Here is a 115,343-nt window from a genome sequence, read left to right on the forward strand (position 1 = left end):
GTTGTGGCGGAGGATTAATTGCGGGTATTACAGGTATTGGAGGCGGTTCTATTCTTGCGCCCCTTGTCGGGCAATTAAAGGGGGTAAAAACACAACAAATTGCCGTTTATACGAACTACATGATGATTATTGGTGGGATTGGTAATCTATACGGCTATCTCACTAGAGCTTTTCCCTATGATATCAGCCTAAGTGGTCAATTAGGGTATGTAAATTTTCTTGTAGTTGGTGTCGTTACCTTGGGGTCATTTGGAATGAGTTTCTTCTCAATGAAATTGCGTGGATTAATGAATCCGGCTTTAACAAGAAAATTATTGGCGATTATTTTATTTTGTATTGCAGCTTATATGTGTATTTTGGAATTTGTATTCCATTAAATCGAATAAACTAGACCTAGTTATGCTAGGTCTATTCCCCAATTAGCGTTTTCGCAATTTCTCTTGCTTGTGCATCAATTTCGAGTACATCATCAATATTTTGAATGGTATAAGGCGAAATTTTCTCAATTGTTTTTGCATTAATTTTTGCAATATCCATAAAGCTAATTTGACGATCTAAAAATGCTTGTACGGCAATTTCATTAGCTGCATTCATTGCTGTTGTCGCATATTGACCCGCAGCAAAGGCATCAATAGCCAGTTTTAAATTTGGATAGCGATTAAAATCAGGTTCAATAAATGTTAGTTCTTTGATTTTAAAGAAATCGAGTGGTTCTACTCCCGCAAAAGTGCGGTGAGGATATGCCATAGTTTCTGCAATTGGTGTACGCATATCTGGATTTCCCATTTGAGCAATGACTGAGCCATCAACATAACGCACCATAGAATGAATAATCGATTGCGGATGAATAATGACTTCCATTTCTTCCGCACTTGCGTTGAAAAGCCATCGAGCCTCAATGTATTCCAAGCCCTTATTCATCATTGTAGCTGAATCGACAGAGATTTTTTTACCCATAGACCAATTAGGGTGAGCAACCGCTTGTTCTGGTGTGATACTTGCGAACTGTTCGAGTGGTGTGTAACGAAATGGCCCGCCAGAACCAGTGAGTATAATTTTACTTACACCTAATTCAGAAAGTGGGCAAAAACCGATTTTTTCTTGTGCTTCTGGCGGTAACGATTGAAAAATAGCATTATGTTCACTATCTACTGGTAAAAGCTTCGCACCATAGTTTTTTACAGCATCAATAAAAAGCTGTCCGCAGGTTACCAATGATTCTTTATTTGCTAGTAACACCCGTTTACCCGCTTTAACCGCTGAAAGAGTCGGTAACAATCCTGCTGCACCAACAATAGATGCCATTATCTGATCGGTATCTGGGTGTGCTGCGAGTTCGCAAATAGCTTGTTGTCCTGCTAATACTTCCGTTGGAATATGATGCGTAATTAATTTCTCACGTAAAATTTTAGCCGCATTTACATCATCAAGAGCCGCAAAGTGTGGTCGGAATTTGATACATTGTTCAAACATTGCTTCTATATTTTTTCCGCCTACGAGTGCAAATGCATGATATTTCTGAGGGTTATTTTCGATAACAGAAAGGGTACTCTTACCGATAGATCCCGTTGAACCAAGAATGACAATGTTTTGTTTTTGCATAGAATCTTTACCGCACTTTTGTTGATTATATTTTCATTGGTACGTCTAAATTTGCATACCTAATAAAATAAAGGCAGACAAAACTGTCTGCCTTTCGCATTTTTTATGATTAGAAATCCATTAATTCTTTTTCTTTATCCGCTAATACTTCATCTACTTTTTTAATGTAAATATCAGTAATTTTTTGGATTTCTTCTTCTGCTTTATGTTGTTCGTTTTCGCTGATTTCTTTGTCTTTTAATAATGCTTTGATTTTATCATTCGCATCACGACGCACATTACGAACTGCAACTTTACCTTGTTCTCCTTCGCCTTTTACAATTTTGATTAAATCGCGGCGACGTTCTTCTGTTAATGGAGGAAGTGGAACACGGATTGTAGTACCCGCTGAAGATGGGTTTAAACCTAAATCTGAGGTTAAAATTGCTTTTTCTACCGCAGAGATTAAAGAACGATCAAAAACAGTTACAGCTAAAGTACGCGCATCTTCTGCCACTACGTTTGCTAATTGGCGAAGTGGAGTTGCTGCACCATAATATTCAACTTGAATTGCATCAAGTAAACTCGGTTGTGCACGACCGGTACGGATTTTCGAAATATGGCCTTTTAATGCTTCAAGGCTTTTTTCCATACGATCTTGAGCATCTTTTTTAATTTGGTTAAGCATTGCATTGTCCTTTTAATTGACGAAAGTTAAAACGCGGTGATTTTACTGGATTTTTGTCAATTTTTGAATACATTTATCAGCTTGAAAACAGATAAAAAATGACCGCACTTCAGTTACCCAAAGTGCGGTTAATATTTTTAGTATTTTTAATTAAGCTTTAGGACCAGCTGCAATTAAAGCTTTGCCTTCTTCGTTAGTTGCATATTTAACAAAGTTTTTCACAAAGCGGCCTGCTAAGTCTTCAGCTTTTGATTGCCATTGTGCTTTATCTGCGTAAGTATCGCGAGGATCTAAGATTGCAGAATCTACACCTGGTAATGCTTTAGGAATGGCTAAGTTGAAGATTGGCAATTCGCCCATTTCAGCTTTTTCAATTGAGCCATCTAAGATTGCATCAATGATTCCACGAGTATCTTTGATTGAAATACGTTTGCCTGTACCATTCCAACCAGTATTCACTAAGTAAGCTTCAGCACCGGCTGCTTGCATACGTTTTACTAACACTTCCGCATATTGAGTTGGGTGAAGCGTTAAGAACGCCGCACCGAAACATGCTGAGAAAGTTGGAGTTGGTTCAGTAATACCACGTTCAGTACCTGCTAATTTTGCAGTGAAACCTGATAAGAAGTAGTATTTAGTTTGCTCTGGTGTCAATTTAGATACTGGTGGTAATACGCCAAATGCATCGGCAGTTAAGAAAATAACTTTAGTTGCGTGACCAGCACGAGAAACTGGTTTTACAATGTTATCGATGTGATAAATTGGGTAAGATACGCGAGTATTTTCTGTTTTTGAACCGTCGTCAAAATCAACAGAACCATCTGCACGAACAACCACGTTTTCTAATAATGCATCGCGACGGATAGCGCGGTAAATATCAGGTTCATTTTCTTCTGAAAGGTGAATGGTTTTCGCATAGCAACCACCTTCAAAGTTAAAGATACCAACATCATCCCAACCGTGTTCATCGTCACCGATTAATTCACGTTTTGGATCGGTTGAAAGGGTTGTTTTACCTGTGCCAGATAAGCCGAAGAAGATTGCTACATCGCCATCTTTACCAACGTTAGCTGAGCAGTGCATTGCGCCAACACCTTTAAGTGGTAGGAAGTAGTTCATCATTGAGAACATACCTTTTTTCATTTCACCGCCGTACCAAGTACCACCGATTAATTGAATGCGCTCAGTTAAGTTGAAGGCAACGAAGTTTTCTGAATTTAAACCTTGTTCTTTCCAGTTTGGATTGGTTACTTTAGAGCCGTTCATTACAACGAAATCTGGTTCAAAATTTTTGAGTTGTTCTTCAGTTGGGCGAATAAACATGTTTTTCACAAAGTGTGCTTGCCATGCAACTTCAGTTACAATACGTACTGCAATACGGTCGTGTTCGCTAGCGCCACAGAAACCATCAACCACAAATAAGCGTTTACGAGAAAGTTGGTTAGTCACCAAGTCTTTTAAGCTTTGCCATGTAGCTTGGTTCATTGGTTTGTTGTCATTTTTCGCTGCTTCAGATGTCCACCAAACAGTATCTTTGGTTTTTTCATCTAACACGATATATTTATCTTTTGGTGAACGGCCAGTGAAGATACCGGTATCTACAGCTACTGCACCAGTCGTAGTTAAAGTACCTTTTTCAAAGCCTTCTAAACCCGGTTTAGTTTCTTCTTCGAACAATTGCTCGTAGCTTGGATTGTAGACAACTTCTTTTACGTCATAAATGCCTAGAGCTTCAAGTTCTTTTACTACTTTGTTTAAGTCTGTCATAAGTCACCTCTAATATTCAAGATTAAAATTTAACTGTCACCTATTCTAAAGAATGTCAATGTAAAAAAATGTTAACTAGATCTCATTTTTGAAAAATTATAGCTCTCCATTACCTATTTTTAGGTGTATTAATGATGTAGATCAAAAATCCCGACATGGCGTCGGGATTATTTTTAAAGTTTTGTTGATTTTAATTTTTCAATCGCTTCTTTATTAAAGAAGTAGTGTGTGCCACAACACTCACATTGCATATCAATACTGCCTTTATGTTCGGCTAGTATTTCATCAATTTCTTCATCGGAGATGAGCAGTAATGCAGAACCAGAACGCTCTGTAGAGCAGCCACAGAAAAATTGTACATCTTGTGCTGGATAAAGATTGACGGTTTCTTCATGATATAAACGATAGAGTAACTCTTCTGCTGGGAGGCCAAATAATTCTTCATCTTTTACTGTTGTTGCGAGCGTAGTTAAATGCTCAAAATCTTCTGGTGTACCAGAACCATCAGGCATAATCTGTAATAGCATACCAGCTGCCACCGGCTTTCCTTCATATTCTCCAGTACGAATAATTAATTGAGTTTGAAGTTGTTCTGAGCGTACAAAATAATCTTCTAAGCATTCTGTTATTGTCGGTTTATCCAGACTAATTACTCCTTGATAGCGTTCGCCTTCTTTTGGTGCAATAGTAATGACCAATACGCCTTTACCAATCATATTATGCAGACTCATATTTTCAGTGATGTTGCCATCCACTCGAGCAAGGGCGCGGATTTGTTGTTGATCATTGCCATTTACTAATGCTAAGCGTAATGGACCATCGCCTTGAATTTGTACGGTGATATTACCGTCAAATTTTAGTGTGGCAGTGAGCAAATTAGTCGCCACCATCATTTCACCCAATAAATCCTGTACTGCTTTCGGATACCGATGGGTATTTAATGTATCAGTGAATGTTTTATTTAAGCGAACCCATTCCCCACGAACCGCACGATTTTGGAAAAGATAACGGTAAAGCTTGTCATTGTCTTGAGTATAGTCTCGTTGATTGGTCATTGATCATTCCTAATTGAAATAAAAAGTGCGGTAGTTTTTCCCGCACTTTTTGTTTTTATCATCTTATTTAAGTGTTGCTACTCATAATTGGGGCTATTCAGTGGATTGCAAGGGAGTCTTGTGAAATCCAATTGTGATATGCGCCTTAAAATATGATTAAGCAAATCTTGTTTTGGCTTCTGCAATAGCTTCGGCAACACGCAATGGCGATACACCACCTTTTGCACAACGTTTGTCTAAGCAAGATTGGAGCGAAAGAATCTCGTAAACATCATCTCCCACTACTTCACTAAATTGGTGAAATTCAGGGATAGTAAGATCTTCTAATCCTTTGCCTTTCTCGATGGCATAAACAACCGTTTCACCCACGATATGATGGGAATCTCGGAAAGGTACTCCCTTAGAAACCAAATAATCCGCTAATTCAGTTGCGTTTGAATAACCTTTTAACGCGGCTTCACGAGTACGTTCAACATTTACTTTCAATTCATCTAATACGAACGTTGCCATGTCCACACAGTTTTGCCAAGTATCTAGGGCATCAAAAATACCTTCTTTGTCTTCTTGCATATCTTTATTATACGCAAGTGGCAAACCTTTTAAGGTAATTAACATGCCTGTTAATGAGCCAATCACCCTACCTGCTTTGCCTCGAATTAACTCACATGCATCAGGATTTTTCTTTTGTGGCATTAATGATGAGCCAGAAGTCACGCGGTCAGATAGTTCTACGAAATTTGCCTCTCCGCTGTTAAAGATAATCATATCTTCAGCAAAGCGGGAAAGATGCGCCATACTTAGGGAGGCGATGGAAAGCAACTCGACGATATGATCGCGATCAGAGACGCTATCTAAGCTATTTCTAGTCGCGAAAGAAAAACCAAGATCGTGCGCAAGTGAATCACGATCTACAGCATAAGCTGTACCAGCTAGCGCTCCACTACCAAGTGGACAGGTATTCATACGATTATACGCATCTGTTAAGCGTGAATAGTCGCGGTCGAACATTTCCACATACGCCATACACCAATGGGCAAAAGTTATTGGTTGAGCTCGTTGTAAATGGGTATAGCCAGGCATTACTGCTTGTTGTGTGTTTTCTGCGGTTTGAACTAAGTGGCGTTGCAAATTACGTACTGATTCTTGTAATTCAACCACACGTTGTTTGCACCACAGTTTTATATCTACTGCCACTTGATCGTTACGGCTACGGCCAGTATGTAATTTTTTACCAAGATTACCAACTTTATCGATTAGCTTACTTTCAACCCAACTATGAATATCTTCTGCATCATCTTGTAAAATTGCTTGCGGATTTGACCGCACTTCAATAAGTAATTCATTTAGTGCTTGTTCAAGTTGATGCTGTTCCTCGATAGTTAATACATTCACTTTCACCAAGGCTTTGGACCAACCAATTGAGCCTTGAATATCCTGTTCTGCCAAACGGTAATCAAACCGTAATGAATCATTAAAATCTTTAAAACGTTTATCTGCGGCTTGTGTAAAACGCCCACCCCAAAGTGCCATAATTTTTCCTTTTTATTTTAATTAATTATTTTACTATTATGTATAGTGGCAATATGCTATTGAATAATAAAACAAAATGGACAAAACCTCTCATTTTGTCCATTTTATCTATATTGGTGCTATTTATAGCGTTTTTGCCAAATTTTTGATAAAGGTTTTAAATTCTTTACCTAATTTTTCGTGACGAATACCGTATTCTACGAAAGCTTCCATATAGCCAATTTTATCACCACAGTCGAATGTTTCACCTGTCATATGGAATGCTTCAACAGTTTCTTTTTCAATGAGCATATCAATAGCATCGGTTAATTGGATTTCATCACCAACACCAATTGGCGTCTTTTCCAACAAGTCCCAAATTGCTGCTGAGAAAACGTAACGCCCCACTACAGCAAGATTTGATGGTGCATCTTCAATAGAGGGTTTTTCAACAATGCTATTAATTTTTGCACTTTCACCGCCATTAAGATCTGCGCCAGCACAATCTGCAACACCATAGCTACTCACATTTTCTTGTGGAACAGGCGTTACCATAATTTGGCTTGCTCCAGTTTCATTAAAGCGTCGAATCATTGCAGAAAGATTTTCTTTTTTCTGGTCTGCACTGAAATCGGCTAACAATACGTCAGGTAGTACAACTGCAAATGGCTCATTGCCCACAAGTGGGCGACCGCATAATACAGCGTGTCCTAATCCTTTTGCGTTGCCTTGGCGAACATGCATAATAGTTACATCTTTTGGACAGATAGAACGTACTTCTTCTAGAAGCTGACGTTTAACGCGTTTTTCTAGCATTGTTTCTAGTTCAAAAGAGGTATCAAAATGGTTTTCGATAGCATTTTTTGATGAATGCGTGACAAGCACAATTTCTTTTATGCCAGCAGCCACACATTCATTTACCACGTATTGAATTAACGGTTTATCAACCAAAGTAAGCATTTCTTTCGGAATTGCCTTCGTGGCAGGCAACATACGTGTACCAAGACCGGCTACAGGAATAATTGCTTTCATAATATAAAATCCATTATTTACGATTATGATGAACTGTCTAATTGTTCATCTTGCATCTGTTTAATTCGTTGGTAAATTTCTTCTCGGTGAACGGATACTTCTTTAGGCGCTTCTACACCGAGTTTAACTTGGTTTCCACGTACACTCAAAATCGTGATAGAAATATCATTTCCAATAAGTACACTTTCGCCAACTTTACGAGTCAAGATTAACATCTTTTATCTCCTTAGTTTGCATTTATTAGATATCCCTATCAATCAAGGAAGGGTTGGCATCCCAACAACCGGCTTGTACTACAGATTTTTGTTTAACCAGTCCTGCGCCACTTTAACTGCTTGTGCCACATTTTCTGGTTGGGAGCCTCCTGCCATTGCCATATCCGGACGACCACCGCCTTTACCCCCGACCTGTTGAGCCATTAAATTAACGAGCTCTCCAGCTTTTACTTTGGTAGTTAAATCGTTTGTTACACCAACGACAAGGTTGACTTTTTCATCTAAGATCGATGCGAATGCGATTACGCCTGAGCCGAGCTGATTTTTTAAATCGTCGACCATCACACGTAATGATTTGGTTTCTATTCCATCCAATTGTTGCGCAATAACAGAAACGCCGTTGATTTTCACCGCACTTTTCATAAAATCAGAACCAGCCTGCATTGCGGCTTTTTCTTTTAGACCTTGTAATTCTTTTTCCACTTTCTTCGCTTTGTCTTGAAGTTGTTGGATTTTTTCCACTAAGGTATTTACGTCTGATTTTAATAAGTCTGCGCTTTGGGTCAGAATGCGTTGTTGATTATGCAACCACTCAATCGCATTTTCACCTGTTACTGCCTCAATACGGCGAACACCTGCTGCTACAGCGCTTTCAGTGATAATTTTAAATAGGCCGATATCCCCAGTACGTTTTGCGTGAATACCACCACAAAGCTCAATTGAGAAATCGCCCATGGTTAATACGCGAACGTTATCGCCATATTTCTCGCCAAAGAGTGCCATTGCCCCTTTAGCTTTTGCTGAATCAATATCCATAATATCCGTTTGAACAGGGAAGTTAGCACGGATTTTTTGGTTTACTAATGTTTCAATTTGAGTTAATTGTTCTTTTGTAATTGCTTCAGGTTGTGCAAAGTCAAAACGCAAGGCTTTATCTGAAACAAGTGAGCCTTTTTGCACAACATGTTGACCTAGAACTTGACGTAAGGCCGCGTGCAATAAGTGGGTTGCAGAGTGATTGAGTGATGTGTGATGGCGACGTTCCGAATCCACAATCGCATTCACTGATTGCCCAACTTTTAAACTTCCTTGCGTTAATTCTCCAATGTGTCCAAATACTTGCCCATATTTTTGGGTATCTTTAACATTAAAGAGCACGCCTTGTGCGCTTAAATATCCGCTATCGCCAATCTGACCACCTGATTCTGCATAAAACGGCGTATTTTCTAAAATAACGACCGCACTTTGACCCGCTTCGATACTTTTTACTGATTTACCATCATAGAAAAGTGCGGTGATTTTTGCTTGAGATTCGACTTCAGTATAGCCTTCAAACTTGGTTTCACCATCTACACGAATAATGCTATTGTAGTCCACACCAAACTGACTCGCTGCTTGAGCACGAGTACGTTGTGCTTCCATTTCACGGTCAAACGCTTGTTCATCAATGGTGATATTACGCTCACGACATACATCAGCCGTTAAATCCAATGGGAAACCATAAGTATCATAAAGTTTGAATGCAACTTCACCTGAAAGAACGCCATCTTTCACTTGAGCAAGGGCCTCATCTAATAAGCTCAAGCCACGTTCAAGAGTACGAGCAAATTGTTCTTCTTCTAAACGTAATAGTTTTTCAACATTTACTTGTTTTGCTTTTACGTCTTTGCCCGCTTCAGCCATTACTTCAATTAGAGTTGGCACGAGTTTATAAAAAAAGGCTTCTTTGGCACCTAATAAGTGACCGTGACGAACTGCGCGGCGAATAATACGACGTAAGACATAACCACGGCCTTCGTTTGATGGAATAACGCCATCTGCGATTAAATATGCACAAGAACGAATATGGTCAGCAATAACACGTAATGATTTATTACTTAAATCTGTTGTGCCAACAACTTCAGCCGTTTTTGCGATTAATGTTTTGAAAATATCAATCTCGTAGTTTGAGTTCACATGTTGCAATACGGCAGAAATACGCTCTAATCCCATACCTGTGTCAACTGATGGACGTGGCAATTTTTCCATTGTGCCATCGGCTAAACGGTTGAATTGCATGAACACAACGTTCCAGATTTCAATATAACGGTCGCCATCTTCTTCTGGTGAGCCTGGCGGTCCGCCCCAAATATGATCACCGTGATCGTAGAAAATTTCAGTGCAAGGACCGCAAGGACCCGTATCGCCCATTGCCCAGAAGTTGTCTGATGCGTATGGTGCGCCTTTATTGTCACCAATACGAATAATGCGTTCAGCAGGAACACCGACTTCTTTATTCCAGATATTGTAGGCTTCGTCGTCGGTTTCATATACGGTTACCCATAATTTTTCTTTTGGTAACGCGAGCCATTGTGGAGAAGTCAAATACTCCCAGGCAAAATTAATCGCATCATGTTTGAAGTAGTCGCCAAAACTGAAGTTGCCGAGCATTTCAAAGAAAGTATGGTGACGAGCCGTATAACCGACATTTTCTAAGTCATTATGCTTACCACCTGCGCGCACACAACGTTGTGCAGTTGTCGCACGTGAGTAAGGACGTTTATCCATACCAAGGAACACGTCTTTAAATTGGTTCATCCCAGCATTCGTGAAAAGCAAAGTCGGATCATTTTCCGGCACAAGTGAGCTACTCTCAACTACTTGGTGGCCTTTGCTATGGAAAAAATCAAGGAATGATTGTCTTATTTCTGCTGTTGTTTTCATTAAAAAGAATCCTTGTTACCCATAATAAAAATAAAAACTAAATCGCTCTATTTTGGCATATTTTTGAAATTTATAAAAAGGCTTTTTGCCAAAACTCCAAAATAAAACCGCACTTCACGACGCTATTTGAGAAGTGCGGTTAAAATTTAAGTTATTTCAGATTATTCAAAAAACAATTTCTTGTTAATTATTCATCTCTAAGCGGAACAACCAACATATCAATTTTAATCGTATTCATCACTTGACGTGTTGAAGACATTAACTTACTCCAAAAATCTTGGTGATGTCCCGTCACTAATAAATCTACATCATATTGTTCGATGGCATCACTTAGAACTTGCCCTAAATCACCACTGCCACTCAATTTTTCTGAAATTGGATAATCCGCACTTTCAGCTAAATCTAATAAGGCTTTTTGTGTTTCCGTGGAAATTCTGTCTTGCATTGAAGACATATTCACATCAATCAATCCAGTGTAAAGATCCGAGAAGTTCACATCAACGTGGATGATAGAAAGTTTTGCTTCGTGGCGTTTTGCAACTCCAACTGCTTTTTTAAGTAAAACTGGACTCTCTTCAGAAAGATCTACTGCCACTAAAACGTGTTTGTACATAATCGACTCCTTAACTGATTGGTTCGGCTTTTAACTGGTTCTAATGCTAACATTTTAAGCAATAAAAAACTGTGTACTAGATCACAATTTAAACATTTTTATTAAAAATTCATTAAATTTTCAATGTCTGCAATTTCTTTGGGAGCAGCTGCGGTTAGGATTTTATTACCATATTCAGTCATAAGTAAATTGTCCTCAATGCGCACGCCAATGCCCTTGTATTGCTCGGGTACATCAGCATCTTCTGAAATATAAATACCTGGCTCAACGGTAATCACCATGCCGATTTCGAGTATCCGTTGTTTATCCTGACCATAGCTACCCACATCATGCACATCTAAACCTAGCCAGTGTCCTAATCCATGCATATAAAATTGGCGATAAGCTTGTTGTTCAATGAGTGTATCGACATCACCTTTTAAGATGCCTAAATCCACTAATCCTTGGGTTTTAATACGAATAACTTCATCATTGGCTTGATTAATAGAATTGCCAGGTACAAGTAATTCAATCGCACGTTTTTGGGCTTTTAAAACTAACTCGTAAATTTCACGTTGAGGCTGGCTAAATTTTCCATTTACAGGAAAAGTGCGGGTGATATCGCCTGCATACATCGCAAATTCACAGCCGGCGTCAATGAGCACTAAATCTCCATCATTTAATGGGCGATCATTTTCTGTGTAGTGCAAAATACAGGCGTTACTTCCCCCTGCAACAATGGAATTGTAAGAAGGAAATCTTGCACAATGGCGATTAAATTCATGCAAAATATCGCTTTCAATTTCATATTCAAAGCGATTTGGGCGTGTCGTTTGCATTGCTTTAATATGCCCAAGTGCCGTGATTTGTCCCGCTTGTTGCATTAAGCGGATTTCATTAGGCGATTTTATAAGGCGCATTTCGCTAAGCATTGGTCGCCAATCTAAAATCTCGCTAAAACTCACCGCACTTTCTGTTACTAATTTATCACCCCAAGTATGAATTTCTGGCACATGGTAAAGTGCGGTCAAATTTTTCAGTATTTTTGGTAGTACGGTAGAGAACTCTTCAATAGAATAGGCTTCATTTACATTAAGTTGTTGTGGCGCATGCTCAACACCTAATCTGCGACCATTCCAGGTTTCAAGTAACGGATCGCGTGGACGGAGAAAAATAATGGCTTTTTCTGCTTGTTCTGTTTTTAGTAATAACAGTGCTGCATTCGGTTCATTAAAGCCCGTTAAATACCAAAAATAGCTGTCTTGACGGAAAGGATAGGTACAATCATTATTACGGCGTTTTTCGATTTCAGAAAAAAGCAATAATGCCGAATTAGGTTGCATTTGAGTGAATGCTCGTGTGCGGCGTTCCCCAAATTCTTCTTTAGGCAATTCAGCCATATAAGCCAATTCCATCCTAGATCTCCTTAATGTAATACAGGTTTGCTCTCAATTTCTCCTTCGTTGAAATGAGAATAGAACAACATAGCAATGGTGCGAACATATTCAATGATTTCTTCTAGCGCTTCCGCAAGCTCTTCTTCGTTATCGTCTTCATCATAACCAAGTTGGCAAATATCTTGTAAGTCATCTACCGCTTCGCCAATTTCGCCTTTTTCTTTTACTAATTCAGGTTGCGCTAAGCCAAGACCAAGTAAGAACTGATTTGCCCAGTCAGATAAGCTATCCGCTTGCGCAAAGACATTTTCATCTTCGGTTAAACCAAGTTCAAAGGTAAATCCTTCAACATCTGATAAGGTTTGACTAATTTGTTCATAAAGTTCTGTAACGGGTTGAACTAATGCTGTTGGGTAAGCGTAATTATCATTGCTGAATTGATATAAGAGCGGTAGCCAACTTTGATCTTTTAAACCACCACAAAGTAAACCGCTTAAAAAGCCGTGTAGTTCTGTTGTATTAAAGCCGATTCCAGCAGATTTAAGTTGTTGGTTAAGGTCAGAATGAGAAATGAGCATAACAGATGTCCTGAGTAAATTTGAAATTAGTGTAAACCTTTGTAAATAAAAAAGCGATCGCTTTTCCTTGTGGAAAAACGACCGCACTTTTTATCTGATGATGAGCGAATTACATCATTCCGCCCATGCCACCCATACCGCCCATTCCTGCGCCTAGGTCAGCTTTTTCATCTTTTGGAAGCTCGGTTACCATACATTCAGTGGTAATCATTAAGCCTGCTACAGATGCCGCGAATTGCAACGCAGAACGAGTTACTTTAGTTGGATCTAAGATACCCATTTCGATCATATCGCCGTATTGTTCTGTCCCTGCGTTATAACCAAAGTTTCCTTCGCCATTTTTAACCGCACTTGCCACAACAGATGCTTCTTCACCCGCGTTAGTGACGATTTGACGTAAAGGTGCTTCCATCGCACGTAATGCAAGTTTGATACCCACATTTTGTTCTTCGTTATCACCTTTTAGGCTTGCTGCAACTTTCGCTGCTGCGCGGACTAATGCAACGCCACCACCGGCAACGATACCTTCTTCAACTGCGGCACGAGTTGCATGTAATGCATCATCCACACGGTCTTTTTTCTCTTTCATTTCAACTTCAGTTGCTGCACCGACTTTGATTACTGCCACACCGCCAGCTAATTTAGCCACGCGTTCTTGAAGTTTTTCTTTATCGTAGTCAGAAGTTGATTCTTCAATTTGTTGACGAATTTGAGCCACGCGACCTTTGATTTGAGATTCATCACCGATACCATCAATAATGGTTGTGTTATCTTTATTAATAACAACACGTTTTGCTTGACCTAAATCTTCTAATGTCGCTTTTTCAAGCTCCATACCGATTTCTTCAGAAATCACAGTACCCGCAGTTAAGATCGCAATATCTTGTAACATCGCTTTACGACGATCACCAAAACCTGGTGCTTTCACTGCTGCAACTTTCACGATACCGCGCATCGTGTTCACCACTAAGGTTGCAAGGGCTTCGCCTTCCACATCTTCAGCAATGATTAATAACGGTTTACCTGCTTTCGCAACGCCTTCTAACACAGGAAGTAATTCACGAATGTTAGAGATTTTTTTATCTACAAGAAGAAGATATGGATTATCTAATTCAACCGTTGCAGTTTCTGGTTTGTTGATGAAATATGGAGAAAGGTAACCACGGTCGAATTGCATCCCTTCAACGACATCTAATTCATCTTCAAGACCCGTACCATCTTCAACAGTAATTACACCTTCTTTGCCCACTTTTTCCATCGCTTGTGAGATTAATTGACCCACAATGCTGTCAGAGTTTGCAGAAATAGTCCCTACTTGTTCAATTTCTTTTGCTGTTTCACAAGGTTTAGATAAATTTTTAAGCTCAGAAACAACCGCACTTACCGCTTTATCAATACCACGTTTTAAATCCATTGGATTCATGCCTGCTGCTACTGCTTTTAAGCCTTCATTTACGATAGCTTGCGCAAGTACAGTTGCAGTAGTTGTACCATCACCTGCTGCATCATTGGCTTTAGAGGCAACCTCTTTCACCATTTGTGCACCCATGTTCTCGAATTTATCTTCTAATTCGATTTCACGAGCAACAGACACACCGTCTTTAGTGATAGTTGGTGCGCCAAATGATTTATCTAAAATTACATTACGACCTTTCGGGCCAAGGGTTACTTTTACTGCGTCGGCTAATACATTCACGCCTTTAAGCATTTTTACGCGTGCGTCATTACCAAATTTTACGTCTTTTGCTGCCATTTTCTTTTCCCTTATCTAATTATTCTACAATTGCTAAGATGTCATTTTCAGAAATGATTAATACTTCTTCACCATCGATTTTTTCGCTTTTCACGCCGTAACCGTCGTTGAAAATTACGGTATCGCCAACTTTCACATCTAATGGTTGAACGGTGCCATTTTCTAAAATACGACCTTTACCCACAGCTAATACTTTCGCGCGGGTTGATTTGGTCGCCGCTGAACCAGTTAATACGATACCGCCAGCTGAACGGGTTTCGACTTCTTCACGTTTAATAATTACACGATCGTGTAAAGGACGAATATTCATGATTAATTTCCTTCTTAAGAATTTGTAAGTGCGGTCTTTATATAAGGAGGATTTTTTCGCTTTCAAGGGCTATGAATAAAAAAATTCTGACAAAATGTTTGGGGCTAATCTACTTCAGCCCCTAAAAGAATACAACGTATTATTTACAGAGTAAGGGCCTGAATATATAATCGGAGGATTACGTTAGCTTTAACTCTAATGGGTACAATCATGATACGACATACGACATACGACATACGACATACGACATACGACATACGACATACGACAATATCTAAACTCATCCTCACAGCAGCAGCCACAGGAATCGGCATATCCGCCGTGCCATACGCTCAGGCTGACGGCAGTGGGGCAACGTCGGTCAGAAAGCTGATGATAGAAAACCCAATAGATGATGACAACAATAAACAAGAAGTTGTAGATACATACGATCCGGAGAACGTTATTACATATGGGAGGATTACCATCGGCTATGACGGCGGTGGCACCCTGATTACCAACATTTCAAGGGGTGGGATTGGTCCGGGTTCGACTGATGCGGTTACCGGAGAACAACTGTATCAACTGTATAACCACGTACCTGAAAAGATTGAGGAAAAGCTTGAGGAATTTCGCAAAAATCTAAAGGATGAATTCAGTGAGTCTGAATCAGACGTTAAAATTAAATATTCAGACAAAACTTCAAAACTAACTCTAACCCTTTCCGAAGATTTGAAAGAGAAAATCAACAATATCTCCAACTCCGGAGGAAAAGGCGAGAAAGAGGTGCATGAACGGATTTCCTCTATAGAGCAAAAAGTCGGCAAGTTGGATAAATCAATGAACGGCGGTATCGCTAAAGCAGGAGCGGTCGCACTCCTTCCTCAACCGACTTATGCGGGACACTCGATGGTATCCGCTTCTACGGCACACTACAACGGTGAACAGGCTCTTGCAATCGGTTACTCCAGACTCTCAGATAACGGCAAAGTAATCCTGAAGGCAGGTACTTCGTTCAATTTCTCCGGCAACAATACCAAAAAACCGTTATTTGGAGCGGCTGTCGGCTATCAATGGTGATCTTCCGCCATTAATACGGCTGTGTTTTATTGATTCCGGCGGTTTGTAACGAAAAACCGATTATTTTTTATTTAGATAGAAATCTATTCTTTTGAATAAAAGCTATCTCTTAACTGATAATACGTTGCATCAATACCTATTGGAACACAGCCTATAGTAAAAATGCCGCACTTGCAGACAGGTGCGGCATTTTGGATTTTGTATGCAGGTCATATCCTAAAGTTGCCCATCTGCATACTTCACCTTTTACAACAAATTAAGGATTCAGATGTACTCCAACGATAAAGCAACCTCCAATAATCCGCCCAGTATCAGCTTCATCCTGCCCGTCTATAATGTTGCACCCTATATCCCCCGCGCGCTCGAAAGCATATTGCTTCAAACGGTTCGCAAAGAAATTATTCTGATAGATGACGGTTCGACAGATGGCAGTGCGGAAATCTTGGCGAAATATATGCACCAATATCCCTTCATTACCGTTGTCAGCAGCCAAAACAGGGGCGTGGCGGCGGCACGCAATGCCGGATTAAAACTTGCAACGGGGGATTTCATCATGTTCTTAGACCCTGATGACGAACTTTACCCCATAGATTTCGGTTTGTGGGCAAGACTTGCTCAAGATAACGGACTTCAAGCTATTAAAGGCGTATATCTCCGTCCTCCTTATGAAGAGGGGAAAAATATGTTGAGGTGTAAGCCCGTTTTTCAATTTAAAGAACAGCACAATGGGAAAATCTCATCTATGCAGGGGATATTGATGCAGAGTCTGCCTCATCACTGGCCTCTACACAATATGTGCTTTATGATTGACCGTCGCCACCTTGTCGCTACGGGTGTTACCTATCGCAACGGTATGCGTTTTGGGGAAGATATGGTTTTCATTTCTGAATTTCTGATTGCAGGCGGAAAAATCTTGGAGGTTGACATTCCCTTTTTTATTTATCACCGCAGAAAAGGAAGTCTGACAACCGCCCTACCCGACCACAGGCTGACCGATTACCTTCACAATCTGCTTACCTATCTCGTACCGCTGATGGAAAGGCAGACCGATTCAAGATACGCAGAAACTGTCCGTCAAATCCTACTGATTGAATTTGATAAAATTGGCAGAATTGTTAAAAATTTCCCCGAACTGAAAAAAGAATATGACTGCCTCTTTGCGCAACTGCCGGATAAAAAATATCTTTGACCATATGAGGGCAAATGCCGTCTGGATCGATTTTCAGATGGCATTGTTTTATTTGGTAAGCAACTGTCTGCGTTGTATAATTGCCCATTTTAAAATCGATAATAAATAATAGGAGCCGCCATGACAGAATCCATCACCCGTGACAGTATGCAATACGATGTCGTGATTGTCGGTACAGGCCCGTCGGGTTTGTCCACCGCCATTTACGATGACCGCCAAAATAGCGTTCATCAAGCTCAATTTGACCATCAAAAACCTCATCATCTTCAAGGGCTCAATGAGAGTTAATGACTTCACGAATTTTTCGGTAAAACAAAATCGCTGAATTGGCTTGGATACCGAGTAAATCAGTCGCTGTTCGGGGTGTCACTTCTAATACATAATACAAAAAATTCAAGGAACTTATTTTATATAGATTTCTTTAATTTACAATGAGTTATCTTCATTTTAGACAGCACTCTTGCTAATCTACGTTAGCCTCTTAAATTATCCAGAAACTATTGCTTATATTGCGAGCCATTTACAAGAGGTTGCAAGAGACGGGATGAGCGTGGCTGAAGTGATGTAGTATGGCTCAACACTTTTAACCGTTGATGATGTAATCAGGTTGTACCGTGCGAGTGTTAGGGCATAGGGCAGAGCAAATTCAGAAACTGTTTGAGAAAATTGGTGAGCAATTAAAATCTGAGTAAGATTGATAGATAACTTATTTTTCCCTAAAAAAACTAATCCGAAAAATGAAAATATGTCTTGAGAGCATTTCTTGAAAATGTGATCTTGGTCAAGTTTTTTCTCCTTAAAATTTCTATAATGGCGTCAAATTAACTAACCAGAAAAGGTGATTCAAATGACTCAATTTAGAAAAGAAGTAGATTTACTCGGCGAACGTGATGTACCAGCAGATGCGTACTGGGGTATTCATACATTAAGAGCGGTAGAAAATTTCAATATTTCTAACGTAACCATTTCTGACGTGCCTGAGTTTGTACGTGGCATGGTGATGGTGAAAAAAGCAACGGCTTTAGCCAATGGTGAATTAGGTGCAATTCCAAGTGATATTGCAAAAGCGATTGTAGCAGCTTGTGATGAAATTCTTACTACTGGAAAATGCTTAGATCAATTCCCATCAGACGTATATCAAGGTGGTGCAGGTACTTCTGTCAATATGAATACCAATGAAGTGGTTGCTAATCTTGCCCTTGAAAAAATCGGCCATAAAAAAGGCGAATATAACGTGATTAACCCGATGGATCACGTTAACGCAAGCCAATCAACCAATGATGCGTATCCTACTGGTTTCCGTATTGCAGTGTATAACAGTATCTTAAAATTAATCGATAAAATTCAATATTTACACGACGGTTTTGATAATAAAGCAAAAGAGTTTGCGAATATCTTAAAGATGGGTCGTACTCAATTGCAAGATGCCGTGCCAATGACTGTTGGTCAAGAATTCAAAGCTTTCGCCGTATTACTTGAAGAAGAAGTGCGTAACTTAAAATGTACAGCAGATTTACTCCTTGAAGTAAACCTTGGTGCGACTGCAATCGGTACTGGTTTAAATACGCCTCAAGGCTATACGGAATTAGTTGTAAAACACCTTGCTGAAGTAACAGGATTAGCTTGCGTACCGGCAGAAAACTTAATTGAAGCAACATCTGACTGCGGCGCTTATGTCATGGTTCACGGTGCATTAAAACGTACTGCTGTAAAACTTTCTAAAGTATGTAATGACTTACGTTTACTTTCTTCTGGTCCACGTGCTGGTATGAAAGAAATTAACTTACCTGAATTACAAGCGGGCTCTTCTATCATGCCAGCAAAAGTAAACCCTGTTGTTCCAGAAGTGGTGAACCAAGTATGCTTTAAAGTAATTGGTAACGATACCACTGTGACCTTCGCATCTGAAGCAGGTCAATTACAGTTAAACGTAATGGAGCCAGTGATTGGTCAAGCAATGTTTGAATCTATTGATATCTTAACGAATGCTTGTGTGAACTTACGCGATAAATGTGTGGATGGCATCACTGTAAACAAAGAAATTTGTGAAAACTACGTGTTTAATTCAATCGGTATCGTGACTTACTTGAATCCATTTATCGGTCACCACAACGGCGACTTAGTGGGTAAAATCTGTGCTCAAACAGGTAAAGGCGTACGTGAAGTTGTGTTAGAAAAAGGTTTATTAACAGAAGAGCAATTAGATGACATTCTTTCTGTAGAAAACTTAATGAACCCAACTTACAAAGCGAAATTAAATAAATAAGTCTGAATGATTTATTCAGTCCTCGAATAGAAATAACCGCACTTTGATTACTCAAAAGTGCGGTTATTTTTTATATTGAATGATGGATTAAAGTCTTGCTGAAAGCATGGTTTCCAATTTTTCTTGGTCAACAGCAAATTTACGAATACCCTCTGCTAATTTTTCAACAGCCATAGCATCGCTATTATGTTGCCAGTAGAACTCAGCTTCTGTTAATGGTTGTGGTTTCGCTTTTACTTCGCCTTTGTATTCTAGTTTGCGTACAAGTGCGGTTGAATTTTCTTGTAATTCTTTCAGTAATGCAGGTGCAATGGTTAAGCGATCGCAACCTGCAAGTTCAGTAATTTCGCCTACATTACGGAAACTCGCGCCCATCACAACGGTGTTGTAGCCATATTCTTTGTAGTAATTATAGATTTTGGTAACAGAAATAACGCCTGGGTCTTCTGCTGGCGCATATTCTTTTTTGTCGGAGTTTGCTTTGTACCAGTCTAAAATACGACCTACAAATGGCGAAATTAAGTAAACGCCTGCTTCTGCACAAGCACGAGCTTGAGCTTCAGAGAATAATAAGGTTAAGTTACAGTTAATGCCTTCTTTCTCAAGGATTTCTGCAGCTCGGATACCTTGCCATGTTGAAGCGATTTTAATCAAAATACGATCATTTGAGATGCCTGCTGCATTATAAAGTGCGATTAATTTACGTGCTTTTTCAACCGTTGCTTGTGTGTTGTAAGAAAGACGCGCATCCACTTCAGTAGAAATACGTCCTGGAACGATTTTTAAAATTTCTAAACCAATATTTACCGCTAATTTATCTTCTGCATCAATAAGTTGCTGTGTTTTATCATTGCTTTGAGCTTTTGCATAAGCTACAGCTTCATCAATTAATGGCGCATATTGTAGAAGTGCAGATGCGCTTAGAATTAGTGATGGGTTAGTAGTCGCATCTTGTGGTTGATATTTTTTAATCGCGTCGATATCGCCAGTGTCTGCAACCACAACGGTCATTTGACGAAGTGAATCTAATTGAGTAGTCATTTGTATCTCCTATTCGAGTGAAATGGAATGAATAATGTCGGTTACGATAGCATAAATTTAATCTTAAAAGGAAAAATTTTTCGATAGAAAAAATAGGCGCAGGCGTTGAACTGCGCCATTGTTTTAAAGCTTGAGGGTGTCTTTTATGGTGAGGGTTATTTCATCTAACATGGCATAGCGTTTACGATACATGGAACGTTTTTTACTTGGAATATCATCCAGATTTCTATCCATTTCTAAAGGCAATTCCCAGTAATCTTTTAACTCTCCGCCCGATTCACCAAAAATTGCATCATAGTCTACGGTGTATTGTTTACTTTGGATGAAGCGAGATTTATTTTGGTATTTTTGCGGAATGCCAAGCAATTTATCGTAGCCTAGAATTTTTGTGAGTGATTTCATGGTTTCAACCATTAAATAGGCTGGGCGCAAACCGTGGCATGATTTGGTTAGTTGTTTCACCATTTCCTTTGAACCTTCAAAATTTGGCCCTTGTACAACAGCAATAAGTAGCGCATCGCCCAATTTAGCAAAGGTAAGCAAATAGACTAATTCATTTCTTGGTTTATGCCATAGCTCTAATACCCAATACCCCTCCATTGGTTGATGGGTTGTCATGCTTAATGTCATTTCAAAATCAGGAATGACTTCGCCAAAACTTAATGGTTTTTCCCATAACGGCGTAGAAAGTGCAGTAAGTTTTTCGGGTAAAAATAAAAGGTTATCACAAACAGCATCAAAACGTTGTGATGCATTGAAACGTTTATCCAGAAAACGACAAGCAACGGGATAACTATAATCTAAGTGCGTATTAAAAATATCGACGAGAAAAGGATGTTGATTGATAAATTGTTCAAAGCGACGAATTGAACCACGATTTAAAAAGCTACGTAAGTTATAACGCCAATGTTTTGGTGCATCAAAACGCCCTGGTCGATATGGATAAATATTCTTAGATTGAGGCCATTGGTAAGTTGTTTTTGTTTTCATCTAGATTGCCACGAATTGGTTATAATCTTGGCGTAAATTTTGACATAATTTCAGGAAATTTTCCATTTATGCTATTCTAAGCGCAATTTTAAAAGGAATCCTTATGTCTGAAATTAAACTTAATTACCACAAAACTCACTTTTTAACGAGTGCGCCGAATATTCGTTCCATTCCTGAAGATACTGGCATTGAAATTGCGTTTGCGGGTCGTTCAAATGCAGGAAAATCGACCGCACTTAATGCATTAACCAATCAAAAAAGTTTAGCTCGCACCTCAAAGACGCCCGGGCGTACCCAACTAATCAACTTATTTGAAGTGGAACCAAATTGTAAATTGGTAGATTTACCGGGCTATGGTTATGCTGCCGTGCCAGAGCAAATGAAAATCCAATGGCAAAAATCATTAGGCGAATATTTGCAAAAACGCGAATGTTTGGCGGGATTAGTTGTGTTGATGGATATTCGCCATCCGCTTAAGGATCTTGACCAACAAATGATTGAATGGGCGGTTTCAGCAGATTTACCGGTACTGTTATTGCTTACTAAAGCCGATAAATTGAGCCAAAGCGCACGTAGTAAACAAGTAAAAATGGTGCGCGAAGCGATTCTTCCATTCCAAGGCGATATTCAAGTAGAAGCCTTTTCTGCACAAAATAAAATTGGTATTGATAAATTGGCGGTGAAATTAGATTTTTGGTTTTCGCCACTTTTTGCGGAATAAAATATGAATTTTGCGATCTAGATCGCAAAAAAAGCAAGGAATGAATGATTTCATTATGTGCTTTTTTTATAGTGCAAAAACTATCTTTATTTTTACCGCACTTTAAGGATTATCATGTCCCTTGCAATTGTTTACAGCCGTGCTTCTATGGGTGTGCAAGCACCGCTAGTCACCATTGAGGTGCATTTAAGCAACGGAAAACCAGGATTTACACTTGTTGGTTTGCCAGAAAAAACGGTGAAAGAGGCACAAGATCGGGTGCGTAGTGCGTTGATGAATGCACAATTTAAATACCCAGCCAAACGCATTACCGTAAATCTCGCACCTGCAGATTTACCGAAAGAGGGTGGCCGATTTGATTTGCCTATTGCCATCGGAATTTTAGCCGCATCGGATCAGCTTGATGCGAGCCGCTTAAAGCAATTTGAATTTGTGGCTGAGCTTGCGCTGACGGGGCAATTACGTGGCGTACATGGTGTAATTCCCGCTATTCTTGCAGCGCAAAAGTCAAAGCGAGAGTTAATTATCGCAAAGCGAAATGCCAATGAAGCCTCACTTGTTTCTGATCAAAATACTTATTTTGCGCAAACCCTTTTAGACGTGGTGCAATTTCTCAACAGTCAGGAAAAATTACCTCTTGCCACTGAAATTGTGAAAGAAAGTGCGGTAAATTTTTCGGGCAAAAATACGTTAGATTTAACGGATATTATTGGACAACAGCACGCTAAACGTGCATTAACCATTGCCGCAGCAGGGCAGCATAATTTGCTCTTTCTTGGCCCACCGGGTACAGGGAAAACCATGCTCGCTAGCCGATTGACTGGGCTTTTACCTGAAATGACCGATCTAGAAGCGATAGAAACGGCATCTGTAACGAGTTTAGTTCAAAACGAGTTAAATTTTCATAATTGGAAACAACGTCCTTTTCGAGCCCCGCACCATAGTGCATCAATGCCGGCTTTAGTTGGAGGCGGAACGATCCCAAAACCTGGTGAAATATCCTTAGCAACAAATGGCGTACTTTTTCTTGATGAACTTCCAGAGTTTGAACGAAAAGTATTGGATGCACTACGTCAGCCTTTGGAAAGTGGTGAGATTATTATTTCTCGTGCTAATGCCAAAATCCAATTTCCAGCTCGTTTTCAATTAGTGGCAGCGATGAATCCAAGTCCGACAGGGCATTATACTGGGACACATAACCGCACTTCACCCCAGCAAATTATGCGTTATTTGAATCGACTTTCAGGGCCATTTTTAGATCGTTTTGATTTGTCTATTGAAGTGCCTTTATTGCCACAAGGCAGCTTACAAAATACGGGTGAACGGGGTGAAACCAGCGAGCAAGTACGTGAAAAAGTGTTAAAAGTGCGTGAGATTCAAATGGAAAGAGCGGGAAAAATTAACGCTTATTTGAACAGTAAAGAGATTGAGCGTGATTGCAAGTTAAGTGATAAAGATGCCTTTTTCCTTGAAAATGCGCTGAATAAGCTTGGGCTTTCTGTACGGGCTTATCATCGTATTTTGAAAGTTTCTCGAACCATTGCCGATCTACAAGGAGAACAACAAATTTCTCAACCGCACTTAGCGGAGGCCTTGGGCTATCGAGCAATGGATCGTTTGTTGCAGAAATTGTCGAATATGTAAAAACGCGTGGAAAGAATACCACGCGTGAAAGGATTAGTAAGTGCTTTGGGTATCTTGCGTACCGCTAATAATTGCAATGCCCGCACTTGCACCAATGCGAGTTGCACCTACTTTAATCATTGCAAGTGCCGTTTCAGTATCACGCACGCCACCTGATGCTTTAACACCAATATTGCCGACTGTTTGTTTCATCAATGCAACATCTTCCACAGTCGCACCGCCTTTGTTGAAACCAGTTGATGTTTTAACAAAAGCCACACCGATTTCTTTACAAATTTCGCAGGCTTTCACTATTTCATCTTTAGTGAGCAAACAAGTTTCTAAAATCACTTTTAATGGCGTACCATCACAAGCATTAAATACCGCTTGAATATCTTGTTTTACTACATCCCATTTTTGCGATTTTATCCAACCTACATTAATCACCATATCAATCTCATTTGCTCCCGCTTTAATAGATTCTTGTGTTTCAAATGCTTTTACAGAGGTTAAATTTGCCCCCAAAGGGAAGCCAACTACGGTACAAATTTTTACATTTGAGCCAGCAAGTTTTTCTTTAGCGAGTGGAATATAACCAGAATTGATACATACAGAATAAAATCCGTGTTCAATCGCTTCATTACAGAGTGTCAAAATATCTTGTTCATTTTTTTCTGCAGTCAGTGCAGTGTGATCAATATATTGAGCAAGTTTATTACTATTCATATTTTTCTCCTTGTTTGGTTATGTTTTATTGAAAATTCTTTTTGAGTATAAAGTTTTGAGGTAATTCTTTATCACATATAAGCAGATCGAATTTATTTAGATCATTAATATATGCTTTTCTAACTTGACCTATTTTCATATGATCAAATACCAATATATTTTTTCTACTTTTTTTCATTGCCATTTTTTTTACTATTGCTTCATTATGGTCAAAGCAACTTACACCATATCGATCGCTGACACCAGCTGCAGAAATAAATGCCTTCGTTGTTAATATGTTTTCAATAATTGAGTTATTTATGGGAGTGAAAAATGAGTTGTGGCTTGAGTAAGTACCACCTGTTAGTATCACTTCACAGTTACTTTTTTCTTGCAAAATAGTAAATGTGTTTAATGAACAGCAAATTGCAGTAAATTCTATATCGTCATTTATCTGTGAGGCAATAAATGGAATAGTTGAACCGCAATCAAAGAAAATTACATCACCGTTTTCAATAAGTTGTGCTGCAATTTTACCAATAGCCATTTTTTCTTTTAAATTTTTTGTTTCTTGTTCAAAAATAAAATAGTTGTTTTCTTGATGGACGTGAGGAGCTTTTACTATATGTCCCCCTAATAAGGTCAAAGGGCATCCTTCTATACTTAAATCTCTTCTTAAAGTCATTTCTGATACATTTAGTATGTTTGCAGCGTCTTTTAATTTTATAGAGCTCATTGTCTTTAATACAAATTCTAGACTTTTTATTCTGGTGTTATTTTTTTTTTCCATAATAACCTTACAGGTTGTAACTTTGCTGTTGCTAATAATATCATAAAAATTTTTTCTAGAACTGTGATCTTTGTCACTTTTTTAACATTTTATCCGTATTATACTTTTTAAAAGTGGTTGTTGTTATTTTATTAACATTTGAAATGGAGGTTGTATGGATATTGCTGTTATTGGTTCAAATATGGTTGATCTTATTACGTATATAGATCGAATGCCTAAGTTAGGAGAAACTTTAGAGGCCCCAAGATTTAGTATTGGGTGTGGAGGAAAGGGTGCGAATCAAGCGGTAGCAGCTGCTAAATTAGGATCTGATGTTATGATGTTAACAAAAGTTGGTGATGACTTGTTCGCTGAAAATACACTAAAGAATTTTCAGCGATATGGTATTAATACTGATTACGTAGTCGCAGTTAAAGGAGTATCTAGTGGAGTTGCGCCAATATTTGTCGATAAATCATCTCAAAATAGTATTCTTATTATTAAGGGGGCTAATAATAACTTATCAATAGAAGATATAGAGCATGCAGCTGATGCAATCAAAAAATGTAAGCTTATTATTTTACAATTAGAGATTCCATTATCTGTAGTGTATTACGCGATTGATTTTGGTGCTAAGAATAATATTCCAGTTATATTAAATCCAGCCCCCGCAGTTCCAAATTTAGATATTAATTATGTTTGTAAGTGTGATTTCTTTATGCCTAACGAGACTGAGCTGGAAATTCTTACAGGTTTGCCTGTTTCTAACTTAGAAGAGATTCTTGTTGCGGCTAATTTATTGATTTCAAATGGTTTAAAAAATTTAATTGTTACCTTAGGTGAAAAAGGGGCCGTATGGTTAGATGGTAAAGATATTCATCATATCTCTCCTTACAGAGTTAATGCTATTGATACAAGTGGAGCTGGTGATGCCTTTATAGGATGTTTTGCTCATTACCTTGTTAAAACGCATGATATTTTGAAATCTTTAAATATGGCTTCAGCTTTTTCAGCCTATAGTGTTACAGGGCAGGGAACTCAAGTATCTTATCCAGATAAGACACAATTCGATAATTTTATGAGTAAATTATAAGGAGGACGTTATGAAAGAAATACTGCAAATGCCTGATGGATATTTAGATCGTACACCTATATTTCAATTTATATTGTTATCTTGTTTGTTTCCTTTATGGGGGGCTGCAGCAAGTTTAAATGACATTCTTATTACCCAATTTAAGAGTGTATTTACATTAAGTGATTTTGCCAGTGCGTTAGTTCAAAGTGCCTTTTATGGTGGGTACTTTTTGATTGCTATTCCCGCTTCGTTAGTAATTAAGAAAAGTAGTTATAAGGTAGCTATTTTAATAGGCTTAACCTTGTATATTGTTGGATGTTCAATGTTTTATCCGGCTTCTCATATGGCGACATATACGATGTTTTTAGCTGCAATATTTTCAATTGCAATAGGTTTGAGTTTTCTTGAAACCTCTGCAAATACTTATAGTTCAATGATTGGACATAAAGATTATGCGACTTTGAGATTAAATATTAGTCAAACTTTTTATCCTATAGGGGCAATTTCTGGTATTTTATTAGGTAAGTATTTGATTTTTCAGGATGGGGTGAGCTTGAAGGAGCAATTACTATCAATGACTCCTGAGCAAGCTCATGAATTTAAATTATCTTTGCTTGAGCATACATTGCAGCCTTATAAGTATCTTATTTTTGTTTTAATTGCTGTTACTTTGTTATTTTTATTAACAAAGTTTCCTAAATGTAAGGCTGAAAGTGAAGGGAATAGAACTAATATTAGATTTTTGGAGACATTTAAATATTTATATAAAAATACACAATTTAAAAAAGGTATTGTTGCTCAATTTCTATATGTAGGAATGCAGGTTGCAGTATGGTCTTTTACAATACGTCTAGCATTAAATTTAAGTAATATTAATGAAAGAGAAGCATCAAATTTCATGATATATAGTTTTATTGGTTTTTTTATTGGGAAATTTATCGCAAATTTTTTAATGACGAAGTTTAAATCTGATAGTGTATTATTTTTATATTCTATTTTGGGTGTATTGACTCTTGCTTATACTTCATTTGTACATGATTTTTCGGCTGTTTATGCCGCAATTTTTGCAAGTGTTTTGTTTGGACCATGTTGGGCAACGATTTATGCCTCTGTATTAGGAACTGTTGCTCAAGAGCATAGAGAGGTTGCTGGTGCTGTAGTAGTTATGTCTATTATTGGTGCAGCGGTGATTCCTGCTATCCACGGATATGTTTCTGATACTTTAGGTTCTTTACAAGTAGCATTTATTGTTCCTATGTTTTGCTTTGTTTATGTTGGCTATTACTTCTGGGATAAAATGAAATTAGGAAAAGGAGAAAAATAATGAAAACTGAATTATATCTATTTAAGGAGTCTTTTTCTCAAACAGAAAGAGTGTTGCTTTGCAATGATGAATTTACAGTACTTAGTTTTAAGTATGAATCAGGTATTGAGGCAATTAAAATTTCTAACCAAAAAGGATTTATTGTTGTATTACCTTTTTATGGTCAAATTATTTGGGATGTTGAATTCAATAATCATTCATTAAAGATGAAAAATATGTTTTCTGAGCCCAAGTTTGGTAATTCAATTGTTGATACCTATGGATGTTTTGCTTTCCATTCTGGGCTTATTAGGAATGGATGTCCTGGGCCACAGGATGATCATGTCTTACATGGGGAGATGCCTTGTTCTATTATTAATAAGGCTTGGTTGGTTATTGATGACAATTCAGTGACTCTGACAGGTGAAGTAGAATATGTTAAGGGATTTGGTGAACACTATCTTGCAAGACCAGCTGTTACACTTTATTCAAACAATTCTTTATTTGATATTCAAATGAACGTAACAAATTTAGCCAGTGTCGATATGCCATTACAATATATGTGTCATATGAATTATTGTTATGAGCATGGTTCTGTTCTTAGTCAAAATATTCCAGATTCAGCAATTAGTTTAAGAGAAACGATACCTGCCCATGTTAAGCCAACTCAAAAGTGGATAGAATTTAATGAAATGATTAAAGAAGGAAAATATCAACTGTGTAAGTTAGATAATGATGTTATGTATGATCCTGAAATAGTGTTTTTTATGGATAATCTTAGTAAATATCAAGAACACTTAGAGTATAGAATGGAGTCGCCTAATGGTTATACTTACGTAACTAAGTTTTCTTCTAAAGATTTTAACTATGCAACGCGCTGGATTTTATTTAATGAGGATCAACAGGTCGGCGCATTTGTATTACCTGCAACTTGTAGACCAGAAGGTTTTTTAGCAGCGAAAGAAGCTGGTAGTTTAATAATGTTAAAACCAAAAGAAACAAGGACATTTTGTGTAACAACAGGGATTGATAATTTCTAATATTAAGTTAATGCTCCTATTTTTATAATAGGGGCATTTAATTTATAGATTGACTATTTCTAAAATTTGAGCAATTTATATATTATTTTGTTACTGTTTAATAACCTATTCATTATAAAGCTCTATTATGAAATTAAAGATTTTATTAAAAAATGCTATTTTATTATTAGTTTCATTGATTATTGTAAGTAGCATACTGGATTTTGTTCGTCGTCCTGTGGTGCCAGAGGAAATAAATAAAATCACGTTACAAGATCTTCAAGGGAATACGTTCTCTCTTGAAAGTCTTGATCAAAATAAAGCGACGTTGCTTTATTTTTGGGGAACTTGGTGTGGTTATTGTCGCTATACTTCGCCGGCAATTAATTCTTTAGCGAAAGAAGGGTATCAAGTTGTATCGGTGGCATTACGTTCAGGTAATGAGGCGGACGTAAATGATTATTTAAGTAAAAATGACTACCACTTCACTACGGTTAACGATCCTAAAGGGGAATTTGCAGGACGATGGCAAATTAATGTGACGCCTACAATTGTGCTATTGAGTAAAGGTAAAATGGATCTTGTTACGACAGGCCTCACGAGTTATTGGGGGTTAAAAGTGCGGTTGTTTTTCGCAGAGTTTTTTGGCTAAGCGGTAGAAAATCTATTACAATACGCAGACTTATTTTAAAGAGGACAGAATTATGATTATCGTAACAGGCGGCGCTGGTTTTATTGGTAGCAATATTGTCAAAGCATTAAATGATTTAGGGCGCAAAGATATTTTAGTGGTGGATAACTTAAAAGATGGCACAAAATTCGCAAATTTAGTTGATTTAGACATCGCAGATTATTGTGATAAAGAAGATTTCATTGCTTCTATTATTGCAGGCGATGAATTTGGTGATATTGATGCGGTATTCCACGAGGGGGCATGTTCTGCGACTACGGAATGGGATGGCAAATACATTATGCACAACAACTACGAATATTCTAAAGAGTTGTTACATTATTGCCTTGACCGCGAAATTCCTTTTTTCTATGCCTCAAGCGCAGCAACTTATGGTGATACCAAAGTATTCCGTGAAGAACGTGAATTCGAAGGCCCATTAAATGTGTATGGTTATTCTAAATTCTTGTTCGACCAATATGTGCGCAACATTTTGCCAGAAGCAAAATCGCCAGTATGTGGTTTCCGTTATTTCAATGTTTACGGGCCGCGTGAAAATCATAAAGGTTCTATGGCGAGTGTAGCATTCCACTTGAATAACCAAATCTTAAAAGGTGAAAATCCAAAATTATTTGCAGGCAGCGAGCACTTCCGCCGTGATTTTGTTTATGTGGGCGATGTGGCGGCAGTGAATATTTGGTGTTGGCAAAATGGTATTTCGGGTATTTACAACCTTGGTACAGGAAATGCAGAAAGTTTCCGTGCAGTGGCTGATGCAGTAGTGAAATTCCACGGAAAAGGCGAGATTGAAACCATTCCATTCCCAGAGCATTTGAAATCTCGCTATCAAGAATATACGCAAGCAGATTTAACTAAACTTCGTTCAACAGGCTACGATAAACCATTCAAAACAGTCGCGGAAGGCGTGACTGAATATATGGCGTGGTTGAATAGAAAATAAATTATTAATGTAGTAAATCCCCTATAGACTCTCGGTATAGGGGATTTTATTTAGTATAATTGTGATAAATGTTTTAAATAACGCTCGTAAGCACTTTGATAATTTTTCACCTGTGATAAGTTAGGATAAGTTTTGGAGTTTTCATCTAAGTGAATGAAGGTGTCGCATAAAAATTCAAGTTCTCCTTCTCCATTTGCCCACATAGCTTGAATTGCTCCTCCTAATGCAGCAGCTTCTTCTTCCTGCAAACATACCACTTCGGAATTCATCACATCAGCAACCATTTGCCGCCAAAATGAGCTTTTCGCGCCACCTCCAATTAGGCGAATTTGTGAGGTTTCGAGACCAGCTTGATGAAATAAATCTAAGCCATAGCGAAGCGTAAAAGTGGCACTTTCCATCATTGCTCGACAAAGATTTTCTCGTGTGAAATTACTTGAATCTAATCCTAAAATGCTTGCTTTTGTATTGGGTAAAGGTGGAACTCTTTCACCATTAAAGAATGGTAAAATAGTGATGCCATTCGCGCCGATAGGTGCTTGTTGAGCAAGTTGATTTAATTCTTCAATATCAATATTTAGCAAATTCATTAGCTGTTTATTTGAGGAGGTTATATTCATCACACAAACTAGTGGTAACCAGCCATTATTACTTGAACAAAAATTTGCGATCATTGGTGGTAAATTAAGTAATGGCTTTTGCGTATAAGCATACAAGGTACCAGAAGTACCGAGACTCATCGTAGCAATCCCTTCTCGAATATTTCCTGTACCAATTGCTCCCATCATATTATCGCCTCCACCCGTGGAGACGATGACATTATCATTAAAACCAAATAAAGTCGCAATTTCGGGTTTAATCACACCGATTTTTTGTTCGGCAGAAAGTAATTTAGGTAACACTTCATCCATATTTAATTCTGGCGCAAGATATTTGAAGACTTCTCTTTTCCATTCTCTTTTCACAACATCGAAATAACCACTACCGGAAGCATCACCAAATTCAGTGCAGAATTTTCCTGTTAGCCAATAATTTAGGTAATCGTGTGGCAGCATAATTTTGCGAATATTGGCAAATTTATCAGGATAATTTTGACGAAACCAACTCAGTTTTGAAGCCGTGTAACCAGTTTGGCAAATGATACCTAATTTTTCAAATGCGGCCGTTTGTCCGCCTAATTTTTCGATCAGTATATCATTTTCCGTAGCGGTTTCTGTATCACACCAAAGCTTAGCCTTATATAGAGGACGATCGTTTTTATCTAACATTACCAGTCCATGTTGTTGTCCTGAAATGCCTATTCCCTTCACTAAATTAGGTGAAAAGTGCGGTGAATTTTTTGCTTGTTTCAATGCAATTTGTAATGCTTGTTGTAATGCCTCAATCCACCAATTTGGTTGTTGTTCACGTCTTCCATTGGATTGTGTAATTAATTCATGTTTTGCGTAGCCAACTCCAATCACTTTTTTTTGGACAGAATCAAGCACTATCGCCTTTGTTCCTTGTGTGCCACAATCAATTCCTATATACATAATGTCTCCTAAAATAAAAAAGTGCGGTGGAATACAACCGCACTTTTGCTTCATTTTTAGCTATAAATAACTTGGTTTACCAAATTTTCCAAATATTCTTGCTGACCTGAAACTGGTTTTGGCGCTAAATCTTTTTGTTGGACAAGTTGCGCAAGTGTTTCAAGTGAAGTTTTACCTTGCAAAATATGCTGGCCAAGTTCACTATTCCAACCTGCATAGCGTTCATTAACAATTTTTTGTAAGGTTTCCTCTTGTAACATTTTTGCTGCACGTTTTAAGGATAATGCCAATACATCAATTGCACCGATATGAGCGTAAAATAAATCATAAGGATCAATACTTTGTCGGCGAATTTTCGCATCAAAATTAAAACCTCCAGTAGTAAAACCACCATGTTTTAAAATTTCATACATAACTAGCGTGTTTTCTTCAACACTATTTGGGAATTGGTCGGTATCCCAGCCTAATTGTGGATCGCCACGATTAGCGTCAATTGAGCCAAAAATATCTAATGCACAAGCTGTTGCAATTTCATGTTGAAAGGTATGGCCAGCAAGCGTCGCGTGGTTAGCTTCAATATTAACTTTAATTTCTTTTTCTAAACCAAATTGTTTTAGGAAACCATACACTGTTGCCACATCATAATCATATTGATGTTTAGTTGGTTCTTGCGGTTTTGGCTCAATTAATAATGTACCTTTAAACCCAATTTTATGCTTATGTTCTACCACCATTTGCATAAAACGACCAATTTGTTCACGTTCACGTTTCAAATCGGTATTCAATAAAGTTTCATATCCCTCACGTCCACCCCATAATACGTAATTTTCTCCACCTAAACGTTGAGTGGCATTCATCGCATTAAACACTTGTGTTGCAGCCCAAGCAAAAACCTCAGGATTAGGATTGGTTGCTGCACCAGACATATAACGAGGATTAGTAAAACAATTTGCAGTTCCCCATAAGAGTTTTACACCCGTTTCTACTTGTTTGCGTTCTAAAATATCAACAATATGATGAAAATTTTGTACATATTCCTGCACTGAATTACCTTCAGGTGCAATATCGATATCATGAAAACAATAATAAGGCACGCCTAACTTATTCAAAAACTCAAAAGCAATATCGGCTTTTTGTTCTGCGCCAGCAAGCAAATTTGGATTTTTCTGCCAACTTCGTTCCAAAGAACCTAGCCCAAACATATCATTCCCATTCCAACAAAAGGTATGCCAATAACACACAGCTAAGCGCAAATGTTCAGCCATAGTTTTACCTAAAATTACTTGATTAGCATCATAATGTTTGAAAGCAAAAGGATTTGTGGATTTTTCTCCCTCAAAGGAGATTTTTTCAATTTTATCGAAATAGGTTGTCATAACATTTTCCTCTCTAGGTGATGAAATTTTTCGTATTTTTGTGAAAAACTAGCTTTTCATCAATTATGTTATTTAATTTTTCTATGTTGATTATTTGCAACTGTGGAGTGGATCACAGTTGTGAAAAAACGTAATAATGGAGAAAGATTTTATAATTGAAAGCCTTTTTTAAAGTGTGAAAACTAACAACTGGAGCAATAACTAGTCCTTCACTTAACTATTGAGGTATCAATATGAAAATCAAATCAGCTTTACTTACCCTTGTTGGTGCATTAACTGTATTTAGTAGTTCTGCCCATTCCAAAGATCTTAAAATTGGTTTATCCATTGATGATTTACGTTTAGAAAGATGGCAAAAAGATCGAGATATTTTCGTAAACAAAGCAGAATCAATGGGTGCAAAAGTATTTGTCCAATCTGCGAATGGTGATGATTCAGCACAAATTTCTCAAATCGAAAATATGATCAATAAAAATATTGATGTATTAGTAATTATTCCTCATAACGGTGAAGTATTAAGTAACGTTATTTCTGAAGCTAAAAAGGAAGGAATAAAAGTATTAGCGTATGACCGTTTAATCAATAATGCAGATTTAGATTTTTATGTTTCCTTTGATAATGAAAAAGTAGGTGAACTACAAGCTAAAAGTATTGTGGCTGTAAAACCAGAAGGTAATTATTTTTTAATGGGGGGATCTCCTGTAGATAATAATGCGAAATTATTTAGAAAAGGGCAAATGAAAGTATTAGATCCTTTAATTGCCAGTGGGAAAATTAAGGTTGTAGGAGATCAATGGGTTGATTCTTGGTTAGCTGAAAAAGCGTTACAAATTATGGAAAACGCATTAACAGCTAATAAAAATAATGTGGATGCTGTTGTTGCATCTAACGATGCTACTGCTGGAGGTGCGATTCAGGCCCTTAGCGCACAAGGCTTATCTGGGAAAGTCGCAATTTCTGGGCAAGATGCAGATTTAGCTGCAATTAAACGTATTGTCAATGGCTCGCAAACTATGACTGTTTATAAACCAATTACGAAACTTGCAAATAAAGCGGCAGAAATTGCGGTTGAATTAGGTAAGAATGAAAAAGTAGAAGCTAATGCAGAACTGAATAATGGCTTAAAAAATGTTCCTGCGTATTTACTTGATCCTATCGCTGTTGATAAACGTAATATTAATGAAACTGTAATTAAAGATGGTTTTCATACTAAGGAAAGCATTTATCACTAACTTTAAGAGGGAAGAGATAACTCTTCCCTTACCTCTTAGGGAGTTACGATATGGCATTGTTGGAAATGAAACATATCACAAAAAAATTTGGTGATGTGACCGCACTTCATAATATATCTATTGAATTAGAAGCGGGGGAAATTTTATCTTTATGTGGTGAAAATGGATCTGGAAAATCTACATTAATGAAAATACTTTGCGGTATTTATCCTTGTGGAGATTACAGCGGTGATATTTACTTTTCAGAAAGTGAACTAAAAGCAAGGAATATTAGAGATACTGAAGAAAAAGGCATTTCAATTATTCATCAAGAACTTACTCTCGTAAAGAATATGTCTGTATTGGAGAATATTTTTTTGGGTAACGAAATAACTCATAAAGGTTTGACAGCAGATAATGAAATGTACTTACGTTGCAAAAATTTATTACAGCAGGTGCAATTAGATGTCGATCCCAATACACGAGTAGGAGAATTAGGTTTAGGGCAACAGCAATTAGTTGAAATAGCTAAGGCTTTGAATAAACAAGTAAGACTTCTTATCTTAGATGAACCAACGGCTTCACTTACCGAAAAAGAAACGGAAATTTTGTTAAATCTTATTAAGGATCTTAAAGCACACAATATCGCTTGTATCTATATTTCCCATAAACTCAATGAAGTTAAGGCGATCTCTGACAAAATTTGCGTCATTCGTGATGGTGAACATGTTGGTACGAAAGACGCTTCAACAATGACACAAGATGACATTATCACCATGATGGTAGGTCGGGAAATTACCTCACTTTATCCACATGAACCTCATGAAATCAAAGATGAAATTTTACGAGTAGAAAATCTCTCTGCTTGGCATCCAATCAATACACATATTAAGCGTGTTGATAACGTAAGTTTTGGTCTTCATGAGGGGGAAATTTTAGGTGTTGCAGGTTTAGTTGGTTCAGGTCGTACAGACATGGTGCAATGCTTATTTGGGTCTTATGAAGGTAAGTTTGAAGGAAATATTTTTATCAATCAAAAACAAGTAAATATCAAAAATTGTGCCCAAGCGATTGAACATAAAATTGTGATGGTTCCTGAAGATCGGAAGAAACACGGCATTGTTTCTATTATGGGAGTTGGCAAAAACATTACGCTTTCTTCTTTGAAATCTTATTGTTTCGGAAAAATGGTAGTTAATGAAGCAAAAGAAGAGCAAATAATTGGCTCAGCCATCAAACGACTAAAGGTAAAAACTTTTTCACCAGATTTGCCAATAGGACGACTTAGTGGCGGTAATCAACAGAAAGCGATCCTAGCCAAATGTTTATTGTTAAATCCTAAAATACTGATTTTAGATGAACCAACAAGAGGAATTGATGTTGGTGCGAAATATGAAATTTATAAGTTAATTAACCAATTAGCACAAGAGGGGATTGCTATTATTGTCATTTCATCAGAACTACCAGAAGTTTTAGGCATTAGTGATAGAGTTCTTGTTATGCACCAAGGTAAACTTAAAGCTAGTCTTATCAATACTGCTCTTACTCAAGAACAAGTTATGGAAACAGCACTTAAGGAGTAATCTATGTTTAAGTTAAAATCCGTAAATTTACAAGTTTACATTATGTTAATAGCTATTGCAGTCATTATGGCATTCTTTAGTGTTGCTACTGATGGCGCTTATTTAAGTGCAAGAAATATTTCTAACTTGTTACGCCAAACTTCAATTACTGGCATTCTTGCAATTGGAATGGTTTTTGTCATTATTTCTGCTGAAATTGACTTATCTGTTGGTTCACTTATGGGCCTACTGGGCGGATTTGCAGCTATTGCCGATGTTTGGTGGGGCTTCCCATTACCTGTAACTATTATTGCAACAATTGCTCTTGGTTTAATTTTTGGTATTTGGAATGGTTGGTGGGTGGCTTATCGTAAAGTGCCATCCTTCATTGTTACACTTGCAGGTTATCTCGCATTCCGTGGAATTTTGATTGGTTTGACTAATGGCACAACTGTATCTCCTATTAGTGGAACTATGACAGTTATTGGGCAAGGTTATTTATCAGATATTGCAGGGGTTATCTTAGGTGGTATTGCAGTTATTGGATTTGTTCTTTGGGGAAATTATCAACGTAGAAGTCGCCAGCAGCTTCAGCTGGAAGTGTCTGCATTATCAAAAGATTTTACGAAATATGCTTTGTTTGCAGTAATTGTATTAGGAGCAATTTATTTACTTAATGATTATCGTGGCATTCCATTTCCTGTTTTAGTACTGTCAGTTCTTGCAATCTTAGGGTTATTCCTCTCTCGTAAAACTTCATTCGGTCGCCACGTTTATGCGATTGGAGGCAATATTGATGCGGCAAAATTATCTGGTATCAATGTAGAGAAAACAAAACTGATTATATTTGCAATGAATGGTGTGTTAGTTGCAATAGCAGGGTTGATTTTAAGTGCTCGTTTAGGTGCAGGTTCACCATCTGCTGGGCAAAATGCAGAACTAGATGCGATTGCAGCTTGTGTCATTGGAGGGGCAAGCTTAGCTGGTGGTGTAGGAAGTGTGTTTGGGGTCGTTATTGGCGCACTTATCATCGCATCGCTTGATAATGGTATGAGTATGCTTGATGTGCCAACTTTTTGGCAATATATTGTCAAAGGTGGCATTTTGTTACTTGCTGTATGGATAGATACTAGTAATAAGAAAAAGATGTAATTATTAATTTAAAACCGTCATTTATAAAATGGCGGTTTTTTAATTTTATAGAAATGGTTACCTAACATACTGCTTTCTAGATGATGAAATTTTTCATCTTTTTATGAAAAAAAACAAGTTCTTATCCGTTACATTATTTAATTTTTTATAGTGATTATTTACAATTGTGGACTAGATCACAGTTGTGAAAAAACGTAATAGATAAAGTAGTTTTAGTAATTTTAATTCTTTCCTTCTTTGACTAAAGTAAATTTGCCTTATACATCAGGAGGAATAATGAATAATTTTTATAATTTTGATGTGATTATTGATCGCCTAAATACATTTAGTGCTAAATGGAATGTAGATAATGATATTATTCCAATGTCTGTCGCGGATATGGATATTCCAGCACCTCAATTGATGATAGATGAATTAGAAAAATTTAATCGTTTAGGAATTTATGGTTATACTGAATTACCAGCCGACTATCACAAGATAATCAGTGATTATATTTTTGAACAATATCATTATTCTGTTCTCTCTGAAAAAATTGTATTTTGCCCAAGAATAATTCAAGCTATATCTATTTATATACGAGCATTTACAAAAGAAATTGATGGAATATGTATTCTATCACCTTCATATAGTCCAATATTAAACACGATAAAATTAAATGACAGAAAATTATATCAATGTCCTTTGGTTTATGAAAATAGAAAGTATCATATTGATTTTCATTTATTAGAGGAATGTTTTGAACATTCTAAAGTATTTGTTTTAATTTCTCCTCATAATCCAACTGGAACGATTTGGAACAAAGAAGTCCTTATTGAAATTATAAACTTAGCTAAAAAACATAATGTATTTATCATTTCTGATGATGTCCATGCAGACTTTACATTAACAAATAATTCCCACTATCTAATATCATCATTAGATGAATGGGTAGCAAATCATTCAATGATCTGTTTATCCCCAGCAAAAACTTTTAATATTCCTGGATTGGAAATAGCTAACCTAATTATTGAGAATAAAGAAATTCGAGAAAAATTTATAAAAGAAATGATGGCATTAGGTATACATAATCCAAATTATTTCTCTATACCAGCCATCATTTCGTTGTATAAATATTGTACTGATTGGGTAATCTATCTAAAAGAATACATAAAGAATAATAAGAAGATAGTAAAAGAATTTTTCAATGAGTATATTCCATTATTAGATATTACTGAAAGTGATGGAACTTATTTACTTTGGATAAACTATAAAAAGCTAAGTATAAATGAAAATGAATTAGCTTATTGGATTAATAATTTATCAAGAGTAAAAGTATCTTTGGGGAGTGAATTTGGAAAAGAGGGAGACGGTTTCTTTCGTATGAATGTCGCTATGCCTAGAGAAAAATTATTAGAAGCATTGAATCGAATCAAAAATGGGTTTTGTTTATTAAACAATAGGGAGATTTAATATGAAAACCACTCATCGCACAAGAATGCCAACAACATTAGAAGCTTTTTCACCAATCATAGTGATGCTATTACTGTTAGGGCTTGGGTATGCTTTATTTGATTTGCCAGCAGAGCCATTAATGATTATTTCAACGGTATTTGCTGGTTTTTTAGTTATTAAATTAGGTCATTGCTATTTAGATATTTTAGACGCCATTTCAGAAAAAATAGCTAAAACAATGCCTGCGCTATTAATTTTAATTACTGTAGGATTATTAATTGGAACTTGGATTAGTGGAGGAACAATTCCTATGATGATCTACTACGGACTAAAAGCGATATCACCAGAATATCTTTATGTGACAGCCTTATTCCTTACTGCTATTGTTTCCATTTGTACTGGAACCTCTTGGGGGTCTGCAGGGACTGTTGGTGTGGCATTTATGGGAGTTGCGATTGGATTAGACGCCAATTTGGCTGCTACGGCAGGTGCTGTGGTCGCTGGTGCGTATTTTGGAGATAAATTATCGCCACTATCTGATACAACCAATATTGCATCCGCAGCTGCTGGCGTAGATTTATATGAGCATATCGCTCACTTACTTTATACAACATTACCATCTTTTATTCTTTCGGCTACTGTCTATGTGGTATATGGTTTAAACTACGATTTTTCTAATGTGGCGACTCCAGAAAAAGTAAATACAATGATTCATGAGCTAGAGCAAGTTTATCATTTTAACTTTCTATTACTTATTCCAGTCGCTATTGTATTATGGGGCTCTATTACTAAGAAACCGACTATTCCAGTGATGTTATTATCAGCATTTATCGCAATTATTAATGCTATCTTAATTCAAAAATTCTCTCTATCTGATGTGATTAATAGCGCAGTTAATGGATTTGATACCTCAATGATTCACCATACTTCAGTTAGCTCTGATTTAAGTCGTTTGTTGAATCGTGGTGGAATGAATTCAATGATGGGAACACTATTAATTTGTTTCTGTGCATTATCATTTGCTGGTGTATTACAATTGAGCGGTGCATTAACTGTAATTATTCAAAAATTACTCACCTTTGTTCATTCAACTCTTTCTTTGATTATTACAACGATTCTTTGCGGTCTAACAATGATTGGGGTTACTTGTAATGGGCAAATTTCTATTCTAATTCCAGGAGAAATGCTTAAAGATGCGTATGTAGAAAAAGGATTACATCCAAAAAATCTAAGTCGAACAGCAGAAGACTCCGCAACAATTATTGAACCTATTTTGCCATGGACTGCCGCAGGTGCATATATGGCAGGCACATTAGGTGTTGCAACATTGTCTTATTTACCTTGGGCAATTTTATGTTGGAGCGGTATTATCTTTGCTATTATTTATGGTGCAAGTGGAATAGGTATTGCGAAGCTAAAAAAATAAATGTGGTATTGGATATAAAAATGGCCAGTTATTCTGGCTATTTTTATCTTGAAGCTAAATATCTTTTCTATTATAACTTAAACAGAGGTTTCCCATAGATAAGGATATAAAATGACGGAACAATACTACAAAATTGCCCTCTTATTTAATGCAAACAAGGTGTATGATCGGCAGGTGGTGGAGGGTATTGGACAATATATTCAGGCATCGCAATGTATGTGGGATATTTTTGTAGAGGATGAATTTATCTATCATACTGATACCATTAATCAACTTTCTATTGATGGCATTATTGCAGACTTTGATGATCCAAAAACTGTTGAATTATTGCAACACACTCTTATTCCTACTATAGCAGTTGGTGGATCTTATAAACAAGCTGATTTTTATCCGCACTTTCCTTATGTAGCAACAGATAATATGGCATTGGTTGAAATGGCTTTATCTCATTTACAGGAGAAAGGACTGTCACAGTTTGCATTTTATGGTTTGCAAGTAAATACTCATAAGCATTGGTCTATAGAACGAAGAGATGCTTTTGTAGAGTTGATGGAGAAAAATCATTACCCTATTTACCTATATGAGGGTGTGCAGGTTCATGCTCAAAATTGGTTGGAAGAGCAACAAAAGCTAATTGTCTGGTTAAAATCTCTTCCTTCTCATACTGGTATTATTGCTGTTACGGATGCGCGTGCTCGTCATTTATTGCAGGCTTGTGAGTACAGTAAAATTGCTGTACCTGAAGAGCTTTGTGTGATTGGTATTGATAATGAAGAATTGATCCAATATTTATCGCGAGTATCTCTTTCTTCTGTAGAGCAAGGAGCAAGAGAAATTGGATATCAAGCAGCAAAGTTATTACATAAATTACTTAATGGACAAAAAGCTCCTAGCACACCTATTTTAATTCCGCCAATTACAGTTCATACACGAAATTCTACTGATTATCGTTCCTTGAGCGATCCTCTTGTTATACAAGCTATGCATTATATTCGTCACCGGGCATGCCATGGCATTAAAGTAGAACAGGTTTTGGACCATTTGGAAATATCGCGCTCTAATCTTGAACAACGTTTTAAAAACGAAATGGATAGAACAATACACCAAGTTATTCATGAAGAAAAAATCGCTAGAGCTAAAAATTTATTAGAACAAACTGATATTTCTATTCAAGAAATTGCAGATATTTGTGGTTATCCTTCTGTTCAATATTTTTATTCTGTGTTTAAGAAAGAATTCGAAATGACTCCTAAAGAGTTTCGACTAAATTGTTAAAGGAGCATATTTTTATTCAACTCTATGCCATAATAACAAGTATTTTTGACCGCACTTTTATCTGAAAGACAGAAAATGAATATTCTAATTATTGGCCCATCTTGGGTTGGCGATATGATGATGTCGCACAGTTTGTACCAGCAACTGAAAATTCAATATCCAAGCTGCAATATTGACGTGATGGCACCGAATTGGTGTAAGCCTTTGCTTGCGCGCATGCCAGAGGTGCGTAAGGCAATTGAAATGCCATTAGGGCACGGGGCCTTTGAATTGGGAACGCGTTATCGCTTAGGGAAATCTTTGCGTGAACAATATGATATGGCGATTATTTTGCCTAATTCATTGAAATCGGCGTTTATTCCTTTCTTCGCCAAAATTATCTATCGTCGTGGTTGGAAAGGCGAAAGCCGTTATATTTTATTGAATGATTTACGAGCCAATAAAAAAGATTATCCAATGATGGTGCAGCGTTATGTTGCATTGGCTTTTGAAAAAGATGCTGTACCAAAAGCTGATGATATTCCTGTCTTGAAACCCTATTTGACGGTTGAGCCAGCGCAACAAGCTGAAACCTTAAAAAAATTTGAAAAACAAACCGCACTTTTAGGCGAACGTCCAATTATTGGTTTTTGTCCTGGTGCAGAATTTGGCCCTGCAAAACGTTGGCCACATTATCATTATGCTAAATTGGCCGAAATGCTCATTGAAAAAGGCTATGCGGTAGAATTATTTGGTTCACCAAAAGATGTGGAAGCAGGAGAGCAAATTCGTAATGCATTACCAGCCGAGCTACAATCATTTTGTTTAAATTTAGCGGGGCAAACTAATCTGAATCAGGCGGTGGATTTAATTGCTCACTGCACGGCGATCGTGAGTAACGACAGTGGTTTAATGCACATTGCCGCTGCTACTGATCGTCTGTTAGTGGCGCTTTACGGCCCAACCAGCCCAACGTACACACCTCCACTATCCGATAAAGTAGAAATCATCCGTTTAATTGAAGGCGATTTGATTAAAGTGCGTAAAAGCACCGACAGCGCTGAAGGATATCATCAAAGTTTGATCGATATTACGCCGGAAAAAGTATTGGAAAAATTGACCGCACTTTTAAGTGCTAACAAAAAAGGAATATAAAATGGAAATTACATATCAACCTGTATTAGATAAAAGTTATTCTAAAGTAGCTAGGAAAGTAAGTCGTGATATTTATAAACATAATAAATTTCGTAAGATAATGCATATTGGTGATTTCCTATTGTATTTATTATTTCTGATTCCAAGCTGTTTTATTGCCTTTGTAATGATGGATTGGTCTGAATATTTTTATGATTATTATGAAAATATTTTGGCTTATTATGTGGGATATATATTACTTGTCATTTCTCTATTAGCATTTATATACGCAGTTTTAATTCGACCTTATTTAAATAATCGAGCAATTCAAAGCCAAGTACTTAATAGAATAGAGCAAGAAAAGAGAACCGTACGTATTCAAGATGATGGTTTATATTCTGAAATAGCGCTCTGCCAAACTTTATATAATTATCGGTACATTCATCATATCGAAAATCATTATGGTTACTTAATGATTCGAGTTGATACAGGCTTGTTTTTCTTAATTCCTCATTCAGCCTTTCAAGATGATGCTCATCGAGCAGCATTTGAAGCCGCTTTACGAGAAAAAATAAAAGCTTACCAAGCAGAGCCTTTAAGTAAATAGAAAAGGCGTAACTGGATATGTTAATGATATGAACCCTCTACGCATACATTTACAATTAATTGGAATGGTGATTTTATGGGGCGCCTCTTGGCCTTGGGGACGAGTGGTTGCCCAAGCCATGCCGACGTTTATTGCTTCAAGTTTGCGATTTTTTTTCGCCATTATTCCACTCATTATTTGGCTATATGCGACGAATCGTTTCAAATATGCTAAACAACTGCGATCTAATCAATGGGTGGGGTTATTGTTAACGGCTTTGCTTGGGATCTTTGGTTATTCGACTTTTTTTATTTGGGGTTTGAAATATGTTCCAGCAGGGCAAGGAACGATGGTCGTTGCCTCTAATCCTGTCTTTACGATGTTTTTTGCTATTTTATTATTTAAAGAAAAATGGAATCGCTGGGTTGTATTAGGGATGATTATTGCCATTAGCGGTTCTTTGTTAGCCATGACAAAAGGGAATCCAACTAACCTCTTACAAAATTTTGGATTCGGTCAAATGTTATTGCTTTGTGCTTTAGTTTGCTGGGTTGCTTATACTTTATTGGCTCGTAAAGTATTAATCGGAATTGATTCTCTCACCGCTACCACGATTTCTTCTACTTTTGGTTTTTTCATGCTGACGTTGGCAGCATTATGGACGGAAAGTGCGGAAGATTGGGCAACCGTATTTCAATTAAATGGATCGCAATGGTTTAGTTTACTTGGTCTTGCATTTGGTGCAACGGTATTGGCTTATGCATGGTATTTTGATGGTGTGAAACACTTAGGGGCAGGCAATGCCTCGGCTTACATTATTCTTGTGCCGATTTTAGGTATTTTATTTTCAGCCGTTTGGTTGAATGAACAAGTGGATTCCTCCTTAATTATTGGAGGCATTTTAGCCGTATCAGGGCTTGGAATTATGCACTGGGGAAGAAGGTTAATTAAATGAAAGTATGTGTGATTAAGACTTCCTCTATGGGCGATGTGATTCATACTTTGCCGGCATTGACTGATGCACAGCGTGCTATTCCTAATTTATCTATTGATTGGGTGGTGGAAGAGAATTTTGCCGAAATCCCACGTTGGCATTCTGCCGTGAATCAAATCATTCCAATTGCCTTAAGACGCTGGCGAAAATCACCTTTTTCAGCTCAAACAAAAAACGAATGGAAATCTTACCTCACTTTATTACAAGCCAATCAATATGATGCCGTGATTGATGCACAAGGGCTTTTTAAGAGCGCTTTTTTTGCGACACGCTTAGCCAATGGCGTCAAACATGGCTATGATCGCAAGAGTATCCGTGAGCCGATAGCTTCCTTGTTCTACGATAAAAAATACGCGATTTCTTATCAACAACATGCGGTGGAACGAATTCGTCAGCTTTTTGCTCAGAGTTTAGGTTATGAATTGCCCCAAGTTCAGGGCAATTATGGCATTGCTCGTCATTTTCTTCATCAAACTTCAGAAAAAAACTATGTGGTATTTATTCATTCTACAACTCGGGCAGATAAGCATTGGGAAGAATCAGAATGGCAAAAATTGATTGAAAAAATGACCGCACTTTCTGATTACGAAATTCGCTTGCCTTGGGGAAATGAACAAGAAAAAGCGCGAGCAGAGCGTTTGTCTCAAGTTCATTCTAAAGTGATTGTATTGCCAAAATTAACTTTAACGGAGCTTGCAAAACAGCTTGCAAATGCAAAGGCTGTTGTATCAGTGGATACAGGTTTGGCGCATTTAACAGCTGCTTTGGATAAGCCCAATATTACGCTTTATGGCGCAACGGATCCTAAATTGATTGGCTGTTATGGTAAAAATCAGCATTACTTATCGGCAAGTTCAATGAAAGAGATTTCAGCTGAACAAGTATCCTCAAAATTACTTCCTTTTATTTCATAAAAAATGCTCGCACTTGGCGAGCATTTTCATCCTTTATATTTTCTTAGTCTAAGGCTTTACCTTTTAATTCTGGGATTAAGAAAATTGTCGCTAACATATCAATTACGTAGATAATCGCAAGTAGGGCGATGGCCGTTTGGAAAGAGTAGGCGAGTACAACTGAGCCCACAACCACAGGTCCAAATCCCCCTACGGCACGACCAATATTGAAAAGTACGTTTTGTGCGGTTGCTCGAGCCTCTGTTGGGTAGGCTTCAGCCATTAATGCACCGTAACCGCCCATCATTCCGTTCACAAACATACCTAAAAATGCCCCAGCAAGAAGCATGATGTCAGGATCGGTAAGTTGTGAGTAAACCACGATACTTATCACTGCGCCTAATTGGAAAAGTAAGAAACTTGGTTTGCGTCCGATGCGGTCAGCGAGTTGTCCGAAAATCCAAATGCCAGCCATCATGCCACAGACGGTAACGGCGGTCCAGAGCCCAGATTTAGTTAAACTGAATCCAAGTTGTTTTGATAAGAAATTAGGTAGCCAAATCATAATGCCGTAATAACCGAAGTTTTGTACGGAGGTGAGTACGACGATACCAAGGCTAATTTTGCTCGTTGCTTTGTCTTTAATCAGAAGCTGAAATGAACGTAATTTATCAGTAAAGCTGGATTGCGTTGAAAGTGCGGTTTGTTTTTGAGTGAAAATTTCAGGTTCGTGCAGATGAGAACGTAAGAACCAAGCGACAAATGCAGGGAAGATACCCACTAAGAACATTCCACGCCAGCCAATATGCGGGAGCAATAATGGTGTAAGTAATGCAGCACCTAACACACCAGCTTGCCAACCCAATGCAACATAAGATGCTGCTTTCGCTCGGTGGCGTGCGGGCCATGCTTCTGCTGCTAGAGCCATCCCAATTCCAAATTCACCGCCTAAGCCAATGCCAGCAATTGTGCGATAAATCAGTAAATCCCAGTAACCTTGTGCAATCGCACATAAACCAGTAAACACCGCAAAGAGAAGAATGGTCCAAGTCAGTACGCGTACACGACCGTATTTATCGCTTAATGCGCCAAATAAAATACCGCCAAATACGGCACCAATAAGCGTCCATGTCACGAGAGAGCCACTCTGGGTGGGGGGTAGATTTAAGTCTGCGGAAATTGCGCTAAGCATGAAACCTAAAATGAGAAGATCGAAACCGTCCATTGCATAGCCGACGGAAGAGCCAATTAAGGCTTTCCAGCCATAACTGTTTACTTTGTTTGTCATGATGTGTCCTTTTGTTACTCGCGGGTAACATTTAAAGTGAAAAGAAAGGTGATTAAAAATCGGTGGCTAGTTTACTGCATTGATGAAAAAATTCAATGAACAGAATACGAAAAGAAGAATAAAAAATTGATTTTGAATAAGAAGGAAAATAAGGGAATAAAATTAGGATGGTGTGAGAAATGACGTTAGTTTCTAAATGAAAGATACAATGCGTGAACGATAAATTATCGGACACGCAAATATTTAAGATAAATTAAGCCTCTTCATCTAAAGTTTTATAAGCCAATAACCCTATACATGAAGCTATTATATCGCCACAATAACCTAGAACTTTCCAAAAGCTTGGTTCTAAAACAGATATAGCGTAAACGAATAATCCAACATAAACTACGGCCATAATTATCGCAATAACTCTAGTTGTCGCCATTTTATAAGTTGGAGCAACAAAGAAAGCCGCATAGACAAGAGCTGAACTCATCAGGGCATTCTTAATTAAACCATACCAATAAACATCGAAAGAACCTAAAGTGTAAGCATATCTGCTATACCCAATTGTTTCACCTTCATATCCACCAATAAAGAAGTTTGCAATTATGCCAGTTAGAATGTAAGCCAGAACACAAGCAAATGGCAATAGAATCCAGCGAATGATATTAATAAACATAATAACCTCTAATTCAAATATAAAATTCCATATAAGAACAACACCTTTCTTCTTGCTTGCTTGAATGAGTCATTGAACTCAAAATTATGTTTAAGATCATGATGAACATCATTAAAGTTCTTTTCTGTTCTGTTCTCGCCGTATATAAAGAGAGTAATAAGCCCAAGCATTGCAAATGAGATATCTTCTGCAAAAAACTCTTTTTCTTCATGTGATAATGTTTGAGTTGCCATTTGAAAGTCTTTGAATAATTCGTAATCCCTCAAAATTCTTTTTGAGGTAGGGAAGTTATCACCTTGCTGGCAAAGACTTTTTAAAACACCATAAGGATCTTCTGCGAAAATAATGAAAGCCTTTTCACTTGCAATGATATAGGTATCTGTTATTGCTCTACCTTTCTTATACATTTTGTAAACAATAAATCCAATAATCAGAATAATACCGACAATGTATTCCATAAATTAAGTTCCTTAGGTTATTGATATGATCTAATTAACTCTTAAATATGCGTAAAAAGCATATTTTTAAAAATTATATACTTAACAGGATATTCATTCAAGGTAATAAATTGTAAAAAATAATGCCAATTATGAATAAAGTGGTGGCAATGATTTATGGTTCAACCTATCGCTAGTGATATAGATCGTGCAGTCGGACAACGTATCCAGCAAAAACGAAAAGAATTGGGTTATACAGCAGAAAAATTGTCTGAATATGTAGATATTTCACAACCACAACTTTCTCGTTATGAACGTGGTACAAATAAGATCAATATGTCGCATTTGGTGGCGATAGCGACCTTTTTAAAAACACCAATCAGCTATTTTTTTGCGGATTGTATGGAATTGGCAGAATGGAATAATGACGAGTTAGACAGACACTGGCAGGAATTAACCACGCCCCAAAAAACGATTTTTGTCGCTTTTTTGAAAGAGTTGAAGAAAAGCTGATAAAAGCACCTTACTTTGTATAAAGGTAAGGTGATTTTATTATAGATAGACAAAACTTTTCGATAAAAGCCAGAAAGCCGATCTGCGGGCACGTATGGATTTTCTAAGCGTTTGAGTAATTTTTTCTTAAATTGGTTTTTATGGTATCGCCAAGTTTATTCCATTCTTTCTTTGCTTTTGGGCTAAATGTCTGTTTATAAGTCATTTATATCAACCTCAATAAAACAGCCCTCAGTTTTTCGTTCTTCTGCAATGCGTACAAGTTCTGCATCTTCGATTAATTCTTGCATATAAGCGAACATTTCAGGTGTAAGGCAATAAAATGCAGGTTGGTTACGATTTAGTATAGCTATTACGCCATTTTCACTTTCTCGCATTACGCCCATAGGGTTTCGTTTTAGATCGGTAATACTTGCAGCTTGTTCCGTTAGTATTTGATGAATCGCCATAATATCCTCTTCTTGTATCATTTTGTGTGAATCGTAACACTTTAAAAGATTCATAAACGCTTTCTTTGTCGTTTCGCTATTCTTATAACAGGCAGTTTTTTGGTTAAAATTAAACGATTTTAACTCACCTAAATTTGACCTAATTAAGCTAGGGAGTTAAAAACGGAAACAACGACAAATATAGACCAACGAAAGAAACAGATTAGATATAACTAAATAATTGTTTTTTTATGTTGTTTTTTGACAAGATAGGCGTTATTTGACAAGGCTCATGGCGGTGAGAAAGAACAATGACTTTTACCTCTTAAGCCTTGTGTAGTCTAAAATCTTGATATTTTGTATAGTCCGTTAGGGGGTTATACAGGGGGTTAAAAATAAATTTTTCTATGATTTGTCCTTGTTCAAGGTGCAATTATGAAAAAAAAGAGGTTTAACGGTCAATCTTTAATTCTCGTTTAATTTCGTTTTATGAGTCCATTTTTATAGCTTAATCTTCTTTAGTGTATTTTTGTTCACCGTAAAAATATCTTTCCTTATGTAACGCTGCGCGTTCACGAGTTTTTTCCCAAATCCTTTCTTCTTCCTTTCGTTTTATTGAATTTCTTTTGATGAAACCATAGACGAAAACAAATAATAAAATCACTGCATACCATAAAAATGGGTTATCAGCTATTGCGTAAATCATAACGAAAGGCAATGCAATGATAGATATCGTTAGAACAGCTATTAGTGGCCCAAATAAAACTAAAAGAATCAATTTTCCTGAAGAATTTATTTTGGCGCGGTTCCGATTAAACCACGGTTTGAATGGGGTCAGTATTGCAGCTAAAAATACCAACAATAGATAGATTACGATAAATGCTGGCAGAATGTTGATTAAATATGTGCCACCAATAAAAAGCCCTGCTATCAGTAAATAAATTGGTGCAGCAATTAGAAATAGGATCAAGGCAATCATTTCTTTCATCCATGGTTATTGTGTAATTTGATTCTAAGGTAAGCAGAAAAAAATAAAAGTAAAACGTATATTTTTATTTATGAAATTCTTAAAAACCGAGAAATTCTTTACTACTAGAAATACTGGATAGAATCCCTTCTTTGTTTTTCTTCGTAGGATTTTTTTGTTAGCTCTCTATTTTTCGGGGGAAAGTGGGAAAAGTGGGAAAAAGTTTGCAACTTATTGATAACAAAAATAAAAAAATCGGAAAATTTTCCCCCATTTTCCCCCTTTTTGGAAAAATTCCCCTTTTTTCATCCCATCCAATTTCAAGAAAGGGGGAAAAGTGGGAAGCGGGGGGAAAATTAAATACTATAAATAACAATATAATATATTGATTTAATTATAAAAATTATAAATTAATTATTGTATTTTCCCACTTTCCCACTTTTCCCCCGTTATTTTTGGTTTGTTCTAGAAAAAATCTAAAAGCTTAATAATCATTCAATATTATGTTAAATTAACCACTGTATAAAAAGGCGATTCAATCGAACCGCCTTTATTTATTCCTCCAATGGCAGGGTGATTTTTAACCCTCTTTTTGTTGGTGTTGTAATGTTTTTATCCTGCAAGGTTGGATAGGTTGATTCATTGCGCCATGTATCCTTATCTTTTCGTTCCGTTCTGATTAATCGCTTTTCTTTAAGCAAAGATTCAATAATTTTTTTCTCTGGAAAAGCCCCCATTTCTAAAAGTAGATTCCGTTTGTCTAATATTAGATAGGAATTTTCCCGAGTGTCTTCTTCAAAATAAAATCCTACAAATTTTTTGCTTACTGGCGTGTTTACAATCTGCTTATTTCTAACGTGATAAAGATCGCCTATATTCTGTTGGATGAATAGGTCCAGATTCTCGATAATCTGCATTTTTTCCTTATTTCCCCAGCCAAATTCATTTACCCATAATGTAAAGCAGTTGAAAATTGCCGTTTCTATTTCGTCATCATTTAAGCCTGTAATATGTTTTGAGCATTTCCCCACGGTTTCCAATAATGCAAAATTCTTCGCTACGCGCCCTATTTGGTTGAGTTCTTCATAGGCAATGTCTTTCGGTTTTGATGCAATCATTTTGTCAATAAATGCGCGCTCGTGCTTTTCCTTTTCTGTATTAAGTAGGGTTTTATTCTGAATAATAAAATCGATCCATTCCCTGCCCGCTACGCCGTAAAATTTGCCAGTATTGCCTTTGATAAAATCAACAAATGCTAATGATTTGTGATAAGGTGTAGGTAAATTAGGATCTAAGGCAAATTGATGAAAATTAGTTAGCCCTTCAAAGGGGATATTCAGCATCCTGACAAGTTCCCCTGCTTTTACTACGTTCCCTTTTTTCTCTTTGAAAATATCCTTTAACTGGTCTACTAGATTTTTTTCGCCGTTACTTAAGATCATTGTTTGCCAGTTTCGGATTCTTCGATTTTGTCCGTTATCGGCATTGCCGCGCATTTTCTCTACGCCTTGAAATAGCTCATAAGTAATGCCCACACCTAGATCGGGCGAAAGATTAGTTAATTCATCCATCACCAATAGGCAATCATTCCGTGCTATGGCTTCATTAATTAAGGCTGTTCGGGTTGCACTCCAAGAACGTTCTAAATCTTTTCCGTGGCCGTAAACGCTGTTGGCGATATGACTACAAACAGATTTGCCTTTTGAACTATCGCCATAAATATGAATGCCAAAGTGGGGCGCATTAACAATTTTCAGAACAGGTGCAGTTAAGGCAAAAAGCAACGAAAGAATGATTAAATCATTTCCCTTTGCATATTTCGCAACATTTTCGCGCCATTCTACCAATGTGCAAGATTGGTTAAATAAATCAGCGTTAATCGGTTGATTTCTTAAAAATAACGGTTGTTTGTTGTCCATTTCTCCGATTATTTCGCCGTTTGGGTAAATATACGCGCCATTTTTCCAACCTGAACTTGACACAATACGCCATTTAGTCGCGGTAATAGTTTTGGATGAAATATAGTTCGCTAAAAATGGATGGTATTTAGTGACATAATTTATCTCTAACCCTTTATTTCTTAAGTTTTTGAATGTTTCCGCACTTGCGATTTCCCCTTGTAAAATAGCCTCTGTGATTTCTTCTTGGTTGCCGTTAGATTTAAAGCAGAGCATTGAGTAGTGTAAGTTTCCTTCTTCAATTTCTACGCCTTGCCCAATAACATCAAATTTATCAGATAGCCAATGATAATTTATTCCCTTGTCGTTCTCATCAATCAAGAAAAGCCCTTTTTTAATACCATTATCCGCAAATTTAATTTCTGCAGGCTTGGCGGTTTTTATCATGATTGGGGTATCGTCATCTGCCTTTTCTTCTGCTTCTTTGGCATGCATAGCTTGTCTATTAGAAAGCTCTTCATCATTGCGTATTTTCTGTAAAAAATCAGGCGCGATATTTTGAGCAACAAGATTCTGATCAAATATTTTTATCATTCTGATTTGCGTTGTTTTTGCAAGATTGAGAAAAAGAGCACTTTTTTGCGCTTCAGTAACATCATCAAGGAAAATAATTGATAGATATTCTTGCTGTGTCGCTATCTCTATCTCTTGAATATTTGGATGCATTGATAAGTCTAAAATTAAAGGTGTTTCATCAATAGATTGTTGAATAAATTGGCAAAATAATCCCCATTCTTCACTATATACCCATTCTTTTTTATTGCTGCGATTTGGGTAATTTTTCCAGTAAAAATGCGCTTTATTGCCTACTATCAAAACGTCTTCAAGATTATTTTTACGGTTTACTTCATCAAAATTTTGTACTTTTGCCATATATCCCCCTATGCCTTATTCCGATTCTTAAAAAACTCGATAACCTCTGCCGCACGGTATTTTTTCGGAGCGCGTTTCTTCAGCGTGCCGACGCTTGCGGGAAAATTGGGATCAAGTGAAAGGGTTTGCATAAAATAGCCGTAAGAAATTTTGGCGTATTCTGCGACTTGTCGAGGTGTCCAAATTTCATTTGGATTATTCGCCTGTTCACTGCGTTCTAAACGGCTTAAACGTTCATCATAATTAGCTAAAATGCGTTTAAGGCTTTCTACTGTTAGCGGTTGTTCTTGCATACTGTTTTATTCCGTGGGTTAAATCGGGGCGTTTGCGCGCCCCTGTGTTTAAAAGTGCGGTGTATTTTTAGCGGGTTACAATCGCACTTTCTTTTTCTTCCAACGTAAGCAAAAAGCCACAACCTCCCCTGATACATAAAGATTTTTGCTTTTCCAACCTGTGCGCCCTTTTATATCAATGGGGGCGGGGAAATGTGGGCTTGCTACGATATTTTTGGCGGTGTGTTCGTAAGAAAACCCAAAATAATCGGCGATCTTTTGAATATCCCAAATTTCTCGACTGTGTTCGTTTATTTCGGGCTTGCTTAATAGTGCTTTGATTTCTTTTAGTTCATCTAAAATTTGTTGGGTTGTTACGCTTTCAGTGTTCATCATTTGCCTCCCTCTTGCGCTTTCATTTCTGCATATTTTTCTAAACATTGTTCTAATGGATAGCGTCCGTTATGTGAGTAAATATCGCATAATGCGTTATCTATCCAATAATCAACCTTTGTGCCCTTTAACTCTTTAAATAGCGCCAAATAACACGCACCATAAAAGGCCAATCGGTCAATAATAGAGTAATCGTCATATTCCAATTCTTTACATCGAGGAATATTAAAACGTGCACAAAGCTCTTCAATTAATACGAGAGAAGGGTTTTTCAGTTTTTTCTGGTCATTCTTCGAATAAATCAAAACGCCCTCTAATAATGATTGGTTTGAATCGTTATTCATCATTCGCCCCCTTCGTTGCTTTTGAATCGTTGTTCAAAGGTGCGAGAATGCACACGTTTTAGTGCGGTTTTCTCAACGGGGCCCCATTCTTGTTTATGAATTTTTACCGCCCAGACATTTGGATCTTTTTGCATTAAAAATCGAGCGGTGCGTTCTGCATCGTCGTATTCATAAAAGCGGCTGGTATAGTGTTTTTGACGATAAAAATCGAATGCGGTTAAAACGTAGATATCAAGCATAAATCCCCCCTTTCATCGCTAAAGTGCGGTTAAATTTCGGGTTGATTTTTGCAACGGTGACGAGGTGGCGAAAATCAGCGTTAAGGCTTAATCTTGCGCTTTCTTCGGTGTTGGCGTGAATAGTTTGAATGCACAAATTAAAGTGCGGGTGTGTGCGATTAACGCATAGAAATTTGTAGATCATTTCTGCGGTGTCCTTTGATAATTTTTGAGAAGCTACCGCAAAACTTTCGACGATTTGGCGGTAACACATAACGGGGTCGAAAACCGCTATCAAAGGAAAACGGCAAAGGTCAAAACCTTTCCCGTTATGCGCTACCATAGAGAATAGACTATCAGAAAATAGGCTATATTGAATAGGTGCGTAAACGCTACGAACAAAAAAAGCGCAAATTGGCGCGCTGTTCGCCTTTGATAATAAAACGGCTTTCGACGACCGTACCCTGCAATTTGCTAAGGCACATTCAATATAGTTTAATCTCGTTTTATCTGTCAAGCGTGAAATAAACAAAAAGCGGATATTTTTGTTCGTTTTGTAATAAGTGTTTGTTTTTCGAGTATAATATGCCCGTTTAGTTTTTTGGCTAAATTTCATAATAAATCTTTCGTTGTATGGTTTTTTTCCTAAGTCCCCGCGCCAACCAAGTCCAAGCCTCGCGGGGCTTTTTTTTGCCTTCAAGTCAGCGCACGCCTTAAAACAACTTGCCTTGCGCTTTATCTTGCCCTTTTAACTGTGCTAATCGTTCTTCATTCGTCATCGGCTTTATGCCCTTTTCCTGCAAGGTTTCTTTTTCGGTTTTCTCCCAGTTTTTCGCTTCGGGGCAATCCACATAAACCGCCCTTTTAATGTTGCTAATCTGCCCGACAAAATCGGCGTTTAATTGCCCACATGAAGGGCAATAAATCCGTGCTTTTGTAACGAGCAATGAAAGTTTTTCAGTGGTGCGAATGCCCGCACGTTGTCCGCAAAAAGGGCAATAAATCGTTAAACCTGCCATTTATTCCCCTATTAAATTAATTGCAGCTATTTGCTCTTGATTTGCGAGAAAACGCTCTACATCTTCTGCCTTGTAGCGCGCTAATCGCCCTAATTTAATTGGTTTCGGAAAGTGGCCAGCATTAACCTGATCCCATAACCACGCACGAGATACATCTAACATTTTGCAAATCGTAGCAGTTGAGTAGTAACGCACTTTGGCGTGTTCGAGTTTTTCCATAGTTGCCCCTGTTTGGTTGTAGAAATTGTCAAATAACGTGTCTTGAAATGTCTTGTTTGTCGGGGTGTATGGTAGGAAGGAAGAATGTAGATGAAAATGGAAATAAAAAAGGTAGAATCGAAAAAGTATTTTTCCATTCTACCTTATTGTTTATTATGAAATTTTTATTATAGGCTCTATGGTTTTTCCATTTTTACCTCTTTGAGGGTGTGGGCTTTTTCCATTTTCTCTTAGCTTGTTTACATAGTGCCGTTCGCTGTAAAACATTTTTCTATCTGTTACACCATAATCTGTCTTTATCTTCTGAATGACTGCGTTAACAATAGAATAAACCCCTGCATCTGGATATTTTTTAGCGGTTTCCATACAACTTTTTATAATTATTCTTTCATAAAATTTTTTCGATTCTTCTTGTGTTTGTTCGATTATTTTTTGTTCTTTTTCTATTATTTGGTCCGTTTTCTTTGTTTTTAGGGCTAACTGTCCTTCTCTAGTTGGATCTTTAAATTCATCCAGGTAACTTTCAATAGTTGATAAGCTACGAATTTTTTGGTTTTTTTGAGTAAACAATACTAAATCGTCATAAAGAATAAAAATAGATTGCTCGTTAATAAAAAGCTGGCGATCAAATTTTTTACCTACACCATTTATAACGATATTTAAACCATTAGTATTTTCTATGGTTCTTGAAAACCTGAGAATAATGTCATTACAATTAATTTGTAAGTTATCTTCATCTAGCATTAAGTGTTCAAAATCCAGAAAATCAATAACAAAAAATCCTTTTGCTTCCTCTATATTTGTAATAATAAATAATTCTTTATCATTGACTATTGCCTTTTTCATTCTTTCTTTAGGCCCAAATGGAAGTGAATTATAGAAAGACGGAGTAGAATCTTCGTAATCATCATATTCGTAATCTTCATCTTCGTAATCATCATACTCGTAATCCTCATTTTCATAATCATTCCATGAGCCACTGAATATATGTTTAAACTTATCCTTAATTGTTAATCTAGATTGTTCGAAATGATAATTCTCTCTGAATGAATTCCAAGAAAATCCTCTAAATTCAATAATAAAAAGCTTATTTATCATTGAATTCATGTCCATTCCTTTTATATTGAATTTATAATCATCAAATTCTGTTTTATAAAAATCTATATAGATAGCTAATTCTAAATATCCTTGACTAGCATAATGCAGAATATCCTGCTTTGTTACATATTCCCCAGAATCCTTACTTAATTTATCCGCTGCCTGTTGCAGGCTATACCATTTTCTAGGGGGTAATATTGGTTTATTTGTATCCATAATTTTTCTTATCCTAAGTAAAAATAAAGCCCAGTTTAGTGGGCTTTGTCATATCTTGCTTTATAGTTCTAATTGTTCAGGCTTGCATTGATAGATTTTTGCTAATTTTTCACGGGTCTTTTTCTGCGGTTTGCTTTCTTTGCGTTCCGCTTGAGAAATTGCGGATTGCGTTAACCCAGTGTGTTTTGCTACTTCAGCTTGTGAAAGACTGCGATAAATGCGCCATGCAGCCAATAAACTAACATCCTGTTCAAACATGATATTGACTACATCATTTGGGATTAATTCATTGCCATCTTCGCTTGCTTCTACAGGGATATTTTCCCATTCTTCCGCATTTTCATCATCAAAAGGGCTTGCCTTCATAATTAAGTCTTCATACTCTGCGATAGGCAAAATAACAAATTCAGGCTGCCCTTGTGAATTATTTATATATCTGTGATTTAAGTTCATTTTGCTTTCTCCTAACTATAAGTGCGTTCACTACGGCGTTTAATCGCTTGAATGTTGATAATTTTGGGTTGACCGTTGATCACTTCAAAAATTATGCGGTAGTTACCTACGCGCAACCGCCATTTTCCCTCTTCACCTTTTAGTTTCTTTGTGTCTAGTGCTTCACTAGGGAATTCGCTTAAGGCATTTGCTTTTTCCCTTATTGCTTTTTGGTAACGCCCATCTATTTTCAAGAGTTGCCGTAACGCGTCTTTTGTCCAGTTTACGATATTCATCGAGATTCTTTGAGTGTATATCATTAATTAGATTATAAGTTAATAATCTATCTTTGCAATAAGAAAATTAGATTTTATTATAAAGATAAAGCCCCTTTCGGGGCTTGATTAGTAGCGATTGCGTTCGAGTTTTTTGCATCGCTTGATATATTCGGTTGTGAGGTCTATGGCTTCGCGTTCAGTAAGCGCGCCAATGTTGCAAAGGTACGCCATAAATTCCGCCTTTATAATATCGCCCCCACGGTCTGAAAATGAATCCAGCTGCCTGAATATATCTTCTTTTCTCATTTTGTTATTTACGTGAGTTTGTCGCATTGCTCCCCCTATTCAAACGTAAAACAAGCGGACGCGGTGGCTTTATTGTTGAAAGTGCGGTTGTTTTCTAGCGCACTTTGTTCAAGCTGCCCCCATAATTCACGCATAAATCGAGGCTTTTCATTCGCCTGTATGATTCCACGTGAAATATAATCCTGCACGCTGTAATTGATAAATAAATGCACGGCTTCAAGCAATTTACTAGCGCATTCTTCGGGGGTTATCTGGTCCATTATTGCACCTCATCAATGCCTTCAATTAGCACCGCATGGCGGTGATTTTCTAGTAAGTAATCAAGCATCACAGAAAAATAAATTTGCACGTTATTTTGTCGCGGTTCTTGTTTGAAGAACAAGCGTGCGCTGTTCTGTTTGAAGTAAATCGCAAGGTTAGAAAGCGTTGTAATTAAAATGCAGTTAGCAGGAAAGAAAGGCACATTAATCGCACGCAACCCGCCAATGAGATTCTGCGCAGTAAGTAATACGCCATTTGGTGAATTGAGTTGCTTCGCATCAAGGTTTATCTGTGCATTGCTTAAAACATGACGCCCACAAATTGCGATAAGTTCGCCGCTTTCGCGTAGTCTTGCTGGTAATTTCTCAAGGGCTTTTTTGATAAGTTGTGTGTGAGTTTGTCCCGCTAATGTAGCTGCGTTGATAAATTGGTCTTTTTCCTTCAGTTGAGCGTGCCAACCTTTAGCAACATCTTCGCCTAATGGATTCGTTTCGGGGTTAGAATCAAGTGCGCGGTGCTGGCCGTGAAAACCAATCATCGTTAGATTTTTTGCCAGCTCCCCGCCTAGGCGTGCATTCAATTCTTTTTCAAAATTTACGGCAGTAAACTTATCCAATTCACTATGAGGAATACATACATCTAAATTGACTTGCGCACACTCAAAAGGCGTAGTGGATTGAATAAAATTACGCGGTGTGCGGTCGTGTTTGTCTGTATCGGTGTTGCTTGCGATAGGTAATGAAAATTCATGGGCGGTATTATTGATTTCTTGCGCAAATTTTGTCGTGATTAAACCTAAAAATGCATGATTTTTTACGCCTTGAGTAATAATTTTTTCTACTTTGACATAGTCATTCATATAATCGCTTGAGCCAGTGTTTTTACCGTCTAAGTCGTTTTTATATTCAGTGAATTTTTGTTGGGTTAATTTTTCCATTTTAGTGTTCCTTACATATTGTCTAATAAACGTTTAAAGCCCGTTTTCTCTTGCGGTGCAAATGTTTCAGCGTGTAATTGGGTTGGGGTTTTCGGTTGCCAATCTGAGGCAAGTGCAAGCGGTGGCAAGCCTGTTCCTTGAGGTAAATGCAGTTCAACTTGGAATTTTTTCTCGAGGATGTCATTGAATTCATCGTGACCGTCTCTGCCTGTATATTCGTTATAGTCACAGGAATAAACAAACATCCCTTTAAATAACGCAATTTGGGCTTTATTCGCTTCAATAAATTCATCCATTAAGGCGGTGGCTGCAAAGCGATAAAGTGCTTTTCTTGCCGCTAAAAATGCGTTTTTCTCATCGTAAACGGCTTCACGCTTCTTATAGAGTTTTGGCTGTAATTCTTCGCCTACGGCATTAAAGAAATCAATGCGCGCGGTGTATTCGGCTTTTAGCTTTTGTGTTTCTGCGTAGTCATCTAGGCTTAATTCGCTTTCTTGGTCGAATTTCGCTTTGATTTTGCTTATTTCAGTTTCAAATTCGTTACGCACGGCGGCAAGTGTTGCGGCATTTTTGGCTTGCTTGCCTTCAAGTGCCTTCAATTCTTCATCGAGAGCAATTAGGTTCGCTTTCTTTGCATTCAATGCATCTAAAAGTGCGGTGAATTTGGTTTGGTTTTCTGGGTTTTTTAGTTTGATTGGTGTCATTGGTGATCTTCCTGTTTTCGTTTGTCATTGCGTTGATTAATTCGCTCATTCATCCATTGTCTTACTTCGCTTTCAATCCATGCGCGCTTATTGCTGCCAAGATTTACCGCCTCTGGAAAGCGTTTCAATCTTGCGTATTCATAGATAGTCGAGCGTGAAAGACCGGTTAAATGAACAACCTCATCAATACGTAAAAAACGGTCATTGGGTTGCGGTTCATTTTGCATATTGTCGCCCTTAAAATTTCGTTATCGACTGTGTCCAAGCGTTACATTTGGAACGGCTTTTATATTAGATAAATGCTGTTTTTGATGCATTCGCTTCACGGTGTGAAGTTAGCTACGACAAAATGGCGGGTGATTTAGCCGTTATTTTTTTAATAAGGCGGGGGAAATTAGAGAAACTGTCCAATTTTTTAAGGCGAAAAATGAGCAAAATAAGGTTTTTTATGCCTAAATCTAGCGTTTTTCTGCGTTGGTTTGCGTTTAAGTTTTCATATTAAAAAAATAAAAGTGCGTCAATACTGGCAAGGGGTAAGCCGCTTTCAAAATTTGCATTGAAATCGACCTATTTAATGCGCGGGCGTGGCGAGGGTTTGACTGCGTTTTATCGCAAAAGAAAAATCGATTAAAAACAGTGGGAATTTAGGTTTTTTAGTATTGTAGGGCTTGCGATTTTGATATAATAACCCCATGGAAAACCAGTAATAGCAAGGCTTGGTAATGATTAAGCGAGCGTTTATTTTCTCTCTTGCAATGGCTATCTTCTTGTGCTCGATGAATACCGCTATTGCCGCACAACAAAAAAAGAAATCCAGCGGAATAATTAAAAAAGCCGTGGCTGCTTATGTTGTCTATCGAGTAGTTAAACATTACAAAGACAAGGAAGAAGAACAAAAGGCGAAAGCGGTAAAAGATAGATACATTGAGCCTTATTATGATGAAGATTGTTTAGATGAAGATGAATGCGAGGAAGAATAAAGGGCGGAATATCCGCCCCATAATACTAACTCATCCGCAAGGCTTGAACCTTGCACTGCTCAACATAATCTCCCCACGTCTGCATAATCTCTTGTCTAGAACGCCACTTCTGCGATTTATCGTAGGCTTTGCGCACTTTCCCCCTATTTTCGTGAGATAGGCATAACTCGATTGCTTCAGAAGAAAAGCGATCTAATTCGTGTAAATACGTGCTGGCGATACTGCGTAAGCCGTGCGCAACTAACAACCCCTTAAATCCCATACGCTTTAAAGCAACATTTGCCGCACCGCTATTCATCGGGCGATTATAAGGCGCAATGCGTGAACAAAACACATATTTACGGTTGCCAGTATAACGGCGCATTTGCTCTAATATATTGAGGGCTTGCCGTGAAAGTGGAACACTATGAGAACGCTTACCGCCTTTCATTCGTTCAGCGGGGATATGTAGGGCTTTCGCATTCCAATCAATATCTGCCCATTCAATACTAACTGCTTCCGAACTACGCAAAATACTTAATAATTGCCATTTGATTAAAAGCTCGGTTGGTTTTTCTAAATTTGCCCCTTGCATCACTTCAAACAAGCGGGGTAATTCTTCTGGTGCAAGTGTCGGATGATTTTTAGTTTCCACATAAGTAAACTCATCATGAATTTTTCTAAACGGATTCTTAACAATTAAATCTTCATCCTCTGCCATTCTGAAAATCTGATTTATTGCAATGTTTATCTTATAAAGCGTATTTGAGTTTTTAAGCGGCAATAATACGGGTTCAAAGGTTTTATAACTCGCTTGCTCAATAGGTAAGTCTGCTATTTTGGGGAATAAATGCAATTCCACACGGCGGAAAGCATCATTGACTGTTTCGGGTTTAAGTTTTCCCAATTTTAAACGCTTATCACGCCATCTAATTGCCATTTCAGAAAAAGTAATTTTCTTTTCTTCAACTGGGTTAAGCAAAGATTGGCGATAAACTTGAGGATCAATATGGCGAAGGACTAAACCTCTATATTCTTGAGCCATTTCGCGAGCATGAACTAATGAAAGGGCGGGATATTCGCCTAAACTCATTTTTCTTTTTCTATTATCGAATTTATAGAAAAAATACCAAATCTTAGAGCCGCTAGAATTAATTTTGATTCCTAGCCCTGATTCTTTCCCGTCATGTTTTGTATATTCTTTTTCCTGTGCTTTAAATGATAGGATCTTTGAGTCTGTAAGAGGTTTGATTATTTTCATAATGAAATGCCTTTGTATGATTAAAAACTAAACGTTTTAACCCCCACCTAAGATCCCCAAAATTAACAGGGGGTTAAATAGGGGGTTAAAAACGGAAACAAAGACAAACATAGACCAACGAAAGAAACACATTAAATATAACTAAATCATTGTTTTTACGTTGTTTTTTGACAAGATAGACGTTATTTGACAAGGTTCGTGGCGGTGAGAAAGGGATTCGAACCCTTGATGCAGTTTCCCACATACACGCTTTCCAGGCGTGCTCCTTCAACCACTCGGACATCTCACCGTAAAAGGTGCGCAAACTATAAAGATTTGCTCCAGTTTAGTCAAGTTTTTTGCGCTAGAACATAAAAAACTTTTAAAAGTTTCGCTAGAATAACCGCACTTTATTTATCGTTTGTAGTCTTTTTATGCATATTAAAGCGTTATTTTCTAAAAATGTTTTTTTAGCCGTAAAACCCTTTAGCGCGCTGAAAGATTCCTTTCGTTTAGGTTATTCGAAAAAATCGCTAATTCGCGACATTATTTCAGGGTTGACCGTCGGTGTGATTGCGATTCCGCTTTCCATGGCTTTGGCGATTGCGAGTGGTGTACCGCCACAACATGGTCTTTATACGGCAATTATTGCGGGTATCGTTATCGCGCTGACTGGTGGTTCTCGCTTTAATATATCTGGGCCTACAGCCGCTTTTGTTGTGATTCTTTACCCTGTTACCCAACAATTTGGGCTAAGTGGTCTTTTGATGGCAACGTTGCTTTCTGGGATGATTTTGGTGTTGATGGCGTTATTTCGCCTAGGGCGTTTAATTGAATATATTCCGTTGCCCGTCACCTTAGGTTTTACTTGTGGTATTGGCATTACTATTGGTACTTTGCAGATTAAGGATTTTTTTGGGCTTTCCATAGAAAAAATGCCGGCGCATTATCTCGCAAAAATCCAAACAATTTTTACCGCACTTCCTACGATAAATTGGGCGAATGCAGTGGTTGGTGTTGTAACCCTATTAGTCCTAACTCAATGGCATAAATTGCGTTTGGCAGTGCCAGGACATCTACCTGCCGTAATTATTGGTACAATTTTAGCTTTAGTATTACAGCATTTTGGTTTTCAGGTGGCGACGATTGGATCTGCATTCCAATATACTTTGCCTGATGGTTCCATTGGTCATGGAATTCCTAATGTATTGCCAGATTTTTCTCTGCCGTGGAATATTCCTGATGCGCAAGGTCAATTAATTCATTGGGATTTTAATAGCTTACAAGCGTTATTACCTGCTGCTTTTTCAATGGCGGTATTGGGCGCAATCGAATCACTTCTTTGTGCCGTGATTTTAGATAATATGACAGATACTAAACATCATTCTAATAACGAGTTATTAGCACAAGGCTTGGGGAATATCATTTCTCCGTTTTTTGGTGGGATTACGGCAACAGCTGCGATTGCTCGTTCTGCGGCTAATGTGAAATCAGGGGCGGTATCGCCAATATCGAGTGTCGTGCACGCAATACTTGTTTTGTTCGCTTTACTTTTGTTTTCGCAAGCCCTTTCTTATTTGCCTTTGTCATCTATGGCTGCTTTGTTGTTGGTGGTGGCGTGGAATATGGCAAGTGTGCACGATATTATTCACCTTGCTCGCCGTTCAGGCAAAAATGAAATGGCAGTGTTGCTGACTTGTCTTATTTTGACCATATTATTTGATATGGTGATTGCGATTAGTGTGGGGGTGTTGCTTGCGAGTCTCTTGTTTATTCGGACGATTGCTGAGATGACAAAAGCCATTGAACTCAATGCGCCTGAAGATTTAGATGACGTTTTGGTTTACCGAATTAGCGGTCCACTTTTCTTTGCTGCTGCGGATAAATTATTTGCGGATTTGCATGATAGAACGGTTCATACCGATCACGAAATCCGACATATTGTGCTGCAATGTGATGCAGTGACAGTGCTTGATGCTGGTGGCATTCATGCGCTTACCCGATTTGTTCAACACATGTTGCCGCATCAACAACTTTACTTGTGCAATATGCAATTCCAGCCGTTGAGAATGTTAGTTAAATCTAATTCTTCACCAGAAATTCAAAAGATTAATTTTGCGGCAGATTTAAACGAAACTTTCCATAAAATTCGTGACTTTGAAAAAACTACCCAATAATGAAAACTAAAGCGTGCTAGAATAGTGCGCTTTTTTATTACATCGTTCGAAACCATATCAAGGAATAATTATGCGTCCAAATAATCGAGAAAATAATCAACCCCGCCAAATTAAAATTACCCGTAACTACACCAAGCATGCTGAAGGTTCTGTGTTTGTTGAATTTGGTGATACCAAAGTGCTTTGTACTGCAACCGTGGAAGATGCGGTGCCACGTTTCTTAAAAGGACAAGGGCAAGGCTGGGTCACGGCTGAATACGGAATGTTGCCACGTTCAACACATAGTCGTATGCAACGTGAAGCGGCTAAAGGTAAACAAGGCGGACGCACAATGGAAATTCAACGCTTAATTGCCCGCTCTTTGCGCGCGATGGTGGATCTCAAAGCACTTGGTGAACGTGCGATTACTTTAGATTGTGATGTTATTCAAGCGGATGGCGGCACACGTACTGCATCCATTACTGGTGCAGCAGTCGCATTATGTGATGCGATTAACGGTTTAATTGAGAATGGCACGTTAAAAACTAACCCAATTAAAGGTTTAGTTTCGGCAATTTCCGTAGGGATTGTTGAGGGGCAAGCTGTTTGTGATTTGGAATATGTGGAAGATTCTGCAGCGGAAACCGATATGAATGTTGTGATGATGGAAGATGGTCGAATGATTGAGGTGCAAGGCACTGCAGAAGGCGAGCCATTTAGCCATGAAGAATTATTAACATTATTAGATTTAGCGAAACAAGGCTGTAATCAAATTTTCATCGCTCAACGCGAAGCGATAGGCTTATAAACACAGTTTATAGGGATTAAAAAATGGAACAATATAAACGTGATTTTATCGAATTTGCTTTAAGCCGAAATGTATTGAAATTCGGAGAGTTTACTTTGAAGTCGGGGCGTAAAAGTCCGTATTTTTTCAATGCGGGTTTGTTCAATACGGGGGCAGATTTAGCGCGTTTAGGCGAGTTCTATGCTGCGGCAATTCAGGCAAGTGCGGTACATTTTGATGTGGTTTTTGGCCCGGCTTACAAAGGTATTCCAATTGGCACTTCAGTTTCGGTGGCGCTATTTAATCGTTATGGTATTGATAAGCCCGTGTGTTTTAATCGCAAAGAAGTGAAAGATCACGGAGAGGGCGGTAATTTAATTGGTAGCCCATTGCAAGGAAAAATTTTGCTTGTGGATGACGTGATTACGGCGGGCACTGCGATCCGTGAATCTATGGAATTAATCAGTGCAAATCAGGCTGAGCTTGCGGCGGTATTGATCGCTCTAAACCGTAAGGAACGAGGAAAAGGTGAGCTTTCAGCAATTCAAGAAGTAGAACGTGATTATCAATGCCAAGTGTTATCCATCATTGATTTAGATGATTTGATGCAATTTATTGAACAAGATCCTCGATACAGTAGCCATTTGCCAGAAATGCGTGCTTATCGTGCCGAATTTGGCGTATAAAACTTGAGAAATAAATTTTTGTCATCATTATAAATAACATTATAAAAATAACCGCACTTTGACTTAACAGGGGAAAGAATGGGATTTATTGGAAAAATTATAGGCGTATTTTTAGGTTGGAAAGTTGGTGGATTTTTTGGTGCGATTGCTGGGCTCATTTTAGGTTCTATTGCAGATAAAAAATTGTATGAGCTTGGTTCGGTAAGTTCTAGTTTCTTTAAAAAGAAAACAACGCGTCAAGACTTGTTTATGCAAACCACCTTTGCGGTGTTAGGGCATTTAAGCAAATCGAAAGGGCGTGTAACAGAAGAAGATATCCAATTAGCTAATCAATTAATGATTCAGCTTAAACTGGATGATGCGGGACGTAAATTAGCGCAAGATGCGTTTCGTCGTGGTAAAGAATCTGATTTCCCGATTCGCCAAGTTATCCGTGAATTTCGCATTGGCTGTGGGCAACGTGCTGATTTATTGCGAATGTTCTTACAAGTGCAAGTTCAAGCGGCTTTTGCCGATTTAGAACTTCACGAAAATGAGAAAGAAGTGCTTTATGTAATTGCTGAAGAACTTGGTCTTTCTCGTATGCAATTTGAACAAATGATTGCGATGGAAATGGCTGCTCGAGCTTTTACTCAAGGCGGTTTTTATCAGCAATATCAACAAGGTACATATCAAGGTGGCTACCAATATCAGCAACAAAATAGTGGTGGTTACCAACATGCTTCTGGCCCAACTTTAAATGATGCCTATAAAGTATTGGGTGTGACTGAGTCCGACGAGCAAAACACGGTCAAGCGCGCTTATCGTCGTTTAATGAATGAACACCATCCAGATAAACTCGTGGCAAAAGGTTTACCGCCAGAAATGATGGAAATGGCAAAAGAAAAAACTCAACAGATTCAAGCTGCTTACGATTTAATTTGTAAAGCAAAAGGCTGGAAATAGTGCGTGTAATTCTTGCGCCTATGCAAGGGGTTTTAGATTCCTTTGTACGCCAACTTCTCACCGAAGTGAATGACTACGATTTATGTATAACAGAATTTGTGCGCGTAGTTGATCAACTTCTTCCTGAAAAAGTATTTTATCGTTTATGCCCTGAATTAAAAAATCAGGGCTTTACTTCTTCTGGTACGCCTGTTCGAGTACAGTTGCTTGGGCAGCATCCAGAATGCCTTGCTGAAAATGCAATTCGTGCGATAGAACTTGGCTCTCATGGCATTGATTTGAATTGTGGTTGCCCCTCTAAAACAGTGAATGGCAGCAATGGCGGTGCGGCATTATTGAAACAGCCTGAATTGATTTATCGTGCCACTCAAGCCTTACGCAGAGCTGTGCCAAGTGAATTCCCCGTTAGTGTAAAAGTGCGGTTAGGCTGGGGTGATATTTCTCAAGCTTTTGAAATCGCTGATGCGGTAGAGCAAGGCGGCGCAACCGAAATTACAGTTCATGGGCGCACAAAAGCTGATGGTTATCGTGCTGATCGAATTAATTGGAAAAAAATTGGCGAAGTCCGAGAGCGTTTATCCATTCCTGTTATTGCTAACGGAGAAATTTGGCATTGGCAAGGTGGGCAAGACTGCTTATCTCAAACAGGCTGTCAGGATTTAATGGTGGGACGAGGTGCGTTGAATATTCCGAATTTAAGTCATGTTCTGAAATCAAATGCAGAAAAAATGCCTTGGTGTGAGATTCAAAAAATCTTGCAAAAATATGCTAATGTCGAAAATGAATATGACAGCGGTTTTTACCATGTGGCACGAATTAAACAATGGTTACGTTATTTGAATAAGGAATATGATGAAGCGAACCAAGTGTTTGATAAGATTAAGACTTGCCAAAATGCTGAAGATTTGAAATTACGTTTAAATGATAAATAAAAAACCTGCTAATCAGCAGGTTTTCTTTGATCTGACCCCAAAAAGTTAGACTGTCATTTAAAGGATTGCTTTCGATATTGTATCGGACTCAGTCCTTTTAATTTTAGTTGAATCCGTCGGTGGTTATAGTAATCCAAATAATCCCTGACGGCATCAACTATCTCTTCTCTACTGTTAAATTCCCGACCATAAAAACATTCCGTTTTTAATCGCCCAAAGAAACTTTCCATCGCGGCATTGTCCAAGCAATTCCCTTTTCTCGACATACTTTGAATGATGCCATGTTCAGCCAAGATTCGACGATAAGCTACCATTTGATATTGCCATCCCTGGTCTGAATGTAAAATGACACCACAAGCGTTGTTTAGCCCTTTGACGGCTTGCATTAACATGTCCTCTACTTGTGCCCAGTTTGGGGAATAGCTGAGATTATAGGAGGCTATCTCATTGTTAAATAAGTCTAAAATAGGGGATAAATAGACTTTACTCCCATCTTTCGCCTTAAACTCGGTGATATCAGTTACCCACTTTTGTTTCGGGGCCGTTGCACTAAAATCGCGTTCAAGATGATTCGGTGCAATCACCCCTATCGTGCCTCGATAGGTCGTCAATTTCTTGCTTTTTCTTGACCGCACTTGAAGCCCAAGTGCCTGCATTAAACGTTGGACTTTTTTATGATTCACGCCTGGCAAGCAGGCATGAACACGTCGGTAGCCATAATCAGGATGATTGGCTTTGATGCGTTTAATGGCCTTTTTCAGCGGCTCATCCTTATCCAGTTTAATCTGAAGTTTAGCAAAAAATGTACTACGCGCTAACTGTGCAAAGCCTAAAAGCCATTTTAACGGATAGCGTGTTCTTAACCTTTGGATAATTTCTGTTGCTCGGCTTCGTCCTGAAGTCTGAGCTTTCTCAACTCCTTTAGGTAGGCTACCTCCGCTTCAAGCTGTAAAATTCTCAAACGTAAACGGTCTTCTTCAGTTTTGGGTGGCGGTGGCATTTTTGCATATTTGGGTTTCATTGGCGGTCGTCCTGATGGTTTATGGGGAATCAGTCCTTTTATGCCACTTTTTTCAAACCGTTTCAACCATGTCCCGACTAAGGCGTTGGAAGGAATATTGTAAAAACGCGCAGCTTCTCTAATACTCATTTTCCCATTCAAAATAGGTTGGAGAGCCTGTAATTTAAATTCGATTGTGTAGTGTTTACCCATAAAAAATCTGCACCTCAATTGTTGGTTTGGTTAGTCCAACTTTTGGGGTGCAGATCATTTTTCACCGCTCTTTTTAGAGGAAGATTAATGTCTTGGGAGGTAACGTACTGGATCCACTGATTTACCTTTATAGCGAATTTCAAAGTGGAGTTTCACGGTATTTGTACCAGAGCTACCCATTTTTGCGATTTCTTGACCAGCTTTGACTTCTTGTTGATCGGTTACAAGAATTTTGTCGTTATGCGCATAAGCACTTAGGAAATCATCATTATGTTTGATGATGATTAAATTACCGTAACCACGTAAAGCATTGCCAGCATACACTACGCGACCTGATGCAGCTGCTTTTACCGCTTGTCCACGAGAGCCACTAATATCAATCCCTTTATTTCCGCCATCAGTATTGGAGAAACCTTGAATGATATTACCTGAAGTCGGCCATTGCCATGCAACATTTGATGCGATTGGTGCAACAACATTGGCATTAATCGGTGTGCTATTGGTGTTCTCTACTGGTGTTGTTGGTACTGATGGTGTTGTCGCAGGGGTAACAGGAGTTGTCGCGACTGGTACCATTGCTGGTGCGGTATTCGCTACACCTGCTCCAGATTTAATTGGGCCAATGATTGTGCCATCAGATCCCATTTGCGTACCATTTGCACCTGGTGTATAGGTGACTGCTGGTTCTGCTGGCGCAGTCGGTGCAGCTGCAGTAGTTGTTGCTGTTGCTGCCGCTGCCGCAGGTTGTTTTACCGGAACCGTTGTTGTCACTGTTTTTGTGCCACAATTAGAGATTTTTAAAGTTTGACCTAGGCTCAAACTATAAGGCTCTGTCATGTTGTTCAATGCTGCTAATTCTTTTACATCAATCCCTGCCAAGTAGGCGATTAAGAACATGGTATCGCCTTTGTTTACTTTATAGGTATTGCCTTTGTAAGAGCCTTTTTCAATTTGGCTATAATCTGGTGCATTGGTATTTGGGTTGCGCGGAACATTAATATGTTGAGAACCTACGCAATCAGAAACTGTTTTAGTGATTGTTTTTGTTTGCACAGCTGGCGCTGGAGCTGGTGTTGGCGCTACTGGTTTTTGAGCCGGCTGAAAAGCTGGCTGCGCAGGTTTGAATGCCGGTTGAGCAGGCGCTGCTGGCATGGCAGGCTGTTGATAGGTTGGTTGGAAATTTGGCTGTGGAGTTTGCACGCCTGTTGGAACACCGCCCATCGCTGGTACCGTGTTTTTTTGAATTTCAGGTTGCCAAGAACCGCCCATATCTCCACCATTTACTGGTTGCATGATGCCAGGGGAAAGATTGTCATCAGCATTGCTGATTGGCGCTGGAGAATTAGAGGTACAAGCCGATAATACAACAAGACTCAAAGGGAGTAAGAGAAACGATTTTTTCATAGTAATTCCTTATTGTTCCGTTATTATTTCATTTGCGCTGGCATTGTGTTTTTTTGGATTTCTGGCATAAAGCTACCGCCAGCAACAGCACCCGTGCCTTCTACTGGTTGCATGATGCCGTTTGGCAACGCATCTGGATCTTTAACCGGTTCTGATGCACATCCAACTAATACGAATCCAACCATTAAAATAAGACCTAATTTATTCATTTTTTATCCTAGTTTTTCAATATAAAGTAAGCTATGACAGCCAGTGCCACCACTGACCAACCAATAATTTCAATAGATTTTCGCAATTTTGCGGCGAATTTTTCACCGCCCCATGCGGCTAATTTTGCCACCAGCAAGAAACGCGCTAAACGTGAAACAAATGCGGTGATGGCAAAAGGGAAAAATGCCATTTGCATTACTCCAGAGCAGAGCGTAAACACCTTGTAAGGAATTGGGCTAAAACCCGCCACAAACACAACTAATACGCCCCATTGCTCAAACCAATTTATGGCTTTTGCCCAATGCGCACCATATCCCCATTGTTGCACAATGTTTTCTACCCAGTCGGTTGCATAATAACCAATAGCGTAACCGATAACCCCACCGATGACAGAAGCAATCGCCGTATAAAATGCAAATTTTACCGCACTTTTTGGCTTTGACATTGACATTGGGATCAACATCACATCAGGTGGAATAGGAAAAAATATCGCCTCGATAAAACTAACAAAAGAGAGCCAGAAAGTCGCAAAACGGTGCGTTGACCATTGCATAGTTTTATCGTACATCGCGCCGAAAATTTTCATATTTATTCTCTATTTGCTAACACAAGTCATTATTCCTGCGCTAACCAATCTTGTAAAGCCGAAAGTGAATGATGTGCAGTAAGATCTGCCTGAATTGGAGTGATAGACACATAACCATTTTTTACCGCATGGAAATCTGTTCCCTCGCTTTCATCTTCGGGTAATGCTGAAGGACCAATCCAATAAATGGTTTCATCACGAGGATCCCTTTGTTTAATGACTTCTGCAGACGACGCACGGTAACCCAAGCGACACACCTTGTAACCCTTTAATTCTTCAAAAGGTAAATCCGGCACATTGATATTAATAATTTCACGAGGATTTAATAATTGATGATGTAATTTTGGAATGAGATCACACACCACTCGTGCTGCTGTTTCATAATGTTGACGACCATCTAACGAAACAGCAATAGCAGGCAACCCTAAATGACGCCCTTCAAGGGCTGCAGCTAATGTGCCTGAATAAATCGTATCATCGCCCATATTGCAACCTGCATTAATGCCCGAGACCACTAAATCCACTTGGCCAGATAAAAATCCGTTTAACGCTAAATGTACACAATCTGCAGGTGTGCCATTTACACAATAATCGCCATTATCTAAATGGCGTGGGCGCAATGGCTCCACTAATGTGAGCGAGCTTGATGCCGCACTTCGATTACGATCAGGTGCAACAACAATGACTTCTGCAATTTTTCTTAATTCTGTTGCTAAAACTTGAATGCCTTCCGCGTGAAAACCGTCATCATTACTGACTAAAATTCGCATTGTACTTCCTTATGCTTCTGTATAATTTACTAACTCACGAACTAATGCCGTGGCATAACTGCCTGCTGGCAAATAAAATTTCAAACGCAAGCCTTCTGGCTCAAATGCCCAAGAAAACCCTTTTGCTTTTATCAATAATGGGCGACGCGATGCTTTCATTCTTTCTTGTTTCATTAAAGGATCGAAAGCTGAATGTTGATTTACGATTTCATTTTCAATATCGCTTGCGGCCAACACATTTTCACCAATTAAAGGGGCAGTAAGCAAAATATCTTGATTTTCTAACCGCACTTGCAAGGCATTTAAGTCTTCTTTTTCATCCGCTTTGAACCAACTGTGTGAACCGGCTAATTGCACAATATCATTTGGCAAAACTTGATTTGTTGCGCCCTTTACAATACGTGCAGCCACAACCAGATTAAAAATCTCACTGCGCGCGGCGGAAAGATAAAAACTGCGTTTTTTGCGATCTTTTACCTTGATTTCCCCTTTCGCCCAACGCAATGCTTGCGTGAGGTTATGACCATCCCGACCAAAACGTTGTTCCGTAAAATAATTGGGGAAACCAAAATTTGCCACAAAATCCAACCGCGCTTTAAGCTCATCAGATTCTTCTGCACCGCGTAATAAAATATCGAAATAATTTCCCTCAAGGCTACCCGTGCGAATTTTTCGGTTATGTCGAGTAACCGTTAAAATCTCTACGCCATCTAATTCAAATTGACTGAAATCGGGCGTTTCCATTCCTGGCATTTGTAAACAAAACCATTGTTCTGTCACTGCTCGACGATCTTTCAACCCCGCATATCCCATATTGCGTTCAGAAACACCGGCAAATTTAGCTAATTTTTCGCCAACAAATAAGGTGTTGCAATCTGTTTTGCGTACATACAATGCAACAAACTCTCCATCGCCCGACATTTCATAGCCTAAATGCTCTTTTACAATAAAATCCGCACATTCAGCCTTTAAAAGTGCGGTGGTTTTTGGCGGAGTTTTTAATGCCAAATAAGGGAGTTGATCGAGCATGATTAAGGGTTCTTTTTTATCGAAAATAATTGTGCGAAATTCTATGCGACTTTTCGTGATTTATCCACTAAAATAACCGCACTTTTGTTCTTGTTGAAGGATTTTATTATGTCAAAATTGGCAGAATTACAAGCAGAAACCCGTGAAATTATCGCTGATTTACTTAACGATGGTAGTGACCCGGACGCGCTTTACATTATTGAGCATCACATTGCTCATCACGATTTTGATTTGTTAGAAAAAATCGCGGTAGATGCGTTTAAAGCCGGTTATGAAGTTTCCGAAGCAGAAGAATTTGAAGATGATGACGGCAAACCTATTTTCTGCTTTGACATTATCAGTGAAGTGGAACTAAAAGCGGAGATTATTGATGCTCAACAAAAAGAAATCCTTCCGTTATTAGAAAAACATAAGGGTATTTACGACGGGTGGGGCACTTATTTTGAAGACCCAAATGCCGATGACGATGAATACGGTGATGATGGGGAATTTTTTGATGATGAAGAAGATCCTCGTGTACATTAATCATTCTTTTTAACCGCACTTAATAAGTGCGGTTATTTTTTAGGTATGAGAAAAACAAACTACTCATCATTATTGCTGTGCATTTTTTATCACATTCACAATTTCATCTTTCTCAAATTGGGTTTTGAACACAATTTTCGTATCCGATGCAACGAGATTAAACAATTTTTCTGCGTGTTTAATTTTTTGCTGCTCTTCCGAACGTAAAGATTGATCGTCTGGTACATTTTTGCTTTCTACAATCAAATTCAACGTGTCGCCCGAGCTTGTTTTTATAATATAAGCAAAATCGGGCGAGTATGTACCGCCGCCTGCCACAGGGATTTTGATAGAATTTTTTGGGATTTTTGTAAACACAATTACTTCTTTTACTTGATTTTTCGTGATGTTTGCGTGTTCCAATTCACTATCAAAAAACACACTTTCAAACAAAAATTCAGCCAATGGGCTACCCGAATCAAACTGTGTGCCTAAATCCGAAGCATTCACTTCTGCCAACGCATTGCCTTGATTATCCGTAAATTTGGTTGGGTGAACACTACCGCCCACACGGCTAAATCCTACTTCAAACGCATTAAAGGAATTGAGCAATAACCAGCGGTCAAACCCTGCTTTTATCGTGCGAATCGTGCGTTCATTCAGGAAGTTTGAAATTTCCAACACATCACGAAGCGCAAAAAATGCCTTGTGCAAAGTCTGCATTTGAATCAAAGCCGTTTGCGATAATTTCAATAAAAACTCACGATAATTCAGCGTATTAATCGGTTCAAAAACTTCATCGTTCAGGCTTCTTGTTTCAGTGGCAGACAATAAACCATTATCCACACGAATTTTATTTTGTACGGTGCGTATGCCAGTTGCCGTAAATTTATCCGCATTTTCTTTCAGATAACGGATAAACAAACTCAAAAATTCATCTTCATCTTTGATTTTGTATTGCAACAAGGCTTTTTGGTTAATGATTTCCCATAAGGCTTTTAATTCATCATATTTAGCGATACGCATTTTCACTTTTTCAGCTTTTTCACCTGAACGTTTGATTTTTCCATCTTTCAGGCTGCCTGAACTTTCAAAGGCTTTTGGAAATAATTTTTTCGTTTCAGCAAAGCCATTTTCCAAAAAGACATCATCGTCATCGGTTAAATCTGCTAATTGATTGCGAATCTGTTTCTTACTGAGATCAGGATAAGCCGTCTGAATTTTCTTAATTAATTCATCAGTTAAAGCCGTAAAAACAATCGGTTTTACCACCGCACTATTCACTTCATCAGTTAATTTTTTAACGAAATCCGTTTCGCTATTATCCACAAAATAATTCAAGAAAAAGGCGTGATCTTTTACTCTTGCCATATATTCATTTACAGGTAAACGTAAGCCACGACCGACTTCCTGCAATTTGCTCGTTTCAGAGCCGCTAGAACGCAATTTGCAAATTTGAAACACATTAGGATTGTCCCAACCCTCTCGCAACGTCCATTTGGAAAACACAAAACGACGTGGATTAGCAAGCGATAACAAGGTTTCTTTATCGTGCAAAATTTCATTTACTTCTTGCTCGATTTTGTCGTCTTTATCGCTGTTATCCTGCGAAAAATAGCCACCGTGTGTTTTAGAAATATCGTTTAATGCCGTTTGCCAATATTGGCGTAAAAATTCATCATTTTCTGTTTGCAAACGATGTTCTAATTCCGCTTTTACCATTTGCTCAAAAACGGTTTTTAGGCTGCCTGAAAGTTGATTTTTCTCATCACGATAGCCTGCAATATCATCAATGAAAAATAATGTGAGCGGTTTAATCCGTCCACCATTTCTCGTAAGCAATTCTTTTTCCAAGATAAAATGTTCTCTAATTGCTTGTCGCATCATTTTATCCCGCACAGTATCGCTGTATGAATATGGATTGATGGTATCGCCTTTTTTTAATTCAATACCATTGCTCAACACCAGCACGCTTTTATTCATTTCAGATACAAACAAATCGCTAATGGCTTGATGAATACGGTTTAAATTTTCGTCTTTACTTAACTTAAATGCTTGTTTATCTAAAATAAACGTCGCTTCTTTGCCGTCTAAATCAATCAGTTTAATTCGCTCGCCATTATCGCCGTCAATTTGTTCAGTAAATGCACGAATGCCTTTTACTAAATCATCATTAAACGCATCAATCGCACTTAATCGATAAAGTAAGTTTTCATATTTTTGTATGGTTAATTTAACAATTTTTCCTTGTTCATTTTTAACATTTTTGCCGTTTTCATCTTTTTTATTTACTTCAACACTAGGGAATGTTGCCCCATATCGCAAGATAAATTGAGCATTAAATTTTTGTATGTTTTGCCAAGTAACGCCATTTTTATCAAACTTATGCGGTTCATCAACAATCACAAAGGGATTAGTTGAAGCCAAGGCCTCAAAGGGCACAGAAAACTTATCTTTAATCAAACGGCTGCCGTCATTGCCCTTATCTTTTCCCGCCATTGTGTCGGAATTAATCATGCCTGCGTTAATCAATAAAACGTGAATTTTCTGCTTATCTTCCGTCCCCACAAAACGCACAATTTCAGAGGGCATAAAGGCTTTTTTTGCTTTATTTTTTTGGCTTTCTACCACATACAATTCAATTTCTGTTTCGCCATATTGCCCTGCAAAATCCTTGCGAAAATGTTCTGCAAGCGACGCGCTTTGCAAAAAGTTTTTCGTTCCTGCTTTAATGGGAAGAGTGGGTACAACCACGATAAATTTAAACACGCCCAGCACACGATTGAGCTCAAACATCGTTTTTGTGTAGGTATAAGTTTTGCCTGTCCCCGTTTCCATTGAAATATCAAGCACATTGCTATGAGATAACGCTATATCGCCCAGGTTATTGGCTTGTTGGATTTTTTGCAAATTATCCGTTTTTAGGTTGCCTGCAAATTCAATTAAGGGATTTTCATCTGTTTGCACATTTTTATTTAAATGCACACGGTCAAACACTGCCAAAACGGATTCAATCGCTCGCTCTTGATGGGGCAAATTTTTTTCGTAAGTAAAACCTGCCATTTTAATACCTCGCCAATACGCTTAAATTGTTCAAGCCTTTTTTATTGGCATAGGTTTTCACTGCTTGTGCCAATTCTTTTTGCATCACGCTATCTATATTTTCGCCAAATAACACAATGCGTTCAGGCACAAAATCCTTATCGTTATCCAAGCGTTCAATCAAGGCTTTCACGTTCTCTGATGTAAAACCGCTTGCCAATAAATATAAATGCTGACGACAGTAATAAGCGGTATAACCTACTAAATCAATGTTTTGCACTTTTTCAGGCAGCCTACAACCGTCAAACACTCGCCAAGTAGTTAAGAGCGTATGCAGTTGTTTATCGTTTAAATCAGTTTTGGGTAAAAAATCAATTTGTGGATCAAAATCAGTATTCAATGCCGTCTGAAAGTGCGGTTCGGTTTTGAAAATTTTAAAACCTAAATCTGCGGTTGTTTCTTTAAAATCTTGACGAATTTTAACCGCACTTTTTTCAATTCTAGCTTTGGTGATGTCAAAAATGGTTTTATAGCCCGCTTTATAGGCTTCGGATTTTTCGTCTGTTGGTTCGGGTAGTTGCACGCAAATAAATTTACGATTGCCTTTGTCTTCAGCATTTAATTGCATTACTGCGTGAGCGGTTGTGCCTGAACCTGCGAAAAAGTCTAGGATAGTTAAATCTTTATCATCAATTAACGTCATTAATGTTTGAATAAAATTTATATTTTTAGGAGCTGAAAAAATATCATTTTTTATTTTAAATATGTTTTTTAACATTGTACCTGCTGATGTCGTTTTAAAATCAAACTCAACATCCATTTTTTTATTTTGAACAACACCTTTATATTTTTTATTAGATAGAATGCTTTTTAATCGGATTGTTGTACTAAAATTTTTTTCATATATTTTATTTTCTTTAAATTCTAGTGCGTTTTCTAAAAATAATTGATTGATTTTTTCGGCAGTATAAGTATTTTCAGCAAAATTATTTCCTTGATATGATATATATCTGGCATATCCGTTTGAAGTTAGATTTAAGTCTATCTCATCTAGTTTATATTCTTTTTTTATAATGAAATCTTTAGTGCTAGTGTTAAAATAGACACTATAATGTTTCTCAGAATTAAAGCTACTTACTAAACTATTAAAGTCATTCTCTCCAACTAAAACACGTTTTCCACTGTTATGAACATAATTACCAAATTCGTCTAAAGCTAAATCATTTATATTTTTTGGAACATTTTCCACAAAATAACTTTTATCATAATTTAAAGCATAAATTAGGCAATAATCATTACAAACTGAAATAAATTTTGAGTTTTTTCGTCCCTTTGGGTTATTTTCAACAGACAAAAAGGCTACAAAATTCTCTTCCCCAAACACTTCATCACAAAGTAGTTTAAGCTGTGCCTGTTCATTATCATCAATGCTGATAAAAATCACGCCGTCATCTTTAAGTAAGTCGTGAGCCACTTTCAAACGCGGATACATAAACGTCAGCCACGCACTGTGTGAATTGGATTTTTTAGCAGTAAATTCAAGCACACGCTCCGCTTCTTCTAAATCCATACCCAATTCAACCAACTGCTGCGGCGTAAATTTTCGGTCATCTTGATAAACAAAACCGTCTGAACCTGTGTTGTACGGCGGATCGATGTAAATCATCTTGATCTGATTCTTATAAGCGTGTTTCAGATGTTTTAACACTTCCAAATTATCGCCTTGAATTAAGATATTTTCGCTATTTTGATTTTCCGGTTTTTGGTTGTGTTCAATATCTTCCGCTAAAAGCGTTTCAGGCTGCCTGTCTTTTAAAATTTTGGCATAGGATTTGCCCAGCCAATTGAGGCTGTAGCTTTCTTTTTCTGTTTTAATGCCGTTTGATTGCAACGCTTTCGCCATTTTTTCAGGCAAAAATGCGCCTTGTTTGTCAAAACAATTTGGGAAATGACGTTTTAATATGCTTAGCTGTTCGTTTTCAGCTTGGGTGTTTGATGAAAACAAGGTTTCTTTGGTGATTTCGATCATAATTTTTCTGCTTGCTTGTTAATATAATTATTTGATTTTGCCGTATAACAGGTCAGCTTTGCAAGTGTTGACCTTGATAACACAGTCTAAATTTAAAAACAAAGCCACATTAATTTAAAATTTGTTAAAGTTAAATAATGAAAGGCTATTAAATTTTAGCATTGCGCAAGGAATAATTTTCGTTACAATGATACAGCTTTTTTAACGGATTTTTTATAAGGAAAACATAATGAAAGTAGCAAAAAATGTAGTGGTGAGCATTGCTTACCAAGTTCGCACACAAGATGGCGTATTGGTAGATGAAGCTCCAGCGAATCAACCACTAGAATATTTACAAGGCCACAATAATTTAGTGATCGGCCTTGAAAAAGCGCTTGAAGGTAAAGAAGTAGGCGACAAATTTGAAGTACGTGTACAACCAGAAGAAGGTTACGGTGCATACAGCGAAAATATGGTTCAACGTGTACCAAAAGATGTATTCCAAGGTGTTGATGAGCTTGAAGTCGGCATGCGTTTCTTAGCGGATACTGACATTGGTCCTGTTCCAGTGGTGATTACTGAAATCGATGGCGATGAAGTTGTGGTTGATGGAAATCACATGTTAGCGGGTCAAGAATTACACTTCACCGTTGAAGTTGTCGCAACGCGTGAAGCAACATTAGAAGAAATTGCACACGGCCACGTTCACGGTGCACATAGCCACCACCACGATGATGACGAAGAGGGTCACGGTTGTGGCTGTGGTGGTCATCACCACCATCACGATCATGATCACGAGCATAGCGGATGCTGCGGCGGTGGTCACGAGCACGGACATGGTCATGGTCACGGCAGCTGTGGCTGCGGCGGTCATTAATTAAAAACAGCCGAAAACATTACCGCACTTTAGCAATGAAGTGCGGTATTTTTTTATGAAAAAATCGACAAAATGCGCTGAAAATATTGGATCCTAACGAACTTCTCGGTAGACTATAGCGCAATTTACTTAAAAAATTTTAGCCCCTTAAAATGAAGAAAAAATCGCTAAAACTCACCGCACTTTTTTTGGCATTAAGTTGTTTTCCTGCATTTGCGGAACAAACCGTTGATATTGAAGTTCAAGGCATCCGTGGTTTCCGGGCTGTTCGTAATACGGATCTCAATGTTCATCTGATTAACAAAGACGAAATGGATGGATCTGAACGCTATCAACATTTGGTGACCAAAGCTGTGGATCGTGGTTTGCGTGTGTTTGGTTATTATGAATCTTCCGTGCGTTTTGAACGAAAACAGCGTCAAGGCAAACACGATTTGTTGATTGCTCATGTTACACCTGGCGAGCCAACAAAAATTGCGGGCACTGATGTGCAAATTGAAGGGGAAGCCGCACAAGATGAAAATTTTGATGCGTTACGTAAAAACTTGCCGAAAGACGGTGTTTTGGTTGAACACCAAACTTACGATGATTACAAAACAGCGATCTCACGTTTAGCATTAAATCGTGGATATTTTGATGGGGAATTTAAAATTTCACGTTTAGAAATCAGCCCAGAAACCCATCAAGCATGGTGGCGAATGTTATTTGATAGTGGCGTTCGTTATCATTATGGCAATATTACTTTTAGCCATTCACAAATTCGTGATGATTACTTAAATAATATTCTTAACATCAAACCTGGTGATCCGTATTTAATGAATAACTTATCGGATTTAACCAGCGATTTTTCATCTTCAAATTGGTTTAATTCAGTTTTAGTTCAACCTAATGTTAATCATAAAAGCAAAACCGTGGATGTGGAGATTATTCTTTATCCACGTAAAAAAAATGCGATGGAACTAGGGGTGGGCTTTGCAACTGATGGTGGCGTGCACACTCAAATAGGTTGGACAAAGCCGTGGATTAATAGCCGTGGACATAGTTTTCGCACCAATCTTTATCTCTCTGCACCAAAACAAACTTTTGAGGCAACTTATCGAATGCCACTGCTTAAAAATCCATTAAATTACTACTATGATTTTTCTGTCGGTTGGGAAGGTGAAAAAGAGAATGATACCAATACGAGAGCGCTTACATTGTCCGCGTTACGTTATTGGAACAACGCGCATGGTTGGCAATATTTTGGCGGACTTCGTGCGCGATACGACAGTTTTACACAAGCCGATATAACCGATAAAACATTACTCCTTTATCCAACGGTCGGATTTACTCGTACCCGATTACGTGGCGGTTCTTTTGCAACTTGGGGCGACGTACAAAAAATCACTTTTGATGTGGGTAACAAAGTTTGGTTATCGGAAGCGTCTTTCGTAAAAGTGCAAGCCTCTAGCGCATGGATTCGTACTTATGCGGAAAATCACCGCATCGTTGCTCGTGCTGAAGTTGGGTATTTACATACAAAGGATATTGAAAAAATTCCGCCCGCGCTTCGTTTCTTTGCTGGTGGCGATCGCAGTGTGCGCGGTTACGGCTATAAAAAAATTGCGCCTAAAAATAAAAACGGAAAATTGGTTGGTGGCTCGCGATTACTTGCGGGTTCTTTAGAATATCAATATCAAGTTTATCCGAATTGGTGGGCGGCGACCTTCGCAGATAGCGGATTAGCAGCCAATGATTACACGACTAAAGAATTGCGTTATGGCGCAGGCGTTGGTGTCCGTTGGGCATCACCAGTAGGCGCGATTAAATTTGATATTGCCACCCCGATTCGTGATAAAGATAACAGCAAAAATATTCAATTTTACATCGGACTTGGTACAGAAATTTAAGGTGAATTTATGACAGAACAAATACAACCATCAGAAACTTCACCAAAATCACCTGATAAACCTAATAAAAAACATTGGGTACGCAAGGCTGTTTGTATCGGAAGTGCGGTCATTTTGGTGCCTGTTTTAGGTGTTGCTGGGGCTCTTTCTTTCGATGCGGGGCAAAGAGGTTTAATTCAACTTGCTGATAAAATGCTTGATAGTTTTTCCGTTGAGCAAATTGAAGGCGGATTACAAAATGGCTTGGTGCTAAATAATGTTCGTTATCAAACCGCTGGGATTGATACTCATATTGCACAAGCACGTTTACAGCTTGATTTCGGTTGTTTGCTTTCACGTGAGGTTTGTTTACGTGATTTCACTTTAAATAAACCGACGATTGCGATTAATACAGCATTACTGCCTCCATCTACGCCTGATGATTCAAAGTCTGGCACGATGAAACGCATTTCCTTGCCAATTGGTATCAATGCAGAAAATTTGGTGGTGCAAGATTTATCTGTAAATGTTGATCAGACTAATCTTACTCTCAGTCATTTTAAAAGTGCGGTAAGTTTAAATAATGAAAAAGGGTTAACTATTGCGCCGACTGAAATTAACGATATTTCAGTTATTTCAAAAAAATTGCCCGAAGTAAAACCTGATCCGCAAGCCAGACAGCCGAATAAGCCTGTAGATTGGGATGTGATTGAGCAATCTCTAACGCCTGCTTTTTTAGGCAATGTATCAGAAATAATTCTTCCTTTTGATTTACATGTCCCCGCGATTAAAGGCAAAAACTGGCATTATCAAGCGGTGAATGAAAAAGGCGAAACACTTCAATCTATTGAAATCCCAAGCCTGATTGCACAGGCGGATACTGTCGATAACCAACTGCAATTACAAAAATTAGCGGTAGAAAGCTCGTTGGGTAATCTTTATTCACAAGGTAAATTACAACTTGATGGTGATATGCCACTAGATTTAACCTTAAAATCCCATTTGGAGGCGTTGAAATCCGATGGAAAAGAAATTCTGCCAGCGAGTGATATTGATCTTACGCTTTCGGGATCATTGAAAAAATCCACCGCACTTTCTTTGAAAACAAAAGGCGTATTAGATGCTGAACTGAATGGCGAAGTGCAATTAGCACAAGACAAAATGCCCTTAAACCTCACATTAAATGTGGCAAAAGGACAATACGCTTTTGTAAACACAATGGCGCCACTCAAAATTAATGATGTGACACTTAAGCTCACAGGGGATTTACTGAATTATCACGCTGAACTTAAGGGTGGCGTAGATGGAATGGACTATATTCCTGCATCTAAAGTGGATCTTAATTCCGACGGTAAAATTTATGAAGTCATCGTAAATAAACTGGGGATAGCTTCGTTAGACGGTAAAAGTGAATTTGCGGGGGCTGTAAGCTGGAAAGAGGGAGCAAACTGGGATGTACAAGCCGATTTAGAAAAAATGAATATCGGTTTTTATGTACCTGTCATGCCTGCAACATTATCTGGCAAATTGCATTCACGTGGTTTTGCAGGCTCTCAAGGCTGGCAAGTGGAAGTGCCTACAGCTGATTTAAATGGAATATTGTCTGCAAAACCAATTAGCTTGAAAGGTTCTGCAACGCTTAATCAAAATGTACTTCTAACCGTGCCTGATTTGCAGGTTAGATATGGTGAAAATCATCTTAAAGCGAGAGGCGTGTTAGACGACCATTCTGATTTTGTATTAGATGTTTATGCACCGAATTTACGTGGTTTATGGTCTGATTTAAGTGGCAATGTGAAAGGGCATGCGGCTATTTCTGGCCAGTTCACCAGTCCAAATCTTGATCTTGACTTAACCTCGTCTAATTTACACTTGCAAGGTTTCCAGTTATCTAAAGCGAGCGCGAAAGGGAATATCAAAAGCGATCCTTTAGCTAAAGGGCAATTCAATGTTAAGGCGGAGCAACTTCATTATGGTGAAAGTGTTAAACTCCGTTTACTTGATCTCGATTTATCTGGCGATGAACAAAATCATCTGTTAACGCTTAAATCCCAAGGTGAGCCTGTTGCTGCAAATTTACAAATTAACGGCCATTTTGACCGCACTTTGGAACAGTGGAAAGGCACATTTTCCCAAGCAAAATTCGATACACCTATTGGTGATGTAAAATCTAACCAAGCTATTGCGGTGTCTTACGATCACAAACAAACACAAGCCAATATTGCTTCACATTGCTGGCAAAATACAGATGTAGAGTTATGTTTTCCACAATCTTTCAATGTGGGCAAACAAGGGAATATTCCTTTCCAATTTAAACGTGTTAATTTGGATTTAGTGAATAAACTTATCGAACAAGATAGCCTCAAAGGAAACTTGCAGGCACAAGGTAATGTTGCTTGGTTTACGGATAAACCATTCCAATTTAGCGCCAAAGTAGATGGCAATCATTTAGCCTTCTCTCAAAAATTGGATTACCGTACGTTTAAATTGGATATTCCAAAATTAACCCTTAACGCCGACATTCAAAATAACAATTTGGTTTTAAAAACAGACATTAATGTGTATAACCAAGGCAGAGTTGTTGGCGATATTCATTTAAATGACCTGGCTAAAAATCGTCAACTTGGCGGAACCCTTGCGATAGAACGATTAAACTTGTCGATCGCAAATCAGCTACTTACTAGCGGTGAATCTGTGAATGGTGAGGTAGTCTCGAAGTTGAGTTTCGGCGGGAATTTAGAGAAACCATTATTAAATGGCAACTTCAATATTCGTAATATTCGTACCAAATTAAAATCCATGCTAGTCAATATTACTGATGGCGATATTGCCGTACATTTCCACGGTAATAATTCCACCTTACAGGGAAAAATTGAAACTAGCGATAGTCGTTTGAATTTAACCGGCCGAGCAAACTGGGCGAATATTGAACATTGGACGACAGAATTAAATGCTCAGGCAAATAATTTCAACGTGGATATTCCTTCTATGGCGAAACTACGTTTCAGTCCAAATATCACGGTGAAAGCGAATCCGAAAGATTTGAATTTAAGCGGAACAGTGGATATTCCTTGGGCGCGAATTAGAATTGATAGCTTACCAGACACAGCTGAGCCAGTGAGCGAAGATGAAGTTATTTTAAATGGCCCTCATAAGAGCAAAGAAGAACTGATTAAACGTGAATTTGCGGCAAAAACAAAATCAGGCATGGATATTCGTTCTGATTTACGTATCAATATTGGTAAAGACGTTACCCTTGATGCCTATGGCTTAAAAACCAACCTCAGCGGTTTACTTTCCGTCAAACAAGACAAGGGTAACTTAGGTTTATTCGGTCAAATCAATTTAATCAAAGGTCGCTATGCTTCTTTCGGACAGGATTTACTGATTCGTAAAGGGCTTATTAGCTTTTCTGGTCAAGCGACACAACCTACATTGAATATTGAGGCTATTCGTAATCCTGAAGCAATGGAGGACAGCAAAATTACTGCTGGCGTGAGAGTGATTGGCATAGCTGATAGCCCCGAAGTTACTATTTTCAGTGAACCAAGCAAACCACAAGATCAAGCACTTTCTTATTTATTAACAGGTCGTTCGTTAGAAAGTAGCGGTGAAGCTGGCTCCAGTGGTTCAATTGGCGCAGCATTGATTGGTTTAGGCATTTCAAAGAGCGGTAAATTAGTGGGCAGTATTGGCGAAGTTTTTGGTATTCAAGACTTAAACCTTGGCACATCTGGCGTGGGCGACAAATCTAAGGTCACAGTAAGTGGAAATATTACCAATCGCTTACAAATAAAATATGGTGTAGGTTTATTTGATGGCTTAGCAGAAGTCACATTACGTTATCGCCTAATGCCACAGCTTTATTTTCAATCCGTTTCTAGTACAAACCAGGTGTTTGATTTGCTTTATAAATTTGAGTTTTAGGAATGTTATGAATGACGCTATTTTAGAACCCAAGCATCGTGGCAATGTACGTGAAATCGCCGCGATTGATCTTGGTTCAAACAGTTTCCACATGATTGTGGCACGTATTGTGAACGGCTCAATCCAAGTACTTTCTCGCTTAAAACAAAAAGTGAAACTCGCAGAGGGCTTAGATGAAAATGCGGTGCTTAATCAAGAGGCCATCACGCGTGGTGTAAATTGCTTAGCCTTATTTGCCGAACGTTTACAAGGATTTCCTGTTGAAAATGTCAATGTAGTTGGTACTTATACGTTACGAAGAGCGGTGAATAATGACGAATTTTTACGTCAAGCAGCCAAGGTTTTCCCCTATCCCATTAATATTATTAGTGGGCAAACTGAAGCTAAAACCATCTACGCAGGCGTATGCCACACGCAACCAGAAAAAGGCAGAAAGCTCGTTGTGGATATTGGTGGTGGCTCGACAGAAATGATTATCGGCGATGATTTCACGCCGCTTATGGCTGAAAGCCGCCACATGGGGTGCGTGAGTTTTGCGACTCAATTTTTTACCGATGGTGTCATTTCCCCAGAAAACTTTCAACGCGCGCGCCAAAGTGCGGTCAATAAAATCGAAGATTTAGGATTTGAATATCGCAAATTAGGTTGGCAATCTGTGCTCGGTTCATCGGGGACGATTAAAACTGTTGCGCAGGTCATTGCGACTAATCTCGATCCAAATGGAACCATTACTGCCGAGCGATTAAATGCTTTAATTGAGCAAACGCTACAAGCTAAACATTTTACTGAGCTAAATATTAACGGTTTAAACCAAGACCGCGTGGATGTTTTTGTACCCGGTTTAGCGATTTTAAGTGCGGTGTTTGAAGTTTTTCATATTCAACAAATGCGCTATTCTGACGGCGCATTGCGCGAAGGCGTGATTTATAGCCTAGAGAAAAACTTCCAAGTTGCAGATATTCGAGCGCGCACAGCTTGGGGGTTAAGCGAGCAATTCAATATTGACCAAGCCCAAGCTCACCGCGTTGCGGATAGTGCTAATTTACTCAGTGCACAATATAAAGATTGGCAATCGACAAAATTTATTGAAGAAATGCGCGAAATCCTGCTTTGGGCAGCGCGCTTGCATGAAGTAGGTATTGTGATTAATCACAAAGGTTTACAAAAACATTCGGCTTATATCTTACAAAATATGGAACTACCCGGGTTTGATCGTGAACAGCAACGTTTGCTTACCGCGTTAGTGCGTTGGCATATTGGCACGCTTAAACCTGCTGAATTTTTTAAATTTGCACGTTATAGCGAGCAAGATGTGATGGCTTTAATGCGATTGCTTCGTCTTGCGGTTATTCTCAATAAATCTCGTCAAGCAACAGAAACTGCAAAAAATTTCACCCTTGAAATGCACCGCACTTTGAATGATTGGACATTGAATTTTGAAAACGGATACTTAGACCGTAACCCGTTAATTTGGAATGAATTGCGAGCTGAAAGTAATCTTCTGAAAGAGTTTGAAAGCAGTTTAGTTTTTTATTAATCATCTTTCTGCTCAATGTTTGTGAGCGAAAAATTTAGGGCAAGCTAAATACTTGCCCTATTTTTATAATTTGACGGTCTGAAATAACGCTTTTATTTCATCCAATGATAATAATCTAAATGAGCCATTTTCTAATCCATTAATAGATAATGAGCCCATACTCACTCTCACTAATCGTAAAGTGGGAAAACCAATATGCGCAGTCATTCTTCGCACTTGGCGGTTGCGTCCTTCACTAATCTTAATTTCTAACCAGCTTGTAGGAATATTTTTTCGCTCTCGGATAGGTGGATTGCGTTCCCATAAATTTGGCTCTGAAATTAACCGCACTTGAGCGGGTTTTGTCATGCCATCTTTGAGTTCTACACCTTTTCTGAGTTGTGCTAAATCGGTTTCTTCAGGGATGCCTTCGACTTGCACCCAGTAGGTTTTTTCTGTTTTAAATTTGGGATCTGCCAAACGATGTTGTAATTCGCCATTATTAGTTAAAATCAGTAACCCTTCACTGTCCCTATCTAATCGACCTGCCGCATAAACATTTGGAATTGAGATAAAATCTTTTAAGGTTGCGCGTCCTTGTTCGTCGGTAAATTGCGTGAGCACATCAAAAGGTTTATTGAATAACACGACCTTGGTTTCATCCAACGACAGCGTTTTAGGTTTTGATTTTGGCTTAAAAGTGCGGTGAAAATTAACCGCACTTTTTCCTTTAGACAGCAATTTTCCTGCCGAAAAATTTTTCTTCATTAACTTATGATTTCTATTTTGAAAGGCTTGCAACATCATAGCAAAACTTCAAGCTGTAGTAATGATGATTACTTGAGTTAATTTAAAAAACTAAAAAGGCTAAGCCAGTAAAACTGAGCTTAGCCCCCAAACTAAATTTTCATAATCGATTTTTTAATGGAAAATTATTTACCATCCCAAGCTTGTACTGCATCTAAACGAGCTTTAATTTTGCCTTGTGTATCTTTTTTGAAATACCCGTCAGCTAAACCGCCTTCCCAGCCACCGTAGTTTGCGTTAGGTAACATGATGAAAGTTTTACCAAATTTGCCTTGGTTTTGATCAACGAATGCACGGCGGTCCGCGTTTAATTTGCCATATACGGTATCACCGAAGTCATCTAAGTTATCGCCTACATAAAGTACGATTTCATAGCCTTGTTTTTCAATTTCTGAAAAACGAGCCGCTTTAGCTGATTTGTCTTTTTTCAAATAAAATGCAGATTCTTCCACGCCATTGAAACCTAAACGTTTCATATCATCGATAGTGCCTGCTTTTTCAGAGCTATCTTTGCGGTTTGTTACGTAGAACATTTTACCTTTGTGGCTGTTTACGTAATTGTTAAATTCTACCGCACCTGGAACGGCACGAGATTGACGCGCGTCTACCCAACGAGTCCAATCTTTACCATCGAATGGTTTGTTATTTTGAACTTGCCAGCCAGCATAAGGGCTGTTATCTAACATAGTTTCATCTAAATCAACCACAACCGCTTTTTTCTTACCTTTTGCCACTTTTGCGTGGTCAAACGCTACTTTTGCCGCATTGTAGGCTTGATAAGCTAATGCTTTATATTCGCCAGAATCTTGCATCCAGTTTAAGCCAAGCACTGCTTGTTGTTGTAATTGCATATTTGCATGTTCTTCTGACTTCATTTTGTGTACGCCACAGCCAGATAAAACAAGAGTAGAAAGTGCTGCAAGTGCGGTCATTTTTAAAGTTGTTTTCATGTTATATTCCTTTTAACTTTAGGGTTAGTAAAAACGGGGAGAGTATAGCAAGCCTTTTTTATTTTTTGGGGTGTTTTCTTGATAATTCTATTAAATTTGTGATGTTCGTCACATTTTTAACGCGAGATTTAGATGTAAAACTTACCGCACTTTCTTTTTTTATCCTATCGCCTTTCCCCCCTTTTCACGGTAAACTAACCGCAATTTTATTCATCACCAACATTTTTATGCGACTTCTTATTCTCATTCTTTTTGCCGTATTAGCTTTGTTTCAATATGACTTATGGTTTGGCCGTAATGGTTTCTTCGATTACCGCGATACTGCCGCAAAGATTGTAGAAAACCAAGCGGAAAATGAAAAACTGTCTCAGCGCAACCAGCGTATTAATGCGGAGATTCAAGGATTAACCAAAGGCTTTGAGGCCATTGAAGAACGTGCGCGAATGCAGCATGGCATGGTAAAAGAAAACGAAGTGTTTTATCACATTGTGAAAGAGAATAAATAATGGCTCGTTCAATTATTGCGGTATTGCCGGCAGCTGGTGTGGGCTCGCGAATGCAAGCGAATAAACCGAAACAATATTTAACGCTACTTGGCAAAACACTGCTCGAACACACACTTGATGTTATGCTTTCTCATCCTGCCGTATCTAAAATTATTTTGGCGGTGAGCAAAGATGATCCTTATATTGCTAAGCTATCACTCACCCCTAAAATTCAGTTAGTGGAGGGGGGCGCAACTCGAGCTGAATCCGTATTAAATGGTTTAAATGCGATTGAGGAAAAAGATGCGTGGGTGCTTGTTCATGATGCTGCTCGTCCTTGTTTACAACACGCCGACATTGATAAATTGCTAGCGATTGAAGATAAACAGGGTGCCATTTTGGCAATTCCAGCAACGGATACGATTAAACGGGCGGATCATCAGCAATGCATTGTGAAAACAGAAGATCGTCGTCAACTTTGGCAAGCGATGACACCACAGTTTTTCCCAGTAGATATATTAAGAAATGCGCTTTCCATAGGGATTCAACAAGGTGCGAATATAACGGATGAGGCATCGGCAATGGAACTGGCAGGATTTCGACCGCACTTGGTGGCTGGGCGTAGCGATAATTTAAAAGTGACTCGTCCAGAAGATTTAGCATTGGCAGAATTTTATTTAACAAGGAATAAATTATGATCAGAATTGGACACGGTTTTGATGTTCATGCGTTTGGTGAAGATCGCCCATTAATTATTGGCGGCGTAGAAGTACCTTATCATACTGGGTTTATTGCGCACTCTGATGGCGATGTGGCATTACATGCCTTAACCGATGCTATCTTGGGTGCAGCGGCTCTAGGTGATATTGGAAAGCTTTTCCCTGATACGGATATGCAATATAAAAATGCGGATAGTCGTGGGCTATTGCGTGAAGCATTTCGTCAAGTGCAAGAAAAGGGATATAAAATAGGTAATGTCGATGTCACTATCATTGCACAAGCACCTAAAATGCGCCCACATATTGATGCCATGCGTGCCAAAATAGCTGAAGACCTACAATGCGATATTGAGCAAGTCAATGTGAAAGCAACGACTACCGAAAAATTAGGCTTTACCGGAAGACAAGAAGGGATCGCTTGTGAAGCTGTTGCCCTTTTAATCCGACAATAATTGTTTATTCTTAAAAGTGCGGTGAAATTTTTAAAAGAATTTCACCGCATTTTTATTTTTGTGATCTAGATCACAGTTTTAACCTAGGAAAAGGCATACCATATTCTTGTACAGTGAGTTTGTAGCTGATAACACAGACTATAAATGAAAAGATTTAGGCGCAAGAATGGATGTTTGTGCCATTTGGCATTGCGCTGTGCACTTTGCCTATTGGGTTTGGCGGGCTGTTGTCTGACATTCCCGATTATCCCTAATCAGTGAAATGGCAACGGTGATAATTCACCCTTGTTATTAATAAGTGGCCATTGGTGAGAGGAAACGTCCATTTATGGACGAGGGAGCAATGGAGGGCTTCAGTTCGCCTTTTTGCTCACCAACCTTGTTGTTAGGTGCTATGTTGTTAGTTGACGTTGGCTAATGGAATATGTACGTTTAACGCAGATATTCCATTAGTTAAGCTATTTAGCGTGCTTAATTTTCTAAAATTCAAAAATCTTGTCTTATTACTAACTCAACCGTTCTTATTTATACGTTTAACCAAAACGTAACTGGACCATCGTTTGTTAAGCTCACTTGCATATCCGCTGCAAATTGCCCTGTTGAAACAGGTAATTTCTCACTGCATTTTTGGATAAAGTATTCATATAATTCATTAGCCAATGCTGGGGATGCACCTTTTGAAAAACTTGGACGCAAACCTTTTTGTGTATCTGCCGCTAATGTGAATTGTGAAACAATAAGTAATTCACCTTGTGCTTGTTGAACATTTAAGTTCATTTTGTCATTTTCATCACTGAAAATTCGATAATTAAGCACTTTTTCAGCAAGTTTATCCGCTTTTTCTTGATTATCTTCTTTTTCTACACCAAGCAAAACCAGCAAACCTCTGCCAATTTTCCCGATTGTTTCACCGTTTACATCAACTTTCGCTTGGGTTACACGCTGGATTAAGGCAATCATTTTAATCCCTCAATAAAATTCGGTAACCATGCTTCAGCATAGCCTTCTTGATCATCCACGTTTAACACGTCAATTTTTAAAGTCTCGCAAATTTTGACCGCATTTTTTTCTTGGAGAGTTTGCTCTACTTTGTCCGCTGCATAGCAAAAAGTATCATAATCAGAATTACCCAATCCAACGACCGCAAAGCGAACATTTGAAAAATCGCTTTGATTTTTAGCTAATTCATCAAATAGAGGTTTTAAATTATCTGGCAACTCGCCTGCACCATGAGTTGAAGTCACAACAAGCCAAATTTTTTCATTTTCGATATCGGATAGACTTGGTCCGTGAAAAAGAGCGGTAGAAAAACCTTGAGTTTCTAAAACATTGTTTAAATGTTCGGCAACATATTCTGCGCCACCTAAAGTGCTGCCAGAGAGAATGCAAATGTGCATTTGATTATCCTGTATTTATTTTTATTCCCTAACACAGGGAAAAGTAAAAAATATTTTTGAAATGATTAAAATAAAAAGGCTTAGATTTTCTAAGCCTTTTATTACGATTAAACGTTATCGAATTTGCCAAGCAATGAACGAATATGTTCTTGCCAGTTGCGGTGTTCGTTTTTCAGTTGTTCGTTTTCAGTTTGTAAACTTTCGATATTTCTGTGAGATTCTGCGTTTTTCTCTTTTAATTCTTCAACTTCTAATTGAAGTAATTGGATAGTTTCTACCGCTTGTTTAATTTTTTCTTCAAGCTGGTTTAAAATTTCTAAAGACATAATGATTTCCTTTTAAATATGGGTAAGTTTGAGAGTATTTTACCCAGTAAATTTGCCTTTTTAAAGCGTTGTAGAAAAAATTATTATGCAAACGATTACGTGGTGATAGAATAAGGTCATTTTGCCATGATCTAGAAAAGTAAGCCGGAAGGAGAATAATGATGAATCGCGCATTGGCTATTGAATTTTCACGTGTGACTGAGGCGGCTGCGTTAGCGGCTCATATGTGGCTGGGTCGAGGGGATAAAAATGCAGCTGACGATGCAGCAGTGAAAGCCATGCGTTATATGCTGAACTTAATTCATATGGATGCTGAAATCGTGATTGGTGAAGGGGAAATTGATGAAGCACCAATGCTTTATATTGGTGAAAAAGTCGGTTCTGGCATGGGAGAATTGGTTTCTATCTCCGTTGATCCTATTGATGGCACGCGTATGACCGCAATGGGTCAGTCTAATGCTATTTCTGTCTTGGCTGCTGGCGGTAGAAATACCTTTTTAAAAGCACCAGATATGTATATGGAAAAATTGGTGGTTGGCCCAGATGTTAAAGGCATGATTGATTTAACTTTGCCACTAGAACAAAATCTTCGCCGTGTCGCATCTAAGCTAGGAAAATCCCTTTCTGATCTCACCGTAATGGTATTGGCAAAACCACGTCATGATGCGGTAATTAAACAAATGCATAACTTGGGTGTGAGAGTGATGGCGATCCCTGATGGTGATGTAGCTGGTTCCGTATTGTGCTGTTTGCCTGATGCCGAAGTCGATCTTCTTTACGGAATCGGTGGCGCACCAGAAGGTGTGGCTGCTGCAGCGGCAATTCGTGCATTAGGTGGCGATATGCAAGCTCGTTTGCTTCCTCGTAACGAAGTAAAAGGTGATACCGAAGAAAATAAAAAAATTGCTGCTGATGAAATTCAGCGTTGTGAAGCATTGGGCGTAAAAATCAATGAAGTGTTAAAACTTGAAGATCTTGTGCGTGATGATAACCTAGTATTTACCGCAACAGGTATCACCAATGGCGATTTGCTTAAAGGTATCTCACGAAAGGGCAATTTAGCCAGCACTGAAACAATTTTAATTCGTGGAAAATCTCGCACAATTCGTAAAATCCAATCCATTCATTATCTAGATCGTAAAGATTCTGAAATTTATAAGATTTTGAATATTTAGTTGGGGCAAACAAAAGTGCGGTGAATTTTCACCGCACTTTTGGTTTAAAAATTGATTAAAGAATAAAAAAAACCGACTTTGCATTCACAAAGTCGTTTTAGTTTAATTCAGTATTAACCAGCAACTGAGATACGTTTCATATCCGTCATATAACCACGTAATTCTTGACCGATTAATTCAACAGGGTGGTTGCGAATTGCATCGTTTACATCGCGTAAGGTGATGTTATCGATTTCCGCTGCTGGAGTAGGCTCGCCCAAGTCACCTTTTTGAAGGTTAGGGATAATTTCTTTTGCAAGAATTGGAGTCGCTACGTTAGAGAATAAGTAGTTACCATATTCTGCAGTATCAGAAATTACTACGTTCATTTCATATAAGCGTTTACGTGCGATGGTGTTCGCAATTAATGGTAATTCGTGAAGTGATTCATAGTAAGCTGATTCTTCATAAATACCGCTAGCAACCATTGCTTCAAAAGCTAATTCTACGCCAGCTTTTACCATTGCGATCATTAATACGCCGTTATCAAAGTATTCTTGTTCGCTAATTTTGCCATCATATTTTGGCGCATTTTCAAAGGCTGTTTTACCTGTTGCTTCACGCCACGCGAATAAGTCTTTGTCGCCATTTGCCCAGTCAGCCATCATTGTTGCAGAGAAGTGACCGCTAATGATGTCATCCATGTGTTTGTAGTATAAGAAACCAAGGCTTTTTTTGATTTGTTCAGCAAGTTCAAATGCACGTAATTTTGCGCTGTTTGATAGGCGATCCATCATTAATGTGATACCGCCTTGTTTTAACGCTTCGGTAATGGTTTCCCAACCGTATTGGATTAATTTACCTGCGTATGCTGGATCTTTACCGTCTGCCACTAATTTGTCATAACATACGATAGAACCTGCTTGTAACATACCGCAAAGGATAGTTTGCTCACCCATTAAGTCAGATTTTACTTCTGCCACGAATGAAGATTCTAAAACACCCGCTTTATGACCACCAGTTGCAGCAGCCCAAGCTTTTGCGATCGCCATGCCTTCGCCTTTTGGGTCATTTTCAGGGTGAACTGCGATTAATGTTGGCACACCGAAACCACGTTTGTATTCTTCACGTACTTCAGTACCCGGGCATTTTGGCGCAACCATCACAACTGTAATGTCTTTACGGATTTCTTCGCCTACTTCAACAATATTAAAACCGTGTGAATAACCAAATGCAGAGTCTTTTTTCATTAAAGGCATGACATCAGCAACCACTTTAGAGTGTTGTTTGTCTGGAGTTAAGTTTACGACTAAATCTGCAGTTGGAATTAATTCTTCATAAGTACCCACTTTAAAACCATTTTCGGTTGCACGTTGGAATGATGCACGTTTTTCTGCAATTGCTTCAGGGCGTAAGGCATAGCTAATATCTAAGCCAGAGTCACGCATATTCAAACCTTGGTTTAAACCTTGTGCACCACAGCCTACGATAACGATTTTTTTGCCTTTTAAGAAGTTTGCTTCATCTGCAAATTCTTCGCGATCCATAAAACGACAACGACCTAATTGGTCTAATTTTTGACGTAAATTTAATGTGTTGAAATAGTTAGCCATTTTTTATCCTTAATTGTGTAAGGTGAATAATTGTATGATGTTGTGTTTGCATATTTTTTGTTGTGGTTTGATTATAAGATTTTTTGTTGTTGCGTAAAGTGATATTATGGGAATGTAATGTTGCGATTTATGCAATTATTTTGTTTTTTGTGAATTGCATCGTATTTCGCTCGATGAGCGACCTACTTTCTTTTACTCGTGTAAAAGAAAGTAGGCAAAGAAAACACGCCCCAATTAAATCGCAGTTCTTTGCTTTGTTTCAATTTTCTTAACGGCAATTTGCTGAACTCGCTATGCTCAAACAGACGCAAATTGCCTGAAAATTGAAAGTCGCAAAGGCGATTTATATGGGGATCAGAATATATCAGAGCGTTATTAAAAAGTGCGGTTAGTTTTCTGGTATTTTTTTAAAATACGCTAAATTTTACCCGCACTTTAAATTGAAGAAAGAACAAATTAGCTCCCTTCTTTGCCGCCTGAAAAATTGGAAATTTGTAGGAAATTTTTGTCTGTCTGAGCGTAGCGAGTTCAGAAAATTTCCGTTAAGCAAATTTCCAATTTTTCAGGAAATAAGGCAAAGTAGGGCGTGTTTTCTTTTTGCCTACTTTTGCTTTGCACGAGCAAAGAAAAAGTAGGTCGCCGTCAGGCGAAACCCTGACTCAAATAAAATAGATATCATTATGGACTTCAACGATCTCAACTTATTCATCAAATTATCAGAAACCCAAAACTTCGCTAAAACCGCCACCCAAAACCACATGTCCCCCTCCACCCTTTCCCGTCAAATTCAACGGTTAGAAGACGAGTTAGGGAAAACGCTTTTTATCCGTGATAATCGCCAAGTTAAACTCACTGAATATGGCGAGAAATTTTTGCAATTTGCTAAAACAGAATGGCAAAGCTGGCAACAATTTAAACAACAACTCAAAGATGAATCAGATGAACTTTGCGGTGAAATTAAACTTTTTTGCTCTGTAACCGCATCTTATAGCCATCTTCCGCACGTACTTAAAGAATTTCGCCAGCATTATCCTAAAGTGGAAATTCAACTGACGACGGGCGATCCAGCGCTTGCATTAGAGTTGATTCAAACCCAACAAGTTGACCTCGCCATTGCAGGTAAGCCGAATAATCTGCCATCCAGTGTGGCATTTCATAAAATTGATGATATTAGCTTATCTTTAATTGCACCGCGTGTGGCTTGTTTGGCGACACAATTACTGCAAGAAAAACCAATTAATTGGCAGCAAATGCCTTTTATTTTCCCTGTTGAAGGGCATGCTCGGCAACGGATTGAGCAATGGCTACGGGAGAAACATATTAAACATCCGAAAATTTATGCTACCGTTGCGGGGCATGAAGGGATTGTTCCAATGGTGGGATTGGGATTCGGATTAGCGATGTTGCCCGATGTGGTTATTGACAATAGCCCAATGAATAACCAAATTTCCCGACTTAATCTCGATAAGCCTATTGAGCCTTTTGAATTGGTTATTTGTACCCAAAAAAGGAATCTCGAACAACCCTTAATCCGTGCATTTTGGGCGATGTTAGAATAGAATGATTGGCTGTTTAGAATAAGGATTTCTTATGTTTAAAGGTGTTCTCGTTTCATTATTTGCCTCATTTTTATTTGGCTATATGTATTATTTTTCTACACTACTCAAACCTTTGAGTGGCACGGATATTTTCGGTTATCGGATGATTTTTACGTTTCCCTTTGTTGTCCTTTCCGTATTTATGTTTAATCAGAAAAATGCGTTGATTCATCGCTTAAAACTCATCAAAAAACAACCGCACTTGGCATTGCCCTATCTTTTTTGCGGCTTATTGATGGGTTTTCAAATGTGGCTTTTTCTTTGGGCACCGAATAATGGCAGTTCGTTGAGCGTGTCTTTTGGTTATTTGCTTTTGCCTATTGTTATGGTGGCGGCAGGTCGCTTAATTTTTAAAGAACGTATTTCAACGTTCAAATTTATTGCAGTCGTAATTGCCGCATTGGGGGTGATTTCTAATATCGTGCTAAAAGGTGGGCTTTCTTGGGAAGCTATTGTAATTTGTGTTGGCTATACCACCTATTTTTCCGTTCGAAAAGCATTAAAAAATAGTGATCTCGCTTCTTTTTGTTTAGAGATGTTAAGCCTAATCCCAATTAGCATTTATTTTGCGTTGCAAACAGATTTCGCTGTAGTCGAACAAAGTAATCCTAATATTTGGGGACTGCTTGTATTGCTTGGATTAATTAGCGGCACGGCATTGATTGCTTACGTTATTGCCAGCAACATGTTACCAATGAATTTGCTTGGCTTACTTGGTTATGTGGAAACCATTATGATGATTTTCGTATCATTTTTTATCGGTGAACAAATTGATGCCGAAAGTTACCCGCTTTTTATTTGTTTAGTGCTCGCCATGATTCTTGTTGTGATTGATGGTGTGTACAAACAGCACGCAAAAGGAAGTTTATAAATGTCATTTAAAGAAATTACGCCACAACAAGCGTGGGAAATGGTTCAGCAAGGGGCGGTGTTAGCCGATATTCGCGATGATGCCCGCTTTACCCACTCGCATCCTAAAGGTGCTTTTCATTTAACAAATCAAAGTTTTTTGCAATTTGAAGAATTAGTAGATTTTGACTCACCCATTATTGTGAGTTGTTATCATGGCGTGAGTAGTCGAAATGTGGCAACTTTCCTCGTTGAGCAAGGCTATGAAAATGTGTTTAGTATTATTGGTGGGTTTGATGGCTGGTGTCGAGCAGAATTACCTATTGAAACCGCTTATTAAGGTGTTTTGACGAAAATTAATTTGATGAAAAAAGTGCGGTGAAATTTCACCGCACTTTTGTGTTTCTTAGCTTACCATTCGTAGCCTACGCCAACGGAGCTCACTACATCGCCTTGAGTATTTGCGCTACCACTTAAACGGAATAATACTTTTCCGTTATCGCTAGATCGACTATATCCTACGGCGATGGCGTTTTGCCCTTTGAAATTTCCTACGCCAGCGGAAACCATTGCTTTGCCATTACCTCTCACTTGTGGTAAGCCTGCGATTGCGGCGGTTCCTGCAATGCCTGCTTTCAGCATTTTATTGTCTTTATTAACTTTTTGTATAAGAGCATCAATACGTTGATTAGTAGCAGCTGATTCTTGTTTAACTCTATAAAGTTGCGAACCATTTACTGCATCTGTTGAGGTTTCTGTTACTTTACCATCAGCCACATTACTCACTATTTTATGACCAGCATTAATTCCGTCGTGAGAAAAAGATACATCGCCAGTTTCCACTTTATTTAATGAAATGTCGTCATTTAGTTTTACTGTGAAATTACCAGCACCGCCAGTTACTGAAATATTATTATCACCTGAAATATTGACGTTACCGATTGATGGTGCAGTGCCAGAGCCGCTCGTTGTACCGCTCGTTGTACCGCCTGTTGTACCACCAGTTGTGCCGCCTGTTGTATCGCCCGTTGTACCACCAGTTGTTCCGCCAGTTGTGCCGCCCGTTGTGCCACCTGTTGTGTTACCAGTAGGATTTGGGGTGTTAGCTTGCAATTTCTTCAAGATTTCTATGACGGAATAAAGCTGAGAACCGTTAATGGCATCAGTCGATGTATTTGATATTCTCCCAGCTGCAACATTGGTGATTTGGCGTTCTTCACCAGGTTTCCCAATACTAACGGTTGATTTAGGAACTATACCAGCAAACGCATAAGTTGTACCTTGAATGGTTATATTTTTCTCTGCCTCAGCTTTACTTGGTGTAGATCCATTACCTAATACCACCGCACCGTTAAAGTTATTATCAACGGTGACATTATTCCCTAACACCATTACATTCTCAGACTCTACTTTATTGCCTGAGCCTATTGCCACGGAATTAGCGGCTGTTACTGTATTTTTTGAACCTATAGCGATGGTATTTTCATTTTGCGCAGTAGCATTAGTACCAATAGCAATAGCGTTTTCTCCACTCGCAAAGGCGTTTGTACCAGAGGCAATGGAGTTTTTGCCAATGTTAGCAAGGTTGGTCTTTTTAAGTTCTTCTTCTAGTGCTTTTAGTGCTTCTTCTTTTTTCAGTTTATCTTTTTCGAGCTCGGCTTTTTCTGCTTGTTTTTCTGCAAGCTCTTTTTCTTTTTCCTCTTTTAATTTGGCTGCATTTTTTTCATCGTCTGTTAATGCTAATTCATTTATTTTTTTCTTAATTTCATTAATTTCTCGTTCCTTATCTTCTACTGCTTTTCTAGCATTATCGACAGCGTCTTTAGCATTTTGAGCAGCTTCTTTTATGCCTTTTATTATAATGCTTTCTGAATCATTTAATTTAAATGGTAATTTTAATTTATCTGCCCAGTTTTGGAGTTGTTCTAGTGCTTTTTTTGATGCTTCTTCAAATTCTTTTTTTAAAGTTTCAGGTATTTTTGTAATAGGGTTAATATGATCATAATAATTTTTTTCGTCATTCATATGGTCTTGAATATAATGTTTTAATTCTAAAAAATCAGCTATCATTTTTTGATTATTGGGATCCTGCTGCAAATCGTAATAATATTGGGATAACTGAGCAAGTTTTTTGTTCCATTCATAAACAGGTTGGAGTTGTCTTCGATAATCTTCTTTATCAATAAGCCATTCTGATTGAGGGGCATCCCAATCAATTGATGAATAAAAAGACATAAAGCTATAACTGTACATATTTAACACGAAAGAAAGAGTGCGAGAACTATCTTTTGGCAAAGCAAATTCTAAGTCACTTTTAGTAGTTATATCTCCTAGTTTTAACAGATTAATTTTTGAGTAACCCGTTTTAATCTTAGGTAATTTTAATAGATCAAAATAGGTTTCTTCTTCAGAAAGTCTTTTTTTAAGTACCTCGTCAAGATCTGGTTTTTCATAGCTAGATGCTTGTTTTCGTAATATTGAATCATCAGGTAAATAACTTAGGGTTGTAATTGATAATACACGCATTTCCTGTGTATCACCAAAGCTGGGCTCTAGTGTATTTAACACTAATTTATCAAAATCAATCTTTGATTTTATTTTATTTTCTTTCTTTAAATAGTCTACTATAGAAGAAGAATGTGGATAACTCCCCTTGTTAATTATAGATTTATCTAATAGTGTTTCAAGTTTATCTCTTACTTCGTATTCAACATCAGGCATAAATCCTTGTTTATATACATAAGCTCGTATAATATTGGTATATCTGCTTAACTCAGATTTAGGCAATTCTGGAAAAGTGATTTCTACTTTATCTTTTAATTCTTTTGCTACTAACTCTTCGCCGTGTTCATTTTTCAAATTTTGCCAATTTAATGTTCTTAATTGTTTAATAAAATCTGTCCAAATAGTTCTATCCTCAGTGCCAGTGGGTGTATTCATTGCATTTTTTTTAGCTTCTTCCAATGTTTTTTTTAGTTTTTCTAATTCATTATTTTCATTCTTTAAATTATTGTTTAATGAATTAATCTCATTTGTTTTATTGTCAGTGCGATTAATTAAATCTGTTAGATCCTTAATTTTATTATTAAGATCATTCTGTGTTTTTTCATTCACTTCAATGTTTGTTTTTACTTTAGAAAGCGCATTTTCTGCCGCTGTTTTATCCGCAATAACTTTTTCGTTTTTCTTTACAGTATTATTAAATTCATCACGGGTTTTATTATTACCCGTTGCGACAGAATTATTACCTTGTGCCAAACCATTTGTAGCAGTTACGATATTATTGTAGCCAGTTGCGACGCCATTTGTGCCAGTGACAAGATTGCCTTCTCCAGTAGTAGAGGAAGTGGAATAGACAAGATTAGGATAAAAGAATGTAGTTAATAGCAGAACGGAGATTAAATTTTTAGGAACTGTTCGCATAATTCGTTTTCCTATTTGTTTGTTTGTTTGTTTGTTTGTTTGTTTGTTTGTTTGTTTGTTTGTTGGGCATGGCTTCCCCCTAAATTATTCAATGTCAAGTATAAAATCGCTAAATTTTACGCCTATTTTGTAGAATAGTGCCGATCTTGATCAAAAAAATGTGGTTTTTTATAATAAAAAGCAGATTTTCAGGTCAAAATGGCTTATTAATTTTGTTTTTAAGTTTTCGATATATTAAAAATTTTATTCATGATTGTATTTAGTAATCTGTCCTTAAAACGAGGGCAAACGGAGCTTCTCGAAAATGCGTCTGCTACCATTAATCCTAAGCAAAAAGTCGGTTTGGTAGGGAAAAATGGTTGTGGAAAATCTTCGCTTTTTGCCTTATTGAAAAAAGAATTAACGCCAGAGGGTGGTGAGGTAAATTATCCAGCAAATTGGCGGGTATCTTGGGTGAATCAAGAAACGCCTGCATTGGATATTTCTGCGATTGATTACGTGATTCAAGGGGATCGAGAATATTGCCGTTTGCAACAAGAGCTTAATCTGGCAAATGAACGCAATGATGGTAACGCCATTGCGCGTATTCACGGGCAATTAGAAACCTTGGATGCGTGGACACTTCAATCTCGTGCCGCTTCTTTATTGCATGGTTTAGGATTTAGTCAAGAAGAAACAACCCAGCCAGTGAAAGCATTTTCCGGCGGTTGGCGTATGCGTTTAAATTTGGCGCAAGCTCTGCTTTGTCCGTCAGATTTATTATTACTGGATGAGCCAACCAACCATTTGGATTTGGATGCGGTAATTTGGTTGGAGCGTTGGTTAGTGCAATATCAAGGTACCTTGGTATTAATTTCTCACGACCGTGATTTTCTTGATCCAATTGTGACAAAAATCCTCCATATCGAAAATCAGAAGCTCAACGAATACACAGGCGATTATTCTTCCTTTGAAGTGCAACGAGCCACTAAACTGGCTCAACAAACAGCGATGTATCGTCAGCAACAACAAAAGATTTCCCATTTACAAAAATATATTGATCGCTTTAAAGCCAAAGCCACCAAAGCTAAACAGGCGCAAAGCCGTATGAAAGCCTTAGAGCGCATGGAGTTGATTGCACCAGCTTATGTGGATAATCCTTTTACTTTTGAATTTCGTCCGCCGCAATCCTTGCCGAATCCGTTAGTGATGATTGAGCAAGCGAGTGCGGGTTATGGCAGTGGAGAAAGTGCGGTAGAAATTTTAAGTAAAATTAAACTGAATTTGGTGCCAGGTTCGCGCATTGGTTTACTCGGGAAAAATGGTGCAGGAAAATCAACCTTGATTAAACTTTTAGCGGGAGAACTGACCGCACTTTCAGGCACGGTACAGTTGGCAAAAGGTGTGCAACTCGGCTATTTTGCCCAGCATCAATTAGATACTTTGCGGGCAGATGAATCTGCCCTGTGGCATATGCAAAAACTCGCTCCTGAGCAAACGGAGCAACAGGTTCGAGATTATTTGGGCAGTTTTGCGTTCCACGGCGATAAAGTAAATCAAGCGGTGAAATCTTTTTCTGGTGGTGAAAAAGCTCGTTTGGTATTGGCGTTGATTGTTTGGCAACGACCGAATTTGCTATTACTTGATGAACCAACCAACCATTTAGATTTGGATATGCGTCAGGCATTAACGGAAGCGTTGGTGGATTACGAAGGTTCTTTGGTGGTGGTGTCGCATGATCGTCATTTACTGCGTAATACCGTGGAAGAGTTTTACTTGGTTCACGATAAAAAAGTGGAAGAATTTAAAGGCGATTTAGAAGACTATCAAAAATGGCTGAATGAACAAAATAGTACGTCTGAAAATAAAGTTTCGGAAAAAGTTGGCGATAATGAAAATTTGGTTCAAAATCGTAAGGAACAAAAACGCCGTGAAGCAGAGTTACGCCAACAAACTGCACCATTGCGTAAAAAAATCACGCAATTAGAAGAAAAAATGAATAAATTTTCTTCTGAGCTTGCGAGCATAGAAAATCAATTGGCAGATGCTGAATTATATAATGCCGAAAATAAAGAAAAATTGACCGCACTTTTGGCTCAACAAGTAGATGTGAAGAAAGCATTAGATGATGTGGAAACGGAATGGATGACTGCACAGGAAGAATTGGAAGAAATGCTTCAAGCATAAGGATAGATTATGAATCAAAGCCTTTTTCATCATAGCAAACAACAGGAATATTGCCCTCAATGTGGTGCGTCTTTGCAAATTAAACAAGGCAAAAAAGGGCTGTTTTTAGGTTGCTCTGCTTATCCTGAATGTGATTATTTGCGTCCTTTGCAACGATCGGAGCATAAAGTATTAAAAACACTTGATGAAATTTGCCCGAAGTGCGGTAATTTATTGCAGTTGAAACAAGGCAGTTTTGGGATGTTTATTGGTTGTAGCCATTATCCTGAATGCGATTTTGTGGTGCGGGAAGAATCTGAATCTGAGGAAAAAATTGCTTGTCCTGAATGTAAAACGGGGCATTTGATTCCTCGTCGTGGCCGCCAAGGAAAAATTTTTTACGGCTGCGATAATTTCCCTAAATGTAAATTTTCTTTGCCTACCAAGCCTTATACCGAGCCTTGCCCAACCTGCCATTTCCCACTTTCTTTGTTAAAAAGTGAAGATGGGGAAAAACAAATTTTCCAGTGTGCAAATAAAACTTGCCGTCATATTTTTGAGCAATAAACGTAAAAGAGTGAAATGAATAGAGAACAAATCGCCAACGCACTTCGACAAAATCAAGTGGTCGCTTATCCCACTGAAGCTGTATTTGGTTTGGGCTGTAATCCGCAAAGTGAAAGTGCGGTAAAAAAATTACTCGATTTAAAGCAACGTCCAGTGGAAAAAGGGTTGATTTTAGTGGCGCCTAGCTTGGATTTTCTCCGTCCTTTTGTCGATTTTGAGCAGATTAACGATGAACAGCTTTCTCGCCTGCAAGGTAAATATGAACGTCCAACTACTTGGATTGTGCCCGCAAAATCAACAACCCCGCATTTTCTCACAGGTAAATTTGATAGCATCGCAGTACGTTTGTGCGATCACCCTTCCGTAAAAGCCTTATGTGAACTCACGGGGATTGCATTAACTTCGACCAGCGCTAATTTGACTGGTGAGCCACCTTGTCGCACCGCCGATGAAGTGCGGTCACAATTCGGTGCAGATTTTCCAGTATTAGACGAAACTGTAGGCGGTGCACTCAATCCATCCGAAATTCGAGACTTGCGCACAAATCAACTTTTTAGACAGGGATAATTTATGGATCTTTATGCTGTGTGGGGCAATCCGATTGCGCAAAGTAAATCGCCATTAATTCAAAGTCAGTTAGCAGTGCAAACGCATCAAACCATAGAATACATCGCCAAATTAGGTGATCTTGATGCTTTTGAAAAACAGATTTTGGCATTTTTTGAGGAGGGCGCGAAAGGTTGCAATATTACTTCGCCTTTTAAAGAACGAGCTTATCAGCTGGCAGACGAATATAGCCAACGAGCAAAATTGGCGGAAGCCTGCAATACGCTCAAAAAACTCGATGATGGAAAACTTTATGCGGATAACACCGATGGGATCGGTTTGGTGACAGATTTACAGCGTTTAAATTGGTTTCATCCAAATCAGCGCGTATTAATCTTGGGGGCGGGCGGAGCAACAAAAGGCGTATTATTGCCACTTTTACAAGCTCAACAAAATATTGTCCTTGCCAACCGCACTTTTTCGAAGGCCAAAGAATTAGCCGAAAGATTTCAGCCTTACGGCAATATTCAAGCTGCCTCAATGGATTCTATTCCGTTACAAACCTATGATGTAGTGATTAATGCCACTTCCGCTGGATTAAGTGGTGGAACTGCACCAGTTGATGCTGAAATTTTAAAATTAGGCTCAGCTTTTTACGATATGCAATATGCGAAAGGCGTAGACACGCCATTTATTGCATTATGCAAAAGTTTAGGTTTAACCAACGTGAGCGATGGCTTTGGAATGTTAGTCGCACAAGCAGCACATTCTTTCCATTTATGGCGAGGCGTAATGCCAGATTTTGTGGCGGTTTATGAGCAGCTTAAAAAGGAGATGTTATGATTACTCGATGCCCTTGGGTGGGCGAACAGCCTACTTATATTGATTATCATGACAAAGAATGGGGAAAGCCTGAATTCGATAGCCAAAAGCTATTTGAAAAAATTTGTTTGGAAGGGCAACAAGCGGGGCTTTCGTGGATTACGGTTTTGAAAAAACGTGAATCTTACCGTGTAGCCTTTCATCAATTTGATCCGAAAAAAATCGCAAAAATGACCGCGCTTGATATTGATGATTGTATGAAAAATGCAGGATTAATTCGCCATCGAGCCAAGTTAGAGGCCATTATCAAAAATGCTAAAGCTTATTTAGAGATGGAAAAGTGCGGTGAAAATTTCAGTGATTTTATTTGGTCATTTGTGAATCATAAACCGATTGTCAATGATGTGCCTGATTTGCGATCTGTGCCAGCTAAAACAGAAGCATCTAAAGCTCTTTCTAAAGCCTTAAAAAAACGTGGTTTCGTCTTTGTTGGCGAAACCACGTGCTATGCTTTTATGCAGTCTATGGGATTGGTGGACGATCATTTAAATGATTGTCCTTGCAAAACTTGCTAGTGTTTATGCTGATCTCGCTCCCATAAATCGGCGTATTTTACAAAGGTTGAATGCGCTGATAACACCGCTAATAAAAATCCTTGTTTGCCATCTAAAAAACCCGCTTTTAACAAATACATTTTCACAAAACAACCGATCGCGTGGGTTATTCCTTGCCAAAGTGTCACTTTTTTTCCTTTAGCTTGGCGTTGGTCTGCCCACGCTTTTGCATAACCCGCTGATTTCACTAGATAATGATGGATGCTTTTATAAGTGAAATGCTCTAAATCACCTGTCAATTTTTCTACTTTTGTCCCAGCTGGAAATTCGACTTTTTCATGTACAAGTGAGTCGTTATATTGCGCATAATTTGTTCGATAGAGACGAACCACATAATCAGGATACCAGCCTGAATGACGAATTTCACGTCCAAATACTTCACTCACTCGTGGAATTTCATAAACGGTATTTTCTCGATCATTTTCAACCGCACTTAAGATAGCCTGTTGTAGTTTGGGTGTAACTCGTTCATCTGCATCTAGCCAGAGTACATAATCACTGGTTACATATTGTTGGGCTAATTGGCGTTGTTTTCCAAAGCCTGGCCACTGGCTATTTTCATAGAATTTCGCCCCATAACTGAGCGCAATTTCTTTAGTGTTATCTGTGCTGCCAGAATCTAGAATGATAATCTCGTCCACCCAATCTTTTACGGTATCTAAGCAATTGGCGAGGTCTTGTGCTTCATTTTTTACAATCATTGCAACGCTAATTGTAGGCATATTTTCAATCCTTTTTTTGCTATACTAGCCGAAATTTTTTCAAGTATAACCGAATTTCATTTATGTGGCGTTTTTTTTATACCAGCTTGCTTTTAATTTGCCAGCCGTTGATATTGTGTTTTATTGGCTTGCTCAGTGTTAAATCTCCACGTTATCGTCAGCGTTTGGCTGAACGTTATGGTTTTTATGGCAATGCGCCTTGTCCACCACCACAAGGGATCTTTATCCACGCCGCCTCCGTAGGGGAAGTGATTGCTGCGACACCGCTGGTTCGTCAATTGCAACAAGATTATCCACATTTATCCATTACTTTTACGACTTTTACGCCCACAGGTTCAGAGCGCGTAAGAGCCACTTTTGGAGACAGCGTTTTTCATTATTATCTCCCCTTTGATTTACCTTTTTCGATCCAGCGTTTTATTAATTTTGTACAACCTAAATTATGTATCGTGATGGAAACAGAACTTTGGCCTAATCTTATTCATCAATTATTTTTACGCAATATTCCATTTGTTATCGCTAATGCACGTTTATCTGCGCGTTCTGCGCATCGTTACGGAAAAATAAAAGCGCACTTACAAACAATGTGGTCGCAAATTAGCTTGATTGCAGCGCAGGATAACATTAGTGGAAAACGCTATGCCACTTTGGGCTATCCAAAGGAAAAATTGAATATCACGGGCAATATTAAATATGATCTCAATACGAATGATGAACTATTATGTAAAATTGATTCATTGCGTACCCTTTGGAAGCAAGATCGCCCAATATGGATTGCTGCCAGCACGCATAATGGAGAAGATGAAATCATTTTAAAATCTCACCGCGCTTTGTTAGCAAAATACCCAAATTTATTGTTATTGCTCGTTCCGCGCCATCCAGAGCGTTTTAATGTGGTGGCTGATTTACTCAAAAAGGAAAAATTTCAATTTATTCGTCGTTCCACAAATGAATTACCAAATGAAAATACCCAAGTGATTTTAGGCGACAGCATGGGCGAACTGATGTTGATGTATGGCGTTTCTGATATTGCTTTTGTGGGTGGAAGCCTTGTGAAACACGGGGGGCATAATCCACTAGAACCTCTTGCATTTAAAATGCCTGTAATTACTGGCAAGCATACTTTCAATTTCCCTGAGATATTTCGAATGCTGGTAGAAGTACAGGGTGTGTTGGAAGTTAATTCAACCGCAGATGCCTTAGAACGTGCAGTAGAAGCCTTATTAAACTCAAAAGAAGCCCGCGAACGTTTAGGCAATGCAGGCTATGAAGTGCTGATGGAAAACCGAGGGGCATTACAGCGTTTGTTAGATTTATTAAAACCTTATTTGGAGCGCAATGTATGACGAGCGTGATTTATCCCGGTACTTTTGATCCGATTACGAACGGTCATTTAGACATTATTGAAAGAAGTGCGGTGATTTTTCCTCGTGTTTTAGTGGCGGTGGCGAATAGTCCAAGCAAAAAGCCACTATTTTCTTTGGATGAACGCATAGAACTTGTTCGTCAATCTGTTGCACATTTATCCAATGTGGAGGTGTTTGGCTTTTCTGATTTGTTGGCAAATGTGATTAAGCAGCAGAATATTTCTGCCATTATTCGCGGCGTACGCACGACAACAGACTTTGAATATGAACTTCAATTAGCGGCACTGAATCGTTTACTCACAAAAGGCGTAGATAGTTTGTTTTTCCCACCAGTAGAAAAATGGGCGTTTGTTTCTTCCACCATTGTACGTGAAATTTATTTGCACGGCGGTGATGTCGCTGAGCTAGTGCCTGTGCCTGTGTTTAATGCGTTAAAAGCACGATGATAAAAACCTTTATTTTTTTAACCGCACTTATCGTTTTATCTGGTTGTGGTTCCGTGGTCAAACTTATCGATCCAACAGAAAAATATACCGCCTATGCAGGGGCTGCTTATGATCTTGAAATGGCTCAACAATGGGGATTACCAATCTTAGATTTGCCCCTCTCATTTTTATTAGACACCGTGTTACTGCCCTATGTGTGGGCTCAATAATTCTTATGAAACTCAATCCTCAACAACAACAAGCCGTTGAATATGTGACAGGCCCTTGTCTTGTGCTTGCTGGCGCAGGCTCTGGCAAAACTCGCGTAATCATTAATAAAATCGCCCATTTAATTGAAAAGTGCGGTTATTCTCCGAAACAAATTGCCGCGGTTACTTTCACCAACAAAGCCGCACGCGAGATGAAAGAGCGTGTGGCACATTCCATTGGCAAAGAACAATCTAAAGGCTTGCTTGTTTCCACTTTTCATACGCTCGGTTTTGACATTATTAAGCGTGAATATAAAGCGTTGGGCTTTAAATCAAATATGACCTTGTTTGATGAACATGATCAATTTGCGTTGTTAAAAGAGCTAACCGCTGATGTGTTAAAAGAAGATAAGGATTTATTGCGTGAGTTAATTTCAGTGATTTCTAACTGGAAGAACGATTTAATTTCGCCAAAACAGGCATTTGCCTTGGCGCGTGATGCAAAATATCAAACTTTCGCAAAATGTTATGAACGTTACGCCACACAAATTCGAGCTTACAACGCCCTTGATTTTGATGATTTGATTATGCTGCCGACGTTGTTGTTCAAGCAAAATGAAGAAGTGCGGGCAAAATGGCAGGCAAAAATTCGTTATTTGTTGGTGGATGAATATCAAGACACCAACACCAGTCAATATGAACTGATTAAACTTTTAGTGGGTGAGCGTGCATGTTTCACTGTGGTGGGCGATGATGACCAATCTATTTATTCGTGGCGTGGCGCACGACCAGAAAATATGGTGCGTTTACGCGATGATTTCCCTCGTTTGAACGTGATTAAGCTAGAGCAAAATTACCGTTCAACCCAACGTATTTTGCATTGTGCCAATATCTTGATTGATAACAATGAGCACGTGTTTGATAAGAAACTTTTTTCAACCATTGGTGAAGGGGAGAAATTGCTTGTTATCGAAGCAAAAAATGAAGAACACGAAGCCGAGCGGATTGTCGCCGAGTTGATCGCCCATCGTTTTAGCCGTAAAACTAAATATAAAGATTATGCGATTTTGTATCGAGGCAACCATCAATCTCGATTACTCGAAAAAGTACTGATGCAAAACCGTATTCCTTACAAAATTTCGGGCGGTACGTCTTTTTTCTCCCGTGCTGAAATCAAAGATATGATGGCGTACTTGCGCTTGGTGGTGAATCAAGATGATGACGCCGCATTCCTGCGTATTGTGAATACACCGAAACGTGAAATTGGCACTGCGACGTTACAAAAACTTGGAGAGTTGGCTCAAGAAAAACACATCAGTTTGTTTGACGCTATTTTTGAGTTTGATCTTATTCAACGCATCACGCCAAAAGCCTATGATTCATTGCAAAAATTTGGTCGATGGATTGTAGAACTTAATGATGAAATTCAACGTTCTGAACCAGAACGTGCGGTACGTTCAATGTTATCCGCGATTCATTACGAAGAATATTTGTACGAATATGCAACAAGCCCTAAAGCGGCAGAAATGCAAAGTAAGAATGTCGCCACGTTATTTGACTGGGTTGCGGATATGTTAAAAGGCGATGAAACCAATGAGCCAATGAACCTTAATCAAGTGGTAACCCGCCTGACATTACGTGATATGTTGGAGCGAGGCGAAGACGATGACGACAGCGATCAAGTTCAACTGATGACATTACACGCATCTAAAGGATTGGAATTTCCTTATGTTTATTTGATTGGTATGGAAGAGGGCATTTTGCCCCACCAAACTAGCATTGATGAAGACAATGTGGAAGAAGAACGCCGCTTGACTTATGTGGGTATCACGAGAGCGCAAAAAGAACTTACTTTTTCCTTATGTCGTGAGCGCCGTCAATATGGTGAATTAGTTCGCCCAGAACCCAGTCGATTTTTAGCTGAATTACCTAATGATGATGTACTGTGGGAACGTGATAAACCAAAACTCACCACCGAGCAAAAACAAGAAAAAACACAAAATCAACTAGATCGATTAAGGGCAATTTTGAAAGGATGTTAGAAATCTAATTTTGAATTACAAAATAAGAAATAAAAAAGTGCGGTTGGATTTTCAGGTGTTTTGCAAATTGACAGCACTTTAGAACAAAAGACAGCTTGGAAAAAAAAACTGCCTTTCATTTTAAAAAGTGTATTAATTTACCATTTTTCATTTGAAAAAATGTTCATTTACCTCCTCTATTGTTAGAAAAAATGTATAATTACTCTATAACCCTTGTTTTAGAGAAACATTATGCAGCGTAACATCATACAATCCTTAGAAAATTGGAAACACAAAACAAACCGCAAACCGTTGATTATTCAAGGAGCAAGACAGGTAGGAAAAACCTGGGCGATGAAACGCTTTGGCGAGCAATCCTTTGAAAAAGTGGCGTATATCAACTTTGATAATAACCCTCGCATGAGAACGCTGTTTGCTGGCGACTATGATATTGACCGCTTGATACTCGGGTTGAAAATTGAAAGCGGTGTCGATATTCAAGCAGAAAATACCTTGATTATTTTTGATGAAGTACAAGAAGTCCCGCAGGCATTATCTTCACTCAAATATTTTTACGAAAATGCACCTCAATTTTATATTGTCGCGGCAGGCTCATTGCTTGGGGTGTCGCTACATCATCAAGTCTCTTTTCCTGTCGGCAAAGTGGACTTTCTACCACTTTATCCCATGGATTTTCATGAATTTTTAACCGCACTTGGCAAACAAGATTTGGTGAAATTGCTGGAATTGAAAGACTGGTCGTTAATTTCAGCCATGAAAACCACCTATATTGATTTACTCCGTTTATATTATTTTGTCGGCGGTATGCCTGAAGCAGTAAAAGTATTTATCGAAACACAAAATGTCGATGAAGTGCGCCAAGTACAGCGTAATTTATTGATGGCGTATGAACAAGATTTTTCCAAACATATTCACGACGGACAAACCGTGCAAAAGGTGCGGTCAATTTGGGCTTCCATTCCTGAGCAGCTTGCCAAAGAAAATAAAAAATTTATCTATGCTCAGCTACAAAAAGGGGCGAGAAGCAAAGACTATGAAATTGCTCTGCAATGGCTAAAAGACAGCGGATTAGTGCATAGCGTGTCTCGTGTGAAGAAACCACATTTGCCACTTTCCGCTTATCAAGATAATGCCTTTAAATTGTATGGCTTAGATGTCGGGCTGCTTGCCGCGCAAAGCAATTTGGATGCCAGCGTACTGCTAGAAGGTAGCCGTATTTTCACTGAATTTAAAGGCGCTTTAACCGAACAATATGTTTTGCAACAATTGATTGTCACGCAAGAAAATCCTGTTTTTTATTGGGCAACTGAAAAAGGCACGGCAGAGGTCGATTTTGTTGTGCAACGTAAGCAAGCTGTGATTCCGGTTGAAGTCAAAGCAGAAGAAAATTTAAAAGCGAAAAGTTTGAAAGTGTATGTAGAACAATTTCAGCCAGCGCAAGCAATTCGCTTTTCCATGGCGGATTATCGGGAACAGGATTGGCTAGTGAATGTGCCGTTGTATGCTTTTTAATTACTAAATAATAAATTTATGGGCTTCCATTGTCTATTACACTAATGTCAATATCTATGAAAGTAAGGATTTTCGAGAGCTTGAATTAAGCTCTCCATTAACTAACGTTTATTTTTGCTCTAAATAGCTTGGGAAAAGGCTGTCTGAATTTTGAAGTGTAGACCAATGTGTTCTGGGGTTAATATTTAGAACAGTTGAGAGGAAAGCAATAAGGTGATAAACTATGAAAAATAAGGTATTTTTTACCTAAAATTGCAATAAAAAAGGTTTTATTATGCTAATCCAATTTTCCGTTGAAAACTATCGTTCCATCAAACAGGAACAAACTCTTTCTTTAGTTCGTAATTCTAGTGAGGAAATGTCTGATAATTATTTTGATTGCACTGCGCAAGTAACACCACCATTATTAAAATCAGCGGTTATCTATGGAGCAAATGCATCAGGAAAATCAAATATAATTAAAGCATTAGACTCCATGATTCGGATTATTGAGCATTCTTTTAATAAGAAGGAAAAAGATCTGATTGAGACTGAGGCTTTTCTTTTTGATGAAGTACACAAAAATAGTCCGACATCTTATGATATTTCATTGGTTGTAGATTTACTCAATGATGAAGGTAACTTACAACAAACAAGAGTAGATTATGGTTTTATTGCTGACAGCAAAAAAATCTATGAAGAATGGCTCAGCGTTTATCCTAAGGGACGTGAACAAAACTGGTTTTCTCGTGAATATAATCAACAGACAGAAAGCTATGATTGGAAAATGTCTGATTATTTCAAAGGTGAAAGGGTGAGTTGGCGAAATCAAACTAGATCCGATCAATTATTCTTATCTAGTGCTGCGCATTTAAATAGTGAGCAAATCAAACCTATTTTTTATAGTCTTATTAATAAAATTCCGATTATTCGCACAGATAGAATCAGTAATGAAATGGCAAAAAGGCAATGTAAGAAATCTGAAAAAGATAAAACCATCATGGTTCAGTTGTTGCGTTCTGCAGGTATTGAATTAGACGATATTGTTTTTGAAACTCCTAAAATAAATTTTGAAGAAATTCCTGATGATATTCCTAATTTTATTAAAGAAAAAATATTACAAGATCTACAACAACATATCATTGCTCAACATGAAACTTTTTTTGTATATTTAGATAATGAGAATAAACCACAAAAAATTAATTTAAGTGATGAGTCAGATGGAACTCAAAAATTATTTGAATTTTCGGGATTGATTCTAGCTGTTTTACATAATGGTGATACTTTGGTTATTGATGAATTAAATAAAAGTCTACATCCTGATTTGGTGAGGTTTTTAGTTAAACTATTTAATTCGCCAATAAATGAAAAAAACGCACAATTGATTTTTACAACGCACGAAACATCTGTACTAAGAAAGAATTTATTGCGTCGAGATCAAATTTGGTTTTGCGAGAAAAATAAAGATAGATCAACTTATCTTTATCCATTGACTGACTTCAAACCACATATAAATCGAGAAGATATTGAAGAATATTATTTAAATGGTAAATATGGGGCAAAACCCATTTTCCAAGAATTTAACTTACCTTCCTTTTTTTGGGAGGAATAAGTTCTATGGCAAAAAAGAAAACTCGTGATTTATCTCGTAAATTACCTAAACGGGAAGCCTATAAAACTGTTTTAATCGTTTGTGAAGGACAAAAAACCGAAAGACTTTATTTCAATGACTTAATTGCACATGAAAGGCTTTCCTCTGTAAATATACAAGTTTATCCAGGGAATGGTTCAGATCCAAAATCTGTAGTAGAAACTGCAATTGAAGAAAAAAACAAGCAAAGCCAATATTTAGAATTTGATGAAGTGTATTGTGTCATTGATAGAGATGCTCACCAAACCTTTGATGTAGCCAAACAGTTGGCAGAACTCCATAATATAAAGCTGATTGTGTCTTATCCAAGTTTTAAATATTGGTATCTTTGCCATTTTAAGTATTCTCGTGCACCTATTGTGAAAACAGGCATTAAAAGTGCTGGAGATTCTTGTGTTGCTTTACTTAATCAAGAATGGAATGAAAATTTTCAAAAGAATTACAATAAGGCGCAGCAAGGTGTTTATAGGGTTTTGTTACCTTATATAGAAACAGCAATAGCAAACTCAAGAAGGGCTTTTAGAGAAGCGCAAGGAGATGGTGAGTTGAATCCATCTACCGAAGTTCATGACTTGGTTGATAATTTAAGGAAAATTAAGCAGTAATCTTATGAAAAACCGCTTTGAAACCCTAAAATTTCTGCTCACTGACGGAAACCTTACAATTCAAAGAAACGACCATCCTTTGATACTCCTCATTATTTCCTTTAAAATGAGTTATACATTTTTAAATGTATAAACTTAAAAATGTCAAATATGCCACAACAAACGATGAATTTAATGCGGGAGTGCATTCCCATCTTTACCGTGTTGAGTGATGAAAACCGCCATCAAATCCTGCGCGTGCTGTGGGAACATGGCAAGATGAATGTGAATGAGTTGACCGAGCATCTGCATCTGTCGCGCCCTGCGGTGTCGCACCATTTGAAAATCATGCTGCAAGCCGGGGCGGTGGCAGTGGAGCAGGTCGGCAAAGAGCGGTTTTACAGTATTGCCATGGCGGATACGGTGGCGAGATTGAAACAACTTGCTGATTTGATGGCTCAAAATTGCCCGCTTTCAAAATAGGGTTATCCGTTAACCCTTTATTTTTACCTAAATATGTTTACATTTTTAAACTTATCAACTTAAAGGAACGATTATGTTATTCAAGCCATTCGCTTTTCAAAACGGCAAAACCGCCAAAAACCGTATCTTCAAATCCGCTATGGAAGAACAACTTGCCCAAAACGATCAGCCGTCTGAAAAACTCGTCCGTCTTTACGACACTTGGGCAAAAGGTGGTGCAGGCGTTTTGGTTACGGGCAATGTGATGGTCGCTGAAAGCGGCAAAGGTTCGATAAACGATGTGGTGATTTCAGACGGCCGCAGCCTTGAGATGCTGAAAAAATGGGTGAAAGCCGGCACGCAAAACGACACGCTGCTCATCATGCAAATCAACCATGCGGGCAAACAGTCGCCTGCGGTGGTTAATAAAACGCCGCTTGCGCCGAGCGCCGTGCCGTTGGTGGGCATGGACGGCTTTATCAATCCGCCGCGCGAATTGACTGCCGACGAAATCAACGGGCTGATTCAGCAATTCGTGCAAACCGAGAAAATTGCCGAACAAGCAGGCTTTTCAGGCATACAAATTCACGCCGCGCACGGCTATCTCATCAGCCAATTCCTCTCGCCGCACCACAACCGCCGCAAAGACCAATGGGGCGGAAGCTTGGAAAACCGTATGCGTTTCCTTTTGGAAACCTACACTGCCATCCGCGCCGCTGTTGGCAAAGATTTCTTGGTTGGTGTCAAACTTAATTCAGCCGATTTCCCAAAAGGCGGTTTTGACGAAAGCGAATCGGTGCAAGTGGTACAAAAACTGTCGGAAATGGGCATTGATTTTATTGAAGTTTCCGGTGGTAACTACGAAAGCCCGCAAATGCTCGCGGCTAAAGACAGCACCCGCAAACGCGAAGCCTTCTTCATCGATTACGCCGAAAAAGCCCGTGCTGTCAGCCAAGTTCCGTTGATTATCACCGGTGGCTTCCGTTCACAAAGTGCAATGGAAGATGCCTTATCCAGCGGCCATTTGGATTTGGTCGGTGTTGCCCGTCCGTTTGCCTTAGTCCCTGATTTGGCGAATAAAATGCAAAACAGCACCTACCAAACTGTGCAAACCGACCGCATCAAAACTGGCGTAGCATTTGTTGATAAAAAAGCGGGCGCGATGTTGGAAATGAACTGGTATATGACGCAAATGGACTTGATCGGACAAGGCAAACAGCCTGATCTTAAATTGTCGGCGTGGAAAGTTCTGCTTAAAACTTTGTGGGAGAACGGTAAAGCGGGGTTAAGCACAGGCAGGGGTTGATAGGTACATAGAAATAACAATAAAATCGGCAGGAAGATTTTCTGCCGATTTTTTATTTTGCTTATAACCGTTAATTTAACAACTTCCCCACAAATCATATTCATCAGAATTTGTGATGGTTACTTTAATCACGTCGCCGACTTTGACATTGATTCCGCTTAAATTATCTACATAAACTAACCCATCAACTTCAGGGGCATCTGCTTTGGAGCGGCCAATAATGCCTTCTTCGTCAATTTCATCCACTAATACATCAAGAGTTTTACCGATTTTTTGTTTTAAACGATTTGCAGAAATTTCCTGTTGTAATTGCATGAAACGATGGAAACGTTCTTCTTTCACATCTTCTGGTACTTGGTCAGCCATCTCTGTTGCAGGTGCACCTTCAACTGGGCTGAATTTGAAACAGCCTACGCGATCAAGTTGGGCTTCTTTTAAGAAATCGAGCAATAATTGGAAATCTTCTTCTTTTTCACCTGGGAAACCTACAATAAAGGTGGAGCGTAATGTTAAATCTGGGCAAATTTTACGCCATTGTTTAATGCGTTCTAAAGTGCGGTCAATGCTGCCCGGTCTTTTCATTGCTTTTAAGATTTTCGGGCTGGCGTGTTGTAATGGAATGTCTAAATACGGCAAGAGTGTGCCGTCAGCCATTAATGGAATTAAATCATCCACATGCGGATAGGGATACACATAATGTAAGCGAACCCAAATGCCAAGTTTGCCAAGCTGTTTACAAAGCGTCATTAAATCATTTTTAATTGGCATGCCATTCCAGAAAGCCGTTTTTACCCCGCCCTCTTGGCGTTTTAAGTCCATGGAATAAGCGGAAGTGTCTTGTGATACCACAAGCAATTCTTTTACGCCTGCTTCGGCTAAACGTTTTGCTTCGTCCAAAACTTGTGTAATAGAACGGCTTTCCAAATCACCACGCATAGATGGAATAATGCAGAACGTACAACGGTGATCACAGCCTTCAGAGATTTTCAAATAGGCATAATGTTTTGGTGT

Annotated in this window: 113 protein-coding genes, 1 tRNA gene and 3 pseudogenes (2 of these 117 cut by a window edge); 56 read left to right on the forward strand and 61 right to left on the reverse strand. The window is 38.3% G+C overall.

The features are described 5' to 3' along the window. A protein-coding gene (locus DV434_RS02825; protein WP_105898947.1) for a sulfite exporter TauE/SafE family protein crosses the window boundary here: on the forward strand, positions 1-377 show its end. Its footprint begins 433 nt before the window's first position; the window shows 377 of its 810 coding nt (coding positions 434-810); the start codon falls outside the window, past its left edge; the stop codon is at positions 375-377. Between the two features lie 31 nt (positions 378-408). Here DV434_RS02825 and ispC read toward each other — a convergent pair whose 3' ends face one another. The 13 genes from ispC to DV434_RS02890 form a co-directional block, all read right to left on the reverse strand. Continuing rightward, a complete protein-coding gene (ispC, locus tag DV434_RS02830; protein WP_118785246.1) occupies positions 409-1,602 on the reverse strand; it encodes a 1-deoxy-D-xylulose-5-phosphate reductoisomerase in 1,194 nt (397 codons plus the stop codon). A 109-nt stretch (positions 1,603-1,711) separates the two neighbouring features. Further along, entirely contained in the window at positions 1,712-2,269 is a 558-nt protein-coding gene (frr, locus tag DV434_RS02835) for a ribosome recycling factor (RefSeq protein WP_005632773.1), read from the reverse strand. Positions 2,270-2,419: 150 nt separating this feature from the next. Then, positions 2,420-4,036 carry a phosphoenolpyruvate carboxykinase (ATP) gene (gene pckA / locus DV434_RS02840; protein ID WP_118785247.1) on the reverse strand — a complete coding sequence of 539 codons (1,617 nt, stop codon included), beginning with the start codon at positions 4,034-4,036 and terminating at the stop codon, positions 2,420-2,422. Positions 4,037-4,209: 173 nt separating this feature from the next. After that, the gene (gene hslO, locus DV434_RS02845; protein ID WP_118785248.1) at positions 4,210-5,091 is read right to left on the reverse strand and encodes an Hsp33 family molecular chaperone HslO; all 882 of its coding nucleotides are present in this window, start codon (positions 5,089-5,091) and stop codon (positions 4,210-4,212) included. A 156-nt stretch (positions 5,092-5,247) separates the two neighbouring features. Continuing rightward, the gene (gene argH / locus DV434_RS02850; protein ID WP_118785249.1) at positions 5,248-6,621 is read right to left on the reverse strand and encodes an argininosuccinate lyase; all 1,374 of its coding nucleotides are present in this window, start codon (positions 6,619-6,621) and stop codon (positions 5,248-5,250) included. A gap of 123 nt (positions 6,622-6,744) precedes the next feature. Then, positions 6,745-7,632 (reverse strand): UTP--glucose-1-phosphate uridylyltransferase GalU, encoded by an 888-nt coding sequence (gene galU / locus DV434_RS02855; protein ID WP_118785250.1) that lies wholly within the window; start codon positions 7,630-7,632, stop codon positions 6,745-6,747. Positions 7,633-7,655: 23 nt separating this feature from the next. Continuing rightward, entirely contained in the window at positions 7,656-7,847 is a 192-nt protein-coding gene (gene csrA, locus DV434_RS02860) for a carbon storage regulator CsrA (protein WP_053465818.1), read from the reverse strand. Positions 7,848-7,925: 78 nt separating this feature from the next. Next, entirely contained in the window at positions 7,926-10,550 is a 2,625-nt protein-coding gene (gene alaS, locus DV434_RS02865; protein WP_118785251.1) for an alanine--tRNA ligase, read from the reverse strand. Between the two features lie 187 nt (positions 10,551-10,737). Next, positions 10,738-11,163, reverse strand: a complete 426-nt coding sequence (gene uspA, locus DV434_RS02870; RefSeq protein ID WP_005629483.1) for a universal stress protein UspA — start codon at positions 11,161-11,163, stop codon at positions 10,738-10,740. 101 nt (positions 11,164-11,264) lie between these two features. Further along, a complete protein-coding gene (gene pepP, locus DV434_RS02875; RefSeq protein WP_118811451.1) occupies positions 11,265-12,557 on the reverse strand; it encodes a Xaa-Pro aminopeptidase in 1,293 nt (430 codons plus the stop codon). 11 nt (positions 12,558-12,568) lie between these two features. Continuing rightward, entirely contained in the window at positions 12,569-13,117 is a 549-nt protein-coding gene (locus tag DV434_RS02880) for a YecA/YgfB family protein (RefSeq protein ID WP_118785253.1), read from the reverse strand. Positions 13,118-13,226: 109 nt separating this feature from the next. Next, complete coding sequence (groL, locus tag DV434_RS02885; RefSeq protein WP_005635749.1) at positions 13,227-14,870, reverse strand: chaperonin GroEL; 1,644 nt, start codon at positions 14,868-14,870, stop codon at positions 13,227-13,229. 19 nt (positions 14,871-14,889) lie between these two features. Beyond that, the gene (locus DV434_RS02890) at positions 14,890-15,180 is read right to left on the reverse strand and encodes a co-chaperone GroES (protein ID WP_005629492.1); all 291 of its coding nucleotides are present in this window, start codon (positions 15,178-15,180) and stop codon (positions 14,890-14,892) included. Between the two features lie 198 nt (positions 15,181-15,378). On the opposite strand from DV434_RS02890, the gene DV434_RS02895 reads away from it, so the two are divergent. Both DV434_RS02895 and DV434_RS02905 read left to right on the forward strand, forming a co-directional pair. After that, entirely contained in the window at positions 15,379-16,239 is an 861-nt protein-coding gene (locus tag DV434_RS02895; protein ID WP_204638281.1) for a YadA C-terminal domain-containing protein, read from the forward strand. A 268-nt stretch (positions 16,240-16,507) separates the two neighbouring features. After that, entirely contained in the window at positions 16,508-17,428 is a 921-nt protein-coding gene (locus DV434_RS02905; RefSeq protein ID WP_118785255.1) for a glycosyltransferase family 2 protein, read from the forward strand. A 202-nt stretch (positions 17,429-17,630) separates the two neighbouring features. On the opposite strand, the pseudogene DV434_RS02910 reads toward DV434_RS02905, so the two are convergent. Then, positions 17,631-17,874 (reverse strand): annotated as a pseudogene (locus DV434_RS02910) (IS1595 family transposase); the annotation flags it as partial. 35 nt (positions 17,875-17,909) lie between these two features. Between DV434_RS02910 and DV434_RS02915 the strand changes: the two are divergent. From DV434_RS02915 to aspA, 3 genes and pseudogenes are all read left to right on the forward strand, one after another. Then, positions 17,910-17,993 (forward strand): annotated as a pseudogene (locus tag DV434_RS02915) (urease subunit gamma); the annotation flags it as partial. Positions 17,994-18,033: 40 nt separating this feature from the next. After that, positions 18,034-18,120, forward strand: a pseudogene (locus DV434_RS11100) (urease accessory protein UreD); the annotation flags it as partial. Positions 18,121-18,275: 155 nt separating this feature from the next. Beyond that, a complete protein-coding gene (aspA, locus tag DV434_RS02920) occupies positions 18,276-19,694 on the forward strand; it encodes an aspartate ammonia-lyase (protein WP_118811453.1) in 1,419 nt (472 codons plus the stop codon). Positions 19,695-19,781: 87 nt separating this feature from the next. Here the strand turns inward: aspA and tal are convergent, their stop codons facing one another. Then, on the reverse strand, positions 19,782-20,735 hold the full coding sequence (tal, locus tag DV434_RS02925) for a transaldolase (protein ID WP_118785257.1): 954 nt from the start codon (positions 20,733-20,735) through the stop codon (positions 19,782-19,784). A 123-nt stretch (positions 20,736-20,858) separates the two neighbouring features. Then, positions 20,859-21,725: a VirK/YbjX family protein gene (locus DV434_RS02930; RefSeq protein ID WP_118785258.1), complete on the reverse strand. Its 867-nt coding sequence runs from the start codon at positions 21,723-21,725 to the stop codon at positions 20,859-20,861. Between the two features lie 103 nt (positions 21,726-21,828). Between DV434_RS02930 and yihA the strand changes: the two genes are divergently transcribed. Continuing rightward, complete coding sequence (gene yihA, locus DV434_RS02935; protein WP_118785259.1) at positions 21,829-22,446, forward strand: ribosome biogenesis GTP-binding protein YihA/YsxC; 618 nt, start codon at positions 21,829-21,831, stop codon at positions 22,444-22,446. A gap of 114 nt (positions 22,447-22,560) precedes the next feature. Then, positions 22,561-24,090, forward strand: coding sequence for a YifB family Mg chelatase-like AAA ATPase (locus DV434_RS02940; protein ID WP_118785260.1), 1,530 nt, complete (start codon positions 22,561-22,563; stop codon positions 24,088-24,090). 33 nt (positions 24,091-24,123) lie between these two features. On the opposite strand, the gene deoC is transcribed toward DV434_RS02940, so the two are convergent. Beyond that, on the reverse strand, positions 24,124-24,795 hold the full coding sequence (deoC, locus tag DV434_RS02945; RefSeq protein WP_118785261.1) for a deoxyribose-phosphate aldolase: 672 nt from the start codon (positions 24,793-24,795) through the stop codon (positions 24,124-24,126). 25 nt (positions 24,796-24,820) lie between these two features. Beyond that, complete coding sequence (gene deoR / locus DV434_RS02950) at positions 24,821-25,564, reverse strand: DNA-binding transcriptional repressor DeoR (protein ID WP_118785262.1); 744 nt, start codon at positions 25,562-25,564, stop codon at positions 24,821-24,823. Between the two features lie 154 nt (positions 25,565-25,718). On the opposite strand from deoR, the gene rbsK reads away from it, so the two are divergent. From rbsK to rfaD, 5 genes are all read left to right on the forward strand, one after another. After that, on the forward strand, positions 25,719-26,636 hold the full coding sequence (gene rbsK / locus DV434_RS02955) for a ribokinase (RefSeq protein ID WP_118785263.1): 918 nt from the start codon (positions 25,719-25,721) through the stop codon (positions 26,634-26,636). Between the two features lie 10 nt (positions 26,637-26,646). Further along, positions 26,647-27,942, forward strand: coding sequence for an L-fucose:H+ symporter permease (gene fucP / locus DV434_RS02960; protein ID WP_118785264.1), 1,296 nt, complete (start codon positions 26,647-26,649; stop codon positions 27,940-27,942). Further along, on the forward strand, positions 27,942-28,961 hold the full coding sequence (locus DV434_RS02965; RefSeq protein ID WP_118785265.1) for an aldose 1-epimerase family protein: 1,020 nt from the start codon (positions 27,942-27,944) through the stop codon (positions 28,959-28,961). The genes fucP and DV434_RS02965 overlap by 1 nt, the downstream gene beginning before the upstream one ends. A 127-nt stretch (positions 28,962-29,088) precedes the next feature. Next, positions 29,089-29,592, forward strand: a complete 504-nt coding sequence (locus DV434_RS02970; RefSeq protein WP_118785266.1) for a protein disulfide oxidoreductase — start codon at positions 29,089-29,091, stop codon at positions 29,590-29,592. Between the two features lie 52 nt (positions 29,593-29,644). Next, positions 29,645-30,571 (forward strand): ADP-glyceromanno-heptose 6-epimerase, encoded by a 927-nt coding sequence (rfaD, locus tag DV434_RS02975; protein ID WP_005632797.1) that lies wholly within the window; start codon positions 29,645-29,647, stop codon positions 30,569-30,571. A 50-nt stretch (positions 30,572-30,621) separates the two neighbouring features. Here rfaD and xylB read toward each other — a convergent pair whose 3' ends face one another. Continuing rightward, complete coding sequence (xylB, locus tag DV434_RS02980) at positions 30,622-32,103, reverse strand: xylulokinase (RefSeq protein WP_192881474.1); 1,482 nt, start codon at positions 32,101-32,103, stop codon at positions 30,622-30,624. A 56-nt stretch (positions 32,104-32,159) separates the two neighbouring features. Further along, positions 32,160-33,479 carry a xylose isomerase gene (gene xylA, locus DV434_RS02985; protein ID WP_118785268.1) on the reverse strand — a complete coding sequence of 440 codons (1,320 nt, stop codon included), beginning with the start codon at positions 33,477-33,479 and terminating at the stop codon, positions 32,160-32,162. A 233-nt stretch (positions 33,480-33,712) separates the two neighbouring features. On the opposite strand from xylA, the gene xylF reads away from it, so the two are divergent. The 10 genes from xylF to rfaC all read left to right on the forward strand — a co-directional run bounded on the left by xylF (position 33,713) and on the right by rfaC (position 45,143). After that, entirely contained in the window at positions 33,713-34,711 is a 999-nt protein-coding gene (xylF, locus tag DV434_RS02990) for a D-xylose ABC transporter substrate-binding protein (protein WP_118785269.1), read from the forward strand. Positions 34,712-34,761: 50 nt separating this feature from the next. Beyond that, positions 34,762-36,273: a D-xylose ABC transporter ATP-binding protein gene (xylG, locus tag DV434_RS02995; RefSeq protein WP_114908298.1), complete on the forward strand. Its 1,512-nt coding sequence runs from the start codon at positions 34,762-34,764 to the stop codon at positions 36,271-36,273. Between the two features lie 3 nt (positions 36,274-36,276). Next, the gene (locus DV434_RS03000; RefSeq protein ID WP_118785270.1) at positions 36,277-37,404 is read left to right on the forward strand and encodes a sugar ABC transporter permease; all 1,128 of its coding nucleotides are present in this window, start codon (positions 36,277-36,279) and stop codon (positions 37,402-37,404) included. 276 nt (positions 37,405-37,680) lie between these two features. Continuing rightward, positions 37,681-38,853 carry a MalY/PatB family protein gene (locus DV434_RS03005; protein ID WP_114908296.1) on the forward strand — a complete coding sequence of 391 codons (1,173 nt, stop codon included), beginning with the start codon at positions 37,681-37,683 and terminating at the stop codon, positions 38,851-38,853. Position 38,854: 1 nt separating this feature from the next. Continuing rightward, positions 38,855-40,261 (forward strand): Na+/H+ antiporter NhaC, encoded by a 1,407-nt coding sequence (gene nhaC, locus DV434_RS03010; protein ID WP_012054497.1) that lies wholly within the window; start codon positions 38,855-38,857, stop codon positions 40,259-40,261. 111 nt (positions 40,262-40,372) lie between these two features. After that, complete coding sequence (locus DV434_RS03015; RefSeq protein WP_118785271.1) at positions 40,373-41,536, forward strand: XylR family transcriptional regulator; 1,164 nt, start codon at positions 40,373-40,375, stop codon at positions 41,534-41,536. Between the two features lie 75 nt (positions 41,537-41,611). Further along, a complete protein-coding gene (gene waaF, locus DV434_RS03020; RefSeq protein ID WP_118785272.1) occupies positions 41,612-42,670 on the forward strand; it encodes a lipopolysaccharide heptosyltransferase II in 1,059 nt (352 codons plus the stop codon). Position 42,671: 1 nt separating this feature from the next. Further along, positions 42,672-43,256 carry a hypothetical protein gene (locus tag DV434_RS03025; RefSeq protein ID WP_032825192.1) on the forward strand — a complete coding sequence of 195 codons (585 nt, stop codon included), beginning with the start codon at positions 42,672-42,674 and terminating at the stop codon, positions 43,254-43,256. A 28-nt stretch (positions 43,257-43,284) separates the two neighbouring features. Continuing rightward, on the forward strand, positions 43,285-44,190 hold the full coding sequence (locus tag DV434_RS03030; RefSeq protein WP_118785273.1) for a DMT family transporter: 906 nt from the start codon (positions 43,285-43,287) through the stop codon (positions 44,188-44,190). Continuing rightward, the gene (rfaC, locus tag DV434_RS03035) at positions 44,187-45,143 is read left to right on the forward strand and encodes a lipopolysaccharide heptosyltransferase RfaC (RefSeq protein ID WP_118785274.1); all 957 of its coding nucleotides are present in this window, start codon (positions 44,187-44,189) and stop codon (positions 45,141-45,143) included. Before DV434_RS03030 ends, rfaC begins: the two co-directional genes overlap by 4 nt. Before the next feature lie 43 nt (positions 45,144-45,186). Here the strand turns inward: rfaC and DV434_RS03040 are convergent, their stop codons facing one another. The 3 genes from DV434_RS03040 to DV434_RS03050 form a co-directional block, all read right to left on the reverse strand. Further along, positions 45,187-46,410, reverse strand: coding sequence for an MFS transporter (locus DV434_RS03040; protein WP_118785275.1), 1,224 nt, complete (start codon positions 46,408-46,410; stop codon positions 45,187-45,189). Positions 46,411-46,663: 253 nt separating this feature from the next. Further along, positions 46,664-47,074: a hypothetical protein gene (locus DV434_RS03045; protein WP_118785276.1), complete on the reverse strand. Its 411-nt coding sequence runs from the start codon at positions 47,072-47,074 to the stop codon at positions 46,664-46,666. A gap of 8 nt (positions 47,075-47,082) precedes the next feature. Beyond that, a complete protein-coding gene (locus DV434_RS03050; RefSeq protein WP_118785277.1) occupies positions 47,083-47,532 on the reverse strand; it encodes a hypothetical protein in 450 nt (149 codons plus the stop codon). A gap of 156 nt (positions 47,533-47,688) precedes the next feature. Between DV434_RS03050 and DV434_RS03055 the strand changes: the two genes are divergently transcribed. Next, entirely contained in the window at positions 47,689-48,024 is a 336-nt protein-coding gene (locus tag DV434_RS03055) for a helix-turn-helix domain-containing protein (RefSeq protein ID WP_046939427.1), read from the forward strand. Positions 48,025-48,218: 194 nt separating this feature from the next. Here DV434_RS03055 and DV434_RS03065 read toward each other — a convergent pair whose 3' ends face one another. The 18 genes from DV434_RS03065 to DV434_RS03155 all read right to left on the reverse strand — a co-directional run bounded on the left by DV434_RS03065 (position 48,219) and on the right by DV434_RS03155 (position 59,174). Continuing rightward, on the reverse strand, positions 48,219-48,473 hold the full coding sequence (locus tag DV434_RS03065) for a type II toxin-antitoxin system Phd/YefM family antitoxin (RefSeq protein WP_118785301.1): 255 nt from the start codon (positions 48,471-48,473) through the stop codon (positions 48,219-48,221). Between the two features lie 487 nt (positions 48,474-48,960). Then, positions 48,961-49,440 (reverse strand): hypothetical protein, encoded by a 480-nt coding sequence (locus DV434_RS03070; protein ID WP_153065688.1) that lies wholly within the window; start codon positions 49,438-49,440, stop codon positions 48,961-48,963. Between the two features lie 533 nt (positions 49,441-49,973). After that, on the reverse strand, positions 49,974-52,250 hold the full coding sequence (locus DV434_RS03080) for a DUF927 domain-containing protein (RefSeq protein WP_118785280.1): 2,277 nt from the start codon (positions 52,248-52,250) through the stop codon (positions 49,974-49,976). 8 nt (positions 52,251-52,258) lie between these two features. Next, on the reverse strand, positions 52,259-52,543 hold the full coding sequence (locus tag DV434_RS03085) for a hypothetical protein (RefSeq protein WP_118785281.1): 285 nt from the start codon (positions 52,541-52,543) through the stop codon (positions 52,259-52,261). A gap of 75 nt (positions 52,544-52,618) precedes the next feature. After that, positions 52,619-52,918, reverse strand: coding sequence for a hypothetical protein (locus tag DV434_RS03090; protein WP_239992752.1), 300 nt, complete (start codon positions 52,916-52,918; stop codon positions 52,619-52,621). Next, positions 52,915-53,262, reverse strand: a complete 348-nt coding sequence (locus DV434_RS03095; protein WP_118785282.1) for a hypothetical protein — start codon at positions 53,260-53,262, stop codon at positions 52,915-52,917. Before DV434_RS03095 ends, DV434_RS03090 begins: the two co-directional genes overlap by 4 nt. Continuing rightward, on the reverse strand, positions 53,259-53,498 hold the full coding sequence (locus DV434_RS03100; RefSeq protein WP_118785283.1) for a hypothetical protein: 240 nt from the start codon (positions 53,496-53,498) through the stop codon (positions 53,259-53,261). Before DV434_RS03100 ends, DV434_RS03095 begins: the two co-directional genes overlap by 4 nt. Continuing rightward, the gene (locus DV434_RS10945) at positions 53,491-53,682 is read right to left on the reverse strand and encodes a host cell division inhibitor Icd-like protein (RefSeq protein ID WP_238144050.1); all 192 of its coding nucleotides are present in this window, start codon (positions 53,680-53,682) and stop codon (positions 53,491-53,493) included. The genes DV434_RS03100 and DV434_RS10945 overlap by 8 nt, the downstream gene beginning before the upstream one ends. Before the next feature lie 508 nt (positions 53,683-54,190). Further along, on the reverse strand, positions 54,191-54,496 hold the full coding sequence (locus DV434_RS03110; protein WP_118785285.1) for an Ogr/Delta-like zinc finger protein: 306 nt from the start codon (positions 54,494-54,496) through the stop codon (positions 54,191-54,193). Then, complete coding sequence (locus DV434_RS03115) at positions 54,497-54,715, reverse strand: helix-turn-helix transcriptional regulator (RefSeq protein ID WP_118785286.1); 219 nt, start codon at positions 54,713-54,715, stop codon at positions 54,497-54,499. It lies immediately after the preceding gene. Positions 54,716-54,868: 153 nt separating this feature from the next. After that, positions 54,869-56,029, reverse strand: coding sequence for a hypothetical protein (locus DV434_RS03120; protein ID WP_118785287.1), 1,161 nt, complete (start codon positions 56,027-56,029; stop codon positions 54,869-54,871). A gap of 60 nt (positions 56,030-56,089) precedes the next feature. Further along, entirely contained in the window at positions 56,090-56,482 is a 393-nt protein-coding gene (locus DV434_RS03125; RefSeq protein WP_118785288.1) for a helix-turn-helix domain-containing protein, read from the reverse strand. A gap of 11 nt (positions 56,483-56,493) precedes the next feature. Then, positions 56,494-56,757, reverse strand: a complete 264-nt coding sequence (locus DV434_RS03130; RefSeq protein ID WP_006995583.1) for a type II toxin-antitoxin system RelE family toxin — start codon at positions 56,755-56,757, stop codon at positions 56,494-56,496. A gap of 108 nt (positions 56,758-56,865) precedes the next feature. Then, entirely contained in the window at positions 56,866-57,072 is a 207-nt protein-coding gene (locus DV434_RS03135) for a hypothetical protein (protein WP_111407755.1), read from the reverse strand. An 8-nt stretch (positions 57,073-57,080) separates the two neighbouring features. After that, positions 57,081-57,305 carry a hypothetical protein gene (locus tag DV434_RS03140; RefSeq protein WP_118785290.1) on the reverse strand — a complete coding sequence of 75 codons (225 nt, stop codon included), beginning with the start codon at positions 57,303-57,305 and terminating at the stop codon, positions 57,081-57,083. Then, the gene (locus DV434_RS03145; RefSeq protein ID WP_239992753.1) at positions 57,305-58,243 is read right to left on the reverse strand and encodes a P2 family phage major capsid protein; all 939 of its coding nucleotides are present in this window, start codon (positions 58,241-58,243) and stop codon (positions 57,305-57,307) included. Before DV434_RS03145 ends, DV434_RS03140 begins: the two co-directional genes overlap by 1 nt. 11 nt (positions 58,244-58,254) lie before the next feature. Beyond that, entirely contained in the window at positions 58,255-58,947 is a 693-nt protein-coding gene (locus DV434_RS03150) for a hypothetical protein (protein WP_111407753.1), read from the reverse strand. Then, on the reverse strand, positions 58,944-59,174 hold the full coding sequence (locus tag DV434_RS03155; protein ID WP_118785291.1) for a helix-turn-helix transcriptional regulator: 231 nt from the start codon (positions 59,172-59,174) through the stop codon (positions 58,944-58,946). The genes DV434_RS03150 and DV434_RS03155 overlap by 4 nt, the downstream gene beginning before the upstream one ends. Positions 59,175-59,669: 495 nt before the next feature. Between DV434_RS03155 and DV434_RS03160 the strand changes: the two genes are divergently transcribed. Further along, positions 59,670-59,927, forward strand: coding sequence for a hypothetical protein (locus tag DV434_RS03160; protein ID WP_118785292.1), 258 nt, complete (start codon positions 59,670-59,672; stop codon positions 59,925-59,927). 25 nt (positions 59,928-59,952) lie between these two features. On the opposite strand, the gene DV434_RS03165 is transcribed toward DV434_RS03160, so the two are convergent. Further along, positions 59,953-61,167 carry a tyrosine-type recombinase/integrase gene (locus tag DV434_RS03165; protein WP_118775651.1) on the reverse strand — a complete coding sequence of 405 codons (1,215 nt, stop codon included), beginning with the start codon at positions 61,165-61,167 and terminating at the stop codon, positions 59,953-59,955. Positions 61,168-61,366: 199 nt separating this feature from the next. Further along, a tRNA-Ser gene (locus DV434_RS03170) sits at positions 61,367-61,456 on the reverse strand. Positions 61,457-61,580: 124 nt separating this feature from the next. Between DV434_RS03170 and dauA the strand changes: the two genes are divergently transcribed. The 5 genes from dauA to dusC all read left to right on the forward strand — a co-directional run bounded on the left by dauA (position 61,581) and on the right by dusC (position 66,652). Next, on the forward strand, positions 61,581-63,323 hold the full coding sequence (gene dauA, locus DV434_RS03175; protein WP_118785293.1) for a C4-dicarboxylic acid transporter DauA: 1,743 nt from the start codon (positions 61,581-61,583) through the stop codon (positions 63,321-63,323). A 70-nt stretch (positions 63,324-63,393) separates the two neighbouring features. Then, positions 63,394-64,110 (forward strand): ribonuclease PH, encoded by a 717-nt coding sequence (rph, locus tag DV434_RS03180; protein WP_118785294.1) that lies wholly within the window; start codon positions 63,394-63,396, stop codon positions 64,108-64,110. 23 nt (positions 64,111-64,133) lie between these two features. Beyond that, a complete protein-coding gene (gene pyrE, locus DV434_RS03185; protein ID WP_118785295.1) occupies positions 64,134-64,775 on the forward strand; it encodes an orotate phosphoribosyltransferase in 642 nt (213 codons plus the stop codon). Between the two features lie 78 nt (positions 64,776-64,853). Continuing rightward, positions 64,854-65,720: a co-chaperone DjlA gene (gene djlA, locus DV434_RS03190; protein WP_118785296.1), complete on the forward strand. Its 867-nt coding sequence runs from the start codon at positions 64,854-64,856 to the stop codon at positions 65,718-65,720. Further along, complete coding sequence (dusC, locus tag DV434_RS03195; RefSeq protein ID WP_118785297.1) at positions 65,720-66,652, forward strand: tRNA dihydrouridine(16) synthase DusC; 933 nt, start codon at positions 65,720-65,722, stop codon at positions 66,650-66,652. The genes djlA and dusC overlap by 1 nt, the downstream gene beginning before the upstream one ends. A gap of 53 nt (positions 66,653-66,705) precedes the next feature. Here dusC and DV434_RS03200 read toward each other — a convergent pair whose 3' ends face one another. The 7 genes from DV434_RS03200 to truD form a co-directional block, all read right to left on the reverse strand. Next, on the reverse strand, positions 66,706-67,527 hold the full coding sequence (locus tag DV434_RS03200; protein WP_118785497.1) for an IS3 family transposase: 822 nt from the start codon (positions 67,525-67,527) through the stop codon (positions 66,706-66,708). Then, the gene (locus tag DV434_RS03205) at positions 67,512-67,865 is read right to left on the reverse strand and encodes a helix-turn-helix domain-containing protein (RefSeq protein ID WP_118785498.1); all 354 of its coding nucleotides are present in this window, start codon (positions 67,863-67,865) and stop codon (positions 67,512-67,514) included. The genes DV434_RS03200 and DV434_RS03205 overlap by 16 nt, the downstream gene beginning before the upstream one ends. An 84-nt stretch (positions 67,866-67,949) precedes the next feature. Beyond that, positions 67,950-69,269: a murein hydrolase activator NlpD gene (gene nlpD, locus DV434_RS03210; RefSeq protein WP_118811454.1), complete on the reverse strand. Its 1,320-nt coding sequence runs from the start codon at positions 69,267-69,269 to the stop codon at positions 67,950-67,952. Between the two features lie 23 nt (positions 69,270-69,292). Then, the gene (locus DV434_RS03215) at positions 69,293-69,478 is read right to left on the reverse strand and encodes a hypothetical protein (RefSeq protein WP_118776208.1); all 186 of its coding nucleotides are present in this window, start codon (positions 69,476-69,478) and stop codon (positions 69,293-69,295) included. Between the two features lie 8 nt (positions 69,479-69,486). Beyond that, positions 69,487-70,065 carry a YqaA family protein gene (locus DV434_RS03220; RefSeq protein WP_118781849.1) on the reverse strand — a complete coding sequence of 193 codons (579 nt, stop codon included), beginning with the start codon at positions 70,063-70,065 and terminating at the stop codon, positions 69,487-69,489. A 29-nt stretch (positions 70,066-70,094) separates the two neighbouring features. Beyond that, positions 70,095-70,835, reverse strand: a complete 741-nt coding sequence (gene surE, locus DV434_RS03225; RefSeq protein ID WP_118781850.1) for a 5'/3'-nucleotidase SurE — start codon at positions 70,833-70,835, stop codon at positions 70,095-70,097. A 9-nt stretch (positions 70,836-70,844) separates the two neighbouring features. After that, positions 70,845-71,864, reverse strand: coding sequence for a tRNA pseudouridine(13) synthase TruD (gene truD / locus DV434_RS03230; protein ID WP_118781851.1), 1,020 nt, complete (start codon positions 71,862-71,864; stop codon positions 70,845-70,847). A gap of 108 nt (positions 71,865-71,972) precedes the next feature. On the opposite strand from truD, the gene rraB reads away from it, so the two are divergent. After that, positions 71,973-72,389 carry a ribonuclease E inhibitor RraB gene (gene rraB, locus DV434_RS03235; RefSeq protein ID WP_118811455.1) on the forward strand — a complete coding sequence of 139 codons (417 nt, stop codon included), beginning with the start codon at positions 71,973-71,975 and terminating at the stop codon, positions 72,387-72,389. 69 nt (positions 72,390-72,458) lie between these two features. On the opposite strand, the gene DV434_RS03240 is transcribed toward rraB, so the two are convergent. Next, positions 72,459-75,431 carry a type III restriction-modification system endonuclease gene (locus DV434_RS03240; protein WP_118811456.1) on the reverse strand — a complete coding sequence of 991 codons (2,973 nt, stop codon included), beginning with the start codon at positions 75,429-75,431 and terminating at the stop codon, positions 72,459-72,461. Between the two features lies 1 nt (position 75,432). After that, positions 75,433-77,439, reverse strand: coding sequence for a site-specific DNA-methyltransferase (locus DV434_RS03245; protein WP_118811457.1), 2,007 nt, complete (start codon positions 77,437-77,439; stop codon positions 75,433-75,435). 229 nt (positions 77,440-77,668) lie between these two features. Between DV434_RS03245 and slyD the strand changes: the two genes are divergently transcribed. The 4 genes from slyD to ppx all read left to right on the forward strand — a co-directional run bounded on the left by slyD (position 77,669) and on the right by ppx (position 85,627). Further along, positions 77,669-78,295, forward strand: coding sequence for a peptidylprolyl isomerase (slyD, locus tag DV434_RS03250; RefSeq protein ID WP_118811458.1), 627 nt, complete (start codon positions 77,669-77,671; stop codon positions 78,293-78,295). A gap of 152 nt (positions 78,296-78,447) precedes the next feature. After that, complete coding sequence (tamA, locus tag DV434_RS03255; RefSeq protein ID WP_118811459.1) at positions 78,448-80,184, forward strand: autotransporter assembly complex protein TamA; 1,737 nt, start codon at positions 78,448-78,450, stop codon at positions 80,182-80,184. Between the two features lie 9 nt (positions 80,185-80,193). Then, entirely contained in the window at positions 80,194-84,090 is a 3,897-nt protein-coding gene (gene tamB, locus DV434_RS03260; RefSeq protein ID WP_118811460.1) for an autotransporter assembly complex protein TamB, read from the forward strand. Positions 84,091-84,097: 7 nt separating this feature from the next. Beyond that, positions 84,098-85,627, forward strand: a complete 1,530-nt coding sequence (gene ppx / locus DV434_RS03265) for an exopolyphosphatase (protein WP_118811461.1) — start codon at positions 84,098-84,100, stop codon at positions 85,625-85,627. A 63-nt stretch (positions 85,628-85,690) separates the two neighbouring features. Here the strand turns inward: ppx and DV434_RS03270 are convergent, their stop codons facing one another. Next, a complete protein-coding gene (locus tag DV434_RS03270; protein ID WP_192882516.1) occupies positions 85,691-86,374 on the reverse strand; it encodes an rRNA large subunit pseudouridine synthase E in 684 nt (227 codons plus the stop codon). Positions 86,375-86,538: 164 nt separating this feature from the next. Next, the gene (hel, locus tag DV434_RS03275; RefSeq protein ID WP_118811463.1) at positions 86,539-87,363 is read right to left on the reverse strand and encodes a lipoprotein e(P4); all 825 of its coding nucleotides are present in this window, start codon (positions 87,361-87,363) and stop codon (positions 86,539-86,541) included. A gap of 227 nt (positions 87,364-87,590) precedes the next feature. Between hel and ftsB the strand changes: the two genes are divergently transcribed. Genes ftsB through ispF form a run of 3 tightly spaced genes read left to right on the forward strand, consistent with a single transcriptional unit; the run spans position 87,591 to position 89,019 of the window. Then, positions 87,591-87,869: a cell division protein FtsB gene (gene ftsB, locus DV434_RS03280; RefSeq protein ID WP_005627159.1), complete on the forward strand. Its 279-nt coding sequence runs from the start codon at positions 87,591-87,593 to the stop codon at positions 87,867-87,869. Next, the gene (gene ispD / locus DV434_RS03285; RefSeq protein ID WP_118811464.1) at positions 87,869-88,546 is read left to right on the forward strand and encodes a 2-C-methyl-D-erythritol 4-phosphate cytidylyltransferase; all 678 of its coding nucleotides are present in this window, start codon (positions 87,869-87,871) and stop codon (positions 88,544-88,546) included. The genes ftsB and ispD overlap by 1 nt, the downstream gene beginning before the upstream one ends. Further along, a complete protein-coding gene (gene ispF / locus DV434_RS03290) occupies positions 88,543-89,019 on the forward strand; it encodes a 2-C-methyl-D-erythritol 2,4-cyclodiphosphate synthase (RefSeq protein ID WP_021034585.1) in 477 nt (158 codons plus the stop codon). The genes ispD and ispF overlap by 4 nt, the downstream gene beginning before the upstream one ends. Positions 89,020-89,544: 525 nt before the next feature. Here the strand turns inward: ispF and dtd are convergent. From dtd to DV434_RS03305, 3 genes are all read right to left on the reverse strand, one after another. Then, the gene (gene dtd, locus DV434_RS03295; protein ID WP_118811465.1) at positions 89,545-89,979 is read right to left on the reverse strand and encodes a D-aminoacyl-tRNA deacylase; all 435 of its coding nucleotides are present in this window, start codon (positions 89,977-89,979) and stop codon (positions 89,545-89,547) included. Further along, positions 89,976-90,416: an FMN-binding protein MioC gene (gene mioC, locus DV434_RS03300; protein WP_118811466.1), complete on the reverse strand. Its 441-nt coding sequence runs from the start codon at positions 90,414-90,416 to the stop codon at positions 89,976-89,978. The genes dtd and mioC overlap by 4 nt, the downstream gene beginning before the upstream one ends. A gap of 107 nt (positions 90,417-90,523) precedes the next feature. Then, positions 90,524-90,742, reverse strand: a complete 219-nt coding sequence (locus tag DV434_RS03305) for a cell division protein ZapB (protein WP_005629924.1) — start codon at positions 90,740-90,742, stop codon at positions 90,524-90,526. A gap of 161 nt (positions 90,743-90,903) precedes the next feature. Between DV434_RS03305 and glpX the strand changes: the two genes are divergently transcribed. Next, positions 90,904-91,917, forward strand: a complete 1,014-nt coding sequence (gene glpX, locus DV434_RS03310; protein WP_118785510.1) for a class II fructose-bisphosphatase — start codon at positions 90,904-90,906, stop codon at positions 91,915-91,917. A gap of 113 nt (positions 91,918-92,030) precedes the next feature. On the opposite strand, the gene ilvC is transcribed toward glpX, so the two are convergent. Next, positions 92,031-93,509: a ketol-acid reductoisomerase gene (ilvC, locus tag DV434_RS03315; protein WP_118785511.1), complete on the reverse strand. Its 1,479-nt coding sequence runs from the start codon at positions 93,507-93,509 to the stop codon at positions 92,031-92,033. Between the two features lie 680 nt (positions 93,510-94,189). Here ilvC and ilvY point away from each other — a divergent pair. From ilvY to glpE, 3 genes are read left to right on the forward strand one after another with little or no spacing between them, the layout of a single operon-like run. Next, entirely contained in the window at positions 94,190-95,068 is an 879-nt protein-coding gene (gene ilvY, locus DV434_RS03330) for an HTH-type transcriptional activator IlvY (protein WP_118785513.1), read from the forward strand. A 31-nt stretch (positions 95,069-95,099) separates the two neighbouring features. Continuing rightward, entirely contained in the window at positions 95,100-95,978 is an 879-nt protein-coding gene (gene rarD / locus DV434_RS03335; protein WP_118785514.1) for an EamA family transporter RarD, read from the forward strand. Continuing rightward, a complete protein-coding gene (gene glpE, locus DV434_RS03340) occupies positions 95,979-96,296 on the forward strand; it encodes a thiosulfate sulfurtransferase GlpE (protein ID WP_118785515.1) in 318 nt (105 codons plus the stop codon). It abuts the gene before it with no gap. A gap of 71 nt (positions 96,297-96,367) precedes the next feature. Here the strand turns inward: glpE and DV434_RS10950 are convergent, their stop codons facing one another. Continuing rightward, on the reverse strand, positions 96,368-99,379 hold the full coding sequence (locus tag DV434_RS10950) for a YadA-like family protein (protein WP_118811467.1): 3,012 nt from the start codon (positions 99,377-99,379) through the stop codon (positions 96,368-96,370). Positions 99,380-99,628: 249 nt separating this feature from the next. Here DV434_RS10950 and DV434_RS03350 point away from each other — a divergent pair, with 249 nt between their 5' ends. Genes DV434_RS03350 through DV434_RS03370 form a run of 5 tightly spaced genes read left to right on the forward strand, consistent with a single transcriptional unit; the run spans position 99,629 to position 104,034 of the window. Then, the gene (locus DV434_RS03350; protein ID WP_118785517.1) at positions 99,629-101,545 is read left to right on the forward strand and encodes an ABC transporter ATP-binding protein; all 1,917 of its coding nucleotides are present in this window, start codon (positions 99,629-99,631) and stop codon (positions 101,543-101,545) included. Between the two features lie 9 nt (positions 101,546-101,554). Continuing rightward, positions 101,555-102,091 (forward strand): DNA topoisomerase family protein, encoded by a 537-nt coding sequence (locus DV434_RS03355; protein ID WP_118785518.1) that lies wholly within the window; start codon positions 101,555-101,557, stop codon positions 102,089-102,091. A 15-nt stretch (positions 102,092-102,106) separates the two neighbouring features. Further along, positions 102,107-102,658 (forward strand): L-threonylcarbamoyladenylate synthase type 1 TsaC, encoded by a 552-nt coding sequence (gene tsaC, locus DV434_RS03360; RefSeq protein ID WP_118785519.1) that lies wholly within the window; start codon positions 102,107-102,109, stop codon positions 102,656-102,658. A gap of 3 nt (positions 102,659-102,661) precedes the next feature. Next, entirely contained in the window at positions 102,662-103,480 is an 819-nt protein-coding gene (gene aroE / locus DV434_RS03365) for a shikimate dehydrogenase (RefSeq protein WP_118785520.1), read from the forward strand. Next, positions 103,477-104,034, forward strand: a complete 558-nt coding sequence (locus DV434_RS03370; RefSeq protein ID WP_118785521.1) for a DNA-3-methyladenine glycosylase I — start codon at positions 103,477-103,479, stop codon at positions 104,032-104,034. The genes aroE and DV434_RS03370 overlap by 4 nt, the downstream gene beginning before the upstream one ends. Here the strand turns inward: DV434_RS03370 and DV434_RS03375 are convergent. Continuing rightward, positions 104,031-104,795, reverse strand: coding sequence for a glycosyltransferase family 2 protein (locus DV434_RS03375; protein WP_118785522.1), 765 nt, complete (start codon positions 104,793-104,795; stop codon positions 104,031-104,033). The two genes, DV434_RS03370 and DV434_RS03375, sit on opposite strands and share 4 nt — an antisense overlap. A gap of 62 nt (positions 104,796-104,857) precedes the next feature. On the opposite strand from DV434_RS03375, the gene waaA reads away from it, so the two are divergent. The 9 genes from waaA to DV434_RS03420 all read left to right on the forward strand — a co-directional run bounded on the left by waaA (position 104,858) and on the right by DV434_RS03420 (position 114,332). Then, on the forward strand, positions 104,858-106,141 hold the full coding sequence (gene waaA, locus DV434_RS03380) for a lipid IV(A) 3-deoxy-D-manno-octulosonic acid transferase (protein WP_118785523.1): 1,284 nt from the start codon (positions 104,858-104,860) through the stop codon (positions 106,139-106,141). Next, positions 106,138-106,608 (forward strand): pantetheine-phosphate adenylyltransferase, encoded by a 471-nt coding sequence (gene coaD, locus DV434_RS03385; RefSeq protein WP_118785524.1) that lies wholly within the window; start codon positions 106,138-106,140, stop codon positions 106,606-106,608. Before waaA ends, coaD begins: the two co-directional genes overlap by 4 nt. After that, positions 106,605-106,817 (forward strand): YceK/YidQ family lipoprotein, encoded by a 213-nt coding sequence (locus tag DV434_RS03390; protein WP_118785525.1) that lies wholly within the window; start codon positions 106,605-106,607, stop codon positions 106,815-106,817. Before coaD ends, DV434_RS03390 begins: the two co-directional genes overlap by 4 nt. Before the next feature lie 5 nt (positions 106,818-106,822). Continuing rightward, a complete protein-coding gene (gene rep / locus DV434_RS03395; protein ID WP_118785526.1) occupies positions 106,823-108,838 on the forward strand; it encodes a DNA helicase Rep in 2,016 nt (671 codons plus the stop codon). Positions 108,839-109,069: 231 nt separating this feature from the next. Then, a complete protein-coding gene (locus DV434_RS03400; RefSeq protein ID WP_118785527.1) occupies positions 109,070-110,350 on the forward strand; it encodes an ATP-binding protein in 1,281 nt (426 codons plus the stop codon). A 274-nt stretch (positions 110,351-110,624) separates the two neighbouring features. Next, positions 110,625-111,941 (forward strand): AAA family ATPase, encoded by a 1,317-nt coding sequence (locus DV434_RS03405; protein WP_118785528.1) that lies wholly within the window; start codon positions 110,625-110,627, stop codon positions 111,939-111,941. A gap of 5 nt (positions 111,942-111,946) precedes the next feature. After that, complete coding sequence (locus tag DV434_RS03410) at positions 111,947-112,585, forward strand: RloB family protein (protein ID WP_118785529.1); 639 nt, start codon at positions 111,947-111,949, stop codon at positions 112,583-112,585. Positions 112,586-112,735: 150 nt separating this feature from the next. Beyond that, entirely contained in the window at positions 112,736-113,047 is a 312-nt protein-coding gene (locus DV434_RS03415; RefSeq protein ID WP_118785551.1) for an ArsR/SmtB family transcription factor, read from the forward strand. A 73-nt stretch (positions 113,048-113,120) separates the two neighbouring features. Further along, positions 113,121-114,332: an NADH:flavin oxidoreductase/NADH oxidase family protein gene (locus tag DV434_RS03420; protein ID WP_118785530.1), complete on the forward strand. Its 1,212-nt coding sequence runs from the start codon at positions 113,121-113,123 to the stop codon at positions 114,330-114,332. 75 nt (positions 114,333-114,407) lie between these two features. Here DV434_RS03420 and rimO read toward each other — a convergent pair whose 3' ends face one another. Next, positions 114,408-115,343, reverse strand: the 3' portion of a protein-coding gene (gene rimO / locus DV434_RS03425) for a 30S ribosomal protein S12 methylthiotransferase RimO (protein ID WP_118785531.1). 402 nt of this gene lie beyond the right edge of the window; 936 of the gene's 1,338 nt are visible here — the last part of the coding sequence; its start codon lies beyond the right edge, outside the window; it ends in the stop codon at positions 114,408-114,410.

The organism is Haemophilus haemolyticus (genome assembly GCF_003493685.1).
GTDB lineage: Bacteria > Pseudomonadota > Gammaproteobacteria > Enterobacterales > Pasteurellaceae > Haemophilus > Haemophilus haemolyticus_O.

Coding starts and splice junctions, on each gene's coding strand:
- DV434_RS03240 (WP_118811456.1), bottom strand. CDS start 75,431: ATGGCAGGTTTTACTTACGAAAAAAATTTGCCCCATCAAGAGCGAGCG.
- DV434_RS03370 (WP_118785521.1), top strand. CDS start 103,477: ATGATTACTCGATGCCCTTGGGTGGGCGAACAGCCTACTTATATTGAT.
- DV434_RS03145 (WP_239992753.1), bottom strand. CDS start 58,243: ATGGAAAAATTAACCCAACAAAAATTCACTGAATATAAAAACGACTTA.
- coaD (WP_118785524.1), top strand. CDS start 106,138: ATGACGAGCGTGATTTATCCCGGTACTTTTGATCCGATTACGAACGGT.
- waaF (WP_118785272.1), top strand. CDS start 41,612: ATGAATATTCTAATTATTGGCCCATCTTGGGTTGGCGATATGATGATG.
- DV434_RS03205 (WP_118785498.1), bottom strand. CDS start 67,865: ATGGGTAAACACTACACAATCGAATTTAAATTACAGGCTCTCCAACCT.
- DV434_RS02890 (WP_005629492.1), bottom strand. CDS start 15,180: ATGAATATTCGTCCTTTACACGATCGTGTAATTATTAAACGTGAAGAA.
- tsaC (WP_118785519.1), top strand. CDS start 102,107: ATGAATAGAGAACAAATCGCCAACGCACTTCGACAAAATCAAGTGGTC.
- ispD (WP_118811464.1), top strand. CDS start 87,869: ATGGCTCGTTCAATTATTGCGGTATTGCCGGCAGCTGGTGTGGGCTCG.
- ilvY (WP_118785513.1), top strand. CDS start 94,190: ATGGACTTCAACGATCTCAACTTATTCATCAAATTATCAGAAACCCAA.
- DV434_RS03040 (WP_118785275.1), bottom strand. CDS start 46,410: ATGACAAACAAAGTAAACAGTTATGGCTGGAAAGCCTTAATTGGCTCT.
- DV434_RS03220 (WP_118781849.1), bottom strand. CDS start 70,065: ATGAAAATTTTCGGCGCGATGTACGATAAAACTATGCAATGGTCAACG.
- DV434_RS03065 (WP_118785301.1), bottom strand. CDS start 48,473: ATGGCGATTCATCAAATACTAACGGAACAAGCTGCAAGTATTACCGAT.
- DV434_RS03160 (WP_118785292.1), top strand. CDS start 59,670: ATGATTAAGCGAGCGTTTATTTTCTCTCTTGCAATGGCTATCTTCTTG.
- DV434_RS03120 (WP_118785287.1), bottom strand. CDS start 56,029: ATGGATACAAATAAACCAATATTACCCCCTAGAAAATGGTATAGCCTG.
- pckA (WP_118785247.1), bottom strand. CDS start 4,036: ATGACAGACTTAAACAAAGTAGTAAAAGAACTTGAAGCTCTAGGCATT.
- DV434_RS02965 (WP_118785265.1), top strand. CDS start 27,942: ATGAAAACTGAATTATATCTATTTAAGGAGTCTTTTTCTCAAACAGAA.
- dtd (WP_118811465.1), bottom strand. CDS start 89,979: ATGATTGCCTTAATCCAGCGTGTAACCCAAGCGAAAGTTGATGTAAAC.
- DV434_RS02880 (WP_118785253.1), bottom strand. CDS start 13,117: ATGCTCATTTCTCATTCTGACCTTAACCAACAACTTAAATCTGCTGGA.
- aspA (WP_118811453.1), top strand. CDS start 18,276: ATGACTCAATTTAGAAAAGAAGTAGATTTACTCGGCGAACGTGATGTA.
- DV434_RS03055 (WP_046939427.1), top strand. CDS start 47,689: ATGGTTCAACCTATCGCTAGTGATATAGATCGTGCAGTCGGACAACGT.
- waaA (WP_118785523.1), top strand. CDS start 104,858: ATGTGGCGTTTTTTTTATACCAGCTTGCTTTTAATTTGCCAGCCGTTG.
- frr (WP_005632773.1), bottom strand. CDS start 2,269: ATGCTTAACCAAATTAAAAAAGATGCTCAAGATCGTATGGAAAAAAGC.
- xylG (WP_114908298.1), top strand. CDS start 34,762: ATGGCATTGTTGGAAATGAAACATATCACAAAAAAATTTGGTGATGTG.
- DV434_RS03155 (WP_118785291.1), bottom strand. CDS start 59,174: ATGCAAAATGAACCGCAACCCAATGACCGTTTTTTACGTATTGATGAG.
- nlpD (WP_118811454.1), bottom strand. CDS start 69,269: ATGAAAAAATCGTTTCTCTTACTCCCTTTGAGTCTTGTTGTATTATCG.
- DV434_RS03405 (WP_118785528.1), top strand. CDS start 110,625: ATGCTAATCCAATTTTCCGTTGAAAACTATCGTTCCATCAAACAGGAA.
- DV434_RS02930 (WP_118785258.1), bottom strand. CDS start 21,725: ATGAAAACAAAAACAACTTACCAATGGCCTCAATCTAAGAATATTTAT.
- DV434_RS03115 (WP_118785286.1), bottom strand. CDS start 54,715: ATGGAAAAACTCGAACACGCCAAAGTGCGTTACTACTCAACTGCTACG.
- DV434_RS03410 (WP_118785529.1), top strand. CDS start 111,947: ATGGCAAAAAAGAAAACTCGTGATTTATCTCGTAAATTACCTAAACGG.
- glpX (WP_118785510.1), top strand. CDS start 90,904: ATGAATCGCGCATTGGCTATTGAATTTTCACGTGTGACTGAGGCGGCT.
- slyD (WP_118811458.1), top strand. CDS start 77,669: ATGAAAGTAGCAAAAAATGTAGTGGTGAGCATTGCTTACCAAGTTCGC.
- djlA (WP_118785296.1), top strand. CDS start 64,854: ATGGGATTTATTGGAAAAATTATAGGCGTATTTTTAGGTTGGAAAGTT.
- ppx (WP_118811461.1), top strand. CDS start 84,098: ATGAATGACGCTATTTTAGAACCCAAGCATCGTGGCAATGTACGTGAA.
- ispF (WP_021034585.1), top strand. CDS start 88,543: ATGATCAGAATTGGACACGGTTTTGATGTTCATGCGTTTGGTGAAGAT.
- DV434_RS03140 (WP_118785290.1), bottom strand. CDS start 57,305: ATGGACCAGATAACCCCCGAAGAATGCGCTAGTAAATTGCTTGAAGCC.
- DV434_RS02970 (WP_118785266.1), top strand. CDS start 29,089: ATGAAATTAAAGATTTTATTAAAAAATGCTATTTTATTATTAGTTTCA.
- ftsB (WP_005627159.1), top strand. CDS start 87,591: ATGCGACTTCTTATTCTCATTCTTTTTGCCGTATTAGCTTTGTTTCAA.
- groL (WP_005635749.1), bottom strand. CDS start 14,870: ATGGCAGCAAAAGACGTAAAATTTGGTAATGACGCACGCGTAAAAATG.
- hslO (WP_118785248.1), bottom strand. CDS start 5,091: ATGACCAATCAACGAGACTATACTCAAGACAATGACAAGCTTTACCGT.
- DV434_RS03165 (WP_118775651.1), bottom strand. CDS start 61,167: ATGAAAATAATCAAACCTCTTACAGACTCAAAGATCCTATCATTTAAA.
- truD (WP_118781851.1), bottom strand. CDS start 71,864: ATGCTCGATCAACTCCCTTATTTGGCATTAAAAACTCCGCCAAAAACC.
- DV434_RS03050 (WP_118785277.1), bottom strand. CDS start 47,532: ATGGAATACATTGTCGGTATTATTCTGATTATTGGATTTATTGTTTAC.
- mioC (WP_118811466.1), bottom strand. CDS start 90,416: ATGCACATTTGCATTCTCTCTGGCAGCACTTTAGGTGGCGCAGAATAT.
- DV434_RS02895 (WP_204638281.1), top strand. CDS start 15,379: ATGGGTACAATCATGATACGACATACGACATACGACATACGACATACG.
- fucP (WP_118785264.1), top strand. CDS start 26,647: ATGAAAGAAATACTGCAAATGCCTGATGGATATTTAGATCGTACACCT.
- glpE (WP_118785515.1), top strand. CDS start 95,979: ATGTCATTTAAAGAAATTACGCCACAACAAGCGTGGGAAATGGTTCAG.
- DV434_RS03245 (WP_118811457.1), bottom strand. CDS start 77,439: ATGATCGAAATCACCAAAGAAACCTTGTTTTCATCAAACACCCAAGCT.
- xylB (WP_192881474.1), bottom strand. CDS start 32,103: ATGTATATAGGAATTGATTGTGGCACACAAGGAACAAAGGCGATAGTG.
- hel (WP_118811463.1), bottom strand. CDS start 87,363: ATGAAAACAACTTTAAAAATGACCGCACTTGCAGCACTTTCTACTCTT.
- tamA (WP_118811459.1), top strand. CDS start 78,448: ATGAAGAAAAAATCGCTAAAACTCACCGCACTTTTTTTGGCATTAAGT.
- tamB (WP_118811460.1), top strand. CDS start 80,194: ATGACAGAACAAATACAACCATCAGAAACTTCACCAAAATCACCTGAT.
- DV434_RS03130 (WP_006995583.1), bottom strand. CDS start 56,757: ATGAATATCGTAAACTGGACAAAAGACGCGTTACGGCAACTCTTGAAA.
- DV434_RS03110 (WP_118785285.1), bottom strand. CDS start 54,496: ATGGCAGGTTTAACGATTTATTGCCCTTTTTGCGGACAACGTGCGGGC.
- DV434_RS02940 (WP_118785260.1), top strand. CDS start 22,561: ATGTCCCTTGCAATTGTTTACAGCCGTGCTTCTATGGGTGTGCAAGCA.
- DV434_RS03080 (WP_118785280.1), bottom strand. CDS start 52,250: ATGGCAAAAGTACAAAATTTTGATGAAGTAAACCGTAAAAATAATCTT.
- DV434_RS03355 (WP_118785518.1), top strand. CDS start 101,555: ATGAATCAAAGCCTTTTTCATCATAGCAAACAACAGGAATATTGCCCT.
- tal (WP_118785257.1), bottom strand. CDS start 20,735: ATGACTACTCAATTAGATTCACTTCGTCAAATGACCGTTGTGGTTGCA.
- xylA (WP_118785268.1), bottom strand. CDS start 33,479: ATGACAACCTATTTCGATAAAATTGAAAAAATCTCCTTTGAGGGAGAA.
- rph (WP_118785294.1), top strand. CDS start 63,394: ATGCGTCCAAATAATCGAGAAAATAATCAACCCCGCCAAATTAAAATT.
- DV434_RS03000 (WP_118785270.1), top strand. CDS start 36,277: ATGTTTAAGTTAAAATCCGTAAATTTACAAGTTTACATTATGTTAATA.
- ispC (WP_118785246.1), bottom strand. CDS start 1,602: ATGCAAAAACAAAACATTGTCATTCTTGGTTCAACGGGATCTATCGGT.
- dauA (WP_118785293.1), top strand. CDS start 61,581: ATGCATATTAAAGCGTTATTTTCTAAAAATGTTTTTTTAGCCGTAAAA.
- DV434_RS10945 (WP_238144050.1), bottom strand. CDS start 53,682: ATGATCTACAAATTTCTATGCGTTAATCGCACACACCCGCACTTTAAT.
- DV434_RS03100 (WP_118785283.1), bottom strand. CDS start 53,498: ATGCTTGATATCTACGTTTTAACCGCATTCGATTTTTATCGTCAAAAA.
- DV434_RS03090 (WP_239992752.1), bottom strand. CDS start 52,918: ATGATGAACACTGAAAGCGTAACAACCCAACAAATTTTAGATGAACTA.
- csrA (WP_053465818.1), bottom strand. CDS start 7,847: ATGTTAATCTTGACTCGTAAAGTTGGCGAAAGTGTACTTATTGGAAAT.
- ilvC (WP_118785511.1), bottom strand. CDS start 93,509: ATGGCTAACTATTTCAACACATTAAATTTACGTCAAAAATTAGACCAA.
- deoR (WP_118785262.1), bottom strand. CDS start 25,564: ATGGAAAAAAAAAATAACACCAGAATAAAAAGTCTAGAATTTGTATTA.
- DV434_RS03350 (WP_118785517.1), top strand. CDS start 99,629: ATGATTGTATTTAGTAATCTGTCCTTAAAACGAGGGCAAACGGAGCTT.
- DV434_RS03005 (WP_114908296.1), top strand. CDS start 37,681: ATGAATAATTTTTATAATTTTGATGTGATTATTGATCGCCTAAATACA.
- DV434_RS03270 (WP_192882516.1), bottom strand. CDS start 86,374: ATGAAGAAAAATTTTTCGGCAGGAAAATTGCTGTCTAAAGGAAAAAGT.
- pepP (WP_118811451.1), bottom strand. CDS start 12,557: ATGGAATTGGCTTATATGGCTGAATTGCCTAAAGAAGAATTTGGGGAA.
- DV434_RS03015 (WP_118785271.1), top strand. CDS start 40,373: ATGACGGAACAATACTACAAAATTGCCCTCTTATTTAATGCAAACAAG.
- alaS (WP_118785251.1), bottom strand. CDS start 10,550: ATGAAAACAACAGCAGAAATAAGACAATCATTCCTTGATTTTTTCCAT.
- DV434_RS03095 (WP_118785282.1), bottom strand. CDS start 53,262: ATGATGAATAACGATTCAAACCAATCATTATTAGAGGGCGTTTTGATT.
- rep (WP_118785526.1), top strand. CDS start 106,823: ATGAAACTCAATCCTCAACAACAACAAGCCGTTGAATATGTGACAGGC.
- nhaC (WP_012054497.1), top strand. CDS start 38,855: ATGAAAACCACTCATCGCACAAGAATGCCAACAACATTAGAAGCTTTT.
- DV434_RS03030 (WP_118785273.1), top strand. CDS start 43,285: ATGAACCCTCTACGCATACATTTACAATTAATTGGAATGGTGATTTTA.
- DV434_RS10950 (WP_118811467.1), bottom strand. CDS start 99,379: ATGCGAACAGTTCCTAAAAATTTAATCTCCGTTCTGCTATTAACTACA.
- DV434_RS03045 (WP_118785276.1), bottom strand. CDS start 47,074: ATGTTTATTAATATCATTCGCTGGATTCTATTGCCATTTGCTTGTGTT.
- argH (WP_118785249.1), bottom strand. CDS start 6,621: ATGGCACTTTGGGGTGGGCGTTTTACACAAGCCGCAGATAAACGTTTT.
- DV434_RS03415 (WP_118785551.1), top strand. CDS start 112,736: ATGCCACAACAAACGATGAATTTAATGCGGGAGTGCATTCCCATCTTT.
- xylF (WP_118785269.1), top strand. CDS start 33,713: ATGAAAATCAAATCAGCTTTACTTACCCTTGTTGGTGCATTAACTGTA.
- rraB (WP_118811455.1), top strand. CDS start 71,973: ATGTCAAAATTGGCAGAATTACAAGCAGAAACCCGTGAAATTATCGCT.
- deoC (WP_118785261.1), bottom strand. CDS start 24,795: ATGAATAGTAATAAACTTGCTCAATATATTGATCACACTGCACTGACT.
- galU (WP_118785250.1), bottom strand. CDS start 7,632: ATGAAAGCAATTATTCCTGTAGCCGGTCTTGGTACACGTATGTTGCCT.
- yihA (WP_118785259.1), top strand. CDS start 21,829: ATGTCTGAAATTAAACTTAATTACCACAAAACTCACTTTTTAACGAGT.
- DV434_RS03215 (WP_118776208.1), bottom strand. CDS start 69,478: ATGAATAAATTAGGTCTTATTTTAATGGTTGGATTCGTATTAGTTGGA.
- DV434_RS03125 (WP_118785288.1), bottom strand. CDS start 56,482: ATGAACTTAAATCACAGATATATAAATAATTCACAAGGGCAGCCTGAA.
- DV434_RS03150 (WP_111407753.1), bottom strand. CDS start 58,947: ATGACACCAATCAAACTAAAAAACCCAGAAAACCAAACCAAATTCACC.
- DV434_RS03025 (WP_032825192.1), top strand. CDS start 42,672: ATGGAAATTACATATCAACCTGTATTAGATAAAAGTTATTCTAAAGTA.
- DV434_RS02905 (WP_118785255.1), top strand. CDS start 16,508: ATGTACTCCAACGATAAAGCAACCTCCAATAATCCGCCCAGTATCAGC.
- rbsK (WP_118785263.1), top strand. CDS start 25,719: ATGGATATTGCTGTTATTGGTTCAAATATGGTTGATCTTATTACGTAT.
- DV434_RS03070 (WP_153065688.1), bottom strand. CDS start 49,440: ATGAAAGAAATGATTGCCTTGATCCTATTTCTAATTGCTGCACCAATT.
- rfaD (WP_005632797.1), top strand. CDS start 29,645: ATGATTATCGTAACAGGCGGCGCTGGTTTTATTGGTAGCAATATTGTC.
- DV434_RS03400 (WP_118785527.1), top strand. CDS start 109,070: ATGCAGCGTAACATCATACAATCCTTAGAAAATTGGAAACACAAAACA.
- DV434_RS03375 (WP_118785522.1), bottom strand. CDS start 104,795: ATGCCTACAATTAGCGTTGCAATGATTGTAAAAAATGAAGCACAAGAC.
- rarD (WP_118785514.1), top strand. CDS start 95,100: ATGTTTAAAGGTGTTCTCGTTTCATTATTTGCCTCATTTTTATTTGGC.
- DV434_RS03085 (WP_118785281.1), bottom strand. CDS start 52,543: ATGCAAGAACAACCGCTAACAGTAGAAAGCCTTAAACGCATTTTAGCT.
- uspA (WP_005629483.1), bottom strand. CDS start 11,163: ATGTACAAACACGTTTTAGTGGCAGTAGATCTTTCTGAAGAGAGTCCA.
- surE (WP_118781850.1), bottom strand. CDS start 70,835: ATGCGAATTTTAGTCAGTAATGATGACGGTTTTCACGCGGAAGGCATT.
- DV434_RS03305 (WP_005629924.1), bottom strand. CDS start 90,742: ATGTCTTTAGAAATTTTAAACCAGCTTGAAGAAAAAATTAAACAAGCG.
- DV434_RS03390 (WP_118785525.1), top strand. CDS start 106,605: ATGATAAAAACCTTTATTTTTTTAACCGCACTTATCGTTTTATCTGGT.
- pyrE (WP_118785295.1), top strand. CDS start 64,134: ATGGAACAATATAAACGTGATTTTATCGAATTTGCTTTAAGCCGAAAT.
- DV434_RS03135 (WP_111407755.1), bottom strand. CDS start 57,072: ATGCGACAAACTCACGTAAATAACAAAATGAGAAAAGAAGATATATTC.
- DV434_RS03420 (WP_118785530.1), top strand. CDS start 113,121: ATGTTATTCAAGCCATTCGCTTTTCAAAACGGCAAAACCGCCAAAAAC.
- rfaC (WP_118785274.1), top strand. CDS start 44,187: ATGAAAGTATGTGTGATTAAGACTTCCTCTATGGGCGATGTGATTCAT.
- aroE (WP_118785520.1), top strand. CDS start 102,662: ATGGATCTTTATGCTGTGTGGGGCAATCCGATTGCGCAAAGTAAATCG.